90 protein-coding genes, 2 tRNA genes and 1 riboswitch (1 of these 93 cut by a window edge) are annotated in these 101,894 nt (G+C 74.5%); of the genes, 44 read left to right on the forward strand and 48 right to left on the reverse strand.

The annotated features are described in order from the left end of the window. The 3 genes from IG69_RS0113075 to IG69_RS0113085 all read left to right on the forward strand — a co-directional run. Positions 1 to 346 carry the 3' portion of an HAD family hydrolase gene (locus IG69_RS0113075; RefSeq protein WP_030528618.1) on the forward strand. It extends 317 nt beyond the left edge of the window, so 346 of the gene's 663 nt are visible here — the last part of the coding sequence; its start codon lies off the left edge, out of view; its stop codon occupies positions 344 to 346. A gap of 10 nt (positions 347 to 356) precedes the next feature. Further along, on the forward strand, positions 357 to 1,724 hold the full coding sequence (locus tag IG69_RS0113080; protein ID WP_030528619.1) for a pyridoxal phosphate-dependent decarboxylase family protein: 1,368 nt from the start codon (positions 357 to 359) through the stop codon (positions 1,722 to 1,724). A gap of 182 nt (positions 1,725 to 1,906) precedes the next feature. Next, positions 1,907 to 2,200: a DUF3263 domain-containing protein gene (locus tag IG69_RS0113085; RefSeq protein WP_030528620.1), complete on the forward strand. Its 294-nt coding sequence runs from the start codon at positions 1,907 to 1,909 to the stop codon at positions 2,198 to 2,200. A gap of 196 nt (positions 2,201 to 2,396) precedes the next feature. Here the strand turns inward: IG69_RS0113085 and IG69_RS21670 are convergent, their stop codons facing one another. From IG69_RS21670 to IG69_RS0113100, 3 genes are read right to left on the reverse strand one after another with little or no spacing between them, the layout of a single operon-like run. After that, positions 2,397 to 2,987, reverse strand: coding sequence for a DUF3349 domain-containing protein (locus tag IG69_RS21670; protein ID WP_084696796.1), 591 nt, complete (start codon positions 2,985 to 2,987; stop codon positions 2,397 to 2,399). 8 nt (positions 2,988 to 2,995) lie between these two features. Further along, positions 2,996 to 3,292 carry a hypothetical protein gene (locus IG69_RS0113095; RefSeq protein WP_030528622.1) on the reverse strand — a complete coding sequence of 99 codons (297 nt, stop codon included), beginning with the start codon at positions 3,290 to 3,292 and terminating at the stop codon, positions 2,996 to 2,998. 18 nt (positions 3,293 to 3,310) lie between these two features. After that, positions 3,311 to 4,543: an inorganic phosphate transporter gene (locus IG69_RS0113100; protein WP_051750541.1), complete on the reverse strand. Its 1,233-nt coding sequence runs from the start codon at positions 4,541 to 4,543 to the stop codon at positions 3,311 to 3,313. 144 nt (positions 4,544 to 4,687) lie between these two features. Here IG69_RS0113100 and IG69_RS0113105 point away from each other — a divergent pair, with 144 nt between their 5' ends. From IG69_RS0113105 to IG69_RS0113130, 6 genes are all read left to right on the forward strand, one after another. Further along, a complete protein-coding gene (locus tag IG69_RS0113105; RefSeq protein WP_030528624.1) occupies positions 4,688 to 5,155 on the forward strand; it encodes a hypothetical protein in 468 nt (155 codons plus the stop codon). A 212-nt stretch (positions 5,156 to 5,367) separates the two neighbouring features. After that, the gene (gene groL, locus IG69_RS0113110; RefSeq protein ID WP_030528625.1) at positions 5,368 to 6,996 is read left to right on the forward strand and encodes a chaperonin GroEL; all 1,629 of its coding nucleotides are present in this window, start codon (positions 5,368 to 5,370) and stop codon (positions 6,994 to 6,996) included. Positions 6,997 to 7,156: 160 nt separating this feature from the next. Continuing rightward, positions 7,157 to 8,965 (forward strand): alkaline phosphatase D family protein, encoded by a 1,809-nt coding sequence (locus IG69_RS0113115; RefSeq protein WP_051750542.1) that lies wholly within the window; start codon positions 7,157 to 7,159, stop codon positions 8,963 to 8,965. After that, positions 8,962 to 9,753 carry an ABC transporter ATP-binding protein gene (locus IG69_RS0113120; protein ID WP_030528627.1) on the forward strand — a complete coding sequence of 264 codons (792 nt, stop codon included), beginning with the start codon at positions 8,962 to 8,964 and terminating at the stop codon, positions 9,751 to 9,753. Before IG69_RS0113115 ends, IG69_RS0113120 begins: the two co-directional genes overlap by 4 nt. A 1-nt stretch (position 9,754) precedes the next feature. Next, positions 9,755 to 12,316, forward strand: coding sequence for an ABC transporter permease (locus tag IG69_RS0113125; protein ID WP_030528628.1), 2,562 nt, complete (start codon positions 9,755 to 9,757; stop codon positions 12,314 to 12,316). A 69-nt stretch (positions 12,317 to 12,385) separates the two neighbouring features. Next, on the forward strand, positions 12,386 to 12,904 hold the full coding sequence (locus IG69_RS0113130) for a GNAT family N-acetyltransferase (protein ID WP_245616147.1): 519 nt from the start codon (positions 12,386 to 12,388) through the stop codon (positions 12,902 to 12,904). A 3-nt stretch (positions 12,905 to 12,907) separates the two neighbouring features. On the opposite strand, the gene IG69_RS0113135 is transcribed toward IG69_RS0113130, so the two are convergent. Further along, positions 12,908 to 13,198, reverse strand: a complete 291-nt coding sequence (locus IG69_RS0113135; protein ID WP_030528630.1) for a WXG100 family type VII secretion target — start codon at positions 13,196 to 13,198, stop codon at positions 12,908 to 12,910. Positions 13,199 to 13,527: 329 nt separating this feature from the next. Between IG69_RS0113135 and IG69_RS22165 the strand changes: the two genes are divergently transcribed. Beyond that, positions 13,528 to 14,301 carry a DUF4031 domain-containing protein gene (locus IG69_RS22165; protein WP_036830019.1) on the forward strand — a complete coding sequence of 258 codons (774 nt, stop codon included), beginning with the start codon at positions 13,528 to 13,530 and terminating at the stop codon, positions 14,299 to 14,301. On the opposite strand, the gene IG69_RS0113145 is transcribed toward IG69_RS22165, so the two are convergent. From IG69_RS0113145 to IG69_RS22170, 6 genes are all read right to left on the reverse strand, one after another. After that, positions 14,282 to 14,938 (reverse strand): HD domain-containing protein, encoded by a 657-nt coding sequence (locus tag IG69_RS0113145; RefSeq protein ID WP_211251004.1) that lies wholly within the window; start codon positions 14,936 to 14,938, stop codon positions 14,282 to 14,284. The two genes, IG69_RS22165 and IG69_RS0113145, sit on opposite strands and share 20 nt — an antisense overlap. Before the next feature lie 31 nt (positions 14,939 to 14,969). After that, the gene (locus tag IG69_RS0113150; protein ID WP_051750544.1) at positions 14,970 to 16,943 is read right to left on the reverse strand and encodes a DUF2339 domain-containing protein; all 1,974 of its coding nucleotides are present in this window, start codon (positions 16,941 to 16,943) and stop codon (positions 14,970 to 14,972) included. Positions 16,944 to 17,025: 82 nt separating this feature from the next. Continuing rightward, the gene (locus IG69_RS0113160) at positions 17,026 to 18,432 is read right to left on the reverse strand and encodes a S1C family serine protease (protein WP_084696797.1); all 1,407 of its coding nucleotides are present in this window, start codon (positions 18,430 to 18,432) and stop codon (positions 17,026 to 17,028) included. A gap of 65 nt (positions 18,433 to 18,497) precedes the next feature. Beyond that, positions 18,498 to 19,943 (reverse strand): sensor histidine kinase, encoded by a 1,446-nt coding sequence (locus IG69_RS0113165; RefSeq protein ID WP_036830023.1) that lies wholly within the window; start codon positions 19,941 to 19,943, stop codon positions 18,498 to 18,500. After that, positions 19,943 to 20,656: a response regulator transcription factor gene (locus IG69_RS0113170; protein ID WP_030528636.1), complete on the reverse strand. Its 714-nt coding sequence runs from the start codon at positions 20,654 to 20,656 to the stop codon at positions 19,943 to 19,945. Before IG69_RS0113170 ends, IG69_RS0113165 begins: the two co-directional genes overlap by 1 nt. 73 nt (positions 20,657 to 20,729) lie before the next feature. Beyond that, positions 20,730 to 21,473: a hypothetical protein gene (locus IG69_RS22170; RefSeq protein ID WP_030528637.1), complete on the reverse strand. Its 744-nt coding sequence runs from the start codon at positions 21,471 to 21,473 to the stop codon at positions 20,730 to 20,732. A 107-nt stretch (positions 21,474 to 21,580) separates the two neighbouring features. On the opposite strand from IG69_RS22170, the gene IG69_RS0113180 reads away from it, so the two are divergent. Then, positions 21,581 to 22,519 carry a hydroxymethylglutaryl-CoA lyase gene (locus IG69_RS0113180; RefSeq protein ID WP_030528638.1) on the forward strand — a complete coding sequence of 313 codons (939 nt, stop codon included), beginning with the start codon at positions 21,581 to 21,583 and terminating at the stop codon, positions 22,517 to 22,519. A gap of 16 nt (positions 22,520 to 22,535) precedes the next feature. Here the strand turns inward: IG69_RS0113180 and IG69_RS0113185 are convergent, their stop codons facing one another. After that, the gene (locus IG69_RS0113185; protein ID WP_051750545.1) at positions 22,536 to 23,819 is read right to left on the reverse strand and encodes an MFS transporter; all 1,284 of its coding nucleotides are present in this window, start codon (positions 23,817 to 23,819) and stop codon (positions 22,536 to 22,538) included. 374 nt (positions 23,820 to 24,193) lie between these two features. Between IG69_RS0113185 and IG69_RS0113190 the strand changes: the two genes are divergently transcribed. Together IG69_RS0113190 and IG69_RS0113195 are read left to right on the forward strand one after the other, a co-directional pair. Then, positions 24,194 to 24,592 (forward strand): cold-shock protein, encoded by a 399-nt coding sequence (locus IG69_RS0113190; RefSeq protein WP_030528640.1) that lies wholly within the window; start codon positions 24,194 to 24,196, stop codon positions 24,590 to 24,592. Beyond that, a complete protein-coding gene (locus IG69_RS0113195; RefSeq protein ID WP_030528641.1) occupies positions 24,592 to 25,338 on the forward strand; it encodes a DUF3027 domain-containing protein in 747 nt (248 codons plus the stop codon). The genes IG69_RS0113190 and IG69_RS0113195 overlap by 1 nt, the downstream gene beginning before the upstream one ends. Before the next feature lie 27 nt (positions 25,339 to 25,365). Here the strand turns inward: IG69_RS0113195 and IG69_RS0113200 are convergent, their stop codons facing one another. Continuing rightward, positions 25,366 to 25,629, reverse strand: coding sequence for a DUF2530 domain-containing protein (locus IG69_RS0113200; protein ID WP_030528642.1), 264 nt, complete (start codon positions 25,627 to 25,629; stop codon positions 25,366 to 25,368). Positions 25,630 to 25,702: 73 nt separating this feature from the next. Between IG69_RS0113200 and IG69_RS0113205 the strand changes: the two genes are divergently transcribed. The 3 genes from IG69_RS0113205 to IG69_RS0113215 all read left to right on the forward strand — a co-directional run bounded on the left by IG69_RS0113205 (position 25,703) and on the right by IG69_RS0113215 (position 29,115). Next, positions 25,703 to 27,199, forward strand: a complete 1,497-nt coding sequence (locus IG69_RS0113205; protein WP_030528643.1) for an NCS2 family permease — start codon at positions 25,703 to 25,705, stop codon at positions 27,197 to 27,199. Positions 27,200 to 27,367: 168 nt separating this feature from the next. Beyond that, positions 27,368 to 27,811, forward strand: coding sequence for a MarR family winged helix-turn-helix transcriptional regulator (locus IG69_RS0113210; RefSeq protein ID WP_242525866.1), 444 nt, complete (start codon positions 27,368 to 27,370; stop codon positions 27,809 to 27,811). Then, a complete protein-coding gene (locus IG69_RS0113215) occupies positions 27,808 to 29,115 on the forward strand; it encodes an MFS transporter (protein ID WP_036830026.1) in 1,308 nt (435 codons plus the stop codon). The genes IG69_RS0113210 and IG69_RS0113215 overlap by 4 nt, the downstream gene beginning before the upstream one ends. Positions 29,116 to 29,213: 98 nt before the next feature. Here the strand turns inward: IG69_RS0113215 and IG69_RS22175 are convergent, their stop codons facing one another. From IG69_RS22175 to IG69_RS0113255, 5 genes are all read right to left on the reverse strand, one after another. Further along, entirely contained in the window at positions 29,214 to 31,286 is a 2,073-nt protein-coding gene (locus IG69_RS22175) for an acyltransferase family protein (protein WP_051750546.1), read from the reverse strand. Between the two features lie 168 nt (positions 31,287 to 31,454). Continuing rightward, positions 31,455 to 32,582: a phosphoserine transaminase gene (gene serC / locus IG69_RS0113235; protein ID WP_030528647.1), complete on the reverse strand. Its 1,128-nt coding sequence runs from the start codon at positions 32,580 to 32,582 to the stop codon at positions 31,455 to 31,457. Positions 32,583 to 32,690: 108 nt separating this feature from the next. After that, complete coding sequence (locus IG69_RS22180) at positions 32,691 to 34,694, reverse strand: PQQ-dependent sugar dehydrogenase (protein ID WP_051750547.1); 2,004 nt, start codon at positions 34,692 to 34,694, stop codon at positions 32,691 to 32,693. Between the two features lie 93 nt (positions 34,695 to 34,787). After that, positions 34,788 to 35,903, reverse strand: a complete 1,116-nt coding sequence (locus IG69_RS0113250; protein ID WP_030528649.1) for a citrate synthase 2 — start codon at positions 35,901 to 35,903, stop codon at positions 34,788 to 34,790. A 141-nt stretch (positions 35,904 to 36,044) separates the two neighbouring features. Then, a complete protein-coding gene (locus tag IG69_RS0113255) occupies positions 36,045 to 36,989 on the reverse strand; it encodes an NYN domain-containing protein (RefSeq protein ID WP_030528650.1) in 945 nt (314 codons plus the stop codon). A 66-nt stretch (positions 36,990 to 37,055) separates the two neighbouring features. On the opposite strand from IG69_RS0113255, the gene IG69_RS0113260 reads away from it, so the two are divergent. Together IG69_RS0113260 and pdxH are read left to right on the forward strand one after the other, a co-directional pair. Continuing rightward, positions 37,056 to 38,342 carry an MFS transporter gene (locus IG69_RS0113260; RefSeq protein WP_342666164.1) on the forward strand — a complete coding sequence of 429 codons (1,287 nt, stop codon included), beginning with the start codon at positions 37,056 to 37,058 and terminating at the stop codon, positions 38,340 to 38,342. A gap of 78 nt (positions 38,343 to 38,420) precedes the next feature. Continuing rightward, positions 38,421 to 39,098, forward strand: coding sequence for a pyridoxamine 5'-phosphate oxidase (pdxH, locus tag IG69_RS0113265; protein WP_030528651.1), 678 nt, complete (start codon positions 38,421 to 38,423; stop codon positions 39,096 to 39,098). A 21-nt stretch (positions 39,099 to 39,119) separates the two neighbouring features. On the opposite strand, the gene IG69_RS0113270 is transcribed toward pdxH, so the two are convergent. From IG69_RS0113270 to IG69_RS0113280, 3 genes are all read right to left on the reverse strand, one after another. After that, positions 39,120 to 39,650 (reverse strand): hypothetical protein, encoded by a 531-nt coding sequence (locus IG69_RS0113270; protein WP_030528652.1) that lies wholly within the window; start codon positions 39,648 to 39,650, stop codon positions 39,120 to 39,122. Between the two features lie 159 nt (positions 39,651 to 39,809). Beyond that, positions 39,810 to 40,577 carry an SDR family NAD(P)-dependent oxidoreductase gene (locus tag IG69_RS0113275; RefSeq protein ID WP_030528653.1) on the reverse strand — a complete coding sequence of 256 codons (768 nt, stop codon included), beginning with the start codon at positions 40,575 to 40,577 and terminating at the stop codon, positions 39,810 to 39,812. Next, a complete protein-coding gene (locus IG69_RS0113280) occupies positions 40,574 to 41,254 on the reverse strand; it encodes a hypothetical protein (RefSeq protein ID WP_211251005.1) in 681 nt (226 codons plus the stop codon). Before IG69_RS0113280 ends, IG69_RS0113275 begins: the two co-directional genes overlap by 4 nt. 164 nt (positions 41,255 to 41,418) lie before the next feature. Here IG69_RS0113280 and IG69_RS0113285 point away from each other — a divergent pair, with 164 nt between their 5' ends. The 7 genes from IG69_RS0113285 (at position 41,419) to IG69_RS0113315 (ending at position 49,715) form a co-directional block, all read left to right on the forward strand. Further along, complete coding sequence (locus IG69_RS0113285; protein WP_030528655.1) at positions 41,419 to 42,609, forward strand: MFS transporter; 1,191 nt, start codon at positions 41,419 to 41,421, stop codon at positions 42,607 to 42,609. 60 nt (positions 42,610 to 42,669) lie between these two features. After that, positions 42,670 to 43,368, forward strand: coding sequence for an iron-dependent transcriptional repressor DtxR (locus IG69_RS0113290; RefSeq protein ID WP_030528656.1), 699 nt, complete (start codon positions 42,670 to 42,672; stop codon positions 43,366 to 43,368). Positions 43,369 to 43,487: 119 nt separating this feature from the next. Next, positions 43,488 to 44,282: a VldE C-terminal domain-containing protein gene (locus IG69_RS23010; RefSeq protein ID WP_157577566.1), complete on the forward strand. Its 795-nt coding sequence runs from the start codon at positions 43,488 to 43,490 to the stop codon at positions 44,280 to 44,282. A 240-nt stretch (positions 44,283 to 44,522) separates the two neighbouring features. Next, positions 44,523 to 44,682: riboswitch (cyclic di-AMP (ydaO/yuaA leader) on the forward strand. Positions 44,683 to 44,685: 3 nt separating this feature from the next. Continuing rightward, the gene (locus IG69_RS0113300; protein ID WP_030528658.1) at positions 44,686 to 45,480 is read left to right on the forward strand and encodes a C40 family peptidase; all 795 of its coding nucleotides are present in this window, start codon (positions 44,686 to 44,688) and stop codon (positions 45,478 to 45,480) included. A gap of 179 nt (positions 45,481 to 45,659) precedes the next feature. Then, positions 45,660 to 46,157 carry a DUF3253 domain-containing protein gene (locus IG69_RS0113305; RefSeq protein ID WP_030528659.1) on the forward strand — a complete coding sequence of 166 codons (498 nt, stop codon included), beginning with the start codon at positions 45,660 to 45,662 and terminating at the stop codon, positions 46,155 to 46,157. Between the two features lie 73 nt (positions 46,158 to 46,230). Beyond that, positions 46,231 to 48,051: an ABC transporter ATP-binding protein gene (locus IG69_RS0113310; protein ID WP_084696799.1), complete on the forward strand. Its 1,821-nt coding sequence runs from the start codon at positions 46,231 to 46,233 to the stop codon at positions 48,049 to 48,051. Between the two features lie 56 nt (positions 48,052 to 48,107). Further along, complete coding sequence (locus IG69_RS0113315; RefSeq protein WP_030528661.1) at positions 48,108 to 49,715, forward strand: phytoene desaturase family protein; 1,608 nt, start codon at positions 48,108 to 48,110, stop codon at positions 49,713 to 49,715. Here IG69_RS0113315 and IG69_RS0113320 read toward each other — a convergent pair. Then, positions 49,702 to 50,199, reverse strand: a complete 498-nt coding sequence (locus tag IG69_RS0113320; RefSeq protein ID WP_051750549.1) for an SRPBCC family protein — start codon at positions 50,197 to 50,199, stop codon at positions 49,702 to 49,704. The two genes, IG69_RS0113315 and IG69_RS0113320, sit on opposite strands and share 14 nt — an antisense overlap. 204 nt (positions 50,200 to 50,403) lie before the next feature. On the opposite strand from IG69_RS0113320, the gene IG69_RS0113325 reads away from it, so the two are divergent. Next, on the forward strand, positions 50,404 to 50,982 hold the full coding sequence (locus tag IG69_RS0113325) for a sigma-70 family RNA polymerase sigma factor (protein ID WP_051750550.1): 579 nt from the start codon (positions 50,404 to 50,406) through the stop codon (positions 50,980 to 50,982). Positions 50,983 to 51,292: 310 nt separating this feature from the next. Continuing rightward, positions 51,293 to 52,144: an ANTAR domain-containing protein gene (locus tag IG69_RS0113330; RefSeq protein ID WP_030528664.1), complete on the forward strand. Its 852-nt coding sequence runs from the start codon at positions 51,293 to 51,295 to the stop codon at positions 52,142 to 52,144. Positions 52,145 to 52,252: 108 nt separating this feature from the next. On the opposite strand, the gene IG69_RS0113335 is transcribed toward IG69_RS0113330, so the two are convergent. The 7 genes from IG69_RS0113335 to IG69_RS0113365 form a co-directional block, all read right to left on the reverse strand. Further along, on the reverse strand, positions 52,253 to 52,987 hold the full coding sequence (locus IG69_RS0113335) for a GAF and ANTAR domain-containing protein (RefSeq protein ID WP_157577568.1): 735 nt from the start codon (positions 52,985 to 52,987) through the stop codon (positions 52,253 to 52,255). A gap of 80 nt (positions 52,988 to 53,067) precedes the next feature. After that, a complete protein-coding gene (ppsA, locus tag IG69_RS0113340) occupies positions 53,068 to 55,437 on the reverse strand; it encodes a phosphoenolpyruvate synthase (protein ID WP_030528666.1) in 2,370 nt (789 codons plus the stop codon). A gap of 93 nt (positions 55,438 to 55,530) precedes the next feature. Continuing rightward, on the reverse strand, positions 55,531 to 56,370 hold the full coding sequence (locus tag IG69_RS0113345; protein ID WP_030528667.1) for a pyruvate, water dikinase regulatory protein: 840 nt from the start codon (positions 56,368 to 56,370) through the stop codon (positions 55,531 to 55,533). A gap of 4 nt (positions 56,371 to 56,374) precedes the next feature. Then, positions 56,375 to 57,028, reverse strand: a complete 654-nt coding sequence (locus IG69_RS0113350) for a LutC/YkgG family protein (RefSeq protein WP_030528668.1) — start codon at positions 57,026 to 57,028, stop codon at positions 56,375 to 56,377. Beyond that, positions 57,025 to 58,494 carry a lactate utilization protein B gene (locus tag IG69_RS0113355; RefSeq protein ID WP_030528669.1) on the reverse strand — a complete coding sequence of 490 codons (1,470 nt, stop codon included), beginning with the start codon at positions 58,492 to 58,494 and terminating at the stop codon, positions 57,025 to 57,027. Before IG69_RS0113355 ends, IG69_RS0113350 begins: the two co-directional genes overlap by 4 nt. Further along, on the reverse strand, positions 58,491 to 59,192 hold the full coding sequence (locus IG69_RS0113360; RefSeq protein WP_051750568.1) for a (Fe-S)-binding protein: 702 nt from the start codon (positions 59,190 to 59,192) through the stop codon (positions 58,491 to 58,493). The genes IG69_RS0113355 and IG69_RS0113360 overlap by 4 nt, the downstream gene beginning before the upstream one ends. A gap of 65 nt (positions 59,193 to 59,257) precedes the next feature. Continuing rightward, positions 59,258 to 61,021 (reverse strand): L-lactate permease, encoded by a 1,764-nt coding sequence (locus IG69_RS0113365; protein ID WP_051750569.1) that lies wholly within the window; start codon positions 61,019 to 61,021, stop codon positions 59,258 to 59,260. A 160-nt stretch (positions 61,022 to 61,181) separates the two neighbouring features. Between IG69_RS0113365 and IG69_RS0113370 the strand changes: the two genes are divergently transcribed. Continuing rightward, the gene (locus tag IG69_RS0113370; protein WP_051750552.1) at positions 61,182 to 61,922 is read left to right on the forward strand and encodes a FadR/GntR family transcriptional regulator; all 741 of its coding nucleotides are present in this window, start codon (positions 61,182 to 61,184) and stop codon (positions 61,920 to 61,922) included. Between the two features lie 198 nt (positions 61,923 to 62,120). Beyond that, complete coding sequence (locus tag IG69_RS21140) at positions 62,121 to 62,804, forward strand: helix-turn-helix transcriptional regulator (protein WP_051750553.1); 684 nt, start codon at positions 62,121 to 62,123, stop codon at positions 62,802 to 62,804. Positions 62,805 to 62,957: 153 nt separating this feature from the next. Here IG69_RS21140 and IG69_RS0113380 read toward each other — a convergent pair whose 3' ends face one another. From IG69_RS0113380 to IG69_RS0113390, 3 genes are read right to left on the reverse strand one after another with little or no spacing between them, the layout of a single operon-like run. Next, on the reverse strand, positions 62,958 to 63,785 hold the full coding sequence (locus IG69_RS0113380; RefSeq protein ID WP_030528674.1) for a glycosyltransferase family 2 protein: 828 nt from the start codon (positions 63,783 to 63,785) through the stop codon (positions 62,958 to 62,960). After that, complete coding sequence (locus IG69_RS0113385) at positions 63,782 to 64,798, reverse strand: glycosyltransferase (RefSeq protein ID WP_030528675.1); 1,017 nt, start codon at positions 64,796 to 64,798, stop codon at positions 63,782 to 63,784. Before IG69_RS0113385 ends, IG69_RS0113380 begins: the two co-directional genes overlap by 4 nt. Further along, a complete protein-coding gene (locus IG69_RS0113390) occupies positions 64,795 to 65,913 on the reverse strand; it encodes a glycosyltransferase family 4 protein (RefSeq protein ID WP_245616148.1) in 1,119 nt (372 codons plus the stop codon). The genes IG69_RS0113385 and IG69_RS0113390 overlap by 4 nt, the downstream gene beginning before the upstream one ends. A 227-nt stretch (positions 65,914 to 66,140) precedes the next feature. Between IG69_RS0113390 and IG69_RS20320 the strand changes: the two genes are divergently transcribed. Beyond that, positions 66,141 to 68,321, forward strand: a complete 2,181-nt coding sequence (locus tag IG69_RS20320; protein ID WP_051750554.1) for a putative bifunctional diguanylate cyclase/phosphodiesterase — start codon at positions 66,141 to 66,143, stop codon at positions 68,319 to 68,321. After that, a complete protein-coding gene (locus tag IG69_RS21145; protein WP_051750555.1) occupies positions 68,318 to 70,522 on the forward strand; it encodes a GGDEF domain-containing protein in 2,205 nt (734 codons plus the stop codon). The genes IG69_RS20320 and IG69_RS21145 overlap by 4 nt, the downstream gene beginning before the upstream one ends. 221 nt (positions 70,523 to 70,743) lie before the next feature. On the opposite strand, the gene IG69_RS21150 is transcribed toward IG69_RS21145, so the two are convergent. Together IG69_RS21150 and IG69_RS0113410 are read right to left on the reverse strand one after the other, a co-directional pair. Beyond that, the gene (locus IG69_RS21150; RefSeq protein ID WP_030528679.1) at positions 70,744 to 72,540 is read right to left on the reverse strand and encodes a diguanylate cyclase; all 1,797 of its coding nucleotides are present in this window, start codon (positions 72,538 to 72,540) and stop codon (positions 70,744 to 70,746) included. A 535-nt stretch (positions 72,541 to 73,075) separates the two neighbouring features. Next, positions 73,076 to 73,147, reverse strand: a tRNA-Arg gene (locus IG69_RS0113410). Between the two features lie 103 nt (positions 73,148 to 73,250). Between IG69_RS0113410 and IG69_RS0113415 the strand changes: the two genes are divergently transcribed. The 3 genes from IG69_RS0113415 to IG69_RS0113425 all read left to right on the forward strand — a co-directional run bounded on the left by IG69_RS0113415 (position 73,251) and on the right by IG69_RS0113425 (position 79,023). Next, positions 73,251 to 74,540, forward strand: coding sequence for an MFS transporter (locus tag IG69_RS0113415; RefSeq protein ID WP_030528680.1), 1,290 nt, complete (start codon positions 73,251 to 73,253; stop codon positions 74,538 to 74,540). Between the two features lie 456 nt (positions 74,541 to 74,996). Further along, the gene (locus IG69_RS0113420) at positions 74,997 to 78,833 is read left to right on the forward strand and encodes an AAA domain-containing protein (protein ID WP_245616149.1); all 3,837 of its coding nucleotides are present in this window, start codon (positions 74,997 to 74,999) and stop codon (positions 78,831 to 78,833) included. Next, on the forward strand, positions 78,826 to 79,023 hold the full coding sequence (locus IG69_RS0113425; protein WP_030528682.1) for a hypothetical protein: 198 nt from the start codon (positions 78,826 to 78,828) through the stop codon (positions 79,021 to 79,023). Before IG69_RS0113420 ends, IG69_RS0113425 begins: the two co-directional genes overlap by 8 nt. Before the next feature lie 82 nt (positions 79,024 to 79,105). Here IG69_RS0113425 and IG69_RS0113430 read toward each other — a convergent pair whose 3' ends face one another. The 6 genes from IG69_RS0113430 to IG69_RS0113455 form a co-directional block, all read right to left on the reverse strand. Continuing rightward, positions 79,106 to 79,483 (reverse strand): MscL family protein, encoded by a 378-nt coding sequence (locus IG69_RS0113430; protein WP_030528683.1) that lies wholly within the window; start codon positions 79,481 to 79,483, stop codon positions 79,106 to 79,108. A 117-nt stretch (positions 79,484 to 79,600) separates the two neighbouring features. Then, the gene (locus tag IG69_RS21155) at positions 79,601 to 80,263 is read right to left on the reverse strand and encodes an SAF domain-containing protein (protein ID WP_051750556.1); all 663 of its coding nucleotides are present in this window, start codon (positions 80,261 to 80,263) and stop codon (positions 79,601 to 79,603) included. 39 nt (positions 80,264 to 80,302) lie between these two features. Continuing rightward, a complete protein-coding gene (locus IG69_RS21695; RefSeq protein ID WP_030528685.1) occupies positions 80,303 to 80,659 on the reverse strand; it encodes an FmdB family zinc ribbon protein in 357 nt (118 codons plus the stop codon). A gap of 173 nt (positions 80,660 to 80,832) precedes the next feature. Beyond that, positions 80,833 to 81,672: a hypothetical protein gene (locus IG69_RS0113445; RefSeq protein WP_051750558.1), complete on the reverse strand. Its 840-nt coding sequence runs from the start codon at positions 81,670 to 81,672 to the stop codon at positions 80,833 to 80,835. Next, positions 81,669 to 82,568: an ABC transporter ATP-binding protein gene (locus IG69_RS0113450; RefSeq protein ID WP_030528687.1), complete on the reverse strand. Its 900-nt coding sequence runs from the start codon at positions 82,566 to 82,568 to the stop codon at positions 81,669 to 81,671. Before IG69_RS0113450 ends, IG69_RS0113445 begins: the two co-directional genes overlap by 4 nt. 118 nt (positions 82,569 to 82,686) lie before the next feature. After that, complete coding sequence (locus tag IG69_RS0113455) at positions 82,687 to 84,231, reverse strand: potassium/proton antiporter (protein WP_245616150.1); 1,545 nt, start codon at positions 84,229 to 84,231, stop codon at positions 82,687 to 82,689. Positions 84,232 to 84,278: 47 nt separating this feature from the next. Here IG69_RS0113455 and IG69_RS0113460 point away from each other — a divergent pair, with 47 nt between their 5' ends. Beyond that, entirely contained in the window at positions 84,279 to 86,894 is a 2,616-nt protein-coding gene (locus IG69_RS0113460; protein ID WP_036830033.1) for a penicillin acylase family protein, read from the forward strand. A gap of 15 nt (positions 86,895 to 86,909) precedes the next feature. On the opposite strand, the gene IG69_RS0113465 is transcribed toward IG69_RS0113460, so the two are convergent. Then, a complete protein-coding gene (locus IG69_RS0113465; RefSeq protein ID WP_157577570.1) occupies positions 86,910 to 87,479 on the reverse strand; it encodes a 5-formyltetrahydrofolate cyclo-ligase in 570 nt (189 codons plus the stop codon). A gap of 24 nt (positions 87,480 to 87,503) precedes the next feature. Here IG69_RS0113465 and IG69_RS0113470 point away from each other — a divergent pair, with 24 nt between their 5' ends. The 6 genes from IG69_RS0113470 to IG69_RS20340 are packed head-to-tail and all read left to right on the forward strand — an operon-like array spanning position 87,504 to position 92,842. Next, positions 87,504 to 88,886: a UTP--glucose-1-phosphate uridylyltransferase gene (locus IG69_RS0113470; protein ID WP_030528691.1), complete on the forward strand. Its 1,383-nt coding sequence runs from the start codon at positions 87,504 to 87,506 to the stop codon at positions 88,884 to 88,886. Further along, positions 88,886 to 90,106, forward strand: coding sequence for a molybdopterin molybdotransferase MoeA (locus IG69_RS0113475; RefSeq protein WP_030528692.1), 1,221 nt, complete (start codon positions 88,886 to 88,888; stop codon positions 90,104 to 90,106). Before IG69_RS0113470 ends, IG69_RS0113475 begins: the two co-directional genes overlap by 1 nt. Beyond that, entirely contained in the window at positions 90,099 to 90,593 is a 495-nt protein-coding gene (gene moaC / locus IG69_RS0113480; protein WP_281174738.1) for a cyclic pyranopterin monophosphate synthase MoaC, read from the forward strand. Before IG69_RS0113475 ends, moaC begins: the two co-directional genes overlap by 8 nt. Beyond that, positions 90,590 to 91,087, forward strand: a complete 498-nt coding sequence (locus tag IG69_RS0113485) for a MogA/MoaB family molybdenum cofactor biosynthesis protein (protein ID WP_030528694.1) — start codon at positions 90,590 to 90,592, stop codon at positions 91,085 to 91,087. Before moaC ends, IG69_RS0113485 begins: the two co-directional genes overlap by 4 nt. Positions 91,088 to 91,125: 38 nt before the next feature. Continuing rightward, on the forward strand, positions 91,126 to 91,809 hold the full coding sequence (locus IG69_RS20335) for a GNAT family N-acetyltransferase (protein WP_030528695.1): 684 nt from the start codon (positions 91,126 to 91,128) through the stop codon (positions 91,807 to 91,809). Between the two features lie 25 nt (positions 91,810 to 91,834). Then, positions 91,835 to 92,842 (forward strand): hypothetical protein, encoded by a 1,008-nt coding sequence (locus tag IG69_RS20340; RefSeq protein WP_036830038.1) that lies wholly within the window; start codon positions 91,835 to 91,837, stop codon positions 92,840 to 92,842. Between the two features lie 141 nt (positions 92,843 to 92,983). On the opposite strand, the gene IG69_RS0113500 is transcribed toward IG69_RS20340, so the two are convergent. Beyond that, positions 92,984 to 94,282: an AI-2E family transporter gene (locus tag IG69_RS0113500; RefSeq protein ID WP_084696803.1), complete on the reverse strand. Its 1,299-nt coding sequence runs from the start codon at positions 94,280 to 94,282 to the stop codon at positions 92,984 to 92,986. Between the two features lie 149 nt (positions 94,283 to 94,431). On the opposite strand from IG69_RS0113500, the gene IG69_RS0113505 reads away from it, so the two are divergent. Then, positions 94,432 to 94,504: transfer RNA gene (locus IG69_RS0113505), tRNA-Ala, on the forward strand. A 61-nt stretch (positions 94,505 to 94,565) separates the two neighbouring features. Here IG69_RS0113505 and IG69_RS22755 read toward each other — a convergent pair. From IG69_RS22755 to IG69_RS0113530, 4 genes are read right to left on the reverse strand one after another with little or no spacing between them, the layout of a single operon-like run. Continuing rightward, positions 94,566 to 95,033 carry a tyrosine-type recombinase/integrase gene (locus IG69_RS22755; RefSeq protein WP_051750559.1) on the reverse strand — a complete coding sequence of 156 codons (468 nt, stop codon included), beginning with the start codon at positions 95,031 to 95,033 and terminating at the stop codon, positions 94,566 to 94,568. Further along, entirely contained in the window at positions 95,026 to 95,646 is a 621-nt protein-coding gene (locus IG69_RS22760; RefSeq protein WP_030528698.1) for a site-specific integrase, read from the reverse strand. Before IG69_RS22760 ends, IG69_RS22755 begins: the two co-directional genes overlap by 8 nt. Further along, positions 95,643 to 95,855, reverse strand: coding sequence for a helix-turn-helix transcriptional regulator (locus tag IG69_RS20345; RefSeq protein ID WP_036830041.1), 213 nt, complete (start codon positions 95,853 to 95,855; stop codon positions 95,643 to 95,645). The genes IG69_RS22760 and IG69_RS20345 overlap by 4 nt, the downstream gene beginning before the upstream one ends. 29 nt (positions 95,856 to 95,884) lie before the next feature. Then, entirely contained in the window at positions 95,885 to 97,390 is a 1,506-nt protein-coding gene (locus IG69_RS0113530; protein WP_051750560.1) for a replication initiator, read from the reverse strand. 773 nt (positions 97,391 to 98,163) lie between these two features. On the opposite strand from IG69_RS0113530, the gene IG69_RS0113540 reads away from it, so the two are divergent. Beyond that, complete coding sequence (locus IG69_RS0113540) at positions 98,164 to 99,000, forward strand: phosphotransferase (protein ID WP_030528701.1); 837 nt, start codon at positions 98,164 to 98,166, stop codon at positions 98,998 to 99,000. Between the two features lie 305 nt (positions 99,001 to 99,305). Here the strand turns inward: IG69_RS0113540 and IG69_RS0113545 are convergent, their stop codons facing one another. Next, a complete protein-coding gene (locus tag IG69_RS0113545; RefSeq protein WP_051750561.1) occupies positions 99,306 to 100,574 on the reverse strand; it encodes a MalY/PatB family protein in 1,269 nt (422 codons plus the stop codon). 77 nt (positions 100,575 to 100,651) lie between these two features. Here IG69_RS0113545 and IG69_RS0113550 point away from each other — a divergent pair, with 77 nt between their 5' ends. Further along, the gene (locus tag IG69_RS0113550; RefSeq protein ID WP_342666165.1) at positions 100,652 to 101,104 is read left to right on the forward strand and encodes an Lrp/AsnC family transcriptional regulator; all 453 of its coding nucleotides are present in this window, start codon (positions 100,652 to 100,654) and stop codon (positions 101,102 to 101,104) included. 116 nt (positions 101,105 to 101,220) lie between these two features. Here the strand turns inward: IG69_RS0113550 and IG69_RS22765 are convergent, their stop codons facing one another. Then, entirely contained in the window at positions 101,221 to 101,340 is a 120-nt protein-coding gene (locus IG69_RS22765) for an SDR family oxidoreductase (protein WP_342666166.1), read from the reverse strand. Next, a partial coding sequence (locus IG69_RS21705; protein WP_036830137.1) for a DMT family transporter occupies positions 101,337 to 101,894 on the reverse strand: 558 nt, incomplete at its 5' end. The genes IG69_RS22765 and IG69_RS21705, both read right to left, overlap by 4 nt.

Genomic DNA, 101,894 nt, shown 5'->3' on the forward strand with positions numbered 1-101,894 from the left:
CGTCGTCACCTCGAAGCGCCAGGAGACCGCCCGGCTCGCGCTCGAGGGCGTCGGCATCGACCACCTCGTCGAGGTCGTCGCCGGCCTCGAGGACACCGACCGGCACAAGCCCGCCCCGGACCCCCTCCTGCGCGGCGCGACCGTGCTCGGCGTCGACCCGGCCCGCTGCGTCTACGTCGGCGACGCGACGGTCGACGTGCAGGCCGCGCAGGCCGCCGGGATGGACGCCGTCGCCGTCACGTGGGGCGCCGGCGACCGTGCGGCGCTCGCGGCCCAGGGCCCGACGGCGCTCGTCGACGAGGTCTCCGACCTGCAGGCGCTCCTGCTCGGCCGCGCGGCCTCCTAGACTCCCGCCCGTGCACCCCACCACCCCCTACTCCCCGAACGCCCACGAGGAGCTCGCGGCCCTCCTCGACGCCGTCACCGCGTACGCGGAGGAACGCATCCGGATGGAGCCGCCGCTGGACCGCGTGCGGACCCAGGAGGACCTCGACGCCGCGCTCGGCCGCACGGTCACCGCGGGCGGCCTCGGCGGCTCCGAGGCGATGCGGATCTTCGCCGACGAGCTCGCGCCGGCCTGCCTGTCGGTCGACCACCCCCGCTATCTCTCCTTCATCCCGTGCGCGCCGAGCGACGCCTCGGTCGTCTTCGACCTCGTCGTCGGCGCGTCGTCGATCTACGCCGGGTCGTGGCTCGAGGGGTCCGGCGCGGTGTGGGCCGAGAACCAGGCCCTGCGCTGGATCGCCGACCTCGTGGGGATGCCCGAGGGCGCCGGCGGCGTGTTCGTCCCCGGCGGCACGATCGGCAACCTGTCGGCGCTCGTCGCCGCCCGCGCGACGGCCCGCCACCGCGCGGCGGCCGGCCAGCGCCCGTGGCGGGTGGCGGCCACCGCCGGGGCGCACAGCTCCATCGCGTCGGCCTGCGAGGTCATGGACGCCGAGCTCGTCGGGGTGCCCGCCGACGAGGCCGGACGGCTGACCGGTCCGGCGCTGCGACGCGCCCTCGAGGAGCACGGCCCGGAGACGTTCTTCGCGGTCGTCGCGACCGCCGGCACGACGAACTTCGGCATCGTCGACGACCTCGCGTCGGTCGCCGAGGTCTGCCGCGAGCACGGCATCTGGTTCCACGTCGACGGTGCCTACGGCGGCGCCGGGCTCGCCGCCCCGTCGGTGCGCGACCTCTACGCGGGCATCGAGCACTGCGACTCCTTCATCGTCGACCCGCACAAGTGGCTCTTCGCGCCCTTCGACTGCTGCGCGCTGCTCTACCGCGAGCCGGCCCTCGCCCGCGCGGCGCACACCCAGAAGGCCGGCTACCTCGACGTCCTCACCGAGGCGCCCGACTGGAACCCGACCGACTACTCGGTGGGGCTGACCCGCCGGGCGCGCGGCCTGCCGTTCTGGTTCTCCCTCGTCGTCAACGGCACGGACGCGTACACGGCCGCCGTCGAGCGGACCCTCGACGTCGCCCGCTACGCCGAGGCCGAGATCGTGCGGCGGCCGGAGCTCGAGCTCGTCCGCGAGCGCGACCTCTCGGTCGTCGTCTTCCGGCGCCTCGGGTGGTCGCCGGCCAACTACCAGGCGTGGTCGGACCGGATGCTCGCCGACGAGTTCGCGTTCGTGGTCCCGACGACGCACGAGGGCGAGACGCTGGCCCGCTTCGCCGTCGTCAACCCGGCGACGACCGAGGACGACATCCGGGACATCCTCGACACGATGGCCTGACCGGTCGGTCGGGTCGACCGGGTCCGCTGGGGGCCGTGGGTCACGTGTGACTCGTGAGTCGGGCCGCACGGGAGGTGTCCAGCCGACACGCCGCGGGACGCGCCGAGCAGAATGACACGGGTGTCATTCCGCGGCTACAGTGAGGGCCGAAGCCACACGCGACGAAGGGTCGAGAACACACCGTGAGTGCCGCCTCCGAACAGGTCACCCCTGCCGTCAGCGCCTCGGACCTCTCCGAGCGCGACCGGGAGGTGCTCGCCTTCGAGCGGCAGTGGTGGAAGTACGCCGGCTCCAAGGAGACGGCCATCAAGGAGCTCTTCGACATGAGCTCGACGCGGTACTACCAGGTGCTCAACGGGCTCATCGACAACCCGGTGGCCCTCGCGCACGACCCGATGCTCGTCAAGCGGCTGCGGCGCCTGCGCGCCAGCCGCCAGCGCGCCCGCTCGGCCCGCCGTTTCGGCATGGAGCCCTGAGCCGGGAGGCCCCCAGAACCAGAGATGCCCGTCCGTGAGGGAAGCCGGACGGGCATCTCTGCTGTCCGGCCCCTCCCGCGCAGCGCCGTCCCACCCGGCAGCCGCCACGTCCCACCCGTCGAGTGAACAGGACACGCCGCGTGCGCGGGGGCGCAGGCGGCGTGTCCTGTTCACTCGACGGGGTGAGGGCCCGGCGTCAGGGGAGGTCGGGGTCGGGGAACTCGACCGGCCAGCCCTTCTTGGCCAGCTGGTCGCGCACCCGGCGCAGGTCCTTCTCGCTGGGGTCGGCGTGCGTGTACTCGGTGATGGCGGCGGCGATGTCCGACGGCCCGGCGGGGCTGACGTCGGCCCGGCGCAGCGCCTTGGCGATCTTCTTGACCTCGGAACGGGTCAGGCGGCGCTCGAGGAGCGCGAGCAGCGGCACGTAGTCGTGCTCGGGCACGCCGCCCGGGTAGCCCTCGCGCAGCCAGTTGACGATGCGGGCGAGCGGGCTGCCCTCGCGCGGCGGGGCCTCGTCCTCCTCCTCGTCCATGCCACCGAGCGGCCAGCCGCCGAGGACGAGCTTGGCGCTGACCTGGCGGACCTGCTCGTCCTCGGGGACGAGGGCCCGGACGGCCTTGCGCGAGAGCAGCTTCTCGCCGGCCAGCTTGCGCAGGACGTCGTGCGCGGCGTGCGTGCCCAGCTGCTCCTGGAGGACCGCGCCGAGGGCGGCCGCCTCGGCGTCGGGGACGCCGTCGGGGAAACCGGCCCGGATGTGGGCGATCACCGAGTGCGACAGCTGCGGCATGGCGGGACTCACTTCTTGTCGACGATGGTCGGGAACACGTGCTCGAAGCTCACGGCCTTCCCGAAGCCGCTCGCGACGATGAGCACGAGGCCGAGCACGATCCCGGCGACGATGACCCCGACGAGCAGCCCGGCGACGGCCCGTCCGAGCGGCGAGTACCGCACGCTACCGTCCGGGGCCTCGTCGGCGCCGACGACGAGCGCGCGCATGGCGAGGGCGTAGATCACGGGCAGGCCGGCCCCGAAGAGCAGGCCGACGATCAGGACGTTGCCGGCGCCCTCGAGGGCGAGCTGGATGCTGCGCATGGTGGTCGGTCCTCTCCGTCAGCGGGTCGGGGTCTTGGTGGGGGCCGGGGTGGTGGCCGCGGGCTCGCCGCCCGTCGCACCCCACTCCTCGGTGACGTTGTGGGCCCCGACGTGCTCGCGCTTGGAGCGCAGGTACATGAACAGGGACGCGGCGCACAGGATCGCGAAGACGAGCAGCGCACCGGGCGCGCCGCCGAGCGTGTGCCCGACCCACCACATGAGCGCGCCCATCCCGGCGGCGATGGGGAAGGTCAGCGCCCAGGCGACGACCATCCGACCGGCGGTGGACCAGCGCACGTGGGTGCCGCGGCCGAGCCCACCACCGAGGACCGAGCCGGTGGCGACGTGGGTCGTCGAGAGGGCGAACCCGAGGTGGCTCGAGGCGAGGAGGACGGCGGCGGTGGCGCCGTCGCTCGAGAGGCCCTGGCGCGGCGTGATGTCGACCAGGCCCTTGCCGAGCGTGCGGATGATCCGCCAGCCGCCGATGTACGTGCCGAGGGCGATGGCCGTCGCGGCGCTCACCTTGACCCAGATCGGGACGGCGTCGGTGCGGTCCCAGTGGCCGCTCGCGATGAGGGCGAGGGTCATGACGCCCATCGTCTTCTGAGCGTCGTTCGTGCCGTGCGCGAGCGAGACCAGGGAGGCGCTGCCGATCTGGCCCCAGCGGAAGTACCGCTCGTTGAGCCGGTCCATCACCGAGGCGGTGATCCGGTGCACGAGCCAGCACCCGATGAACGCGACGGCGAGCGCGACGGCGGGGGAGAGCAGGGAGGGCAGGAGGATCTTGCCGACGACGCCGTCGAGCTTGGTCCCGTCACCGGTCCACTTGACGCCCGCGAGGCCGAGCCCCGCGGCGCCGGCGCCGGTCAGCCCGCCGAGGAGGGCGTGCGAGGAGCTCGAGGGCAGGCCGAGCAGCCAGGTGAAGAGGTTCCAGACGATCCCGCCGACGAGGCCGGCGAGCACGATGAGCAGCAGCGCCTCACCGCCGTCGGTCAGGAGCTCGGGCCGTGGGGCCCCGCTCTTGTCCTGGATTTTGATGACGGCGTTCGACACGGTGAGGGCCACCTCGACGGAGAGGAAGGCGCCGACGAGGTTGAGCACCGCGCTGAGGCCGACCGCCACCTTGGGCGCGAGGGCCCCGGTGGAGATCGACGCCGCCATCGCGTTGGCCGTGTCGTGGAAGCCGTTCGTGAAGTCGAAGGCCAGGGCCGTCACGATGACGAGCACGAGGATGAGGGTCGCTGCGTCCACGAGGCACCAGTGTGGGGCGGCAACCCCGGCTTCACCAAGACGGGGCCCGTCGTTCACCCGTTGTTCACCCGGCGCGGCGGGACTGCTGCGGCTCCCGGGGCGCGTGGGGCGGCGCCGGGGCATCCGTTTTGTCAGGATGGGGTGATGAGCGACCTGGACTGGAGCACCCCGGACGGACTCGCCGCGATCCGCGCGCACCTCGTCGAGCGCATCGACGGATGGCGGGAGCCGGCCGCGCACGCCGTGGGGCTGTCACCGGCCTCCTCGACGCCGGACTGGCTCTTCCCGCACGTCACGGCGACGCCCGGCGGCCGGCCGGCCCTCGCGACGGTCGTCCTCGCGACGGTGCTCGGACACGACGGCTCGACCGCCACCCTGCCCCTGTCGCGCTCGGACCTCGCGGCGGCCGTCGAGTCGCTGGCCCCGGCCGAGGCGTGCACGGACCTGCCGCACCCCAACCTCGCCGCGTGGCGCGAGGTCCTCGCCGAGCTGGACGGCAACCCGGCCCGCGAGGCGGTCGCCGTCTTCGTCGCCGACCTCGAGGACCCGGTGGCCTCGGAGGCCGACGCCTCGCTGCGCGTCCACCTCGACGGGGCCGACCCCGCGCTCTGATGCTCGCGCCCGGCCCGGGCCGCCGGTGAGCGTTTGCACTCTCCCCCCGAGAGTGCCAATAATGACCATTAGCACTCTCATCATGAGAGTGACAGAACAGACCGGTCCGGTGAGGGCAGGTGCGCCGACGGTGACGTGAGCCGCGGCCCCGGCCCGTCCGTCGCGGGCACCGCCCGGTCCCACCATCGATTCGCGTGGGAGGAACCACCCGAATGGCCAAGATCATCGCTTTCGACGAGGAGGCACGCCGCGGTCTCGAGCGAGGCATGAACACCCTCGCCGACGCCGTCAAGGTGACCCTCGGTCCGAAGGGCCGCAACGTCGTCCTGGAGAAGAAGTGGGGCGCCCCCACGATCACCAACGACGGTGTCTCGATCGCCAAGGAGATCGAGCTCGACGACCCGTACGAGAAGATCGGCGCCGAGCTGGTCAAGGAGGTCGCGAAGAAGACCGACGACGTCGCCGGTGACGGCACGACGACGGCCACCGTCCTCGCCCAGGCGCTCGTCCGCGAGGGCCTGCGCAACGTCGCCGCCGGGGCCAACCCGATGGCGCTCAAGCGCGGCATCGAGAAGGCCGTCCGCGCCGTCTCCGACGAGCTGCTCGCCAACGCCAAGGACGTCGAGACCAAGGAGCAGATCGCTGCCACGGCCTCGATCTCCGCTGCTGACCCCCAGATCGGCGAGATGATCGCCGAGGCCATGGACAAGGTCGGCAAGGAGGGTGTCATCACCGTCGAGGAGAGCAACACCTTCGGCCTCGAGCTCGAGCTCACCGAGGGCATGCGCTTCGACAAGGGCTACATCAGCCACTACTTCGTCACCGACACCGAGCGCATGGAGGCCGTGCTCGAGGACCCGTACGTCCTCATCGCGAACTCCAAGATCGGCTCGATCAAGGACCTGCTGCCCCTCCTCGAGAAGGTCATGCAGTCCGGCAAGCCGCTCCTCGTCATCTCCGAGGACGTCGACGGCGAGGCCCTGAGCACGCTCGTGGTCAACAAGATCCGCGGCACCTTCAAGTCCGTCGCCGTCAAGGCCCCGGGCTTCGGCGACCGCCGCAAGGCCATGCTCGGCGACATCGCCATCCTCACCGGTGGCCAGGTCATCTCCGAGGAGGTCGGCCTCAAGCTCGACACCGCGGACCTCTCGCTCCTCGGCCGCGCCCGCAAGGTCGTCGTCACCAAGGACGAGACGACGATCGTCGAGGGTGCCGGTGACAACGACCAGATCCAGGGTCGTGTCAACCAGATCCGCGCCGAGATCGAGAAGACCGACTCGGACTACGACCGCGAGAAGCTCCAGGAGCGCCTCGCCAAGCTCGCCGGCGGCGTCGCCGTCATCAAGGCGGGTGCGGCCACCGAGGTCGAGCTCAAGGAGCGCAAGCACCGCATCGAGGACGCCGTCCGCAACGCGAAGGCCGCCGTCGAGGAGGGCATCGTCGCCGGTGGTGGCGTCGCCCTCATCCAGGCCGGGGCCAAGGCGTTCGCGTCCCTCGACCTCCACGGTGACGAGGCCACCGGGGCGAACATCGTCAAGGTCGCCATCGAGGCGCCGCTCAAGCAGATCGCGATCAACGCCGGTCTCGAGGGCGGGGTCGTCGCGGAGAAGGTCAGCAACCTCGAGTCGGGCTGGGGCCTCAACGCCGCCACCGGTGAGTACGTCGACCTCGTGTCGGCGGGCGTCATCGACCCGGCGAAGGTCACCCGCTCGGCGCTGCAGAACGCGGCGTCCATCGCGGCGCTGTTCCTCACGACCGAGGCCGTCATCGCCGACAAGCCCGAGAAGGCCGCTCCGGCCATGCCGGGCGGCGGCGACGACATGGGCGGCATGGGCTTCTGAGCCCCTGACGCACCACGGGTCACGACCGACGGGCGGTCCTCCTCCGGGAGGGCCGCCCGTCAGCGTCCCACCCTCCCCGGCCCGCGTCAGGGGTGGACGGGGGTCGGGCCGGGGTGCTCACCCACAGCCGACGCCCAGCCTCGGACGGCAGGATGAGGCCATGAGCCACCCCGAGCCCGGTGAGGCCCACCCCCTCGTCCTCGGCCCGCTGCTCCGCCACGTCGACGACGTCTCGGCGACGATCTGGGTCCGCACCGCCGCGGCCGCCACGGTCACCGTCGTGCGCGACGGTCGCCGCTGGAGCGCGCCCACCTTCCGCGTCCACGGGTCGCACTACGCACTCGTCGTCTGCGACGGCCTCGAGCCCGGCACCGACGACCCGTACGAGCTGCTCGTCGACGACGAGCGCGTCTGGCCCCTCGACGGCGCACCGCCGAGCCGCATCCGCACCCTCGACCCCGCCCGCATGCCGCACTTCGCGTTCGGCTCCTGTCGCACGACGGGCACGCACGACGACGAGGGCGTGCGGCGCCACGGCGTCGACGCCCTGCGCAGCCTCGCGGTGACGCTGCGCGACGTGCCGGAGGCCGGCTGGCCCGACCTGCTCGTCCTTCTCGGCGACCAGGTGTACGCCGACACGACGCCCCACCCCGAGCTCGAGGCGTTCATGCGCGCGCGGCGCAGCCTCGACGAGCCGCCGTTCGAGGAGATCAAGGACTACGCGGAGTACGACGAGCTCTACCGGATCACGTGGGTCGAGCCGGTCATCCGCTGGCTGCTCTCGACCGTGCCGTCGGCGATGATCTTCGACGACCACGACATCCGCGACGACTGGAACACCTCGTGGTCCTGGCGCCGCGAGATGCGGGCGACGACGTGGTGGCAGGAGCGGATCGTCTCGGGCCTCGCCTCGTACTGGGTGCACCAGCACATCGGCAACCTCTCGCCGGCCGAGCTCGCGCAGGAGGAGGCGTTCCGGCTCGTCCTCGAGCACGCCGCCGACCACGCGGCGCGCGGCTCCAGCGCCGTCGAGGACGAGCTCGACCTCACGGCGACGCTCGACGCGCTGGCCGCCCGGGCCGACGCCGAGCCCGAGACCTACCGCTGGAGCCACGTGCGGGAGCTCGGCGACTGCCTGCTCGTCGTCCTCGACTCCCGCGCCGCCCGCCACCTCGAGCCCGACCGTCGCTCGATGCTCGACGCGACCGAGACGCAGTGGCTCGACGCGACGCTGCGCGGCGGGTACCGGCACGTCTTCGTCGGCACGTCACTGCCCTTCCTCCTGCCGCCCGGCCTGCACGACTTCGAGGCCATCGACGAGGCGGTGGCGCAGGGCGCGTACGGTCGCCGGGCGGCACACGCGGCCGAGCGGGTGCGCCGGGTCGTCGACCTCGAGCACTGGGCCGCGTTCAACTCCGGCTTCGACGAGGTCTTCGAGATGGTGATGGACCTCGCGCGCGGCCACCGCGGGCCGGCCCCCGAGACCGTCACCTTCCTCTCGGGCGACGTCCACAACTCATACCTCGCCGAGGTCACCGACGCCGCCGGCCACGGTGCGCGCTCGCGCATCGTCCAGGCGGTGTGCTCGCCGATCCGCAACCCGATGCCGCGCGGGGTGCGCGTCGTGATCTCGATGCTCACCCGCTCCCTCGTGCGGCCGATGCGCCTGCTCGCGTCGGCCTCGCGGCGCGTGCCCGACCCCGCGTACCCGTGGACGGTCACCGAGGGGCCGTGGTTCGACAACAACGTCGCCCTGTGCCGGGTGCTGCCGGACGGGCTGGACCTCACGTGGGTCACCGGGATGGTCCGGGGCGCCGACCACGACCACCCCTGGCTGCGCGAGGTCTGGTCGGTGCACCTCGACGCCCCGGGGGCCGTGACGTCGCGGCCCACCGACGACGGCCTCTCGGACCACCGCGCGGTCCCCGCGGCAGCGGTCTCCGCCGCGTCGCCTAGCGTGGGCCCATGAGCGTCGCCGAGTCCCAGCCCGGCCCGGCCGGCGCGTCCGCCGCCCCGCCGGCCCGTCCGCCCGCCGCCCGCGTCGAGAACCTCTCGAAGGTCTACGGTTCGGGCGACACCCGCGTCGTTGCGCTCGACGACGTGACGCTCGACCTCCACGCCGGCGAGTTCACCGCGATCATGGGTCGCTCCGGCTCGGGCAAGTCGACGCTGATGCACTGTGCCGCAGGCCTGGACGCGGCGACCTCGGGGCACGTGTACCTCGGCGACGTCGACCTCACGACCCTCAAGGAGCGCCGCCTCACCGAGCTGCGGCGCGACCGCATCGGGTTCGTGTTCCAGGCGTTCAACCTCGTCCCGACGCTCACGGCGGAGGAGAACATCGTCCTGCCGCTCGCCATCGCCGGGCGCAAGCCGGACCAGGCGTGGTTCGACGAGGTCGTCGACACGGTCGGGCTGCGCACCCGCCTCGGGCACCGGCCCGGCGAGCTGTCCGGCGGGCAGCAGCAGCGGGTCGCGTGCGCCCGGGCGCTCGTCGGCCGTCCCGACGTCGTCTTCGCCGACGAGCCGACCGGCAACCTCGACTCCGCCTCCGGCGCCGAGGTGCTCGGCTTCCTGCGCCGCTCGGTCGACACCCACGGGCAGACCGTCGTCATGGTCACGCACGACCCCGGCGCCGCGAGCTGGACCGACCGCGTCGTCTTCCTCGCCGACGGCCACGTCGTCGGCGAGCTGCGGGAGCCGACGCCCGAGGCGGTCCTCGACCGGATGGCGCGACTGGCCGAGTCGGAGGCCTGAGGTGCTGCGCGCGACGCTGCGCGGCATCCTCGCGCACAAGGTGCGGCTGCTGCTCAGCGGTGTCGCGGTCGTGCTCGGGGTGGCCTTCGTCGCCGGCTCGTACGTCTTCACCGACACCCTCGACCGCGCGTTCACGGGGCTGACCAGCGGTGCGGTCGGTGACGTCATCGTCCGTCCCGGCAGCGCCGACGAGTCCGGCGGCGGGGGCGGCCCGCTCGGCGCCGCCGCGGTCCGCACCGTGCCCGAGGACCTCGTGACCACGCTCGCCGGGGTGCCCGGGGCCGCTCGGGCGGACGGGCGGGTCACGACCTTCGGGACGTTCGTCGTCGACCGGCAGGGCAAGCTCGTCGGCGGCGGCGGGCCGCCGGGGATCGGTGTCTCGTACAGCTCCGGCCCGGCGGCCAACGGGACGCCGTCGGCCACCCTCGTCAGCGGTCGCTTCCCGGCCGCGGCCGGGGAGATCGTGCTCGACGCGACGTCCGCGCAGCGCTCCGGCTGGCGCATCGGCGACACCGTCCCTCTGCTCACCGCGGGGGCGCAGCCGCGCATCGAGGCGACCCTCGTCGGCACCGCCGAGTTCGGCGGCAGCTCGCTCGTCGGGGCCAGCGTCGTGATGTTCGACGCACGGCAGGCGCAGCAGCTCTTCCTCGACGGCGGCACCGGCTGGTCGACCGTCTGGGTGACGGCCGCCGCCGGCACCACGCAGGACCAGCTGCTGCGCTCGGTGCTGGCCGTGCTGCCTGAGGGGTTCCGCGCCGACACCGGCGACGCCACCTCGGCGCGCGCCGCGACGCGCATCGACGAGGCGCTCTCGTTCGTCACGACCTTCCTGCTCGTCTTCGCCGGGGTCGCCCTCACCGTCGGGGCGTTCCTCATCGTCAACACGTTCTCGATCCTCGTCGCGCAGCGCAGCCGCGAGCTCGCGCTGCTGCGGGCCATCGGCGCCAGCCGCCGGCAGGTGGCGCGCTCGGTGCTCGTCGAGGCCGGCATCGTCGGGTTCGTCGGCTCCGCGCTCGGCGTCGGGCTCGGCGTCCTGCTGGCCATCGGCATCCGGGCGGTGTTCGGGCGGGTGGGGCTCGACCTCGGGTCGACGCCGCTCGTCCTCGAGGGCCGCACGATCGTCGTCGCGCTGGCCGTCGGCGTGCTCGTCACCGTGGTGTCGGCGTACCTGCCGGCTCGGCGTGCGGGGCGGGTGCCGCCGGTCGCCGCGATGCGGGACGACGCCGTGCTCGCCGAGGGCGGCCTGCGCTGGCGGGTCGCGGTCGGCGCGCTGCTCCTCCTCGCCGGCGTGGTCGGCATCGTCGGGGGCCTGCTCGGGTGGGGCAGCGAACCGACCTACGTCCTCGGCGTCGGCACCTTCGGGGTGCTCGTCGGGACGGCGCTGCTCAGCCCGGTGCTCGGCCGGCCGGTGCTCGGCGTCCTCGGGGCCCTGTACCGCCGGGCCTTCGGGGCCGTCGGGCGGATGGCCGCGCAGAACGCGCGCCGCAACCCCCGACGCACCGGGGCCACGGCGTCCGCCCTGATGATCGGCGTCTCGCTCGTCACGCTCATGTCGGTGCTCGGCGCCTCGGCGAAGGCCAGCCTCGACAAGTCGCTCGCCGAGGACATCGTCGCGGACTACGTCGTCTCGAGCGTCGTCGGCCAGGGCTTCTCGGCCGCCATCACCGACGCGGTCGAGAAGGTGCCGGGGGTCGAGGAGGTCGTCCGGGTGCGCGGGGCGCGGCTCGAGGTCGCCGGGGACCGCGAGTTCGCGACCGGCGTCGACCCGGCCGGGGTCGTGCGCGTGGCCCGCCCCGACGTGACGGCCGGATCGCTCGAGACCCTGCGCGACGGCGACGTCGCGCTCTCGACGAGCCAGGCCGCAGACCTGGGCCTGACGGTGGGCGACGCGGTGACGACGACCTTCGCGGGCGCGAAGGTCGAGGGTCGCGTGGTCGCGACCTACGAGCCGGACGCCGTGCTGCAGTCCGACGTCACCCTCACGCTCGGCACCTTCGACGAGCTCGGGGTTCCGCCGACCGACCGGACGGCCTTCGTCGTCGCGCAGCCCGGGACCGACCGGCCGGCCCTGAAGAGGGCGCTCGACGCCACCGTGGCCGACCTGCCGCTCGTGGGCGTCGCCGACCAGGCAGAGTTCGCGGCCGAGCAGCGCAAGCCCATCGACCAGCTGCTCTTCATCGTCTACGCCCTGCTCGGGCTCGCCGTCGTCATCGCGGTGCTCGGCATCGTCAACACGCTCGCGCTCTCGGTCGTCGAGCGCGTGCGCGAGATCGGGCTGCTCCGCGCGGTCGGCCTCAGCCGCCGTCAGCTGCGCACGATGCTGCGCCTGGAGTCGGTGGCCATCGCCGTGCTCGGGGCGGTGCTCGGGGTCGTGCTGGGCCTGGTCTTCGCGGTCGCGCTGCAGCGCTCCCTCGCCGACGACGGCATCGACGTGCTGTCGGTCCCGTGGTCGCAGCTCGTCGGCTTCGTCGCGCTCGCCGCCGTCGTGGGTGTCCTCGCCGCCGTCTGGCCCGGCCGCCGCGCCGCCCGCCTCGACGTCCTGCGGGCGATCGCGACCGAGTGACCCGGCCGGTCGACGGGCCGGTGACGCCACCCGCCCGCGGCGGCCGGGCCCGCGGGTAGCGTCACCGTCGTGGACGAACCCACGGAGCTGCCCCACCGACTCGCGCTGCGCGACGACGTCGTGACCCTCGAGCGGGCCCGCGTCGCCGACGTGCCCGCCGTCGTCGCGCTGCTGCGGGACGACGCCATCGGCGCTGGCCGGGAGGCGCCCGCGGACGCCGCCGGCGACGAACACCTCGCCCCCTACCGCGAGGCCTTCGCCGCCGTCGACGCCGACCCGAACCAGCTGCTCGTCGTCGCCCGGGACCCCGACGGCGAGGTCGTCGGCACGCTGCAGCTGACCCTGCTCCACGGGCTCTCCCGGGGCGGGGCGACCCGGCTGCAGGTCGAGGCCGTCCGGGTCGCGTCCGCCCGCCGCGGGTCCGGCCTCGGACGTGCGCTGCTCACCTGGGCGGTCGCCTTCGGTCGCGCCCGCGGGGCGGTGCTCGCTCAGCTGACGACCGACCTCCGGCGCGAGGACGCCCGCCGCTTCTACGAGGACCTCGGCTGGGTGCACTCCCACGCCGGGCTCAAGCTCGACCTGCGCTGAGGGTCACGAGAACATCCGCACCGCCTGGGCCTCGACCTCGGCGTACTGGGCGCCGGCCGCCCCGAGCACCCGCCCGATCGAGTCGAGCGACTCGCGGACCTGCTGCTGGGTGCCGCGCCACTGCTCGACGACCCCCTGGAACTGGGCCGACGCGCTGCCGGTCCACGCGTCCTGGAGGCCGACGAGCCGGGCGGTCATCGCGGCGACCTGCCCCTCGACCTCGGCGGAGATGCGGGCGACGTCGCCGGCGGCGGCGGTGATGCGGTCGGTGTCGACCTGGAACTGTGCGGACACGAGGACCCCCTCGGGCTGGTGGGCGACCCGGTGGCCACCCGCTGTCTGCACGCTAGGTCGGCCGCCCGACCCGGCCGCGGAGTTTTCCACAGGCCTGCCACCGGGCGGCGCCCCGCACCGGGTCCGGGCCGGGCGCGTGTGGGTCGGGGCGGGTGGTGGTCGGGCGCTCATCGCGTCGCCGCGGCTCGAGACCCCGGTTCGTCCACGAGACCCCGGCTCGGAGGTCGTGTCTCGTGGACATTTCGGGGTGACCCCGAAAAGGTGAGGCAGGAGGGGACGGGGGTGTCGGGAGGGGACGGGGCGTCGGGGCCGGGGCCTACGATCGGCGGGTGGCCGTCCTCATCGATCCTCCGCGGGTCGAGGCGCACGGCCGGCGCTGGTCTCACCTCGTGAGCGACACGAGCCTCGCGGAGCTGCACGCCTTCGCCCGCCGGGTCGGCATCCCCGCCCGCGGGTTCGAGGGCGACCACTACGACGTCCCCGAGGAGCGCTACGCGGCCGTCGTGGCGGCCGGCGCCGAGCCGACCGACGCCCGCGAGCTGCTCCGCCGCCTCGTGGCGAGCGGGCTGCGGATGCAGAAGCGGCGCGGCGACAAGGGCGTGGCTCGCGTCACCGGCGTGCGACTGCCCGGGGTCGTCGTCGACGTCGACCTCATCCGCTCTCCACGCGACGCGACCCCGGACCGGGTCTTCGCGGCTCTCGTCCTCGTCCACGACGCCGCGGGCGACCTCGCGGTCGTGCGGTCGGTGTGGAGGGACGAGTGGGGTGCGCCGGGTGGTGCGCGCGAAGCCGGGGAGTCGGTGCGCGAGAACGCGGTCCGCGAGGTGCACGAGGAGACCGGGCTGTTCCTCGACCCTGCGGCGCTGCGACCGGTCGGCTACGAGCGCTTCCGTGCCGTCGAGGGGGAGGGGCCGTGGACGCGTGGCACCGACCTGCTCCAGCTCTTCGAGACGCACCTGGCGTCCGTCCGGCCGGCGCTGTCGTCGGCGCACGACGACACCTCCGACCGCCGCTGGGTGACGAAGCCCGAGCTGCAGTCGCTCTGCGGCACGACCTTCTGGTGGCCGCTCGTCGACGCGGTGCTCAGCCGGCCAGCCGGGTGAGCTCGCGCGCGAGGTTCTCGCGCGCCACGGGCTCCCACTCGCGCCGGGCGTGGGCCGACCGGTACACGTGTGGCCGCACGAGGAAGGGCCGCAGCACGGCGGAGCGGGCGGTCGCGTACTCGGCCGCCGGCACGTGCGCGTACTCCTCGCGCACCTGACGGCAGTACTCGTCGAACCGCGCTGTGGGAGAGGCGAGGATCCACAGGTCGGCGTCGTGCAGGGTGACTCGCGCGACGTCCGGCTCGGCGTCCTCGACCTCGTGGTCGAGCGTGTCGAGGACGAGGGTGACGACGCGCTCCACGAGGTCCGGGGCGCAGCCCAGGGCGGACAGCTCACGAGCGGCGAGGTCCGCGCTCCGGCGCTCGTCGTCGCCCCCGCCCCGGCCCTCGTACACCGCGTCGTGGAACCACGCGGCGAGCGCGACGGCGGACCGGTCGGCGCGGCGGGTGCGCCCCCGTCGTGCGAGGAGGTCGGCGGCGGCGAGGACCTCGGCGAGGTGCGCGAGGTCGTGATAGCGGCGGTGGGGCTCGCTCCAGCGGCCCAGGAGGTCGGCACCGAGGCGGTCGACGGCGGCGCGGTCCGCGCCGGGGACGGCGTCGGCGCAGTCGGCAACCCACCGTCGCTGCAGCCCGCTCACCAGCCCACTCTGGCAGACCGGCCCGCGCCGGTCACGCGTCCCCGGTGCTCGTCCGCGGGCGGGCGCGCTCCCAGGCGCGGGCGTAGCGGCTGCCCGTGGCCAGCAGCAGGAGCCCGGTGGCGATGAAGGCCACCGACCGGACGACGCCGTCGAGGGCGGCGAGGTCGAAGAGGAAGAGCTTCGCGACGGCGACGGCGCTGAGCAGCAGGCCGCTGCGCAGGGCGAGGTCGGACTCGGACGGGTGCTCGAGCGAGTGCAGCAGCAGACCGGCGGCGGCCGTCATCCAGACGACGGTCGCGACGGCGTGCCCGGCGGTGAAGCCCGTTGCTCCAGCGCCGAGGCGCACCCCGGCCAGCGTCCCGACGCTCACGAGCGCCGTGGCGGTGGCGACCAGCCCGACCGCCCAGGCGAGGACGGCGGCGAGCCGGCGGACCGGCTCGGCGACACCACGCACGGCGCAGGCGGCCCACCACGCGAGGACGGCCACGGCTGCGGCGAGGACGCTCGCCACGAAGGCCGAGGCGAGGTCGTGGTCGGTGGCCAGGCGGACGGTCGTCACCGCGAGCGCGTCCGGCAGCCAGGCGAGGACCCCCAGCGCTCCCACGCCGGCGCCGAGGCCGAGGGCGATCCGCGAGCGGGTGGCCCCGGCGACGGCGAGGTGGGCCAGGGCGAGGACGAGCAGACCGCTGCGCACGAAGCCGTCGGGGACGCCGGAGAGGACGGCCAGCACCGCACTGACGCTGCCCGCGGTGGCGGTCGTCACGAGCAGGTGCGGGGCGACCCGGCCGAGGGGCGCCCGGCCGAGGGCGGTCGCCGCGAGCAGCAGCACCGCCCCGACGGCGCCGTGGACGAGGGCGCGCGGGGTCGACGACAGGGCGGCTGCGGCGGCGAGGGCACCCGTCGCGACGATCGCCAGTGCGGCGCTCGAGGCGATGTCGTCGGCGTCCCGGCGCACCGAGAGCGCGGAGGTGACGACGGTGGCGGCAAGCACGACCAGCCCGACGGCGACGAGGGGCGCCGCACCCGGCCGGCCGGCGGTGGCGGCCGCCCCGGCGAGCAGCGCCAGGATGACGGGGACGACCCGGACGAGCGTGAGCCACGGCGTCGTGCGGCCGCGCCCCGCCCACCACCCGACGGCGGCGAGCACCGCGAGGACGGCCGCGAGGACCCAGTCGGCGCGGCCGGCGACGACCGGCGCGAAGAGACCGCCACCGCCGACGAGGAGGACCGCGAGCAGCTCGCTGCCCCAGCGGCGCGCGACGAGCGACCCGAGCGCGCTCACCGCGAGGCAGAGCACGACGCCGACGGAGGCCGGGAGCCATCCGTAGAGCGCGGTGACGGCGACGACGTCGAGGTAGGCCACCGCGGCACCGGTGGCGACGAGCGCCACGGGGGCGCTCCCCGCGGGAGAACCCCGGTCGCGGTCGCGCGCCCCTCCGCGCACGCCGAGACCACCGAGCAGTCCTGCGAGGAGCGCGCCCGCGGAGACCCGGGCGCCGGGGCCGAACCAGCCGTGACGGACGGCCAGGACGAGGAGCATCGCGACCCCGGAGAGCGTGACGACGGCGCCGGAGACCGCGAGCACACGGGTCACGGCACCCTCGCGCCGGTACCAGGGCCCGCCCGGCACGGGCGGGGGACCGACGACGGGCGGGCCGGCGGGCGGCGCCTGCGTCGACGGACGTGGCACCGGGCGGGACGGCGTCGACCCTGCAGACGACGCCGTCCGGCCCGGTGCTCCGGCCACCGCCGGGACGGGGACTCCCTGGTGTCCCGTCCCGGCGGCGTGGTGCGGGAGGCCGCCCTGCGCGGCTCCCGCGACCCCGCCCTGCGCGGGGCCTCCCGACCGGACGGCGGCCGACGCCGTGCGGGGGGTGGTCGTGACGACCGGCTGCTGCTCGAGCTCGTGGCGGAGCCGGGCGAGACCGTTGCCGACGACGTACATCCGCTGCATCGCGTCGGCGAACTCGACCTCGAGGCGTGCCACGTCGTCCCGGTGCGTCATGCCCCCAAGACTCCCGGCGGACCCCGTCGGGGCGCCTGAGCACCGGTACTCAGCCGGTCCCGGCGCCCCGACGGGTCGTCGGTCAGCCCTGGCTGCTCGCGGCCGCGGCGAGCGTCGCGCGGACCTCCGAGCTCTTGCCGTCGCGCAGGACGGTCAGCGTGACGGTGCTGCCGACGGACTGCTCGCGCACGTAGCCGATGAGCGACTCCGCGCCGTCGACCGGGTCACCGTTGACGGCGACGATGACGTCGCCCTGGCGCAGGCCGGCCTTCTCGGCGGGGGTGCCGGACTCGACCTTGGTCACCTCGGCGCCCGAGCGGGTGGCCGAGCCGTCCGAGGCGGTGCCGTCCTGCGGGTAGACCCCGAGGTAGGCGTGCTGCGCCTTGCCGGTGTCGATGAGCTGCTTGGCGATCGACTGCACCTCGGTGGCCGGGATGGCGAAGCCGATGCCGATGCTGCCCGACTGCCCGCCGGAGGACTGGCCGAGCGAGGCGATCGAGGAGTTGATGCCCACGAGGCGGCCCGACGCGTCGACGAGGGCGCCGCCGCTGTTGCCGGGGTTGATCGCGGCCGAGGTCTGGATCGCGTTGGTGACGACCGGCTCCGCCTGCGTCTGCTGCTCCCGGAAACCGCCGTTGAAGGGGTTCTGCTGCTGCTGGGGCTCCTCGGCCTGCGTGCTGACCGGGCGGTTGAGCGCGCTGACGATGCCCGTCGTCACCGTGCCGGCGAGGCCGAGGGGGTTGCCGACGGCCATGACCGGGTCACCGACCGCGAGCGCCTCGGAGTCGCCCATCGAGATCGGCGTGAGGTCGTCGGGGGCGTTGTCGATGGTGATGACCGCGAGGTCGGTGGAGGGGTCGGTGCCGCGCACCTGGGCCGAGAACGTGCGGCCGTCGGCGAGGGTCACCTGCAGCTTCTGCGCGCCGGCGACGACGTGGTTGTTCGTCACGACGTGCGCGTCGCCGTCGATGATGACGCCCGAGCCCTGCGCCTCGCCGTTCGCGAGCTGCGCGGTGATGGCGACGACGCTCGGCGAGACCGCCTTGGCGGTCGCGGCCCAGTTCGGCGCGGACGCGTCGGCCTGCTGCACCGGCGCGGTGTCCGTGCCGCGACCCGACTGGGAGGTGGACACCGTCGACGTCGTCGAGGTGTCGTCCATCAGCCGGGTCGCGGCCAGGGTGCCGCCGGAGGACAGGACGGCGGCAAGCACCGCGACGCCGACGATCTCGGCGCCACGGCGACGACCGGACCCGCGGGAGGGGACGCCCGAGGGTCCGGCACCCCCGGCCGGCCCGAACGGCCCCGACGGAGGGGGAGGGGCCATCGGACCGGTCGGGGTGCTCTGGGGGTACCCGGTGGGGACCGGGGTGGCCGGCGAGCCCTCGCCCGTCGGCTGCGTCGCGGTGGTGGTCCCACCGTGCGGGGTGTACCACTGCGGGGCGGTCCACGGGCCGGGGTTCTCCGGGGTGCGGGGCTGCTGGTCGTTCATCGCCGACGGGTCTCCTTCTGTTCGACTGGTCCCCACTCAACGCCCCCGAGGTGGGCGTGCGCTGGTCAGTGGCTGGGAGTCCGCTGTGCGAACCGGACCACGAAGGTCGCGCCGCCGCCGGGCGTCTCGGCGACGCCGACCCGGCCGTGGTGGCTCGCGACGATGGCGGCGACGATGGCCAGGCCGAGGCCGGTGCCGCCCCCGCCGGTGCGTCCGCGCGAGGGGTCGGCGCGGTAGAAGCGCTCGAAGACCTTCGTCGAGATCTCCGGTGGCACGCCGTCCCCGTGGTCGCGGACCTCGAGGCTCGGCACGCCGTCGTTCAGGCCCACGGCGACCTCGACGGGCGTGCCCTCGGGTGTGTGCCGCAGGGCGTTCGCGACGAGGTTGGTGACGACCTGGCGCAGCCGCGGCTCGGAGCCGCGGACGACGCAGGGCTCCACCCCGCCCTCGAAGCCGACGAGCTGGATGCGCCGCTCGGGTGCCCGGGCGCGCGCGTCCGCGACCGTGTCGGCGGCGAGGACCGTGAGGTCGACGTCGGTGTGCTCGACCTCGGGCTCCTCGTCGAGGCGCGCGAGGGTCAGCAGGTCCTCGACGAGCGCGCTCATCCGGCCGGACTCGGCCTCGATGCGCTCCATCGCCGACCCGACGGCCTCGGGGTCGCGCACGGCGCCCTGCCGGTACAGCTGTGCGTAACCGCCGACGGTTGCGAGCGGGGTGCGCAGCTCGTGCGAGGCGTCGGCGACGAACTGGCGCATCCGCTCCTCGCTGGCCTCGCGGACGGCGAAGGAGGTCTCGACCTGCGCGAGCATCGCGTTGAGGCTGCGGGCCAGCGAGGTGACCTCGTCGTCGGCCTGCCGGACGGGGATGCGCTGGGTGAGGTCCCCCTCGGCGATGGCGGCCGCCGTGTCCTCGATCCGGCGCAGCGGCCGGAAGGCGCGACGCACCGCGAAGTGCCCGAGCACGAGCGAGAGCACGAGGGCGAGGGTGCCGAGGAGGGCGGTGGAGACCAGGAGGCGGGTCACGGTGTGCGACACCGGTTCCAGCGGCACCCCGACCGCCACGACCGCGTTGCTCCCGCTGACCTGGGCGGCGATGAAGCGCCACGTCATCCGGTCGTTCTTCGAGCCGACGGTGAACGGGGTCTGGGTGCGGACGCGGGGGTCGGACACGGAGAGCGAGGGCAGGAGCGGCTCGGCGTACCTGCCCACCGGCGGGCGGACCGCCGCGAAGGTCGGCGTCTGGATCGCGAAGGCGTAGCTCGTGGGCAGCGCGTCGTCGGGGCGGCTCTGGAGGTCCGAGATCGCCTGGGTCGCGACCGGGCTGAGGACGCTGCGCAGCTCGGCGTCGACGCGGGCGTCGAGGTCGCTCTTGAGCAGGTAGGCCGTCACCATGCTCGTGAGGATCAGCGCCGCGCCGACGAGGACGCCGACGATGAGCAGGAGGCGGGTGCGCAGCGGCACCGCCTCCAGCCGGCCGACGACACGCGACACCGGCCGGGCGAGCGAGGCCATCAGGTCTGCGGGGGCAGCCGCAGGACGTACCCGACGCCGCGCTTGGTGTGGATGAGCGGCGGGGCACCCTCGACGTCGATCTTGCGCCGGAGGTAGGAGATGTAGGACTCGACGATGCCGGACTCGCCCCGGAAGTCGTAGTCCCACACGTGGTCGAGGATCTGCGCCTTCGAGAGCACCCGGTTCGGGTTGAGCATGAGGTAGCGCAGCAGCTTGAACTCGGTCGGGCTGGTCTCGATGACGCGGCTGCCGCGCCGGACCTCGTGGCTGTCCTCGTCGAGCTCGAGGTCCTCGAAGCGCAGGACCGGGCGGTCCTCGTCGACGTCACCCCGGGTGCGGCGCAGCACCGCCCGGATGCGCGCGACGACCTCCTCGAGGCTGAAGGGCTTCGTGACGTAGTCGTCGCCGCCGACGGTCAGGCCCTTGATCTTGTCGTCGACCGAGTCACGCGCGGTGACGAAGACGATGGGGAGGCGCCGGCCCTGGTCGCGCAGCCGACGGGTGACGGTGAAGCCGTCCATGTCGGGGAGCATGACGTCGAGGACGCAGAGGTCGGGCTGGTGGTCGTCGGCGACCTTGAGGGCCTCCGAGCCGCTCGCGGCGGTGGCGACGTCGAAGCCGGCGTACCGCAACGAGGTGGCGAGGAGCTCGCGGATGTTCGGCTCGTCCTCGACGACGAGGAGCCGGGCCTCGGGGGGCTGCGTGGCTGTCACGTCTCCCAGTCTCGACCCCGAGTCTGTGAGTCCGCTGGACGTCGGCTGGGCAGGAGCGGCGAGCCGCGGCGCCTCAGGTGCCCGTGAACGCCCCGTTCGTGCCCGCGAGGACGACGATCCCGACGATCGCGAGGACCCCGAGGCCGATCGCGACGCCGAAGGAGATCCAGCCCCAGCGGGACATCTTCCGGGAGCTCTCGGGGTCGGAGGACTGCTTGGTCAGGCCGATGATGCCGAAGACGAGCGCGGGGACGAACACGATGCCGACGCAGAACCCGATGGTGATGACGGTCGTCAGGCCGGAGACGATGGTCAGGACGAGGGCGCTCGTGTTGTTGCGCGGTGCGGCGTAGGGGGAGCCGGGCCCGTAGGCGGGGGCGCTGCCGTACGGCGCGGCGGGGCCGTAGGGGGCGGACTGGCCAGACGGCGCGGACTGGCTGTACGACGGGACGGAGGCACCCGGGGCGGGCGGCGGCGGGTAGGCGCCGGACGCCGACGGGGCGCCGTAGGGGTCGACGGGCGGGGCCGGCGGCGCGCCGTACGGGTTCTGCGCCGGGGTGGCGTGGGGGTCCGTCGCCGGCGGGGCGTCCTGCGGCGGCGCGCCGTAGGCGGGCAGGTCGTAGGACGGCGTCGAGTAGGTGGGCTGCTCGTAGGCCGGCGGGGCCGGCGGCGCCGGCGGCGCCGGCGGGGTGAACGGGCGCGTCGCCTCCGGGCCGACGACCTGCGTGTCGTCCGGGCCGGGCGCGGGCGACGGCTCGGTGGAGTCAGGGAGCGGCGGGGGCGCGGTCGGGTCGCGGTGGTCGTCGCTGCTGCTCACGGTGCTGGGGTCCCCTCGGGTCGGCGCGGCCGCGGGTCGGCCACCGCGCACGAGGATAGGGGGCGGGCGGCGTCGCCCGTGACGGTCCGGCGTGTCAGGATCGAGGCGTGAGCCGTGCACTGCCGCAGGTCGAGCCGGACCCCTCCATCCCGGAGCGGGTCACCGTCTACGAGGTCGGGCCCCGGGACGGGCTGCAGAACGAGTCGGCCGTCGTGCCGGCCGCCGCCAAGGCCGAGTTCGTGCGCCGCCTCCTCGCCGCGGGCCTGACGACCGTCGAGACGACCTCCTTCGTCGACCCGCGGTGGGTGCCGCAGCTCGCCGACGCCGAGGAGGTCCTCGGGCTGCTCGGGGACGAGGGGCGTGGGGCACGCCGGCCGGTGCTCGTCCCCAACGTCCGGGGCCTGGACCGGGCGCTAGCCGCTGGGGTCGGCGCCGTCGCGATCTTCGGCAGCGCGACCGAGACCTTCGCCCGCAAGAACCTCAACCGCTCGCTCGAGGAGTCGGTCGCGATGTTCGCGCCCGTCGTCGAGCGGGCCCGGGCCGAGGGGCTGTGGGTGCGCGCCTACGTGTCGATGTGCTTCGGCGACCCGTGGGAGGGACCGGTGCCGGTGCCCCAGGTCGTCGACGCCTGCCGACGCCTCATGGACCTCGGCTGCGACCAGCTGTCGGTCGGCGACACGATCGGGGTGGGCACGGTCGGTCACGTGCACCGGCTGCTCGAGGGGCTCGACGCCGCCGGCATCGGGCCGGAGCGCACCGGGGTGCACTTCCACGACACCTACGGGCAGGCGCTCGCGAACACGCTGGCCGCGCTGCGTGACGGCGTCACCGTCGTCGACGCCTCGACCGGCGGGCTCGGCGGCTGCCCCTACGCGAAGTCGGCGACGGGCAACCTCGCGACCGAGGACCTCGTGTGGACCCTCGAGGGCGCCGGCGTCGAGACGGGCGTCGACCTCGACGCGCTCGTCGAGACCTCGGCCTGGATGGCCGGGGTGCTCGGGCGGCCCTCGCCCTCGCGCGTCGTCAAGGCGCTGACCGGCGGCTGAGCCGTCGCCCTGCGCCTCAGCGCTGCCGGACCCCGTTGACCTCCGGGGAGATCTGCCGCTCGAGGGCCAGGGCCAGGGCCGCGACGAGCGCGAGGCAGACGAGGAGGACGGCGACGAACACCCCGGCGAGCCGGCGGTCGAGCAGCCAGCCGGCGGCCACCGGCGCGGTGATGGCGCCGACCTGGAAGGCCATCCCCGACACCGCGTTGTAGCGGCCGCGGTCGTGGTCGCTCGCGAGGTCGTTGACGATGGCGGGCACGGTCGGCTGCAGGAGCGTCTCGCCGAGCCCGAAGAAGACGTGGAAGACGATGACGCCCGCGGCCGCCGCGAGCGTGCCGGCGACGAGGCCGGTGGCGCCGAGCAGCGCCCAGGCCAGCGCCCAGAGGACGACGAGGCCGAGGAAGACGCGGGTGCGGCGGCGGCCGTCGATGCGGCGCAGGACGAGGAACTGCATGAGCACGATGACGGCGGTGTTGGCCGCGAACGCGAACCCGATCGTGCGGGTCGAGACCTCGCTGACCTGCCGGGCGAAGGCGGGGAAGCCGGCCTCCATCTGCCCGTAGCCGACGAAGCTCGACAGGAAGGTCAGCGCGGTGAGCCAGAGGACGGCCGGGCGGCGCAGGATGGCCAGGTAGCCGGTGCCGCCCTCGCCCTCGGCCGCGGGGACCGGCCGGCCGGCCACCGCGCGCAGCGGGCCGAGCAGCAGCGCGACGGGGACGAGGACGCAGACGGCGTCGACGACGAAGATCGCGCTGAAGGTGCCGGGGCGCGAGACGTCGGCGAGGAAGCCGCTGACGACCCCGCCGATGCCGATGCCGAGGTTGACCAGCGCGAAGTTGATGCCGAAGTACTGCGTGCGCAGGCGGCCCTCGACGATGCTCGCGATCATCGCGTTGAAGGCCGGCCAGCCGACACCGAAGCTGATGCCGAGGAGCACGACGGCGACGGTGAGGCCGGTGACCGTGGTCGCGAAGGCCATGACGAGGGCGCCGAGCACCTGCGCGAGCAGCCCCGCGATGACGACCGGGCGGGCGCCGAGCCGGTCGGTGACGACGCCGACGGGGGCCGTGACGACGACGGCCACGCCGGCGATGAGCCCCATGAGCAGGCCGGTGACCGACAGGGGGACGCCGCGGACCTCGTGCATGTAGATGGCGGTGAACGGCAGCGTCATCCCGCGCCCGAGCGTGGAGATGGCGGTCGTCGACAGCAGCCAGCGCCCGGCCGGGGGCAGCGCCGCCCAGAACCCGCGCACGGTCAGGTGCGCGTCGTCGGTGGCGGGGGAGGCGGTCTCGGGCACCGGGACACGCTCCCACGGCCCGCCGACACCCGCGACCGGGTTCTTCCCGCCCCGCCCGCCGCCACCACCCCGACGGCTCGTCACGTGCGTCACCTGCGTATCGGGTCACCCGATACGGGCGCGCTCCACCCGGGAACGGTTGTCGGGGGAGGCGCAGCGTTGTCGGGTGACCCGAGACGGGTGCGCTCCACCCGGGAACGGTTGTCGGGGGAGGCGCAGCGGTATCGGGTCACCCGATACGCGTGGGACTCGGGGTGGGGGTGGGGTGGGCGGGCGCGAGAACCCGGCAGCGCGGTGTCGGCCCCAGCGGTTAGCCTTGGTCGTGGTGCCCGCTCCCGGGCGCCCCGCGTGACGACCGATGGATGAGGTGGACCGTGCCGACTGGCAAGGTGAAGTTCTTCGACGCCGAGAAGGGCTTCGGATTCGTGTCCGGCGACGCCGGCGAGGGGGACGTGTTCGTCCCGGCGTCCGCCCTGCCCGCCGACGTCCAGGGCCTCAAGGGCGGTCAGCGCATCGAGTTCAGCATCGCCGAGGGTCGCCGCGGCGCCCAGGCGATGGCCGTGCGCGTCCTCGACCCCGCCCCGTCTGTCGCGACCAACCGTCGCGTCCGCGACCGCAAGCCGGCCGACGAGATGGTCGTCATCGTCGAGGACGTCATCAAGCTCCTCGACAACGTCTCGGAGTCGCTGCGCCGCGGGCACTACCCCGACAAGCAGCACGGCAACAAGGTCGCCCAGGTCCTGCGGGCCGTCGCCGGCGACCTCGAGCTCTGATGGCGCCCGCCACCGCGGTCCGGCCGGACGCCACCCTCCGGGGCGCCGTCGACGTCGCCCGCGAGGCGCTGACCGGCGTCGCCGAGCCCGGCACCGTCGGCGACCACCTCGGGATGGAGATGGTCGACGAGCGCCTCGCGACGCACTACTTCGCCTGCGACGCCGCCGCCTACCGCGGCTGGCGCTGGGCGGTGTCGGTCGCGCGCGTCGCCCGCTCCAAGACCGTCACCGTCTGCGAGACCGACCTCGTCCCGGGGGAGGGCGCGCTGCTCAGCCCCGAGTGGCTGCCCTACGCCTCGCGCCTCGCGCCCGGTGACCTCGGCCCCGGCGACGTCACCCCGTACGTCGACGCCGACCCGCACCTCGAGGCCGGCTGGGAGGCCACCGGCGACGAGGACGTCGACGCCGCCGCGCAGTGGGAGCTCGGCCTCGGCCGGGTCCGCGTGCTCTCGGCCGAGGGCCGCGAGGTCGCCGCCCAGCGCTGGTACGACGGCGACAACGGCCCCGCCGCGCCGGTCGCGGTCAAGGCGCCGATGCCCTGCTCGTCGTGCGGCTACTTCCTGCCGATGGCCGGTGCGCTGCGCACGGTCTTCGGGGTGTGCGCCAACGAGTGGTCGCCCTCCGACGGCAAGGTCGTCAGCCTCGACCACGGCTGCGGGGCGCACTCCGAGGCCGACGTCGAGGCCCCGCCCGCCGAGCGGGTGCCCGCGCCGATCCTCGACGACAACGCGCTCGACGTCAGCTGACGTCGCGCCACGACGCCGCCGACCGCCTCAGGCGCCGGCGGCGTTGCCGCGCCCGCGCCGGACGTACCACCACGCGAACGCGCCGAGCGCGAGGCCGGTGACGCAGGCCCAGGGCCACCACGAGCGCTCGCCGGTGTGCAGCGCCGGGACGAGCAGGGTGACGACGAGGGCGACCGCCCACACGCCGGAGCCCACGAGCACGAGCGTGCGGGTCGGGACGTCCGGCGGGTCGACCGGGGCGGAGCGCCCGAGCAGGGCGGGGTCCGGGGCGCGCGTGGGCTCGTCGGTCACGGCGCCAGCGTAGCGATCTCGCCGTCACACCCCCGAAACCCGCGGCGCTCCCGGCGCCACTAGCCTGCTCGCCATGGCCGAGACCACGACCACCGCCGACGCGGGCCCCACGCACCCGGGCTTCCTCGAGCGGTTCTTCCACATCCACCAGCGCGGCTCCACCGTGGGCCGCGAGGTCCGCGGTGGCGTCGCCACCTTCTTCACGATGGCGTACATCGTCGTCCTCAACCCGCTGATCCTCGGCTACGTCCAGGACGCAGACGGCAAGTTCCTCGGTGGCGGCGACGCCCCGAACCTCGCCGCCATCGCGGCGGGCACCGCCCTCGTCGCGGGCGTGCTGACCATCCTCATGGGTGTCGTCGCGAACTTCCCGCTCGCGCTGGCCACCGGCCTCGGCCTCAACGCCTTCGTGGCCTACGCGATCGCGAGCAAGATGACCTGGGCCGACGCGATGGGCCTCGTGGTCCTCGAGGGCATCGTCATCCTCGTCCTCGTGCTCACCGGGTTCCGGCAGGCGGTCTTCCACGCCGTGCCGGCCCAGCTGAAGACCGCGATCTCGGTGGGCATCGGCCTGTTCATCGCGCTCATCGGCCTCGTCGACGCGGGCTTCGTGCGGCGCACGGGGGCGGGCACGGTGCCGGTCGAGCTCGGCGTCGGCGGGCAGCTCGCCGGCTGGCCGACCCTCGTCTTCGCCCTGGGCGTGGTCCTCATCGTCGCCCTGTGGGTGCGCAAGGTCCGCGGCGCGATCATCATCTCGATCATCGCGATGACCGTCGTGGCCTTCGTCGTCGAGGCGATCGCCAAGGTCGGGCCGACCGTCGTCGGGCAGAACGCGGACGGGACGAACAAGATCAACCCGCTCGGCTGGAACCTCAACGTGCCGGCGTGGCCGGACGTCGTCGACCCGATCAACTTCGGCACGCTCGGCGAGTTCAACCTGCTGGGGTCCTTCGAGCGCGTCGGCGTCGTCGCGGCCGTGCTGCTCGTCTTCACCCTCATGCTCGCCGACTTCTTCGACACGATGGGCACGATGACGGCCATCGGTGCCGAGGCCGGCCTGCTCGACGAGGAGGGCAACCCGCCGGCCACCCAGCGCATCCTCGTCGTCGACTCCGTCGCGGCCGCGGCGGGTGGTGCCGCGGGCGTCTCGTCGAACACCTCGTACATCGAGTCGGCGTCCGGTGTCGGCGAGGGCGCGCGCACCGGTCTGGCGTCGGTCGTCACGGGCGTGCTGTTCCTCGTCGCGGTCGTCTTCGCCCCGCTCGTCAAGATCATCCCCAACGAGGCCGCGGTCCCCGCGCTCGTCCTCGTCGGCTTCCTCATGATGCAGCAGGTCAAGGAGATCGCCTGGGACGACGTCGAGATCGCCATCCCGGCCTTCCTGACGATCATCCTCATGCCGTTCACCTACTCGATCACGGCGGGCATCGGCGCGGGCTTCGTCGTCTACGTCCTCATCAAGGTCGTGCGCGGCAAGATCCGCCAGGTCCATCCGATGATGTGGGTCACGGCGCTGCTCTTCGTCGTCTACTTCTTCATCGAGCCGATCACCGAGGTCGTCACCGGCTGACCCTCCGCGCACCCCCGAGGCGCCCGTCCCGCTCACCGCGGGGCGGGCGCCTCGACGTCCGCCGGGCTCCCGCGCTGCTGCGGCCCCGCTCGTCGGAGGACGGTGGAATAGTTAGCCACGGTAATGAGTTGTGCTAACTACCGATGACGACCACCGCTGGAGAACACCGTGCCCGCACCCGCCCCGACGATGACCCGTACGCAGAAGGACCGCCTGACGAGCGACCTGCGCATGGTGTGCATGCGCATCTCGCGCCGGGTGCGCTTCGAGAGCTCGACCGACCTGGCGCCGCACCAGTTCTCCGCGCTCGTGCGCCTCGAGGACGGCCCGCGGACGCCGAAGGAGGTCGCCGAGATCGAGCAGGTGTCGGCGCCCAGCATGAGCCGCACGGTCAACGGGCTGGTCGAGCGCGGGCTCGTGGCCCGCGCGGACGACCCGACGGACGGCCGACAGGTCATCCTCTCGCTGACCAAGGAGGGGCGGCGGGCCATCCGCGAGACCCGCAGGCGTCGCGACCAGTGGCTGGCGACCCGCCTGGAGCGGCTGACCGACGACGAGCGGGCGCTCCTCGCCGACGCGACCGCGCTGCTCGAACGGGTGGCCGCCGAATGAGCCCCACCTTCACCTCGCTCGAGATCCGCAACTACCGGCTGTGGTTCCTCGGCGGCTTCGTCTCCAACGTCGGCACCTGGGTCGGGCGCGTGGGCCAGGACTGGCTCGTCCTCACCGTTCTGACCGCCGGCTCCGCGACGGCGCTCGGCATCGTCACCGGCCTGCAGTTCCTCCCGTTCCTCCTCCTCGCGCCGTGGACCGGGCTCATCGCCGACCGCTTCTCGCGGCGCAGGATCCTCCTCGTGACCCAGAGCATGCTCGCGCTGACGAGCCTGGTGCTCGGGGTGCTCGCCGTGACGGGCGCCGCGCAGCTGTGGCACGTCTACGCGATCGCCCTCGTGCAGGGCGTGACGACGGCCATCGACAACCCGGCGCGGCAGGTCATCGTCTCCGAGATGGTGCCGCCCGAGAAGCTGTCGAACGCGGTCGCGCTCAACTCGGCGTCGTTCAACGCGGGCCGGCTCATCGGGCCGGGGGCCGCGGGCCTCATCATCGCGTGGTGGGGCACCGGCGAGGCGCTCCTGCTCAACACCCTGACCTTCGTCTTCGTGCTCGCCGCGCTGGCGATGCTCAACGTCTCGCAGCTGCGCTCGCCGCGCCGGGCCAAGGGTCGCGGCGGCATCCGCGAGGGCTTCGCCTACGTCAAGCAGCGGCGCGACATCCAGCTCGTCATGCTGCTCGTCTTCGTGCTCGGGACGTTCGGGATGAACTTCCAGATCACGATGGCGCTCATGGCCACGAAGGTCTTCGACAAGGGCGCCGGCGAGTTCGGGCTGCTCGGGTCGATCATGGCCGTCGGGTCGCTGACCGCCGCGCTGCTCTCGGCCCGGCGCAAGGAGCCGCGCCTGCGGGTGCTGCTCCTCGCGCTCGTCGGGTTCACCCTGTCGGCCACCGCGGCCGCCTCGGCGCCCTCGTACTGGTTGTTCGCGCTGGCGCTCGTGCCGGTCGGCCTCACTGCCCTCACGGCGATGACGACGGCCAACGCGATGGTCCAGACCCGCGTCGCCCCGGAGATGCGCGGCCGGGTCATGGCCCTCTACATGGCGATCTTCATGGGCGGCACGCCGGCCGGCGCCCCGCTCATCGGGTGGATCTCGGAGCAGTTCGGGCCGCGCTGGACCATCGGCATCGGGGCGGTCGCCGTCGGGCTGGCCCTGGTCGGTGTGTCGTTCTGGCTGGCCCGGGCGGAGAATGTCCGGGTGAGCTACGAGTCGCAGCGCCGCCCGCGCGTCAGCGTGACGACGGTGCCCAGCGCCGAGGACCGGGACGACAGCCGCGTGCCCGTGCCGGAGCCGGCCCGGTGACGCCGCTGTTCCGCCGCCGGATGACGCTCGGGGTGCTCGCGGTGCTCGTCGTCGTGGCGGTCGTCTACGCCGTCGCGGGTCGCTGACCGACCCGCCGCTCAGCCGAGGGCGCGGTCGAGGGCCGCGGCGACCTCCGGCCGCAGGGTGCGGGCGAACGCCGTCGTCATGTGCCCGTGGTCGAAGTAGGCGATGAGGCCACCGACGACGACGTGGCAGCGCTCGGCGTCGCAGAACCGGTCCGTCGGGTCGAGGAGCGTGACGTCCTGGGAGGTGTCCCGCCCGGCAGAGACGGCGAGCGGGTCGGGCTCCAGCGCCTCCGCCCGGGGGTTGGCGCAGGCGGCGGGGTCGCCCTCGCGCTGCGCCACGCAGTCCGGGCCGTTGTCGACCGCCGACGGGACGTCGCGCACCACGACGACCCGGACGCCGGCGTCGGTGAGCCGCGCCAGGGTGCGGGCGTAGGCCGCCTCGAGCACCGGCTGGCGCCGGTCCTCGGGGACGTCGCGCGGCGGGCGGAAGGTGCGGTTGCTCAGGACGACGACGTCGTAGCCGCCGCGCGCGACGGCGTCGAGCGCCCAGTCGGTCCACTGCCGGCAGGTCGTGGTCAGCCGGTCGGTGCCCGGGCCGAAGTCGAGCGGGACGTCGACCGGGTAGCACTCGGAGACGAGGTAGGTGTCCAGCCGGCCACCGCGAGCGAGGACCTCGGGGGACAGGGCGGGCTCCCAGTGCCCGGCGTGGCTGTTGCCCAGGAGGGCCACGCGCAGGTCGGCGGCCTCCGGCCCGTACGAGCAGACCCGGTGCCGCGTGTACGGCCGGTTGGACCAGCAGTCGTCGGCGTACAGGCGTGAGCGGTCGGCCGCGGCGGAGGCGGGGGAGCTAAGCAGCCGGTCGCCCTCGACCGGCGTGCACCCCTGGCGCAGGGCGGCGGCCCCCACGCAGTCGTCCCCGATGGCCCCGGCCAGCGAGCGGGCCTCGGCGGCGCGCGCCTCGTCGGCCCGGACCACGACACCCACCCCCACGCCGGCGAAGAGGACGGCGCTCGCCGCGGCGAGCGCGAAGCTGAGGCGCAGGCTGCCGACGAGGCGTGGTGAGCGGCGGGCGGGGTCCTCGACGAACCGCTTGGTGAGAGCGGCGAGGAGCACGACCGCGGTGACGGCGAACAGCTTCTCGACCCAGCTCAGCTCCCGGCCGAGGGCGTACGGGGCGATGACGACGACCGGCCAGTGCCAGAGGTAGACCGAGTAGGAGAGGTCGCCGAGGACCTGCGCCGGTCGCCGCGAGAGCAGCAGGCGGGGGGAGCCCGGCACGTCGTCGCCCGCGGCGGCGATGACGAGCACGGCGCCCACGGTCGGCAGCAGGGCCGCGTACCCCGGGAAGTCGGTGGCCCCGCTGAACAGGACGGTGGCGGCGGCCACCATCGCCAGGCCCAGCCAGCCGGCGACGGCCCGGGGCAGCGCGGCGCGCACACGCCACCCGCGGTGGGCCGCCACCGCGAGCAGCGAGCCCAGCCCGAGCTCCCAGATGCGGGTGTGCGTGACGAAGTACGCGCCCGCCGGGTCCGCGGAGGTGAGCACGACCGAGGCGACGAACGAGGCGGCGGTGACGACGAGGAGGCCGCTCGCCCGCCACAGCAGCGGGCGGCGGCGCCCGACGAGCCCGAGGACGGCGAGCAGGACCGGCCACAGCACGTAGAACTGCTCCTCGACCGAGAGCGACCAGTAGTGCTGCACCGGGCTGGGCGCGTTCTCGGCCGCGAGGTAGTCGGTGGCCGAGCCGGCCAGCGCCCAGTTCTCGAGGGACAGCGCGGAGGCGCCGATCTCGCGGGCGACACCCGGCAGGAGGGAGGACGGCATCCACGCGAGGGAGGCGAGCAGCGTCGCGAGCAGCACCACGGACGCCGCGGGCAGCAGGCGCCGCACCCGTCTCGCCCAGAACACGGCGAGGTCCCTCGGCCCGGATGGCGGGCGGGTCAGCAGGTGCGAGGAGATGAGGAACCCGGAGATGACGAAGAAGACGTCGACCCCGACGTAGCCGCCGGTCAGGCCGCCCGGCCAGAAGTGGTAGACGAGCACGACGAGGACCGCGACGGCGCGCAGGCCCTGGATGTCGGACCGGACCGCGGTGGGTGGCGCGGGCGTCGCGGGCGGTGCCGACGCGGGGGCAGGGGTGGGCATGGCTGGTGGGTGCCTCGTGCACAGGGGTGGGGTGGTGGGGCGCCGACCATCGTAGGACCGTCGGGGCCCCGCCAGGACCGCGCGAGCCGCCCCGCCCGCCGGGGGTCGGCGGGCGGGGCGGCTCGGGGGTGCGTCGGGGCCGGCCCGTGGGCGGGCCGGCACGAGGGGTCAGGCCAGGCGCTCGACCACGTGCTCGACCGACGCGATGAGGCGGCTCACGTCCTCCGGCTCGACGGCGGGGAAGCAGGCGACGCGCAGCTGGTTGCGGCCGAGCTTGCGGTACGGCTCGACGTCGACGACGCCGTGCGCCCGCAGGGTCTTCGCGACCGCCGAGGCGTCGACCGCGTCGTCGAAGTCGATGGTCGCGACGACCTGGCTGCGGTGGGAGGGGTCGGTGACGTAGGGGCTCGTGTACTCGGTGCGCTCGGCCCACTCGTAGAGGCGCCCGCTGGAGTCGGCGGTGCGGCCGGTGGCCCAGTCGAGGCCGCCGTTCTCGTTGAGCCACTCGACCTGGTTGGCGAGCATCGCGAGGGTCGCGACGGCCGGGGTGTTGTAGGTCTGGTCCTTGCGCGAGTTGTCGATCGCGGTCGGGAGGCTGAAGAAGTCGGGCACCCAGCGGCCGGAGGCGGCGATCTCGTCGACCCGGGCGAGCGCCGCGGGCGAGAAGAGGCCGAGCCAGAGGCCACCGTCGGAGGCGAAGGACTTCTGCGGCGCGAAGTAGTAGACGTCGGCCTGCGAGACGTCGACCGGGAGGCCGCCGGCGCCCGAGGTGGCGTCGACGAGCAGGAGCGCGTCGTCGTCGGCGCCCTCGACCCGGCGGACCGGGGCCATGACGCCGGTGCTCGTCTCGTTGTGCGCCCACGCGTAGGTGTCGACACCGGCCTCGGCGACGGGGTCCGGGCGGCTGCCCGGCTCGCTCGTGATGATCGTCGGGTCGCCGAGGAAGGGCGCCTTCCTCGTGACGGAGCCGAACTTGCTCGAGAACTCGCCGAACGCGAGGTGCTGGGCGCGGTCGCGGACCAGGCCGAAGGCGGCGATGTCCCAGAACGCGGTCGAGCCGCCGTTGCCGAGGACCACCTCGTAGCCCTCGGGGAGGTCGAAGAACGTCGCGAGGCCCTCGCGGACCGACTTCACGAGGTTCTTGACCGGGGCCTGGCGGTGCGAGGTGCCGAGCACCGTGCGACCGATGGCGGAGAGGGCCTCCACCTGCGCCGGGCGGACCTTGGAGGGTCCGGACCCGAAGCGACCGTCGTGGGGCAGCAGGTCGGCGGGGATGGTGATCTGGGCGTCGCTCACGTGTCTCTCCGTGGTCGGGTCGGGCCGTCTGGGCGTTCCCATCCTCACCGACGCTGCCCACATGGTGAGCGGCGGGTCCAGTCCGTGGTCGTGACGACCCCGGGTCGCTCAGCGCACGGTGCCGCCGAGCCATCGGCTGCCGTACCCGGACGGGCCCCCGGAGGTGACCGACAGGGCGCCGCTCAGGCTGCGACCGGCGAGCAGGTAGCTGCCGTCGGGCCGCGAGACGATGTCGCCCGCGGAGGTCCAGCGCGAGGGTGTGGCGACGACGAGCGACCCGCGCTGCACGACGACGGCCCCGTCGGCGGCGACCCCGACGGCCAGCCGTGGTCGCCCCGGCCACACGTCGCCGAGCGCGCGGTCGGACCAGCCCGAGAGCCCGTCGGACCGGAAGGCCCAGGTCCCGAGGGTGGCGGTCGGCGAGAACTCGCGCTCGGTGCTCGCGCCGGACAGGCTGCGCCCGGTGACGGTGACGACCCCACGGGCGGGGTCGGCGGCCGCGGACAGCCCCGAGGTGAACGTCCCGCCGACGTACGTCCAGGCTCCCCAGCGGGCGCCGTCGAAGTGCCGGCGGTTGAGGTGCCCCGCGGGGGAGAGCGCGAAGACGTCGAGCGTGCCGTCGCCGAGGGAGGTGACGTGCTGGGTGATGACCGAGCCGCCGAGGTCGGTCGAGCCCAGCCGCCGGCCCCCCGAGAACCAGGAGTGCACGACGCCCCCGGACGCGGAACGGGTCACGAGGTCGACGCGCCCGGCCCGCGAGGAGGCGGCCGAGGGCGCATCCGTCGTCGTGACGCCGGTGGCGGCGGCCGCCGCCCACGACGCGCCGTCGTCGGTGCTGCGGCGCAGCAGCACGGCGTCCCCGGTGCTGCGGTAGAAGAGGTCGACCTCGGAGCCGGTCCGGGCCAGCGCCACGCCGGTGGGCGAGACGAGCCTCCCCCCGGCGACGGCGGGCGGCTTCGCGGTCGGGGCGACCCGGACGATCCGGTCGTCGGTGCCGTTGGACGTCGTGAACCACAGGGCGCCGTCGGGTCCCTCGACCATCGCCCGGATGCGCCCGAAGCCCTGCGCCTGGGGCAGCGGGACGACCTGGACGACGCGGCTCGCCGACGGCGTCGGGTCCATCCGCATGAGCGAGATGCCCTGGCCCTTGAGCAGCGCGACGGCGAGGCTGCCGCGCCAGGCGCCCCAGGCCGGCGAGGAGAGGAAGGTCGCCCCGCTCGTCGCGACGGTCGGGGACCCCGAGGACCACATCGCCCGGCGGGCCGACGGGAACTTCGTGAGGTCGGTCATCGGGCGGGACTCGTCGTACCCGGGCACCGGGTCCCAGCCGTAGTTGGCCCCCTTGACGAGGAGGTTCACCTCGTCGTCGCGGCTCGTGCCGTGCTCGACGGACCACATCTCGCTCGTGCCGGGGCGCAGCGCCAGGCCCTGGACGTTGCGGTGGCCGGAGGTCCAGACGTAGCGGGCGTTGCCGCCGCGCGCGACGTACGGGTTGTCCGCGGGGATGCTGCCGTCGGCGTTCACGCGCAGGACCTTGCCGCCGAGCGAGGAGAGGTTCTGCGGGTTGGTACCGACCGCCGCGTCACCGGTGCCGACGTAGAGCTTCCCGTCGGCGCCGAAGCGCAGCCGGCACCCGGAGTGGCGCCCGCTCGAGAGGGGCAGACCGGTGACGACCGGGGCGCCGTCGGAGGTGGCCGCCGTGTCGCTCGTGAGGCGCCAGCGCAGGACGCGCACGTCGAGCGGCCGGCCGGCCCCGTCGCGGACCGCCTGGCAGGTGTAGAAGCGGCGGTTGGTCGCGGCCGCGGGGTCGGCGACCATCCCGAGCAGGCCGCCCTCGCTCTCGGCGAAGATCGACGGGAACCCGCTGAGGCGCACCTGCCGCGGCGCCGCCGACCCGCGCCTGCTCCACACGGTGCCCGCCCGCTGGTCGAAGAGCATGAGGTCGCCGACCCACGTGAGGTCCCACGGGATGCTCAGGCCGCGGACGACGGTCGTCACCTGCACCGAGGGGGCGGCGACCGCGGTGGGTGCGGGCGCCGCCACCGTCAGCGCAGCGGCGCCCAGGAGGGCGGCGACGAGGGCCAGCGGGGACGCGGTGCGGGGACGGGGCACGGGACCTCCCGGGGCCGTGGCCGGCGCACGTGGCCGACCTGCCCGGCGAGCGTACGTCCGCGTGCCCCGGCCCGCGAGCGGGAGCGCTCCGCCTCAGTCCTTGGCGCGGTAGCCCGCGACCTCCGAGAGGGGACGCTCGCCCGGGCCGACGTAGCGCGAGCTCGGGCGGATGAGGCGGCCGGTGCGCTTCTGCTCGAGGATGTGCGCCGACCAGCCGGCGGTGCGGGCGGCGACGAACAGCGGCGTCATCATGTCGCCCGGGACCTCGGCGAAGTCGAGGAGGACCGCGGCCCAGAAGTCGACGTTGGTCTCCATCCGGCGCTCGGGGTAGCGCTCGGCGAGCTCGGCGATGGCCGCCTTCTCGAGCTCGAGCGCGACCTCGTAGCGCGGGGCGCCGAGCCGCTTGCAGGTGTCGCGGAGCACGGCGGCGCGCGGGTCGTAGGCCCGGTAGACGCGGTGCCCGAAGCCCATGAGGCGCTCCTTGCGGTCGAAGACGCCCTTGACGTACTTGACCGCGTCGCCCGTCTGCTCGACGCCCTCGATCATGTGCTGCGCGCGGCTCGGGGCCCCGCCGTGCAGCGGCCCGGAGAGGGCGCCGATCGCGCCGGAGAGGCAGGCGGCGACGTCGGCGCCGGTCGAGGCGATGACGCGCGCGGTGAAGGTCGAGGCGTTGACGCCGTGCTCGGCCGCGGAGATGAAGTAGGCGTCGATGGCCTCGACGTGCTTCGGGTCCGGCTCGCCGCGCCAGCGGATCATGAACCGCTCGGGGATGGTTCGGCCCTTGTCGACCTCGGACTGCGGGACCATCGGGCGGCCCTGGCCGTGGGCGGACTGGCCGATGAACGAGATCGCCATGACCGAGGCGCGGGCGAGGTCGTCGCGGGCCTGCGCGTCGTCGATGTCGAGGAGCGGCTCGAACCCCCAGACGGTGGCCAGCTGGGCGATGGCCGACTGGACGTCGACCCGGATGTCGCCGGTGTGCACCGGCAGCGGGAAGGGCTCGGCGGGCGGCAGGCCCGGGTCCATCTCGCCGTCGACGAGCAGCCCCCACACCTGTCCGAAGGACACGGTGCCGACGAGGTCGTTGATGTCGACCCCGCGGTAGCGCAGCGCCCCGCCCTCCTTGTCGGGCTCGGCGATCTCGCTCTCGAAGGCGATGACGCCCTCGAGTCCGGGATAGAAGTTCGGGTCGTCCGTGGTGCTGGGCATCGAATCCCCGTTCGCTCGTCGTCCTTGTCGGGCTGGCCCATTGTGCACGGCGGGGTGCCCGGGCCGGACCCGGTGGACCGGTCGGTGGGACGGTGTCGTCGGCGGCCGGTCGTGCGGCCCGCCGAACGGCCCGCCGAGCGGTCAGCCGGCGCGGGGGTCGCGCACCGCCATGTCGGGGGAGCCGGCGTCGCGGATCTCGAAGAGCTCCGAGGCCTCGATGAGCTTGCTCAGCTTCGCGTAGCCGTAGTTGCGCGAGTCGAACGAGGACTGGTTGGAGATGCGCTGGCCGACCGTGCCGATCTTCGCCCAGCCCGAGTCGTCGGCCGCGCTCTCCACGGCCCGGCGCAGCAGCGCGACGAGCCGGTTGTCGCCGCGCAGCTGGGCGCGGGTCGCGCGCTCGGGGGGCGGGTTGCCGTTCTTCGCGCTGGCGCGGGTGGTCCTGGCCGGGGCCTTGGCCGCCTTCGTGGCCTTCGCGGTGGTCCGGCGCGGGGCGTCCGCGTCCGCGTCGTCGTCCGCGACGGTGGCCACGGTCGCCGTGCCGGCCGTCGTGGCCTTCTTCGTCGCCCGGCGGGGGCTGCGGGTGCTCGCCGCCTCTGTGGCCGCCTCGTCCGTGGTGTCCGCGGCGTCGGTCGCGTCCGCCTGGCCGCTCGGGGCCGAGAGCCGGTCGAGGACGAGGAAGCGGGTGCAGGCGCTCTGGAACGGCGCCGGCGTCTTGGAGTCCCCGAACCCGTAGACCGCGACGCCGTGCTCGCGCAGGTGCATGACGAGCGGGGTGAAGTCGGAATCCGACGAGACGATGGCGAAGGCGTCCGGCCGCTGCGTGTGGAGGATCTCGACCGCGTCGACCGCGAGGGCCATGTCGCTGGCGTTCTTGCCCTTGGAGGGGTCGAACTGCTGCATCGGCCGGATCGCGTTCTCGTGGAGGATCTCCTGCCAGCCCTTGAGCTCGGACTTGGTCCAGTTGCCGTAGGCGCGGCGGATGGTCGTCTCGCCGAGGCCGGCCAGCTCGTTGAGGATGACGTCGAGCCGGCGGGCGCGGGCGTTGTCGGCGTCGATGAGCAGCGCGATGCGCGCGTCGTCCGTCATGGTCGCGAGGCTACGCGGGCGCACCGCGCGGCGGGGCCGGTCCGTCCCGTGGGGGATGATGCGCCGGTGCTGCGCTCCCTCCTCCCGGACCTCACCCCCTTCCGGGAGAACCGGGACTACCGGCGGCTGTGGACCGGGTTCACGCTGTCGAACGTCGGCTCGCAGATGGCGGTCGTCGCGGTCGGGCTGCAGGTCTACGACCTCACGGGCTCGACGGCGTCGGTGGGCCTCGTCGGGCTCTTCGCGCTCGTCCCGCTCGTCGTCATGGGCCTCTACGGCGGCGCGCTCGCCGACCACCACGACCGCCGGCTCGTCGGTCTCGTCGCGACGCTGGTCGCCAGCGCGACGAGCCTCGTCGCGGCCGCCCAGGCGTGGGCCGGCAACACGTCGGTCTGGCTGCTCTACGGCATGGTCGCGGTCTGGAACGGCGCCTTCGCCGTCTCGTCGCCGGCACGCACGAGCATCTACCCGCGCATCCTCGAGCCGGCGCAGCTGCCGGCCGCCAACGCGCTGTCGGTCTTCGCGATGAACACGGCGATGACGGCCGGGCCGCTGCTCGCCGGCGTGCTCGTGGACCGGGGCGGCTACCGGCTGGCCTACACCGCGGACGCCGTGCTCACCCTCGCCGCGGTGACGAGCCTCTGGCGGCTGCACCCGATCCCGCCCGACCGCTCCGACGCCGGGGACGACGGGCGGCGGCGGGTGGGGCTGCGCTCGGTGCTCGACGGGTTCGGGTTCCTGCGCACGGCCCCCAACGTGCGGATGACCTTCGTCGCCGACATCGCGGCGATGCTGCTCGCGCAGCCACGCGTGCTGTTCCCGGCGGCCGGGGCGGTGATCCTCGGGGGCGGCGCCACGACGGTCGGGGCGCTCTACGCGGCGGCCGCCGTCGGCGGCATCCTCGCGATGACGCTCTCGGGCCGGCTCGGCGGCGTGCGCCGGCAGGGCCTGGCGATCATGGTGAGCGTCGCCGGCTGGGGCGTCGGCATCAGCGGGCTCGGGGTCGCGCTGCTCGCCGCCGACGGGCTCGTGTCGCGCGAGCACGCGCTGCTGCTGGCCCTCGCGGCGATGGCCGTCGCGGGCGCGGCCGACGCGGTGAGCGCCGTCTTCCGGACCACGATCCTCCAGTCCGCGGCGCCCGACCGGATGCGCGGGCGGCTGCAGGGCGTCTTCATCGTCGTCGTGGCCGGTGGCCCGCGGCTCGGCGAGCTCGCCGGGGGCGGGGTGGCCGAGCGCGTCGGCGAGGGGTGGACCGCCGTGGGCGGCGGGCTCGCGTGCGTCGCCGCCGTCGTGCTGCTGTCGGTGTGGCAGCCCGGGTTCCTGCGCTACGACGCGCGGCGGCCGACCCCCTGAGCCGCAGGCCTGTACGGCGGGGACGGCGGTCGTGCCCAAGGCCGTTCGGGCCGGGGTGGCCCGTCCTAGGGTGGCGGGATGGACCCACGACGCATCGACTACTCCGGTGACGGGCTCGCCGAGGAGCAGCTGCTGGAGACCCCCTTCGCCCAGGTGAGCGCCTGGGTCGACGACGCGGTCCGGCGCTCGGACGAGCAGGGCGACGTCGTCGAGCCGCTGGCCGCGTCCGTCGCCACGGTCGACTCGACGGGGCACCCCAACGTCCGGACCGTGCTCCTGCGCTTCCTCGACGAGCAGGGGCCCGGCTTCGTCACGGCCCTGACCTCGACCAAGGGCCGCGAGCTGACGGCCACCCCGTACGCGGCCGCCGGGCTGACGTGGGCCGCGATGTACCGCGCGGTCCGGTTCCGCGGCAGGGCGGTCCAGCTCGAGCGCGACGCCGTCGAGGAGTACTGGGCGTCGCGGCCGTGGGGCTCGCGCATCTCGGCGTGGGCGTCGGACCAGTCGCGTCCGGTCGGCTCGCGAGAGGACCTCGAGGCCGCCTACCGTGCGCGGGCCGAGGAGTTCCCCGACCACGGGTCACCCGACGACGTGCCGCTGCCCGACTTCTGGGGCGGCTTCCGCATCGTCTGCGACGAGGTCGAGCTGTGGGCCGGCCGCCGCAACCGGCTGCACGACCGCATCGTCTACACGCGCGTCGGCGAGGGCGACCTGTCGGACGCCGCGTCGTGGGAGGTCTCGCGCCGCCAGCCGTGACCGGCCGGGCCGGGGCGGTGCTCAGCCGCGCTCGCGGACAGCCGTGAGGAACCCGGCGGCCTTGCGGCGCACCGACGCCGAGCGGTGGGTGGTCTGCACCTCGAGCAGGGCGACGACGTCGTCGGTGGCGACGTGCCCGTCGTGGTGCAGCCCGACGAGCGTGGCCATCGACTGCGCCGCGACGATCCAGTCGACGTCGGCGGTCCGCAGCCGGTCGGTGAGCCAGCGGACTGCCCTCGCCCGCTGGTCGTCGTCGAGGCCGAGGAGCGCGAGCAGCTGGGCGACGTGCCACTGGACGGACGGCTGCCCGCTGCGCGCCAGGTCGTCGAGGACGTGGGGGAGGTACGGCTGCCCGAGGGCCGGCCGCTCGCGGACGAGCTTCTCGACGGTGTCGACGGCGCGCATCCGGACCCACGGGTCGTCGTGGGAGATGCACGCGACGAGCTCGTCGAGGCGCGCGGGGTCGTCGCGCAGCAGCGCGAGCACCTCGCCGGCGCGGCCGAGCGAGTTCGAGCGGCCCCCGGCGGCGAGGACCTCGGCGAACGGCTCCACGCCGCCGAGCGTAGGCCCGGGTGCGCTGTGCGGGGGAAGGGTGCGCCTCGCCCGGGAACGGTTCCGGGGTGAGGCGCGGCCGTATCGGGTGACCCGATACGCGAGGGACGGGTGGGGTGCCCGGAGGTGCGGGGTCGTGGGGGGTGGGGCTGCGCCGGGTCAGGACGGGACGCGGTGGACCTTGTGCGGCGCGGCCTGGGCGCGGGGCTTGATGACGAGGAGGTCGACGTTGACGTGCGCCGGCCGGGTGGCGACCCACGCGACGGCGTCGGCGACGTCCTCGGCGACGAGCGGTCCGGGCACGCCCTCGTAGACCTTGTCGGCACGCTCCCGGTCGCCGTCGAAGCGGGTGAGCGAGAACTCCTCGGTGTGCACCATGCCCGGCGCGACGAGGGTGATGCGCACCGGCTGGTCGACGAGCTCGAGCCGCAGCGTCTCGGTCATCACGTGGACCCCGTGCTTGGCGACGGTGTACCCGCCGCCGCCCTCGTAGGCGACGAGACCGGCGACCGAGCCGACGTTGACGACGACGCCCTCGCCGTCCGCGACGAGCGCGGGCAGCAGCGCCTTGGTCACCTGCAACGTGCCGAGGACGTTCGTGTCGTACATCCGCCGCCACTTCTCGACGTCCGCGGCGGCGACGGGCTCGAGCCCGAGGGCGCCCCCGGCGTTGTTGACGAGGACCGCGACCCGGTCGCCGGCGGCCTGCACGAGCCGCTCGACGTCGGCGGGGACGGTGACGTCGCAGGTGACCGCGACGCCGTCGAGCTCGGCGGCGAGGGCCTCGACCCGGTCGGCGCGGCGCGCGGCGCAGACCACCCGGAAGCCGTCGGCGGCCAGCCGCCGGGCGGTGGCGGCGCCGATGCCGCTGCTCGCGCCGGTGACGACGGCGACGGGGCGCTCGGCCCCGGTGGACGAGGTGCTCACGGCTGCTCCTTGGGGCGGACGGACGCGGGGTCGACGGCGACCCAGGTGGCCTCGGCGCGGCCGAGCATCTCGCCGTCGGGGGCGTGGAGGGTGCTGGCCGACCAGTGTCGGCGCCCCTCGGCGCCCCGCTGCCAGGCGGTGACGACGAGGCGCTCGCCCGGCGCCGGCACCCGCCAGACGCGGGCGGTCATCGTCCCGAGGACCATCGGCCGCCCGGCGATCCCGGCCGACCAGCCGCCGGGGCAGTCGAGCGCGGCCCAGACGACGGCGCGGTCGACGTCGTCCGGCACGGTCCACGGCGCCGCGTAGCGGCCGGTGCCGTCGTCGAGGGGGCCGGGGCGCAGCCGGAGGCCGTCGCCCTCGGCACGCCCGGTGCCGCAGGAGAAGCAGGTGGGGAAGGGGTGGTCGGCCGCGCCCTCGTAGCGGTCCTGGGCCGCGTCGGCCTCGTCCGGGGAGGCGGGGGAGGGCACGGGCTCGTCGAGCTCGGGGACTGCGGTCCCGGTCGCGACGAGGACGTCGCCGTCGAGCAGGCGCAGCACGGAGGTGCCGGTCAGCGGGTCCGGGTCGTCGCCGACGACGGCCATCGGCCGGTCCAGGGGCGGCGGCGCGGACAGGCGTACGCTCACGGCGGGCAGGGCGCCGGAGGTGCGGACGTGGGCGGCAAGCGAGCCGCTCACCCACCCGCCGTTCCCGGACTCGGGGGGCCCGCAGAAACGGCGGGGGACGGTCAGCTCCACCCGGTCAACGTACCCACGCGCTCGCGGCCCGTCCTGTTGCGTGCGTCACGCGAACGTGATTGTCTCGACGTAAACAATCTTGATGTCGAGAGACAGGAGGGCGGATGGGCGACGCGGAGTTCTCGCTGCGCCGGATCGCCGTGCCCGCCTTCGGACCGACGGCCCTGTGGTCGGTCGGCATCGGCGCGGTCCTGCCGGTCATCGCCCTCAGCGCCCGCGACCTCGGGGCCTCGGTCTCGGTGGCGGCGCTGTTCGTCGGCATCGGCACGGTCTCCGAGCTCGTCTCGGCGGTCCCCGCCGGCGTCGTCGTCGACCGGCTGGGGGAGCGGCGGGCCCTCGTGCTCGCCGGGCTCGCCGACGCGGCCGCCTCCCTGCTCGCGCTGCTCGCCCCGTCGCTGTGGGTCCTCGCGCTCGCCGTCGTGCTCACCGGGCCGACCGGTGCCGTCTTCCTCCTCGCCCGCCAGTCCTTCCTCACCGCCGCCGCGCCGGTCCACCTCCGGGCCCGGGCGATGTCGACGCTCGGCGGGGTCGCGCGGATCGGGCTGTTCGTCGGGCCGTTCATCGGTGCGCCCCTCGTCGCGGTCTTCTCGCCCCAGGCGGCCTTCGGGGTCGCGGTGGCGGGCGGGCTGGCCGCGGCGGCGCTGGCCGCGGCCTCCCCGGACCTCGGCGCGCACGCCCACGGGTCCGGCGCCGAGGCGAGGGCGGAGCGCGTGCCGGTCCGCGAGGTCGCGCGGCGGCACCGGGCGGTCCTGCTCACCGTCGGGGTCGGGGTGCTGGCCATCGGCCTGGCCCGCTCCTCGCGGGTCGTCGTCGTCCCGCTGTGGGCCGAGCACGTCGGGCTCACCGCGGCGCAGACCTCCCTCGTCTTCGGGGTCGCCGGCCTCGTCGAGGTCCTCCTCTTCTACCCGGCGGGCTCGTTGATGGACCGCCGCGGGCGCATCTGGGTCGCCCTCCCCGTCACCGTGCTCCTCGGGATCGGCCTGCTCGTCCTCCCGCTGACGAGCACGCTCCTCGCCGTGGGGGCGGCGGCCGTCGTCATGGCGGTCGGCAACGGCCTGGGGTCCGGGATCGTCATGACGCTCGGCGCCGACGCCGCGCCGGAGCAGGGACGGGCGCCCTTCCTCGGCCTCTGGCGGCTCCTCTCGCTCGTCGGCCACAACGGCGCCTCGATCGTCGTCGGGGCGCTGGCGGCGGTCGCGTCCATCGGGGCCGCGAGCGTCACCGTCGGGGTCCTCACCGTGGCCGGCGGGGCGTGGCTGCTGCGCTGGCTGCCGCGCTACGAGCCCGAGCGCTGAGCGGCGCCGGACCGGTCGGCGCGGACGGGCCCGACGGCAGGTCAGATTAGGCTTGCCTGCGTGACCGACCTCATCGACACCACGGAGATGTACCTCCGCACCATCTTCGAGCTCGAGGAGGAGGGCATCACGCCGCTGCGGGCCCGGATCGCCGAGCGCCTCGGCCACTCGGGACCGACGGTGTCGCAGACCGTCGCCCGGATGGAGCGCGACGGCCTCCTCGCCGTCGCCGGCGACCGCCACCTCGAGCTGAGCGACGAGGGGCGCCTCCTCGCGACCCGGGTGATGCGCAAGCACCGGATCGCCGAGCGGCTGCTCGTCGACGTCATCGGCCTCGAGTGGGAGTACGTGCACGACGAGGCGTGCCGCTGGGAGCACGTGATGTCCGACCGCGTCGAGCGCAAGATCCTCGCGATCCTCCCCGACCACCTCGAGTCGCCCTACGGCAACCCGATCCCCGGCCTCGACGAGCTCGGCGAGTCCGGCGAGGTCGTCGACTTCCGCTCCGGGCTGCGCACCCTCGACGAGGTCGCCGGCGCCGAGACGCAGGCCGTCGTCGTGCGGCGGATCGGTGAGCCCGTGCAGGTCGACCACGAGGCGTTGTCCCTGCTCACGAGTGCCGGGCTGCTGCCCGGGCAGCCCGCGCGGGTGCGCCGCGACGGCGTCCGCGTCGTCGTCTTCCGCGAGGGCGCCGAGGAGGCCACCGGGGTGTCCCTGCCGGTCGACATCGCCGGCCACGTCTTCGTCGCCCCGGCCTGACCGGACGGCCCCCGTCGCGCTCGGTCGACCGGCCCCGGCGCGTTACCGAAACGTGACTTCGCGCGACGGCTCACGTACGGTGGCCGCTGAGCCGTACCCGCCCCGGAAGTAGATCTGCTGTGCCCTCACCCTCTCGTACCCCCGGTCGCCGCCGTGCGCCCGGCCGCGTCCGACGACTCCCCGACGGCCTCTCGCGCCGCGGTGCGTCGTGGGCCCTCAAGTCCGCCGCCGGCCTCTGCGTGGTCGGCGGTGCGGCCGTCGCCCTGACCGTCCCCGCCGAGCTCGCCGACGCCGAGACCGAGCCCACGACGGCGCTCGCCGCCGTCGACGCCGGGGTCGCGGCCGCGGTCGCCGACCGCTCGGCCGACGCCCCCGCCGCGCGCTCGGCCCGCCGCGAGGCGGCGCCCGCCGCCGTCGCGCCGGCCGGCGCCGCGCCGGTGCGCCCCGACGCCCTCGGGGTCGCCGGTGTCACCGCCGTCGCCAAGCCGAAGCCCAAGCCCACCCCGAAGGCCACCGAGAAGGCCGTCGGCTCCTCGGCCACCGGATCCTCCGCCCCCGCGGCCGGGTCCTGGAACGGGGCGACGACGTCCCGGTGCTCGGGCATCGGGCTCATCCCGAACGCCGTGCGGCTGTGTTCCGCCGTGGACTCGGCCATCGGCCCGCCGACGATCGGCGGCCGCCGCGCGAGCGCCGACGAGCACGGGACCGGACAGGCGGTCGACTTCATGACGAGCGGCGCCCAGGGCGACGCCATCGCCGCGTACGTCCAGGCGCACGTCAGCGAGTTCGACGTCAAGTACCTCATCTGGAAGCAGCGCTACTGGGCGCCGGGCGAGGGCTGGAAGCTCATGGAGGACCGCGGGTCCGCCACTCAGAACCACTACGACCACGTCCACGTGACCGTCAACTACTGACGGACCGCGCCGGCGAGGTCATGCGACGCCGCTCCCGACCGGGGGCGGCGTCGCGCCGTCTGGGGCGGTCGGCGCGACATCGTTGTCATCGTGGCCGCACGAGCCCAAGAACAGCCTGAGAGAACACGCAGTCACCTTTTTGTGACCTTCCCGTGACCACTGTTATGGTCGTCGCGGTCGCCGACCCGGACGACGACCACCACCGACGGGCCCGCCGAGTCCTGCCCCCGTCGAAGGGTCAACTCTCACGAGCCGCTGGCAGGAGCGGGGGAACCACTTTCGGCGTCGCGACCTCGGTCGGGACGCCTTGGGGTGAAGCCGGAACGGTCCTCGGACCGCGACGGCCGGGCAACCTCAGCCCGAACCCGACAGCTCACCTCGTAGGCATCTGAGAGGTCCATCCGTGTCTGAGCACACCCACGGCCGGCATCGCCAGGCCGCGCGCTACAACCCCGTCTCCGAGCTGTCGACGATCGTCAAGGCCGCCGGTGAGACCGGGGCCCGCGTCTCCGCCGTCCTCGCCGCCTCCGGTGGCCTCGTCGCCACCTTCGCGCTCCCGGCCCACGCCGCCGACGCGCGGACCGAGGCCGCCACCCACACGACGACCACGACCGTCGCGCCGGCCTCGCTGCGCGCCGCGGCCGCCACCCCGGCCGTCGTCGCCCCGGCCGTCGCCGCGCCGACCGTCAAGCCGACGGCGACCTTCGGAGTCGCCGGCGTGCGGGCCGTCGCCAAGCCGAAGCCCAAGCCCAAGCCGAAGCCGGTCGTCCTGGCCGCCACGAAGGCCCCCGCGTCCTCCTCGGCCCGCTCCGAGAGCGGCGCCAGCCGCTCGACCCAGCGTCAGCCCGTCTCGAACGTCGCGCAGTCGGCGAGCGGCGTCGTCAACATCGCCCGCACGCTGCTGGGCATCCCGTACGTCTACGGCGGCACGACGACCGCCGGGTTCGACTGCTCGGGCTTCACCTCGTACGTCTTCGCCAAGGCCGGCGTCTCGCTGCCGCGCACCGCGGCGGCCCAGCAGGCCGCGGCGACCCCGGTCAGCAACCCGCAGCCGGGTGACCTCGTGTTCTTCGGCTCCCCGGCCTGGCACGTGGGCATCTACACCGGCAACGGGATGATGATCGACTCGCCGAAGCCCGGCAAGTCGACCTCCGAGCGTCCCGTCTTCTCCGGGGTCAGCGGCTACGGCCGCTTCTGACCCCTCTCCGGGATCGGCGGCCACGACCGCTGCTGACCCTCCCTCCGGGGTCGGCGGCCACGACCGCTGCTGACCCCCACGACCTCGGCGCCCCGGACCTCCCTGCCCGTCCGGGGCGCCGTGCCGTGCCCGGGGCCGCTCCCGCCCTCGCAGAGCCCGCGGACGCGTAGCGTGCCGGGATGGCCTCCGACCGCGACGACGTCGAGCGCACCCCCGACGGTCGCTACCTCGTCGTCGACGGTCGCCGGTGGCGGGCCAGCGACCCCGGCATCCCCGACACCCTGCGCGCCGAGCTCGTCGCGGAGCTGATGTCCGCGCGCCGGGCCGTGCGCACCGAGGGTGACGCCGCGCGCCACCGCGTGCAGGACGCCAAGGTCGCGCTCGGGGAGCGGGGTGAGCCGTGGTGGGACGAGCCGTCGGCCGCCGGGCTGGCCGAGCGGATGGTGGCGACGGCCCGGGTCCTGCTGCGGCACCGGCCCGAGGGCACGACCTGCCCGAGCGAGGTCGCCCGCGTGGTCGGCGGCGAATCCTGGCGACCGCTCACCGCCCGGGTGCGCGCCCTCGTGCACGACCGGACCGGGGGCGGCGAGCTGCAGGTGCTGCAGCGCGGCGAGCCGGTCGACCGCGACGCGCGGGGGCCGGTCCGCATCGGCCGGGGCCCGCGCTTCCCGGGCTGACCGCCGCACGCCGGGCGCCCGGGAGGCCCGTCCGCCCGCTCGGTTAGGGTGCCCTTACCCGTGCGGCCGGTCCGTGCGCCACGCCCCGACCCGCGAGGACCCGTTGCTCGAGCTGCCCGCCCCGCCCACCCGTCCGCTCGCCGCCCTCTGGGGCCGCTACCGCCGCCACCGCGGCCGGTTCGTGCTCGCGGTCGCGGTCTCGACGGTCAACAAGGTCGCCGACGTCGTGCCCGAGCTGCTCATCGGGGCCGCCGTCGACGTGGTCGTCCGCGGCGACGCCTCGTTCGTCGGGGAGCTGCTCGGTGTCGAGTCGCGCCAGGCGCAGCTGGTCTGGCTGGCGGTCGTCAACGCCGTCGTGTGGGTGGTCGAGTCCGCGAGCGAGTACGTCGCCGCACTGCTCTTCCGCGGCCTCTCGCAGGCGGTCGAGCACGACCTGCGGGTCGACGCCTACGACCACGCGCAGCGCCTCGACCTGCGCTGGCACGAGGGGCGTGCCTCCGGCGCGACGCTCGCCACCGTCAACGACGACGTCAACCAGCTCGAGCGCCTGCTCGACGTCGGCTTCCCCGCCATCTGGCAGACGGCGCTCAACGTCGTCGTCGTCGGGGTGGTCTTCGCGGTCGCGTCGTGGCAGCTGCTGCTCCTGGCGTTCCTGCCCATCCCCGTCATCGTCGTCGCGTCACTGCGCTACCAGCGCGTCCTCGAGCCGTACTACCTCACCGTGCGCGAGGGCGTCGCGCGCCTGTCCGGGGTGCTGTCGGCCAACCTCGGCGGGCTCGCGACGATCAAGGCGTTCACCGCCGAGGCGCGCGAGCGGGACCGGGTGCGCGAGGCGTCCGCGGCCTACCGCGACGCCAACGTCGAGACGATCCGCCGGTCGGCGGCCTTCGTCCCGCTCGTGCGGATGGCGATCCTCGCCGGCTTCACGTGCACGCTGCTCGTCGGCGGTCTCTCGGTGCTCGACGGTGGCCTCGCGGTCGGCCTCTACTCCGTCCTCGTGTTCATGACCCAGCGGCTGCTCTGGCCGCTCACGGAGGTCGCGACGGTGCTCGACCTCTACCAGCGCGGCCGCGCCTCGACGGCCCGCATCCTCGCCCTGCTCGCCGTCCCGGTCGAGGTCGACGAGGGCGAGCACGAGCTCGTGCGGCCCGTCCGCGGCGAGCTCGAGCTGCGCGGCGTCCGGGCGGGCTACGCCGACGGGCCGGACGTCCTCCACGGCGTCGACCTGCGCGTCCCGGCCGGCGAGACCCACGCACTCGTCGGGACGACCGGGTCGGGCAAGTCGACCATCCTGCGGCTGCTGCTGCGCTTCGACGACCCGCGCGCGGGCGTGGTGCTCGTCGACGGCGTCGACGTGCGCGGCCTCACCTGGGCCTCGCTCCGGGGCTCGATCGGGTACGTCGCGCAGGAGGTGCACCTCTTCGCGGGCTCCGTCGCCGAGAACCTCGAGTACTCGCGCCCCGGGGCGACCCGCGCGCAGCTGGAGCAGGCCGTGCGGCACGCCGCCGCCGACGACGTCGTCGACCGGCTGCCCGGGGGGCTCGAGGGCGAGGTGGGCGAGCGGGGTCTCACGCTCTCCGGCGGCCAGCGCCAGCGGCTCGCCCTCGCGCGGGCCCTCCTGCGGGAGCCGGCCGTCCTCCTCCTCGACGAGGCGACGAGCGCCGTCGACACCGAGACCGAGGCGGCCATCCAGCGCTCGGTGCGAGAGGCCAGCGCCGGGCGGACCGCCCTCGTCGTGGCCCACCGGCTCTCGACGGTGCGGCACGCCGACCGCATCTGGGTCATCGACGCCGGGCGGGTCGCCGAGTCCGGCACGCACGACGAGCTCGTGGCCTCCGGTGGGCGCTACGCGGCGCTGTGGGCGGTCCAGACCGGCGAGGCGGCGCTGCCGTGACGCGGCCCCGGTGGTCCCGGCGTTTTCGTCCGGTGGTGGACGGGTAGCGCCCACCCGTGGACACCTGTGACGCCGTCGTCGTCGGGGCCGGGCCGAACGGGCTCGTCGCCGCCATCGCCCTCGCCGACGCCGGCTGGGACGTCCTGCTCCTCGAGGCGCAGGACGAGCTCGGCGGCGCCGTCAAGAGCGCCGAGGTGCTGGCGCCCGGGGTGGTCACCGACCTCTTCAGCGCCTTCTACCCCCTCGCGGCCGCGAGCCCGGTCATCCGCGACCTCGGCCTGGAGTCCCACGGGCTGACCTGGCGCCGCTCGCCGGACGTCCTCGCGCACGTGCTGGCCGACGGACAATGCGCCGTCATGCACGACGACCCCGACGGCACCGCCGCCCGGCTCGACGAGGACGCCCCCGGCGACGGCGAGGCCTGGCTGCGGATGGTGCGGCAGTGGCAGCGGCTGCGCGACCCGCTGCTCGACGCCCTCTTCACGACCTTCCCGCCGGTGCGCCCCGGCGTGCGGCTGGCCCGCGCGCTCGACGCCGCGGAGGCCCTCGACCTCGTCCGCCGTCTCGCGCTGCCGGTGCGTCGGCTCGCCGCGGAGGAGTTCCGCGGGACGGACGCGGGGCTGCTGCTCTCGGGCAACGCCGCGCACACCGACGTGCCGCCGGACGCCGCGGGCAGCGCGCTCTACGGCTGGCTGCTCAGCATGCTCGGGCAGGACGTCGGCTACCCCGTGCCGGAGGGCGGCGCGGGCCGGCTGTCCGGGGCGATGGCCGCGCGCTTCCGGGCCGCCGGCGGTCGGGTGATGACGGGGGCCGCCGTCGAGCGGGTCGAGCTGCGTGGTCGGCGCGCGACCGGCGTCGTGCTGGCGGACGGACGCCGGGTGCGGGCCCGCCGGGCGGTCGTCGCCGACGTCTCTGCCCCGGCGCTGTTCGGCCGGATGCTCCCCGCCGGGGCGCTGCACCCCCGGCTGCGTGAGCGGCTCGAGCGCTTCGAGTGGGACCCCTCGACCCTCAAGCTGAACTGGGCTCTCTCGCAGCCGGTCCCGTGGGCGGCGGACGGGGCGCGGCAGGCCGGTACGGTGCACCTCGGGGTCGACGCCGACGGCCTCGTCCAGTCGTCGGCCGCGCTGACGACGGGTCGGCTGCCGTCGCCGCCCTTCGTCCTCTTCGGCCAGATGGGCGTCGCCGACCCGACGCGCTGCCCGCCCGGGACCGAGACCGCGTGGGGGTACACGCATCTGCCGCGCTCCCTCGGCGACGACGCCGGGGCCGTCGCCGCGCAGGTCGAGGCGGTCGAGGACGCCGTCGAGGCGGTGGCCCCCGGCTTCCGCGACGCCGTCACGGCGCGGCTCGTCCAGACCCCGACGGACCTCCAGGCGGCGGACGCCAACCTCGACCTCGGGGCCCTCAACGGGGGCTCGTCGGCCCTGCACCACCAGCTGTTCCTGCGGCCGGTCCCCGGTCTCGGCCGCCCCGAGACGCCGGTCGACCGGCTCTACCTTGCGTCCGCGTCGGCGCACCCCGGGGGCGGGGTGCACGGGGCCTGCGGGTGGAACGCGGCCCGGGCGGCGCTCGACGCGCAGGGGCCGGTCGGTGCCGCGCGGCGCGCGCTGACCCGCACCGTCTGGCACCGGGTGCTCGGGCCAGAGCGGGTCAGCCCTCGCTGACCGCTCGACCGGGGTGGGCCCGGCCGGTCGGGTCGCGGCGCTCGGCGAGCAGCGCCAGCCGGCGCAGCGACTCGACGTTGCGCGGGTGGATGGCCGCCTGCCGCAGGGGCGCCGGGAGGACGCGGGACGGGCCACTCACGACGTCCTCGCGCAGGCTGAGCCTGGTGCCGTCCCCGGCGGGCGTGAGCTCGAGCAGGACGTGGGCCTCGCCGAGGGGCCATCCTCGGGCGCGCAGCAGGAGCATGCGGCCGGGGTCGCTGTCCTCGACCTCGGTGTTGTCCGACAGCAGGAGCGGCCACACCCCGACGCTGTGCTCGATGCGCGTGCCGACGGCCGGCCAGCCGGGGTCGACCGCACGCACCCGGGCGGCGCCGACGACCCAGGTCGGGTAGGCCCAGCCGTCGGCGAGCACGGCCCACACGTCCTCGGGTCGCGCGGCGACGGTGTGGTGGACGGGGGGCCGGTGGGCGGCGGGGGTCGTCATGCGCTGGGCGGTACCCCTGACCTCTCGCCGGAAACGCACCTGCGGGGCCGTGCTCTGCCGGTGGGCTCCCGGAGCGGGTCGAGAACTCCGCGTCACCAAACCCCCGTCCGGGGCCCATCCGTGACACGGTCGTGTTCTCGGTCCAGACCCGGCCGCGTCGCGGGTCAGACAGAGTGCCCTCTTTCTTCCTGATGGAGGACAGTCATGTCCAGGACCCCCCGATCCACCCAGCCGAGCGAGCGCGACCAGGTCGTCGACGGTCTGCTCTGCCGCGTCGCCGCGTCGTCGCACCGCGACGAGCAGCGTCGCCTGCGTGCCCAGGTCGTGGAGGAGATGCTCCCGCTCGCCGACGGTCTGGCTCATCGCTACTCCGGGCGGGGCATCGAGCGGGACGACCTCGAGCAGGTCGCCCGGACGGCTCTCGTCGCCGCCGTGGACCGCTACATGGAGTGCGAGCCTGCCGACGTCGAGTCGGCACGGATGTGCGGCAGCGGTTTTCGCCCGGCATCGCTCGATGCCCCGGTGCTGGCCGGCGGGACGGAGGGCGACCGCCTCGCCGACGTCGGGGACTTCTACCACCGCTTCGAGCTGCACACCGACCTGCGGCTGGCCCTGGACTCGCTCGGGGAGCGGGACCGCCGGGTGGTGCGGCTGCGCTTCGTGGAGGAGCTGACGCAGTCCGAGATCGGGTCGATGCTCGGGGTCAGCCAGATGCAGGTGTCGCGCATCCTGTCGCGCATCCTGCGCCAGCTGCGGGGGAGCCTGGACGTCGTGGCCGCCTGACGAGGGGTGAGTCCGGCCGGCGGGGTGCGGCCTGAGACCGGCTGAGAGCGCCGGGTGGATGTGTGCCGTCCCGGGATCCATGCGCTCCGGAAGGATTCCCTTGCCGCTCGCAAGGAGTGGTTGCGGGTGGAAGGGAAACCTTGCCGCGTGGAAGGGACCTTGCCGGATGGAAGGGAAACCTTGCCGCACGGAAGGGAAACCTTCCGGCCGCAGGCGTCGGGTCCTGTCGGTGCGCTCGCCTACGCTGTCCGGCGAGCGTGGCGGGTCCAACCCACGGCCCAGCCGCGCCGGCCACACCCGGCAGGACCCGATGCCCCGTCCCACCGTGCACGAGCCCCACGACCCGCACCACCGCATCGACCCGCACCACCCCCGTCCGACGCCGTCGCCGACCCCGCCGGCCCTCGCGACCCTCTTCCCCGGCCACGACCGGACCTCGACCCTCGCGCGCCGCGTGGACTGGGCGGCGACGCCGGTCGGCGACCCCGACGGCTGGCCCCCGGAGCTCACGGCGGCCGTCCGCACCCTGCTGCCGGCCACGGTCCCGATGCTCCTGTGCTGGGGAGAGGACCTGGTGCAGCTCCACAACGACGCCTTCCGCGAGCTCTGCGGGCCCGAGGATCTCGACGTGATGGGACGCCGCGCGGCGGATGCCTGCTCGCCGGCGTGGGCGGCGCTCGGCGCACGGGTGCGACGCGTGCTCGCCGAGGGAGTCGCGGTCCACGAGGACGCGCTGCCGCTCGTGCTCGACCGCCACGGCCGGCCCGAGCAGGTGTTCTGGTGCTGCTCCGTCAGCCCGGTGCGGTCCGCGGTGGGTGGGGTGCTGGGCGTCCTCGTCGTCGTCACCGACGTGACGGCGCTGGCCCGTGAACGGTCCCGCTCCGCCGAGCTGGAGGAGCTCGTGGACGAGCAGGGACGTCACGTCACCGAGGCCGAGACCCGGGCCGACCACCTCGCCGTCGCCCTCCGGAGCAACCGCACCATCGGGATGGCCATCGGGGTGCTGATGGCCCGGCGGCGACTGCCGGCCGAGGCCGCCTTCGAGCTGCTGCGCCGGATGAGCACGACCCGCAACCGCAAGCTGCGCGACCTCGCCGAGACGGTCGTGCACACCGGCGACCTCCCGGTCCTCGACGACCGCCCGGCCTCGCGGCCACGCTGACGGGTGACCACCCGCCCGGCCGCTGCTTGACCCGGCGGGTGGCCGCCCTGTCGATGACCTGCCCGGACGGGGGCAGGCGCAAACGTGCAGGCGGCCCGCCGTTCGCGGTCAGGGGAGGTCGCCGGTGTCGGCGACCTCGCTCGCGAGGTCCCGGATCTTGCGGTTCGTGGCCTGGCTGGCGACGCGGAGCATCGCGAAGGCCTCCTCACGGGTCACCCGGTGGCGGGCCATGAGGACGCCCACGGCCACCCCGATCTCCCGGTTGCTGTCGAGCGCCCGCAGGAGGTTCTCGGAGCGCTCGTGGGCGAGGTACGCGGCGACGAGCAGCGAGCACTGGGTGGCGAGCAGCAGCGCCTGGCGCAGCGACTCCGCCCCGAACGCGTCCTCACGCGTGGAGTAGATGTTGAGGGCGGCCACCGTGTCGGTGCCGTCGACGAGTGTCAGGCGCTGGGCCAGGACGCTGCCGACACCCACCTCGGCGTGGACCCGGCGACCGTACTCGGGCCACCGGGCGTCCTCGTGGACGCGGCGGGTCAGGAAGACGTGGTCCTCGACGACGGCGTCGACGCACGGGCCGGACCCGATGTCGTACTGCACCTGGTCGGCGGCCAGGGCCTCGTCGTGCGAGGTCGCGAGGGTGGTCAGCGACTCCGAGCGCATCGCCGTGATGCTGCACCACTCGGCCCCGGGGACGACCTCGACCCCCCGGCGCACCAGCTCACCGAGCAGGCGGCGCGTCCCGAGGCCGTCCGGCCGGAGGCGGCCCTCCTCCAGCAGGTCCGAGACGAGGTCGAGCACGTCGGCGCCACCGTTGCGCGGGGAGCGGGCGGTCGGGGGTGTCATCGGGTCCTCCGCGGGTGGCGTCGACGGGTGCACCCTCCGTTCTACCGGGTCCGTCCGCCGACCGGGGCCCGCGGGTCGCCTCAGCCGCGCTTGGCCAGACGCAGCCAGGTGTCGACGACGGTGTCGGGGTTGAGGGACATCGACTCGATGCCCTCGTCGACGAGCCACTCGGCGAGGTCGGGGTGGTCCGAGGGCCCCTGGCCGCAGATGCCGACGTACTTGCCGCGCTCGCGGCAGGCGCGGATGGCCATCGACAGCAGGGCCTTGACCGCGGGGTCGCGCTCGTCGAAGGAGCCGGCGACGAGCGAGGAGTCGCGGTCGACGCCGAGCGTCAGCTGCGTGAGGTCGTTGGACCCGATCGAGAAGCCGTCGACGTGGTCGAGGAAGGCGTGGGCGTTGACGGCGTTCGAGGGCAGCTCGCACATCATGACGACCTGGAGGTCGTTCTTCCCGCGCTCGAGACCGTGCTGCGCCAGCAGTGCGATGACGCCCTCGGCCTCGGCGACGGTGCGCACGAACGGGATCATGATCTTGACGTTGGTCAGGCCCATCTCGTCACGGACGTGGCGCAGCGCCTCGCACTCCATCGCGAAGCACTCGGCGAACTCGTCCGAGAGGTAGCGCGCCGCGCCGCGGTACCCGAGCATCGGGTTCTCCTCGTGCGGCTCGTAGCGCTCGCCGCCGAGGAGGCCGGCGTACTCGTTGGACTTAAAGTCCGACAGGCGCACGATGACCGGCTCGGGCGCGAAGGCGGCCGCGAGCATCGCGACGCCCTCGGCGAGGCGCTGGACGAAGTACTCGCGCGGTCCGGCGTAGGCGGCGATGCGCTCCTCGATCTCCTGCTTGACGCCCGGCTCCTGGTCGTCGAGCTCGAGCAGCGCACGCGGGTGGATGCCGATCTGCCGGTTGACGATGAACTCGGTGCGCGCCAGGCCGATCCCGCGGTGGGGCAGGCGCGAGAACTCGAACGCCTGCTCGGGCGTGCCGACGTTCATCATGATCTTCGTCGGGATCTCGGGCATCTCGTCGAGCGTGGTCTCGGAGACGGTGAACTCGCGCAGGCCGTCGTAGACGAACCCGGTGTCGCCCTCGGCGCACGAGACGGTGACCTCGCGGCCGTCCGCGAGCTCGTGGGTGGCGGTGCCGGTGCCGACGACCGCGGGGATCCCGAGCTCGCGGGCGATGATCGCCGCGTGGCAGGTGCGCCCGCCGCGGTTGGTGACGATGGCGCTGGCGCGCTTCATGATCGGCTCCCAGTCGGGGTCGGTCATGTCGGCGACGAGGACCTCGCCGGGCCGGAAGTCGTGCATCGCCCCGATGTCGGTGAGGACGCGCACGGACCCGGCGCCGATCTTCTGGCCGATGGCGCGGCCCTCGACGACGACCGGGCCACGCTCCTCGAGCCGGAAGCGCTGCTGCACACCGCCGGCCGCGCGCGACTTGACGGTCTCGGGCCGCGCCTGGAGGACGTACAGCTTCCCGTCGACCCCGTCGCGGCCCCACTCGATGTCCATCGGGCGGCCGTAGTGCTCCTCGATGCGCAGGGCGGTGCGCGCGAGCTCGGTCACCTCGTCGTCGGTCAGGCTGAGGCGGCGCTGCTCGGCCTCGTCGACGGGGACGAACTCGGTGGTCCGGCCGACCGTCGCGTCCTGCGTGTAGACCATCTTCGTGGCCTTGGCGCCGACGCCGCGCTTGAGGATCGCCGGGCGGTCGGCGCGCAGCGCGGGCTTGTGGACGTAGAACTCGTCGGGGTTGACGGCGCCCTGGACGACGCCCTCGCCGAGGCCGTACGCGCTCGTGATGAACACCGCGTCCTCGAAGCCCGACTCGGTGTCGATGGTGAACATGACGCCCGAGGCGCCGATGTCGGAGCGGACCATCCGCTGGACCCCGGCCGAGAGGGCGACGACGTCGTGGTCGAACTCGCTGTGCACCCGGTAGGCGATCGCGCGGTCGTTGTAGAGCGAGGCGAAGACGAGGCGGATGGCGTGCAGGACGTTGTCGATGCCGCGGACGTTGAGGAAGGTCTCCTGCTGGCCGGCGAACGACGCGTCCGGCAGGTCCTCGGCGGTGGCGCTGGAGCGGACGGCGAAGCTCGCCTCGTCACCGGCCTCACCGGCCAGGCGCTCGTACGCGGCGCGGATGTCGCGGTCGAGGTCCTCGGGGAAGGGCTGCGCCTCGACGGCCTCGCGGATCTCGCGGCCGACCTCGGCCAGGCGCCGCGTGTCGTCGACGTCGAGGTCGGCGAGCAGGCCGGAGATGCGCTCGGCGAGCCCGGTCTCGCCGAGGAAGGCCCGGTAGGCGTCCGCGGTCGTGGCGAACCCGTCGGGGACGGCGACGCCGGCGGCCGAGAGGTGCTGGACCATCTCGCCGAGCGAGGCGTTCTTGCCGCCCACGGACTCGACGTCGTCGAGGCCGAGCTCGCGGAACCAGCGGACGGTGGTGGTCATGGCGGGGGTCCTTCCGGGGACGGGGCGCGCGGGGTGGGGCGGAGGTCGTGCGGGTGGCCGGGGTGGCGGCGAGGGACAGGATGGCAGCCCGGGTCAGCCGGAGCCCTTGAGCTGGCGCGTGTGCATGATCACGGCCGCCATCTCCTCGACGGACATCCCGGCGGAGTTGATGACCGGCAGCCGGTGCGCCCGGTAGAGCTCCTCGGCGCGCTTGAGCTCCCACGAGCACTGCCGGAGGGAGGCGTAGGGGGAGTCGGGTCGGCGCTCGCTGCGCACCTGGCTGAGACGCGCCGGCGTGGAGGTCAGCGCGACGCAGCGGTCGAGATAGGGGCGCACCGCCTCCGGCAGCTCGCTGGCGCGCAGGTCCTCGTCGACGAGCGGGTAGTTGGCGACCTTCACTCCGTGCTGCAGGGCGAGGTAGAGCGACGTCGGCGTCTTGCCGCAGCGCGACGGGGCGACGAGGATCAGCTCCGCCTGCTGGAGGTTGCGCAGGCTGGCGCCGTCGTCGTGCTCGAGCGAGAAGTCGATGGCCTTCATCCGGCGCTCGTAGCGGTGGATGTCGCCGAGCCCGTGCAGGGCCGGCACCTTGGGGCTGGCGTTGACGTGGAGGACCCGCTCGACGATGTCGAGGTGGCTGCCGAAGAGGTCGATGAACGCGCAGCGGGTGCCGCGCAGGACGTCGCGCAGCTCGGCGTCGGCGACGCTCGAGAAGACGATGGGCGTCGTCGACTCGGTGACCGCGGCGTCGAGCTCCTCGACGACCCGGTGGGCCTGCTCGACGGTCGTGATGAACGGGATCTTCCGGCGCACGAAGTCGACGGTCGGGAACTGGTTGATGATGAGGTTCCCCAGCGTCTCGGCCGAGATGCCGGTGCCGCCGGCCAGGAAGAACACCGGTGTGGGGGAGGCCTGCTCGTCGTGGGCAGCAGTCATCCGGTCAGACCTCCTCGTCGACGAGCACGACGACGAGGGTACGCGGCCCGTGGACGCCCTCGACGCGCTCGAGCTCGATGTCGCTCGTCGCGCTCGGTCCGCTGACCCACGTCAGGGGTCGCGCGAGGCCCGGCTCGGGACGCAGCCGCCCGACCGCCTCGGGGACGTCGTGGACGACCTGCCCGGCGCGCACGACGCAGACGTGCACGTCGGGGACGAGGGTGAGGGCGCGGCGCCCCTGGTCGGCCGCGTGGTCGAGGACGACGGTGCCGGTCACGGCGATGCCGACGGCCGCCGCGGTGACGACGGCGTCGACCGCGTCGAGCTCGGCGTCGACCCGGACGTCGGCCTCGTCGAGCACGCGGACGACCTCCGTCGCCGCCCCCCGCCACGCGGGGTCGAGGCCGGTGGGCAGGACGGCTGTGGCACAGCCCTGTTGCCGCAAGGCGTCCGCCACGGCCCCGGCGACACCGGACGCCGCGACCCGGACGACCTGCGCCCGGTAGTCGGCGACGTTCTCGGCGAAGAGGTCGAGGGTGGCCGCCCGCCCGGGGGAGGTCTCCTCGACGACGGCGGTCGGGGCGCGGTCGGCCGGCGTCGTGACGACGTCGGCGGTGGCGCCGCGCACCCGCGCGAGGATCTCGTCGCGCGCGCTCATCGGGACCCCTGCCCGCGCTCGCGGGCCCACCACTGCCGGAAGGTCTCGGTCGGTGGGGTCGGCACGTCCCGGGCGTCGGTCCACGCACCGAGCCCCGGCACCGCCCGTACCGTGCGGCCACCGATGACGCGACCCGCGGTCGTCGCGGCCCGCTGCGCGGCCGCGAGCCGCTTCGGGTCCGACAGCACCCACGCGGCGGCGGCCATCGCGGCCGACTCGGCGGTGCGGCCCTCCTGCTCGACGACCCGCCCGCGCAGCTCGACGAGCAGCTCGGGGATGTCGATGCGCACCGGGCACGCGTCGAAGCACGCGCCGCAGAGGCTGGAGGCGTAGGGCAGCGACTTGTCGACCTCGCTCGTCGTCCCGCGCAGCTGGGGGTTGAGGACGGCGCCGATCGGGCCGGGGTAGACCGAGCCGTAGGCGTGGCCGCCGGTGCGCTCGTAGACCGGGCAGACGTTGAGGCAGGCCGAGCAGCGGATGCAGCGCAGCGCCTGGCGGCCGACGCGGTCGGCGAGGACGTGGCTGCGGCCGTTGTCGAGGAGGACGACGTGGACGTCCTGGGGTCCGTCGCCGTCGTGGGCGCCGCTCCACATCGTCGTGTACGGGTTCATCCGCTCGCCCGTGCTCGAGCGGGGGAGCAGCTGGAGCATCGGCGCGAGGTCGTCCCACCGGGGCAGGACCTTCTCGATGCCGACGACGGTGACGAGCGTCTCGGGCAGCGTGAGGCACATCCGCCCGTTGCCCTCGGACTCGACGACGACGAGCGTGCCGGTCTCGGCGACGGCGAAGTTGGCCCCCGAGACCGCGACCTTCGCGCGGAGGAACTTCTCGCGCAGGTGCAGCCGCGCGGCCTCGGCCAGGCGGGCGGGCTCGTCGGTGAGGTCCTCCGGCGCGGGGCGACCGACCGCGGCCATCTCGCGGCGGAAGATGTCGCGCACCTCGCTGCGGTTGCGGTGGATGGCCGGCACGAGGATGTGGCTCGGCCGGTCGTGCCCGAGCTGGACGATGAGCTCGGCGAGGTCGGTCTCCCAGGCGTTGACCCCGGCGGCCTCGAGCGCCTCGTTGAGCTCGATCTCCTGGGTGGCCATCGACTTCACCTTGACGACCTCGTCGACCTGCTGGTCCCGGACGATGCCGAGGACGATCGCGTTGGCCTCGGCGGCGTCGCGCGCCCAGTGCACGGTCGCGCCGTTCGCGGTGAGGCTCGCCTCGAGCTGCTCGAGGTAGTCGCCGAGGTGGGCGAGTGCCTCGTCCTTGGCCTCGGCGCCGGCGACGCGCAGCGCCTCCCACTCGGGCACCTCGGCGACGACGCGGGCCCGCTTGTCGCGGATCGTGTGCGTCGCGTGCCTGAGGTTGCGGCGCTGCTGGGTGTTGGCCAGTGCCTCGCGGGCGGCGGTGGGGAACTTCGGCATCCCCACGAAGACAAGCGAGGTCTGCTGGACGGGGCCGGGGGTGGTCGTGGTCATGCCGGGTCCTCCTCGGTCGAGGCGAGGACCTCGGCCAGGTGCAGGTGGCGGACGCCGGCGCGCTGCCGGCCGAGGATGCCCCCGATGTGGGCGAGGCAGGAGTTGTCGCCGGCGACGAGGACCTCGGCGCCGGTGCCGACGACGGCCCGGGCCTTGTCCGAGCCCATCGCGACCGACACGTCGGCGTTCTTCATCGCGAAGGTGCCGCCGAACCCGCAGCACTCGGTGGCGCCGGGCAGCTCGACGAGGTCGATGCCCCGCACCGCCCGCAGGAGCTGCAGCGGCCGGTCGCCGACCCGCAGCATCCGCAGCGAGTGGCAGGTCGGGTGGTAGGTGACGCGGTGCGGGAACCACGCGCCGACGTCGGTGACGCCGAGGACGTCGACGAGCAGCTCCGAGAGCTCGAGCACCTTGGGGACGGTGTGCTCCACCCGGCTCGCGAGCCGGTCGTCGCCGGCGAGCTCGACGATGCCGCGGTGCTGGTGGCGGACCGAGCCGACGCACGACCCGGACGGCGCGACGACCGCGTCGTAGCCCTCGAAGACGTCGACGAAGCGGCGCACCAGCGGCAGGGCCTTCGCCCCGTAGCCGGTGTTGGTGAGCATCTGGCCGCAGCAGGTCTGCGCCTGGGGGAACTCGACCGTGCAGCCGAGCCGCTCGAGGAGCCGGACGGTGGCCTTGAGCGTGTCGGGCCACATCGTGTCGTTGAAGCAGGTGGCGAACAGCGCGACCCGCAGGTCGGTGCCGGGGCGGGCGAGCGCGCTCACGGGAGCATCCACGCGAGGACGGTCGACTGCAGGCCCACGAGGAGGCACATCGCGAGGATCAGGCCGACGCTCCATGGCAGGACCCTACGGAGGATGTCGGCCTCGCGCCCGAGCAGGCCCACGCTGGTCGCGGCGATCGTCAGGTTCTGGGGGCTGATCATCTTGCCGACCACGCCGCCGGAGGTGTTCGAGGCGACGAGGAGCGTCGGGTCGATGCCGGCCGTCTGCGCGGCGCTCTGCTGGAGCGTGGCGAAGAGGGCGTTGGCGCTCGTGTCGGACCCGGTGACGGCCGTGCCGATCCAGCCGAGGGTCGGGCTGAGGTAGGCGAACAGGGCGCCGGTGCCGGCGATCCAGGTGCCGATGACGATGGTCTGCCCCGAGAAGTTCATGACGTAGGCGAGCGCGAGCATCGAGGCGACGGTGAGGAACGCCCAGCGCATGCGGTGCGCGACGGCCCAGGCCTCGGCGGCCCAGCCGCGCATCCCGACGGCGTACACGGCGGCGACGACGAGCGAGCAGAGCAGGAGCATCGTGCCGGGCGAGCTGAGCCACGGCAGCGTGTAGGTCGTGGCCGCGCTCGGCGAGCCCTTGAGGGTGAGGACCTCGCCGGAGAGGCCCGGCCAGGGCACCTTGACGTCGGTGCCGATGAGCCAGGTCTTGACCGGGGTGACGAGCTTCGCGACGCCGAAGACGACGATGACGAGGAGGTAGGGGAGCAGGGCCATCGTGATGCGGCCCGGCGTGAGGTCGCGCGAGCGGCCCGCGAGGGCGTCGGCCGAGACGGCGTGGGCGTCGGCGGGCGGGGTGACGTCGGCCGACCCGGGGGCGCCGACGGTCGCGAGCTCGCGCTCGCGCTCGACCTGCATCGTCGCGAGGGCGGTCTCGCGGCCCCGGGGCCGCCACGCCTTGAGGAAGAGGACGGCGGCGGCGAGGCCGGCGAGCGAGGCGATGATGTCGGTCAGCTCGACCGAGACGTACGTCGCGGCGAACCACTGCGCGACGGCGAAGGTCAGCCCGACGACGACCGCGACCGGCCAGGTCTCGCGCACCCCGCGACGCCCGCCGGCCATGAGGACGAGCAGGAGCGGGACGAACGCGGCGAGCACCGGGGTCTGGTGCCCGACGTACGCGCCGATCTCGTGGTACGGGATGCCGGTCAGGGTGCCCGCGGTGATGACCGGGGTGCCGACGGCGCCGAAGGCGACGGGCGCGGTGTTCGCGAGGAGGACGACCGCGGCGGCGCGCAGCGGCGAGAAGCCGAGGGCCATGAGCATGACGCCGGTGATGGCGACGGGGGCGCCGAAGCCGGCGAGCGCCTCGAGCAGGCCGCCGAAGCAGAAGGCGATGATGATCGCCTGGATGCGCGGGTCGTCGCTGATGAGGTGGAAGGTCGCGCGCAGGTCCTCGAAGCGACCCGAGCGCACGGTCACCTGGTAGAGCAGGATCGCCGTGAAGACGATCCACATGATCGGGAAGAGGCCGAAGGCGGCGCCCTGCGTGGCCGAGAGCGCCGCGAGGTGCACGGGCATCCCGAAGGCGAGCGAGGCGACGAGCACCGCGACCGCGACCGCCGTGAGGCCGGCCCAGTGGGCCTTCCAGCGCAGCACGCCGAGGGTGACGAAGACCGTCACGAGGGGGAGGAGGGCGACGAGTGCGGAGAGGGTGAGGCTGCCGCCCACCGGGGTGAGCTCCGGGCGGAACTGCGTCGGGACGGCCAGGGCCGTCGCCGGTCCGGTCGTCGTCACTGCGGTCAGGGTCATCGGGTCCTCCGGTCGCACGTCTCTGGGCGGGGATCCTGAATGGTCAGACCATTCGGGATGCGATGACGGTAGGGCCGGGTCCGTGGCGGTGTCAATGGTCTGACCACTAGTGGTCCGACCATTCGGCGTGTCGTGCGGCGTGGCGTGGCATCCTGAGCGCGTGAGCGCCGCCGACCCGCTGCCCGGCCCCGAGACCGGCGGACTGCGTGCCTTCGAGCTCGTCCTGCGCTGGGTCGACGAGCGGATCCTCGGCGGCGACCTCGAGGTCGGCGACCACCTGCCGGCCGAGCGCGACCTCGCGGCCCGGCTCGGCGTGAGCCGCGCCGCGGTGCGCGAGGCCGTCCGCACCCTCCAGGCCCAGGGCGTCGTGCGCTCCTCGGTCGGGGCCGGGGCGGCCGGCGGCACGACGTTGACCGCCGTGCCGAGCGGGGCCCTCGGGCGGCTGCTGCGGCTGCACGTCGCGCTCGCGGCGTTCCCGCTGCCCGACGTCGTCGAGGTCCGCATCGCCCTGGAGCGCCTGAGCGTCCGGCTGGCGGCCACCCACGCGACGCCCGAGGACCTGGCGGCGATGCGGGCGCTGCTGGACGAGATGGCCGACCCCGGCATCGACCGGGCTCGCTTCAACGACTGCGACACGGCCTTCCACGTCGCGCTCGCCGAGGCGGCCGGCAACGCGCTGGCGCGCGACCTCACCTCGGCGATCCGCGAGTCGATGCGCCTGCCCATCCTCGACCGCTTCCGCACCGTCGAGGTGTGGGAGGACCTCGCACCCGTGCTCCGGCGCGACCACGAGGAGATCTTCGCGGCGGTCGCGGCCGGCGACGGAGACGCGGCCGCGACGCTGACCGAGCGTCACATCCGCTCCGCGTGGGTCGCCCTCTCGGCCCACTCACCCGCCTGACCCCCGCACCTCCCCACCGCGGACGTGTGTGAAACCGCCGGGCGACCCCGGCGGGTTCACACGCGTTCGCGGTGGGGTGGGCACGGCATACTCGCGGGTAGCCCACGAGGAGCGGACGGGAGGCGACGATGAGCGGCAGGCAAGTGGCCGGGCTCGCGCTTCGCGCCCTCCCAGCGGGCCGCCGTCACGGACGCCGGGATGGCGCTGTGGGCCGAGCGGACCCGGCTGTGCCGTGACCTCGAGGCGGGTGCGAGCACCGAATGCCGCATCGGCGCCGTCGGCAACGACGTCAACGAGTGGCTGACCGCCGAGGCCGTGACCTGGCGCCACCTGCTGTCGGTGCGCCCGACCGCGACCCCGGCCCAGCTGCGGATGAGCCTGCCCGGCAACCGTGCGCTCGTGGAGCGCGGCCTCGAGATGGTCAGCGTGTTCGACGACGAGCGGCTCGACGACGAGTGTCGGCGGATGCTCGTGGCCGAGCCCGTCGGCGACTACCTCTTCGCGGTCGCCGACATCCAGATGAAGGTCATCGACCACGAGCGCGTCCTCCTCGAGGGGCCGACCGTCGACGGGCAGTTCTCGGTCATCGACGTGCGCTCCCCACGCGTGCTCGAGCAGGCGATGAGCTACTGGAACGCGGTCCTCGCCTCCGCCTTCGGGTGCGGCACCGAGCGGGCCGAGGCCGTCCACCTGAGCGAGCGGCAGGAGCGGGTCGTCGACCTCATGCAGCAGGGCATGACGGACGAGGCCGTGGCCCGTCACCTCCGGGTCAGCGTCCGCACCGTGCGCTCCGAGGTCGCCCGGATCCTCGAGACCCTCGAGGTGCGCTCGCGGTTCTCGGCGGGGTTCCGCCTCGGACGCGGCGAGGCGCGCACCGACTGAGCGGCCCCACCGGGCCGCGCCTGCAGGTTGCTGCAACGGGGCTGACAGCGCCCCCCGGGCCGGGTGACCATACCGACGGCCCCACCCCAGACCGACCCCGCGGGTGGAGGGGCCCGCGCGGGTCGGCCCACCTCGTCACGCCCGCCGCCGCGGTCAGGCGAGGGTGACCCAGCGGCCGTCCGGCTCGCGGGCCACGAGCCCGAGGTCGCGGAACTGCTCGAGCCACCCGGTCATCGGCCACCAGCCCCACACCTGCGCGAACCGGTTGGCGTTGAGCACGATGTCCTCGACGTGCTGGACCGGCGGGCTCGGGCTCGGGTGCCACTGGTGGACGGCCCCGGCGCCGCCGACGAAGAGCAGCCGGCCCCCTGCGCGGGCGAGGCGCTGGCCGACGTCGGTGTCCTCGGCGCCGTAGCCGACGTAGCCCTCGTCGAAGCCGCCGAGCGCCGCGAGGTCGGCCGCGGTGACCGCGAAGGAGAGGGACCAGAAGAGGGTGACGTCGTCGACGACGCGGACCTCCTGCGCGCCGAGCTCCGGCCGGGCCGGGTGGTGGCGCGGCGGCTGCGGACCTTCGTCCGGGTCGCGCTCGTAGGCGACGTCCCCGCACAGGAGCGTGGGGCCGGCGGACGGGTCGAGCGACCCCAGCAGCTCGCCGTACCGGGCGACGAGACCGTCGGAGGGCACGCAGTCGACGTCGAGGAGGACGAGGTGCTCCGCCCCGGCCGCGAGCGCCGTGGCGACGCCGAGGTTGCGCGCGGCGGCCAGCGGCAGGCGCCCTTGCATCCGGTCGATGCTCGCGTGCCGCACGTCCCACCCCGGCGGCGCCGCGTCGTCGACGACACCACTGACCTCGTCGTCGTCCATCGCGACGACGACGAGGACGTCGGGCCGCCGCGTCTGGCGGCGCAGGCCGGCCAGCTGCCCGCGCAGGTGGTCGTGGCGACCGTGGACGATCGTCACGACCCCGAGCCGCGCGCTCACGACGCGACCCCTGCGGCCGGGACGGCGTCCGGGGTCGCGGCGAGCGCGTCGAGCCACACCGCCGCGTCCTGCGCGCCGCGGCCCGTGCTCCACCGCTCCCACGCCGCGCCGCCCCGCCGCACGGCGTCGTCGAGCAGGCCGGGCCAGCGGTCGGCGGGCGGCCAGCCGACGTGACCCGTGGCCACCCCGAGCCGCTGCACCGCCCGCACCGTCGCCTCCTGCTCCCCGAACGGGCGCTGCTGCGAGACGACGACGGCCGGCGCGCGGGCGGCGGCGACGTCGGCCACCGCGTTCTGCCCGGCGTGCGTGACGACGACGTCGGCGGTGCACAGCTCGTGCCACAGGTCGGGGGAGGGGTCGGCCGGGCTGCGCTCGGTCCACTCCCAGCCGGGGGTGGCGGCCCGCGCCGCCGCGACCGAGCCGGCGTCGGTGTCGCGGCCGCCCGCACCCCACACGACGAGCACGCGGCGCCGGCCGTCGGTGCTCGCGGCGGGGACCCGAGGCCGTCCGTCGAACCGCGAGAGGCCGCCCACGAAGAGGGCCTCGTCCCTCCAGCGCTGCGGCCAGCCCGTGTCGTGCGCGCCCTCGGGCCAGGGCGCGAGCAGGCCCTGGGCGAGGTCGTACGCGCTGACGTGGGCGCGGTCGGTCCGCTCGCCGGGCAGCGCGACGACGACGACCGGCACCCCGCAGAGCCGCACGGCCAGGGCCGCCTCGACCGACACGTCCGTGACGACGAGGCGGGGCCGGGCCCGGGCGACCCACGCCGTGAGCGCAGCCGCCCGGTCGCGCACTCCGCTGTGGTGCAACGGAGCCCAGTGCAGGACGCCGCCGGCGTCGAGGTCGTCGCCGGTCGCCGGGTCGTCGTCCGCCGGGAGTCGCACCCAGCGGTCCTCGAACCCGGGCGGGGCCGGCAGGCTGCTCAGGCCGACCACGGGCGAGCGCAGGTGGGCCGCGACGGACGTCATCCGGGACAGGTGCCCGCGGCCGTGGTGGTGGACGTAGTAGCCGATCACGCGGCGCCGCTCAGCGGCAGCATCGCCTCGTAGACCTCGAGGTAGTCCTCGACCATGCGGTCCACCGAGCAGTGCCGGACGGCGTGCTCCCGGCACCTGCGGCGGTCGAGGCCGACCGCCTCCGCGACGGCCCGCCCCGCGGCGGCGACGTCGTCGGCCGGCACGAGCCGGCCCACGTCCGGGGTGACGAACTCCGGCAGACCTCCGCGGGCGAACGCGACGACCGGTGTGCCGCAGGCGAGGGACTCGGCCGCGACGAGTCCGTAGGGCTCGTCCCAGGCGGGGGTGACGAGGGTGGCGGCGCTGGAGCCGAACAGCTCGACGAGCTCGTCCGTTCCGAGGTGCCCGAGCAGCTCGACGTCACCGCCGAGCCGCGGGCGCACCATCGCCCGCACGTACTCCGGGTCACCGACCGGCCCGGCCAGCCGCAGCGGACGACCGGCCGCCCGCGCGGCGTCGATGGCCAGGTGCGGCGCCTTCTCGGGGACGAGGCGTCCGGCCCAGGCCAGGGCGTCACCGCCCGGCCCCGGCGTCCAGCGCCGGACGTCGACCCCGTTGGGCACCACGTCGGCGGGCGTCACGTGGCTCCACGCGGCGCGGGTGTGGTCGCTGACCGCGACGAACCGCGAGCGGTCGTCCGCGGCGAGGGCGATGGCCGGCTCCAGCCACGGGGTCGGCGGGGTGTGCAGCGTCGTCACCATCGGGGCGCGCGCGGCGGCGGCCATCGCGACGGGGAGGTGGTGGAGGCTGTTGTTGTGCACGACGTCGACGTCGTCGCGGCGCTGCAGCTCGAGCATCAGCTGGAGGTAGGCGTGGTGCTCGGTCAGCCACGTCTCGGGGGGCATGGCGACGTCGCGGCGTGCCGTGTCGCTCAGCTCGAGTGGGCGGGTGGCGAGCTCGCGGGCGTCGAGGCGCGGGTCGCTGCCCGGGCCGGCGAAGACGGTCACCTCGACCCCGCGCTCGCGCAGGCCGCGGCACAGGTTCCAGGTGAGCGACTCCAGCCCACCGGCGAACGGCTCGGCCAGCGGGAAGCGGGAGGAGGCGACGACGACGACGTGCAGGGGGTCGTCGAACCGGCGAGGGACGATCGTGGGGGTGGGTCGGACGACGTCCACCCTCCACCTCCTGATCGACCGGCTCCGTGACCTCCGACCGCCGACGGCGGGCGGCCGCACCGGTCCTACCCGACAGGGAGCCCGGCAAACCTGCCCGCAGGAGGGACGGTCGGGCAGACCCCCTCGGTCGAACGGCCAGTGTCGGCCCCGTCGGTTCGCCGCCGGCGAGGCTCCGTCCCTAGCGTCGTCGTGGGGTCCGAACCGCGGACACCAGACCAGGAGCTCTGATGAACCGCGACGGCCGCACCCGGCTGCGCTCGACGGCCACCGTCGTGGGCACGCTGTTCGTCGTCGTGCTCGAGATGGCCTTCCTCACCGGGGTCTGGCACCTCGGGGACGGCGTCCATCGCCAGCGCGAGGCCGCGGCCGCGTTCTCCGCCGTCGCCACGTCCGTCGCGAGCGGTTCGGCCACCCCCGACGCCCTGACCCGCACGGTCGACGGGCTCGCGCGGGCCGGCGTGGACCTCACCCCCGGCTCGGTCGGCGCGACGGCCGTCGACGCCGCCCGGGCGCTCGAGACCTCTCCCGGTGACCCGGGTGCCCTGGCCTCCCTGCGGGCCGCCGACTCCGCCCTCGCGGAGGAGCTCGCCGAGGCGAGCAGCGCCCGCGCCTGGCTGGCCTTCGCCATCCACGCCGGCCTCCTCGTCGGGGTCTCCGTCGGCTGGTTCGCCTGGTTCCGCCGGATCGTCGACCGGCATCGGCGGCTGGAGCGCGAGCTGACGGCCCAGCGGGTCGTCGACCAGCGCGAGCGGCGCCTGCTGGCCCTGGTCCAGAACAGCGCCGACCTCATCGTCGTCATCGAGGCCGACGCGACGATCTCGTTCGTCAGCCCGTCCGCCCCGGCGGTCATCGGTCGCACGCCCGACGAGCTCGTCGGGCAGCACGTCAAGGACCTCGTCGGCGACGAGGCGCCGACCCTGCTCGCGCTCCTCACCGACGGACGTCAGGGGGACCAGGCGGTCCGGCTGCGGCTCACCCGCGCGGACGGGCGGACCATCGTCGGCGAGGGCACGCTGACCAACCTGCTCGGCGAGTCGACCGTCGAGGCGTGGCTGCTCACGCTGCGTGACGTCACCGAGCAGCACGAGCTCGCCGAGCAGCTCTCGCACCAGGCCTTCCACGACGCCCTGACCGGGCTCGCCAACCGCGCGCTGTTCGCCGACCGGCTCGAGCACGCCATCTCCCGCCGCGAGGGCACCCTCGCCGTGATGTTCCTCGACCTCGACGACTTCAAGCAGGTCAACGACACCCGCGGCCACTCCGTCGGCGACCGGCTCCTCGTCGTCGTCACCGACCGCCTCCGCTCCGTGCTGCGCTCCCGCGACACCGCGGCCCGGCTCGGTGGCGACGAGTTCGCCGTCCTCATGGAGGAGACCGACCGCGCTGCCGCCGAGCAGATGGGGCAGCGCATCCTCGAGGTGCTCGCGCAGCCGGTCTCGATCGACGGGGCGTCCTGGTCGGTCAAGGCCAGCCTCGGCATCGCCCTCGCCGACACCCGCAGCTCGACCGCGGAGGACGTCCTGCGCGAGGCCGACGTCGCGATGTACTGGGCCAAGGAGCAGGGCAAGGGCACGCTGCGCGTCTTCGACGCCGCCCAGCACGCGGTGACGCTCGACCGGCTGACCCTCCAGAACGAGCTCGTCGAGGCCATCGAGACCGGCGGCCTGCTCCTGCACTTCCAGCCGACCGTCAACCTCCGGACGCGCGAGGTGACCGGCTTCGAGGCGCTCGTGCGCTGGCAGCACCCGTCGCGGGGCTTCCTGCCGCCGAACGAGTTCATCCCCGCCGCCGAGGAGTCCGGCGCGATCGTCGCCCTCGGGTCGTGGGTGCTCGCCGAGGCCTGCCGGGCCGCCGTCGAGCTCCAGGCCCCGGGGGCCCGCGTGACGATGGCCGTCAACGTCTCCGCCCAGCAGCTGTCCAAGCCCGACTTCACCGCCGAGGTCGCCGGCGTCCTCGCCCGCACCGGGCTCGACCCCACCCTGCTCGTCCTCGAGATCACCGAGTCGGTGCTCCTCGACGACATCGTGTCCGCGGCCGGCTCCCTCCACGGGCTGCGCGACCTCGGGGTGTCCATCGCGATCGACGACTTCGGCACCGGCTACAGCTCGCTGTCCTACCTCTCCCAGCTGCCCGTCGACATCCTCAAGGTCGACAAGAGCTTCATCGACGACATCGTCGACGACCGCCACGCGGCGACCGTCACCCTGGCCATCCTCGAGATGAGCCGCTCGCTCAAGATGACGACCGTCGCCGAGGGCGTGGAGACCTCCGAGCAGGCGGCCTGGCTCGAGGAGCAGGACTGCGGGCGCGGACAGGGCTACCTCTGGTCGCGGCCCGTGCCCTTCGCCGAGGCCCGGGCGCTCGTCCCGGGCGGTGCGCCACGCGTCGACGAGGTGCGGGTCGGGTGACCCCCCGGTCGGCGCGGCAGGGGGACGCCGCCGACGAGGTCCACGGGGCGCGGGGGAGCGGTCCGCGCGCCGTCGCGGGCCCGCGGAACCGCCCGGTGCAGCCGGTGCCCACCGCGCCGATGCCCACGCCGCTGCGCGCGGCGCTGCTCGGGCTGCTCGCGCTGTGCGGGGCCTACCTCGTCGTGCCGGACGGGACGGCGCGCGACGTCGGCAACAGCGTCGCCGGGGTCCTCGCCATGGTGCTCGCCCTCGCCGGCGCCCGACGCCTCACCGCCCGCCGCCGGGGCTGGCTCGTCGTCCTGGCCGGGTACTCGCTCTGGGTCGCGGGCGACGCGCTGTTCACGGTCGAGCAGAGCTACCTCCACCTCACGAGCTACCCGCTGACCAGCGACGTCCTCTACCTCTCCGGCTACGTCGTCCTCACCGTCGGCCTGCTGCGGCTGGTCCGCGGCCGGCAGCGCGGGATGGACCCGACCCCGATCCTCGAGGCGCTCATCGTCGCCGCCGGCTTCGGCACGGTCGTCGGGACCTTCCTCGTGGCGCCGATCGCCGTGGACTCCACGACCTCGGTGCTCGGCCGGCTCGTCGCCACGGCCTACCCCGTCGGCGACGTCGTCCTCGTCGGGGTGCTGGTCCGGCTGTGGACCTCGGTCGGCTCGCGCAACCCGGCCTTCCGCTTCCTCATGCTTAGCATGGCCGCGACGACCGCCGCCGACCTCGTGTGGAACGCCTTCGCCCTCGTCGACCCCCTGGCGACCACGCCGCGCTGGCTCGACGTGCTGTGGCTGCTCGGCTACGTCGCGGCCGCGGCCGCGGCGTGCTCGCCGTCCGGGGCGGCGCTCGTCGGCGGCGAGACCCGCTCCGCGCCCGCGGCGTCGGTCGGGCGCCGGCTCGCGGCCCTCGGTGGCGCGGCGGCGCTGCCCGGCATCACGCTCCTCGTGGTCGGCACGCTGGGTCTCGACATCCCGTGGGGCGTCGTGGGGGCGGGCTGCATCGTCCTCTCGCTGCTCGTCGTCGTCCGCATCGCCGTCCTCGTCCGCGTCGTCGAGGAGCAGGCGGTGCAGCTCTCCGCCCTCGCCCGCAGCGACGGCCTCACCGGGGCGCCGAACCGTCGGTCGTGGGACCACGAGCTCGGGCGCGCGGTCCACCGGGCCGAGGAGGACGGGGGGCCGCTGACCGTGGCGCTCGTCGACCTCGACCACTTCAAGCGCTACAACGACCGGCTGGGGCACCAGGCCGGCGACCGGCTCCTGCGTGAGGCCGTCGCGGCGTGGGGGGCGCTCCTCGAGCCGGGTGAGCTGCTCGCGCGCTACGGCGGTGAGGAGTTCGGCCTCCTCCTGCCCGGCGTCGACCCCGACGAGGCGGTCCGTCGGCTCGAGGCGATGCAGGCCGTGACCCCCGATGGCCAGCGGTTCTCGGCCGGGGTCGCCGTCTGGGAGCCCGGTGCGCAGCCCGGCGCGGTCGTCGAGCGGGCCGACCGGGCGCTCTACGACGCCAAGCACGCCGGCCGCGGGTGCGTGCGCGTGGCGGGAGCCGGGCTCGAGGGCACGACCCCGCCGGTCCGCATCGCCCTGCAGCCGGTCGTCGACCTGCACGCCGGCGACCCCATCGGCCACGAGGCCCTCAGCCGCTTCGCCGAGGGCGACCCGGAGTCCGTCTTCGCCGAGGCCCACCGCGTCGGGGACGGGTCGCTGCTCGAGGCGGCGGCCATCGCCGCGGCGCTGCGTCGTCGGCCCCCGCAGGGCTACCTGTCGGTCAACGTCAGCGTCGGCGCGCTCATCAGCGAGGCCGTCGCCGCCGTGCTGCCCGCCGACCTCACCGGCCTCGTCATCGAGATCACCGAGCAGACCGACGTCGAGGAGTGGGACCGGGTGCGCGAGGTCGTGGCCGACTGCCGCGCGCGCGGGGCCCTCATCGCCGTCGACGACTGGGGCAAGGGCTACTCGACGGTCGAGCGCTTCATGCGGCTGCGGCCCGAGGTCGTCAAGCTCGACCGCGGCCTGCTCGACGACCTCGACGACCCGGACCGCCAGCACGACCTGCGCACGCTCGTCGGCTGGGCCGAGAGCATGGGGTCGACCGTCTGCGCCGAGGGCGTCGAGACCGCCCGGCAGTGGGACACGCTGCGCTCGCTCGGGGTGCGCTTCGGGCAGGGCTACCTCTTCGGTCGGCCCGCGCCCGAGCCGGCCGTCACCGACTGATTGCCCATCCGCCACCTCCCAGGGCCTCCTGGAGGGGTCGGGAGGTGGCAGATGGGCAATGAGTCGCGCCCGTGCCCCCGACTTCTTGCGAGTTCCGCCGGTCGACACGCGCTGGGACGGCGGGTCGAGCGGCGGAACTCGCAAGAAGTGCGGAGAGGGGGTGCGGCCCGGAGCCTCGCCGTGGACGGGGACGCGTCTCCGGGGGAGGGGGAGGGGAGGCGTCAGGCGGAGGCGGAGAGCGTCGCCGGCGGCTGGGCGGCCGGCTCGACGGGGTGCCAGGTGCGGGTCTTGTTGCCGCCGGTGCGCTTCGCGGAGTACATCGCCGAGTCGGCGAGCACCTCGACGTCGATGCCGGCGGCGTGGGCCTGCCCGAACGTGGCGACGCCGATGCTCGCGGTGACGGCGCACCCGAGCTCGACGCGCGTGGCGTGGCCGTGCTTCTCGACGACGTCGACGAGGGACCACGCGACGGCCTCGGCGGCGGCGAGGTCGGCCTCCGGGAGGAGCACCTCGAACTCGTCACCACCCCGGCGCCCGACGGTCCCCTGGCCGCCGACGGCCCGGCGCAGCGCGCGCGCGACATCTGCGAGCAGGACGTCGCCGGCGGCGTGGCCGCGGGTGTCGTTGACCTGCTTGAAGTGGTCGAGGTCGATGAGGAGCAGCGCGCCGCGCTCCCGCGCGCGGGGGGTCTGGCGGTGGCAGGCGATGAGGGTGTCGAGCTGGCGACGGTTGGGCAGCCCGGTCAGCTCGTCGTGCGCGGCGTCGTGCGCGTGCCGCTGCTCGATGAGCCGGCGCTCGGAGACGTCGACGAGGTTGACGAGGACGACGAGGTCGCCGTCCGGTCCGGGCACGGCGCGGGCGCTGCACGAGAGCACGATCGACTGCTGGGCGTGGTCCCGGGCGGTCCACTCGGCCTGGACCAGCTCGCCGTCGGCCTCGACGGCCCGCGCGAGGATGGTGGCGAGGCCGGGCTCGGTGCCCTCGTCGAGGCTGTCGCCGCGGATCCCGACGAGGTCGGCGGGGTCGCGTCGCAGGATCTCGCCGACCGCCTGGTTGGCCTGCAGCACCAGGCCCTCCGGACGCACGACGAGCAGCCCGCTCGGTGCGTAGGCGATGAGGCGGTCGGACCACTGGTGCTCCTGGCGCACGCTCCCGACGAGGGAGCGCAGCTCGGCCCGGTAGGTACCGAGGACGAGGGCCAGGAAGGCGACGAGCATCATGTAGCCCTGCAGGACGAGCGCCTGCGTGTGGGCGTCGCGGATCCCGGCGAAGGGGCCGCCGGCCCCTGTCATCAGCCGGACGAGGGGGAGCACCGCCACGACCGCCCCGTCGAGGGCGGTGAGCGGGAGCGGGAGCCGGACACCCGCCCACACGAGCAGGCCGAGCGGGATGAAGGCCAGCGGCAGGGACTGGCCCGGCCCGAAGACCCACCACGTGACGGCGCCGGTCGTCCCGAGGATGGCCGCGGCCTCCACGCTCTGGCGCGCGCCGGGCCTCGTGAGGTGCCGGCGGGTGCCGAGGGTCGCGCCGACGACGACGACCACCGACGCGAGGTTGCGCAGGTACATCGCGACGCCGACCGCGAGGGAGGCCTCGCGTCCCTCGACGAGGAGGGCGGCCAACCCGCAGGCGGACGTCGCGAGGATGGCCACGCTGGTCGAGAGCACGAGGCGGTTGAGCTCCGAGAGGCGGCGGACGCTGCCGCGCCGCTCGTGCCGCGGCGCCACGGCCCGGTAGAGGAGGACGGTGAAGAGGCCGAGCAGCAGGTTGCCCAGGCCCAGCAGGGCGCCGGGCAGGAGGTCGAAGCCGGTGAGGACGTTGCCGACGGTGGCCGCGACCCCGGTCAGGGCGGCGGCGCCGGCGAGCTCGCGCCGCGAGACCGTGCGCAGCGCCCACAGGACGCCCACGCCGGCCGCCGGCCAGAAGAGGGCGAGCTGCGTCTCGGGCTGTGCCGTCGCGCGCCCCAGGGCGATCGCCACGCAGTGCAGCGCGAGGAAGCCGACCGTCCGACGCAGCACAGGACCTCCTCGACGTGGGCCCGCGCGGTCGGCGAGCCGTGGCGGATGACCCATCGGCACCGACCGGTCGAACTTGACAACGGTGTCGACCCGTCGTCGAACCATGGCCGAACGGCCGGGTCCCCCGGGGTGGTGAGGGCCGGACGACGCTGGGCGTCCGGTCCCTCGGGGGTCAGGCCGCGAGGGGCTCGTCCGGCCACGGCTCGCGGGAGGGGAACGGCAGGATCTCGGCCCAGCCGAGGACGGGGGCGGATGGGTGCTGGCTCGGCGTCGTGTCTCCACGATGCCCCGCGCGGTGGGGTGCCGTCCGGCGGGAACCTCAGGCCTCGCTCACGCTTGCGTCAAGGAAGCCGAGGACGCCGCGTGGTGCGCGCGTGACTCCGGCAGGAGCCGCCGTCGTCGGGTGCCCCCGGCAGGAGCCGGCGTCAAGTGCCCCCGGCAGGAGCCGCCGGCGCCGTCCGCTCGTTCCTCGCGGTCGGCTCCGGCTCCCGTCATCGTGCCGGCGCCACGCAGCGCTCGCAGGCTCGCGCTCGCGTGCCCCCGGCAGGATTCGAACCTGCGACACCTTCTTTAGGAGAGAAGTGCTCTTCCCCTGAGCTACGAGGGCGGGAAGACCGCGCACAGCCTACGGGGCGCGACCCGTGCTCGGCGCGCGCGGCCGGTGTCGACCCGGCGCGTACGCCGCCCGGCGCGACGGCATACTGCGGCTCGTGACCGACGCCCTGCGGACCCCGGACCGCGCGACCCTGCAGCGCCGGACCGTCACGACGCTCGTCGCGTCGCAGGTGCTCGGCGGCGTCGGGCTGTCGGCCGGGATCGCCGTGGGCGCCCTGCTCGCGGAGCAGGTGAGCGGCTCGGCACGCTTCGCCGGCCTCGGCGGGACCTTCCAGGTCCTCGGCTCCGCGCTCGTCGCCATCCCGATGGCCCGGGTCATGGCCGCCCGCGGCCGCCGGCCGGGCCTCGCCCTCGGGTACGCGCTCGCGGCGGCCGGTGCGGTCGGGCTCATCACCGCGGGGATCATCGGCAGCTTCCCGCTCCTGCTCGTCGCCAGCCTGGCGTTCGGCGGGGCGACGACCGCGAACAGCCAGAGCCGCTACGCCGCCGCCGACCTCGCGCCGCCCGACCGCCGGGCCCGCGACCTGAGCATCGTCGTGTGGGCCACCACCCTCGGCAGCGTCCTCGGCCCGAACCTCGTCGGCCCCAGCGCCCCCGTGGCCGACGCCCTCGGCCTGCCCCGGCTCACCGGCCCGTTCGTCTTCTCGCTCGTCGGGCTGCTGCTGGCCATCGTCGTCGTGCTCGTGCGCCTGCGCCCGGACCCGCTCCTGCTCTCTCGCCGCCTCGCGCTCGACGAGGGCGGCGAGCCCGGGGAGCCGATCCACGGCTCGGTGACCCGCGGGCTGCGCGTCGCCTTCGCCCACCCCGTCGCGCGCCTCGGGCTGCTCACCCTGGCCCTCGGGCACGGCGTCATGGTCTCGGTCATGGTGATGACGCCGCTGCACATGTCCCACGGCCACGCCGAGCTGACGGTCATCGGGCTCGTCATCAGCATCCACATCATCGGGATGTACGCCTTCTCTCCGCTCACCGGCCTCGCCGTGGACCGCGTCGGCGGCCGCGTCGTCGCGCTCGTCGGGTCGGGCATCCTCGGCGCCGCGACGCTGCTCGCGTCGGTGTCGCCCATGGGTGAGTCCTCGACGCTCATCGGCGGGCTCTTCCTCCTCGGCCTCGGCTGGTCCTGCACGCTCGTCGCGGGATCCACCCTGCTGACCTCGGCCGTGCCCGCCGCCGAGCGGCCGGGGGTCCAGGGGGCCTCCGACCTGCTCATGGGGCTCGCCGCGGGCGGCGGGGGCGCCGTCGCCGGGGTCATCGTCGACCGCGTCGGCTTCCAGGCGCTGGCGCTGACCTCGCTCGGCTTCGCGATGGTCATCGGCCTCGTGGCGATCGCGACCCGCGTCCCCGCCGACCCGCTCGACGGCGACGGCCGGCCGGTCCCCGCCTGACGTCGGAGCCCGCTGTGACCCGACGTGGGCGACCGCGCGGCGGCGGACGGACCGCCCAAGAACCAGTGCTCGTCCGGCCGCTGTCGTGTGCTTCCTCCTCTGAGGCAACCATGACGAGCGGTCGGTTGCGTCACCGTCCGAGGCGCTCATGACGAGCGGTCGGTTGCGACCGGTGGTGACGCAGGCAGCCGCTCGTCCCGGGTGCTCCGAGGCGTGACGCAGGGGAACCCCTCATCCCGGATGCTCCGAGGCGTGACGCAGGGCAGCCGCTCATCCCGGGTGCTCCGAGATGTGGAGCGACCGGCAGCGGGCCGAGGACCTCTCGGGACCCCAGCCGTCAGGATCGGTTCGAGGTGAACGTCGACCCTCTCGTGGTCGGGTGTCACCTCGACGGGGGTGGGGGTGCCTGCGCCGCGCCTCCCGGGACGCTCGGGGGCGCGTTGTTAGCCTGCTGGGGTGACTGCGAGCGGACCGGTGCGCGACGCACGGCCCGACCGACGGGTCGGCGCCGCCGACGCCGCCCACGACGACGAACCGCGGGGAGGGCACCTGAGCATCGCCCCGGACCCCGCCACGCTCCGGGCCCAGCGCGTCGCCGACGCCCGGGCCCGGTGGACCCGCCAGCTCGTCGAGCTCGGCGGCCCCAACACTCTGCTCTGGTACCGAGACCTCCCGGTCGGCACCCTCGACCTCTCCTCGGCGCACCTCGGCGCCCGCAGCGGCCTCCTCGCCGGTGGCGCGACGCGGCTGTCGGACCTGGTCCGCGAGCCGCACGCCTTCGACGACGCCCGCACCCGTCTCGGGCGCATCCACGACACCGCGACCGAGATCGAGCGCGAGCACGCCGTGCGCACCTGCTTCCTCGGGGTCGGGATGGCGTCGTGGACCGTTGTGCTCGACGACGGACGGGTCGTCCCGCGCCAGCCCGGCGCACCGGTCTTCCTGCGCGCGCTCGCCACCCGGCCCGCCGACCCGCGCCGTCACGACTGGGTGCTCGAGCCCGGTGACGAGCTCGAGGTCAACCCCGCGCTCGTCAACTACCTCGCCTCCGAGCATGGCATCACCCTCGACACCGACCGGCTCGAGCAGCTCGCCACCGCCGGCGGGTCGCTCGACCCCTACCCGGCCTACGCCGCGCTCGCCGACGCCTGCCGCGCGGTGCCCGACCTCTCGGTCGACCCGAGGGTGGTCATCAGCACCTTCCCGTACCACAAGGCCCCGCTCGTGGCCGACCTCGCGGCGCACGGCGACGCGCTCGCCGAGCACGACGTCGTGGCGGCCCTCGCCGGCGTGGCCGACGCGCTCCCCGCCGTCGCGGTGGGGGCCGCCGACGGTGCCCGGGGGCCGGTCGAGGACTTCCTCGTGCTCGACGCGGACGCCACCCAGCGCGAGGCGGTCGAGGCGGTCCGCGGCGGGTCGCACCTGCTGCTCCACGCGCCGTCCGGGACGGGTGCGTCACAGACCGTCGCCAACCTCGCGGCCGCGCTCGCGGCGGACGGCCAGCGCGTGCTCGTCGTCTCCCCGAAGCGCACGGCCCTCGACGCGGTGCGCGACCGCCTGACCGACGTCGGGCTCGGCGAGCTCGTCCTCGACCTCGTCGGCGGCGGCCACACCCGGCGGGCCGTCGTGCGCTCCCTCGTCGACGGGCTGGACCGGGCCGTCGAGCGCGTCTCGGGCGCGCCCTCGTCCCCCCGCCGCACCACGCCCGGCCCCGAGGGCAGCGAGTCGCGCCGCGGGCGCGCCGAGGCCGCGGCCCTCCTCGACACCCACCTGCGGGCGCTGCACGGCCACCGCGACCCGTGGGGCGTCACCCTGCACCAGGTGCAGGAGGAGGTGAGCCGCCACGCCCTGCTCGAGGACGCGCCCCGCTCGCGGGTGCGGCTCGCGGGCGCCGTCCTCGCCCGCCTCGACCGCGAGACGCTCGCCGAGGCCGGCGACATCCTCACCCGGGTCGCGACCCTCGCGGCCTGGGACGGCGACGGCGCCGACGACCCCTGGTTCGGCGCCGACCTGCGCACCGCCGAGGTGGCCGAGGAGGCCCGTGAGCGCGTCGAGCGGCTCGCCACCGGGCTGGTCCAGGACACCCGCCGGACGCTGGCCGACGTCTTCCGGGGTGTGCACCTGCCGGCCTCGCCGACGGTGCTGGACTGGGACCGCGTGCTCGCGACCGTCGGCCAGGTCCGCGACACCCTCGAGGTCTTCCGCCCCGAGGTGTTCGACATCCCGCTCGACGACCTCGTCGTGGCGACCGCCACGCGCAGCGAGCGCCGCGACTCCGGCACCGACCTCGGCGCCCTCGAGCGCTGGCGGGTGCGGCGGCAGGCCCGCGCGCTCCTGCGTCCCGGCCGGCCGCCCGCCGACCTGCACGCCGCGCTGCGCGAGGCCGAGCACCAGCGGCACGCCTGGCGCGAGCTCGCCGGCTCCGGCGGCCGTCCCGAGATCCCCGTCGAGCTCGACCGCGCCCGCGCCGCCCACGACGCCCTCGTCGAGGACGCCTCGTGGGTCGACGACCGCCTGCCCCACGAGGACGACGAGCTCGACCTCGTCGAGCTCGACCTCCCGGCCCTCGCCGCCCGGATGGACCGCCTGCACGCCGCGGCCGGCCGGCTCGACGCGGCGCCGGACATCCGCCTCGGCCTGGACCTGCTCGGGCAGCTCGGCCTCACCGCGCTCGTCGAGGACCTGCGCGCCCGCGCCGTCCCCGCCGACCGGGTGCGTATCGAGCTCGCGTGGGTGTGGTGGTGCTCGATCGCCGACGAGCTCGGGGCCAACGACCCCGCCCTGCGCGACTTCGACGCCACCCGGCTCTCGGCCGCGGTCGCGACCCTCGTCGACTCCGACCGCGTCGCCCTCGAGGGCCAGGTCCCGCGCGTCCTCGACGCCGTCGCGCGCCGGGTCGCCGAGGTGCGTCGGGCCCGTCCGGACGAGGAGACCCGGCTGCGCGCCGAGGTCGCCCGCGCCCGCCGGCCCGCCGCGCTGCCCGACCTGCTGGCGTCGGTCGGCCGGCTCGCCACCGCCGTCCGGCCGGTGTGGCTCGCCAGTCCGCTCGCGGTGCCGTCGGTCCTGCCCCCCGGCGAGTGCGTCGACGTCGTCGTCGTCGACGAGGCCTCGCTGGTCGCCCCGGCCGAAGCGGTCGCGGCGCTCGTCCGCGCCCGCCGGGTCGTCCTCGTCGGCGACGCCCAGCAGCTGCCCCCGGTGCCGTTCGTGGTGTCCGCGGGGGTCGACGTGCCCGACGAGTCCGAGCCCGAGTCGGTGCTCGACCTGCTCGAGGACGTCTTGCCGACGCGCCGGCTCACCTGGCAGTACGGCGCGATGGAGGAGCGGCTCGTCTCCTTCGTCGACACCGAGCTGCACGGAGGCTCGCTCGTGACCTTCCCCGGGACGGAGACGGGCGCGGTCCTGCACCACGAGCTCGTCGACGGTCATGGCGTCGTCGCCGAGGGCGAGGCCGCGGTCGAGTCGACGCCGGCCGAGGTCGAGCGGGTCGTCGCGCTGGTCCTCGACCACGCCCGCCGGCGCCGGGACCGCACGCTCGTCGTCATCGCACTCGGGCCGGGCCACCGCCGGCTCGTCGAGGAGGCGGTCCGCCGGGCGGTCGACGGCCTCGACGACGCCACCGCCGCGTTCTTCGACCCGGGACGCCGCGAGGCCTTCTCGGTCCGGGACGCGGACCACGTCCAGGGCGAGACGTGGGACGACGTCGTCCTCACCGTCGGCTTCGGCAAGACCCCGCACGGCCGGGTCCTCCACCGCTTCGGGCCGGTCGGCACCGACACCGGCCACCGTCGGCTCGGGGTGGCCCTGACCCGGGCACGCCGGAGTCTCACCGTCGTCTCGTCGATCACCGCCGACGACCTCGACCCGGACCGGCTGCGCACCTCCGGCGCCCGGATGCTGCGCGCCGTCCTCGAGCACGTCGAGGCGCACGCCGGCGCCGAGGGCGTCGTGGCGTCCGCGGAGGCCACCTCGCTCGTCCTCGCCGACCTGGCCCGCCGGCTGCGCGCCCACGGGCTCGTCGTCCACGAGGGGGTCGGGACCTCCGCCCTGCCCGTCGAGCTCGCCGTCGAGGACCCCACCGCCCCCGGCCGGCTGCTGCTCGCCGTCGAGGGGGACGGGCCCGCCTACGCCGGCGTCCCGTCCGGGCGCGACCGCGACCTCGTGCGCGTCCACGAGCTCGAGCGTCGCGGCTGGCGGCACCTGCGGGTGTGGACGACCGAGGTCTTCCGCGACCCGGCCCGCGTCGTCTCGCGGGTGCTGGACGCCGCGGGCGTCCGGCAGGCCCCGGGTGGCTGAGCGCCCGGGCGCTCCCACCGGCGACGACCCCGGCCCGCGTCGGCGGCGGCCCCGCCGCGCCGCCCGGCCCGCGACCAACCCCCGCACCGACGACGCCCCCGACACCGCCACGCCCCGGGCCGAGCCGGCCCCCGGGGAGAGCGGTCACGACCGCTGGCTGCGCGAGCAGCGTCCGCCCCACTGGGAGTAGCCGATCCGCCCACCGTGCGCGGACGGGGCGGCGACCGTGGTGGTCGCCGCCCCGTCGCGGGTGCGGGTGGAGTGTCCGGTGGTCAGCCGCCGATGCCGCGCCCGGAACGCAGCTCGTCGCGGATCTCCTTGAGCAGCTCGGTGTTGGGGTCGATGGTCTCCGCCTCCGGCTCCTTGGGGAAGAAACGCTCCTTCGCCGTCTCGTACGGCTTGACGACGAAGAAGTAGACGATGAAGGCGAGGAAGACGAAGGCCACGAGGGCGGTGAGGAACGGTCCCACCTTCAAGAAGCCCCCGGGCTGCCACTCGTCGAAGTTGGGTGCGCCGCCGGCCTTCGCCAAGGCTTCGATCAGCACGTCCGTGAACGCCTTGACCACCGTGGCGAACGCGCCACCGATGATGAACGCGACGGCGAGCTCGATGAGGTTGCCGCGCAGGATGAAGTTCTTGAAGCCCGACATGGTGCTGCCCTTTCGCAGAAGTTGACGCGACCACCGTATTGCGCTCCCGCGCAGCCCACGACCCCCGTCCCGTCGTGTCGCGGCGCCGGATCGGTCGTCGGGACGCCGACGACCCGTTCACCCGCCGGTCGCCAGCAGGGTCACGGTCACCAGGCCGTCGGTGCCGCCGTGCCCGGTGAGCACCCGGTCGGCCGCCCCGGGCGTCAACGAGAGCACCGCCCCGGGTGCGGTCGGGGGCGCAGGCCCGGCCCCGAGGCCGACCTCGTCGGGCGGTGGGTCGACCGACAGCACGACCGCGTCGCGCGCCAGGACGGGACCACCCGGTCCGGGGTGGACCGCGACGACGCCGCCAGGGGTGAGCAGCCCGGCCGACCCCGGGTCGGCGAGGGCGACGTGCAGCGCGACGCGCCCAGAGGGCAGGCCCTCGGTGACACCCCGCGGGACCAGGCGCGTGGCGGTGACCGCCTCGCCGGCGGCCAGCGCCGCGGCGACCCGCCGGCCCGTCACCGCGCCGACGTCGGTCAGCGCCCCGGGCTGCCGCGCCGCCACCGGCACCCGGATGGACGTGACGTCATTGGCGCGAAGGACCGACCCGGCGGCGACCTCGCGCGCGGCGACGAGCACCGGGACGGTCGGCGGCGGGGGAGGCCGCACGACGTGCAGCACGGCGAGCACCGCCCCCGCGAGGCAGGCGGCCGCGAGCACCCGGCGCAGCACCGAGCGCCGCCAGCGGGCGGCGCGTCCGGGGCCGAGGAGGCCGGGCAGGAGGGCGAGGGGCATGCCGCGACGCTAGGTCGCGGCGCCCGGCGCCGGGAGGGGTCAGGCCGAGGTTGTGGACGAGGACGCGCCCGCGGAGGCCCCTGTGGACGACGAGGTCGACGAGGAGGACGACGACGACGTCGTCCCGCCCGAGGACGAGCCCTCGGACGTCGAGGACCCTGAGGAGCCCGAGCTCCCCGTCGAGGACGACCCGGAGGACGACCCCGTCGAGCCGCTGCCCGAGCGCGAGTCGGTGCGGTAGAACCCGCCGCCCTTGAAGACGATGCCGACCGCGTTGAAGACCTTGCGCAGGCGCCCGCCGCACTCGGGGCACTCGGTGAGCGAGTCGTCGCTGAAGGACTGGACGGCCTCGAAGCGGTGGTCGCACTCGGTGCACGCGTAGGCGTAGGTCGGCACGGTGGTCCTCCTCGGACGACATCGGGGCGCCGCCGGACCCCTCACGGTGGTGCGGGTCTCGCGGCGGCGCGGTCCCCCCAAGGATACGGCCCGCGCCGCGTCCCCGGTGCCGCACCCCGACGGGCCCCCGGCCCCGTACACCGGGTCCGGGGGCCGCCGGCCCTGCCAGGGGTCTACTTCACCTCGGCCCGGGTGACCCACACCATCCCGACGAGGAGGGGCAGGAGCACCCAGACGCCGACCGAGGTGCCGAGCTGCGCCCACTGCTCGCCGGTGAGGCTCCCGCCGAACAGCGGCTGCATCGTGCGGTTGAGGTCGAGCCACTCGCCGGCGCTCGCCGCGGCGGACCACAGCGACCCGAGGATGGACCAGCCGGTCGGGAGCACGTAGTAGAGGACGACCGCGGCCGGGGTGTTGCGCAGGAGCATCCCGAAGGCCAGGCCCTGGAGCAGGCCGAGGAGCACGTAGCCGCCCGCGCCGAGCAGCACGGTGCCCTCGACGCCCCAGTCGCCGGTCGCGCCGCGCAGCCCGATGGCGGCGGCGTGCACCGCGGCGGCGAGCGCGAAGGAGAGGACGACCGCGACGACGCCGACCGCGAGGGCTGCGACGACCTTGGCCCACGCGACGCGGGCGCGGCGGGCCTCGAGGGTGAAGGTGACGAGGGCGGTGCGCTGCGACCACTCGGAGGTCACGGCGAGGATGCCGACCACCGGCAGCAGCAGCGCCATCGGCATCGCCGTCGCCTGGAGGTAGGCGCCGTACGGGTGGTCGCCGCCCTGCTGGACGAACAGGACGGTGAGCGCCCCGGCGATGACGACGCCGATCGCGACGAGCAGCCATCGCCCGGCCCGGGTGTCGATCATCTTGCGCAGCTCGGCCCGGACCAGCCGGCCGAAGGGGATGCCCCGTGCCGGGCGCGGCCCGGCGAGCGGCTCGGGCAGGCGCGCGACGTGCGGCGTGCTGTCCGCCGGCGCGCGGCGGGTCGTCGTGGTGGTGGCCGTCGTGGTGCTCACGCCGCCACCTCCTCGCGGGCGGCGCCGGCCGTGAGCTCGAGGAACATCTCCTCGAGCCCGCGCTCGTCGCCGGCGCGCAGCTCGCGCAGCGCCACTCCGGCGCCCAGGGCGACCCGCCCGACGGTGTCGGCGTCGGTCTCGGCGACGAGCCCGCCGGTGGCCGACGGCGAGACGGCCACGCCGGCCGCCCGCAGCGCCTCGGCGAGGGCCGCGTCGTCGACCGAGCGCGCCACCGTGCCCGTGCCCGAGAGCAGCTCGTCGGTCGTGCCGGCGGCGACGACCCGTCCGTTGCCGATGACGACGAGGTCGTCGGCGACGCGCTCGATCTCGTTGAGCAGGTGCGAGCTGAGCAGCACCGTGCCGCCGCGCGCGGCGTACCCGCGCAGGACGTCGCGCATCCAGCGGATGCCGGCGGGGTCGAGGCCGTTGGCGGGCTCGTCGAGGACGAGGACCTCGGGGTCCCCGAGCAGGGCGTGGGCGAGGCCGAGCCGCTGGCGCATCCCGAGCGAGTAGTTGCGCACCCGGCGCAGGGACTCCTTCTCGGTGAGGCCGACGACGTCGAGCATCTCGTCGACGCGGCGGCGGTCGACGCCGGTGAGGATCGCGCCGAGCGTCAGCACCTCGCGGCCGGTGCGGCCCGCGTGCTGCGCCGAGGCGTCGAGGAGGAGGCCGACGTGGCGGCCGGGGGTCGGCAGGGCGGCGTACGGGCGGCCGAGGACGGTCGCGGTGCCGCTGCTCGCCGGGGTGAGACCGGCGACGACGCGCATCGCCGTCGTCTTGCCCGCGCCGTTGGGGCCGAGGAAGCCGGTGACCCGGCCGGGGCGCGCCGAGAACGACACGTCGTCGAGGGCGGTGAAGGCGCCGTAGCGCTTCGTGAGGTGGTCCACGGTGATCATGGGGACGACCCTTCCGCGCGCGGCCGGCCGCGGCCATGGGGGTCGGGCCCGATCCGACCCCGAGACCACCCCTGAGCCGACCCCGGGGTCCGCCCGGCGACGCCCCGGGGGCGCCGGCTCAGCCCTCGGCCCAGCCGGCGAGGCGGCCGCCCCGGCTCACGGCGTGCAGGCGCTCCTCGACCCGGGCGCGCACCGCGGTCGGGGTGATGACGAGCAGCTGGTCGTCGTGCCGCAGCACGTCGCCGTCCTTGGGGACGAACGAGGCGTCGTCGCGGACGACGAGCGCGACGTTGGCCCCGGCGGGCAGCCGCAGCTCGAAGACGCGCACGCCGGCGAGGCGCGACGCGGGGCCGATGTCGATCTCGAGCATCTCGGCCCCGAGGTCGGTGAGCGGCGTGGCCTCGACGGCGAGGTCGACGCGGTGGTGCAGCGCCCCCACCCCGAGCCGGCGCGCGACCCACGGCAGCGTCGGCGCCTGGATGATCGTGAAGACGACGACGAGGACGAAGACGAGGTCGAACATCCACTCGACCCCCGGCGTCCCCATCGTCACGGGGACGGTGGCGAGGACGACGGGGACCGCGCCGCGCAGGCCGGCCCACGAGAGGAAGGCCTGGACGCGCCACGGGATGCCGAAGGGCGTGACCGACACGAGGACCGAGAGGGGCCTCCCGAGGAGCAGGACCGCCGCCCCGACGACGAGGGCAGGCACGAGCTGCTCGGCGAACCCGCTCGGGCTGGCGAGCAGCCCCAGGAGCACGAAGAGCCCGATCTGGGCGAGCCAGCCGATGGCCGTCGCGAACCCGGTGACGGCGGGGCGGTGGGGCATCGGCAGGTTGCCGAGGACGAGCGCCGCGAGGTAGCAGGCGATGAAGCCCGAGGTGTGGATGCTGTCGGCGGCGGCGTAGGCGAGCACCGCGACGGCGAGGACACCGATCGCGAAGAGCGCCGACGACGTCGTGGCGACCAGCCGCATGACGCGCGCACCCAGCCAGCCCACGCCGAGCCCGACGACGGCGCCCCCGGCGAGCTCGAGGCCGGCGACGAGGAGCAGGTGCCACCACGGCTCGGGCTCGGCGCCCGGCGTCAGCTGCGCCGCGAGCGCCGTGACGAGGAGGACGACGGGCGCGTCGTTGAAGCCCGACTCGGCCTCGAGCATCCCGGAGATCTGCCGGGGCAGCGGGACGCGACGCAGCACCGAGAACACGGCGGCGGCATCGGTCGAGGCGGTGACGGCACCGATGAGCAGCGAGACCTCCCACGACCACCCGAGCACCCCGCGCGTCATGCCGGCGACGACGATGACGCTGACGAAGACGCCGACGGTCGACAGGGCGATGGCGGGGGCGACCGACCGGCGGATGCCGGACCACTGCGTCGTGATGCCGCCCTCGACGAGGATGAGGACGAGCGCGGCGTAGCCGAGGACCTGGGTCAGCTCCTCGGAGTCGTAGCGGATGCCGAGGCCGTTCTCGCCGAGGGCGAGCCCGATCGCCAGGTAGACGAGGAGCGATGGCAGGCCCGAGCGCAGCGAGAGCCGGACGGCGGCGACCGCGACGACGAGGACGACGCTGCCGACGAGCAGGACGCGCGAGAGGTCGTCGACCGTGAACCCCGTGGGCGCGACGGCCTCCGCGAGCAGCGTCGACCACGCCTGCGTCACGGGGGACCGTCCTCGTCTCGTGGGGGGAGGTGTCCTAGTCTCGCAGGGTGAGTCGCCTCGTCGTCGCCCGCCGGGTCCTGGTGGGACTCCTCGCCGTCATCGTCGTCGTCGCGGTGGTCGCCGGCGTGCTCGTCGTGACCGCGCTGCGCAGCTCGCTGCCGACGCACTCCGGCGAGGCGACCCTCCCGGGCCTCTCGGCCGCCGTCACCGTCAAGCGCGACGACAGCGGCGTGCCGCACATCTACGGCGACTCGGTCACCGACCTCGCCCGCGCGCAGGGGTACGTCCACGCGCAGGAACGCTTCTTCGAGATGGACCTGCGCCGGCACATCACCGCCGGACGGCTCGCCGAGCTCGTCGGCCCGGGCGGCGTCCAGACCGACAAGGTGATCCGGACGATGGGGTGGCGCCGCATCGCCGAGGAGGAGCTGCCGACCCTCGAGCCCGAGACCCGTCAGGTGCTCCAGGCGTACGCCGACGGCGTCAACCGCTACCTGCGGGGTCGCAGCCCCGGCGACGTCTCCGCCGAGTACACGGTCCTCGGCCTGCAGAACCCGCTCGGCGACATCGAGGAGTGGACGCCCGTCGACAGCCTCGCGTGGCTCAAGGCGATGGCCTGGGACCTGCGCGGCGACTACTCCGACGAGCTCGCGCGCGCCCGCCTCACCGGCCGGGTCTCGCGCGCGCAGATCGCCGACATCTACCCGACCTACGACGCGGAGGCGCACCCGCCGATCCTCTCGACCGACGAGTGGTCGCCGGGCGCCACCTCCTCGGCCCCGGCCGCCGCCTCGGCGCCGGACGAGACGACCGGCCCGCGCGCGCGGGCGGCCTACGCGCAGGTCGAGAAGGCGCTGCACGCCGTCCCGCAGCTCGTCGGCCGCGGCGAGGGGGTCGGCTCGAACTCGTGGGTGGTCTCCGGCGCGAGGACGGCCAGCGGCAAGCCGCTGCTCGCCAACGACCCGCACCTCGGCGTCAGCCAGCCCGGCATCTGGATCCAGAACAGCCTCTCGTGCCGCACCGTCGGCCCCGAGTGCCCCCTCGACGTCTCGGGCTTCTCGTTCGCCGGCGTGCCGGGTGTCGTCATCGGCCACAACGGACGGATCGCGTGGGGCTTCACCAACCTCGGGCCCGACGTCACCGACTTCTACCTCGAGCGCGTCGTCGGCCAGACCTACCTGCGCGACGGCGACTGGGAGCCGGTGACCACCCGCGAGGAGACGATCAAGGTCGCCGGCCACGCGGACCAGCGGATCACCGTCCGCGCGACCGCGCACGGGCCGATCATGTCCGACGTGCTCGCCTCCGCCCGTGACGCCGGCAGCCGGGCGCCGACCGCGGCCGAGGGCGACGAGAACCAGGACTACGCGGTCTCGCTCGCCTGGACGGGGCTGCAGCCCGGCAAGACCGCGGACGCCATCCTCGGGTTCAACCTCGCGTCGAACTTCGACGAGTTCCGCACCGCGGCACGCTCGTTCGCCGTCCCCGCGCAGAACCTCGTCTACGCCGACACCGACGGGCACATCGGGTACCAGGCCCCGGGGCTCGTGCCGATCCGCCGCGCGGCGGTCGCGAAGAGCCCGCCCGGCTACTGGCCGGCGCCCGGGTGGGACTCCTCGTACGACTGGAAGGGCTACGTGTCCTTCGACGACCTCCCGTGGGTGCTCGACCCCGAGGACGGCGTGGTCGTCGCCGCCAACCAGGAGGTGACGAGCAGCCGCACGCCGTTCCTCACGACCGAGTGGGACCACGGCTTCCGGTCCACCCGCATCGCCCAGCGCCTCGAGAAGCTGGAGAAGGCGACGCCGGCCGACATGGCGTCCGTGCAGATGGACGACGAGGACCTCTTCGCGCGGACCCTCGTCCCGGCGCTGCTCAAGGTGCCGCTCGAGGTGCGCGAGGGCGAGACCGGCGAGCAGGACCTGCTCGACTTCACCGAGGGCGCCCGGGACCTGCTGCGCGACTGGGACTACTCGACCCCCGCCTCCGACTCCGACGCCTCCTCGGCGGCGGCGTACTACAACGCGGTGTGGCGCAACCTCTGCGAGCTGACGTTCGACGACGAGCTGCCCGCCGACATGAAGTCCGACGGCGGCGCCCGCTGGCGCGCGGCCGTGACGCGCCTGCTCGAGGACCCCGACAACGCCTGGTGGGACAACCGGCTCACGCCGAACATCACCGAGGGGCGCGACGAGATCCTGCGCCAGGCCCTCGTCGAGGCGCGCCTGGAGCTGACGACCGAGCTCGGCAAGGACCCCCAGGGCTGGGACTGGGGCAAGCTGCACCGGTTGACCCTCCAGCACCGCGTCCTCGGCGGCGACGCCGTGCCGGGACCGGTGCGCTGGCTGTTCAACGAGGGGCCCTACGACATGCCCGGCGGCTCGGCCATCGTCAACGCCAACGGCTGGAGCACCAGCGAGGGCTACCGGGTCAACTGGGCGCCGTCGATGCGGATGGTCGTCGACCTCTCCGACCTCGACCGCTCGACGTGGGTCAACCAGACCGGCGTGAGCGGCCACGTCCTCGACGACCACTACGCCGACCAGGTCGGCGACTGGGTCGCCGGCCGTCAGCGCGCCTGGCCGTTCACGGCGGGCGCGGTCGACGCGACCGACCCGGACGTGCTCACCCTGCGCCCGGACAGCGCACCGAGCGGTCCCTGACCGCGACCTCCGGTCTCAGCGGTCGAGCACCTCGTCCCGCAGGACGGTCAGCCCGTCGGCGGTGAGGACCGCGTCGACGGGCACGTCGTGCTCCTCGCGGGGCAGCGGCACGTCGTCGAGCTCGCCCGGGTGGAGGAGGACGACGACGGGCACCCCCGCGCGCCGGCGGGGGAGCGCCTTGTCGTAGCAGCCGCCGCCCTGCCCCATCCGCGTGCCGTCGGCGTCGACGGTGAGGCCGGGGGCGAGCACGAGGTCGGCGCGCGCGGGGGTGTCGAGGCCGAGGCGGACCGCCGCCGGGTCGACGAGGTCGTGCCAGTCGAGGTCGAGGTCGGCGAGGGTGTCGGGGACGAGCACCCGCGCGCCGCGCGCCACGAGGGCGTCGTTGAGGGCGGCGGTCGGCGGCTCGCCGGGCACCGACTCGTACGAGAGCACGACCGCGCCGGACCCGAGCCCGAGCCGGTCGAGGAGCTCAACGACGCCGCGCGCGAGGGCCGCGGCGTCGGCCTCGACGGAGCGCTCCGCGGCGATCGTGCGGCGGCGGGCGCGCAGCTCCTTCCGGCGCACGGACTTCGGGCTCTGCGGCATGTCCGGCATCGTAGGGTGGGCGCCATGACCAGCGAAGCCCTCCGGGCCGCGACGGCCAGGATGCGCAAGGCCGGGGTCGACGAGCTCGCCGTCCGCGTCTTCGCCCGCTACCACGAGCAGCTCGCCGACGACGTGACGGGGACGATCCCCGAGTCGAGCGTCGACCCGCTGCCGGACCCGCCGTCGCTCGAGGACCTCGACCTGACGCCGGAGGCCGTGCGCGAGGCGCTGGCCGGCACCGTCGTCGTCAAGCTCAACGGCGGCCTCGGCACGGGCATGGGCATCCAGGGCCCGAAGTCGGCGCTCGAGGTGCGCGAGGGGCGGACCTTCCTCGACGTCATCGCCGAGCAGGTCCTGGCGCTGCGGCGCGAGCAGGACGTCGAGGTCCCGCTCCTGCTCATGAACTCCTTCCGCACCCGCGACGCCTCGCTCGAGATCCTCCGGCGGCACCCGGGGCTCGAGGTCGACGGGCTGCCGCTCGACTTCCTCCAGAGCAAGGAGCCCAAGCTCCGCGCCGACGACCTCTTCCCGGTCGACCACCCCGCCGACCCCGAGCTCGAGTGGTGCCCGCCCGGCCACGGCGACGTCTTCGTCGCGCTGCGCACGACCGGCCTGCTCGCCGAGCTGCGGCGGCGCGGCTTCCGCCACCTCTTCCTCTCCAACGCCGACAACCTCGGGGCCACGTGCGATGGCGCGGTCCCGGCGTGGATGGCGGCCGAGGGCATCCCCTACGTCGCGGAGATGAGCGCGCGCACCGTCAACGACCGCAAGGGCGGCCAGCTGGTGGTCCGCCACACCGACGGCCGTCTCGTGCTGCGCGACTCGGCCGCCGTGGCCCCGGGGGAGGACGAGTACTTCCAGGACCTCGAGCGCCACCGCTGGTTCCACACGAACAACCTCTGGATCGACCTCGAGGTGCTCACCGAGCGGCTCGACGAGCACGACGGCGTCCTCGGCCTGCCGATCATCGTCAACCGCAAGACCGTCGACCCCACGGACCCCTCGTCCACGCCGGTCGTCCAGGTCGAGTCGGCGATGGGCGCCGCCGTCGAGCTCTTCGACGGCGCGCGCGCGATCGCGGTGCCCCGCAGCCGCTTCCGGCCGGTCAAGACGACCAACGAGCTGCTGCTCATCCGCAGCGACCTCTACCGGCTCGCCACCGACGGCACGGTCGAGGCGGCCACCGACCGTCCCGACCCGTTCGTCGACCTCGGCCCCGCGTACAAGCTGGTCGACGACTTCGAGGCCCGGTTCCCGTCCGGCGCACCGTCGCTGCGCGAGTGCACGAGCCTGCGGGTCGAGGCCGACATCACCTTCGGGGCCGACGTCGTGTGCGTGGGCGACGTGCACCTGTCCGGCGAGGACCGGCACGTCCCGGACGGCGCCCACCTCGGACCGGAGGCCTGATGCGCACCGTCGCCGAGCACCGCGCGGTCGTCCTCTCGCTCGTCGAGCCGCTGCCGGCCGAGCGCGTCGCCGTCGGGTCCGCCCTCGGCCGTGTCCTCGCCGAGGACGCCGTCGCGGCCGTCGACCTCCCCGGCTTCGACAACTCGGCGATGGACGGGTACGCCGTCCGCGCCGCCGACCTCGCCGGCGCCGGCGAGGAGACCCCGGTCGTCCTGCCCGTCGACGGCGACGTCGCCGCCGGCGACACCGCACGGCACGTCCTCGCCCCGGGGCACGCGCTGCGCATCATGACCGGCGCCCCGCTGCCCGAGGGCGCCGACGCCGTCGTGGCCGTCGAGATGACCGACGGTGGCGCGCACCGGGTCTCGGTGCGCCTGGAGCCCGAGGTCGGCCGCCACCTGCGCCACCGCGGGGAGGACGTGCGCACGGGCACCGTCGTGCTGACCGCCGGGACGCGGCTCGGGCCCGGCCACGTCGCGCTCGCCGCGGCGTCCAACGTCGCCGAGGTCGTCGTGCGCCGCCGTCCGCGCGTCACCGTCGTCTCGACCGGCGACGAGCTCGTGCCCGTCGGCGGTCACCTCGAGCACGGGCAGATCGTCGACTCCAACCACCTGATGCTCCGCGCCCTCGTCGAGGCGGCCGGGGCCGAGGTGGCGGCCGGTGTCCACCTGCGCGACGAGGCCGACGCCGTCCGCGCCTTCCTCGCGGCGCCCGACGGCGACCCCGACCTCGTCATCACGACCGGCGGCGTCTCGATGGGCGTCTACGACACCGTCAAGGAGGTGCTGACCGCCGACGGCGGGGTCGAGTTCACCAAGGTCGCGATGCGCCCGGGGATGCCGCAGGGCTGCGGCCGGGTCACCGCCAGCGGCCTGCCCGTCGTCACCCTGCCGGGCAACCCGGTCAGCTCCTTCGTCTCCTTCCACGTGTTCGTCCTGCCCGCGCTGCGCCGCCTGGCCGGGCTCGACCCCGACGACGACGGATCCTTCGAGGCCGTCGCCGGCGCCTCTTGGTCGGCCGCCCCCGGCCGCACGGAGATGACGCGCGTCGTCGAGCGCGACGGCGTGGTCGTCCCCTCGGGCGGCCAGGGCTCGCACGTGCTCGGCGCGCTGGCCGGTGCCACCGCCCTGGCGGTCGTCCCCGCCGACGTCGCGACGGTCGAGGAGGGGCAGGCGCTCCGCTGCCTCCCGCTGCTGGGGCATCATCGGGGCTGTGGCTGACCCCCAGCGCCCGGTGAGCGGGCTGACCCACGTCCGGACCGACGGCACGGCGCACATGGTCGACGTCTCGGCCAAGGCCGTCACGGCCCGTCGCGCCGAGGCCCGCGGACGGGTGCTGCTCTCGGCGGCGGCCGTCGCGGCGCTGCGCGACGGCACGGTCCCCAAGGGCGACGCCCTCGCGGTCGCGCGGATCGCCGGCATCCAGGCGGTCAAGCGCACCCCGGAGCTCGTGCCGCTGGCGCACCCGGTCGCCGTCCACGCCGTCGAGGTCGACCTCGACGTCGTCGACGACGGCGTCGAGATCCGCGCGGAGGCGCGCACGGCGGACCGCACCGGCATCGAGATGGAGGCGCTGACCGCCGTCACCGTCGCCGCGCTCGGCCTCGTCGACATGGTCAAGGCCGTCGACAAGCACGCGCGCATCACCGACGTCCGGGTCACCGCCAAGTCCGGTGGGCGCTCGGGCGACTGGGAGGAGGGCCGATGAGCGACGGACCCGACCTCTCCGGCCGCCGCGCGGCGGTCGTCACGTGCTCGACGCGCGCGGCGCAGGGCGTCTACCCCGACCGGGGCGGCGCCCTGATCGTCGAGGCGCTGCGCGGGTGGGGCATGCAGGTCGCCGAGCCGCGGGTCGTCCCGGACGGCCCGGCCGTCGCCGAGGCGCTCGCCCGGGCGCTGGCCGACGGCCCCGACCTGCTCCTCACCACCGGCGGGACCGGGCTGACGCCGACCGACGGCACGCCGGAGGCCACCCGCCCGCTGCTCGACCGCGAGGTGCCCGGGCTCGCCGAGGCGCTGCGCTCGCGCGGTGTGGCGCAGGGGGTCCCGACCGCGGTGCTGTCACGGGGGCTCGCCGGCCTCGCGGGGCGCACGCTCGTCGTCAACCTGCCGGGCTCGAGCGGCGGGGTGCGCGACGCCCTGGCCGTGCTCGCCGAGGTCCTCCCGCACGCCCTCGACCAGGTCCGCGGGAGCGACCACTGATGTGGCGCCGGCTGCGGCGCGCGGAGGGGGGCGCGCCGGTGGCCGGGGCACCACCGGAGTGGGTGTGGCCGCTGCGGCTCGCGGGCACCACGCCGACCGGCACGGAGGTCCTGATGCGCCCGCTCGTCCGCGAGGACGGGCCGGTCTTCCAGTCCGTCCGCCGGGCGAACGCGGCCTGGCTCGAGCCGTGGGACGCGACGTCGCCGGACCCCGACGCGCCGGCGCGCACGTTCGACGAGCTCGTCTCCACCTACGAGGCCGACGCCGCCGCCGGGCGCTCGCTGCCGCTCGCGCTCGAGTCCGGGGGGCGCCTCGTCGGCCAGGTCAACGTCGGCACGGTCGTCTTCGGGTCCTTCCGCTCGTGCACGGTCGGCTACTGGGTGAGCCGAGCGGTCGCCGGCCAGATGGTCGTGCCCACCGCCGTCGCGCTCGTCGGCGACCACCTCCTGCGCCGGGTCGGGCTGCACCGCCTCGAGATCAACATCCGGCCCGAGAACACGGCGAGTCTCGCGGTCGTGCGCAAGCTCGGGTTCCGGTCCGAGGGACGGCGACCCAGGTACCTCCACATCGACGGCGAGTGGCGCGACCACCTCGCCTTCGCGCTCACCGTCGAGGACCTCGGCGGCGAGCCCCTCACGGCCCGGCTCGCCCGGATCACGGCGACGGAACAGCCGTCACAGCAGTCACTTCCGCGACACACCGACCCGGGTGCGGAATCCTGAGGCCGCGCGCACCTACCGTCGGACCGTGCGGTCCCCGTCGAGCCTGATCTTCCTCGTCCTCCTCGGGGTCTGGGCTGCCTACTTCGTGCAGTACTGGATCCGTCGGCGCGACCACCTCTCGACCGCCCGTTCGGTCGAGCAGTTCAGCGCCGCCATGCGCGTCCTCGAGCGTCGCGCGCCGATTCCTCGCACCGACCTCTCGGACCCGGCGCCGCGCACCTACGCGGTGCACCCTGCGCGCCCGACCCGGCCCGAGGTCGTCGTCAAGCGGGCCGCGGCCGCCGAGGGTGGTTCTGCCCGACCGGTGCCCGCCGCGCCGCGTCCGCGCACCGCGCCCGTCGTGCACCAGGGCGCCCCGCGCCGGGTGCGCGCTCTCGCGCTGCTCGCCGCCTTCGCCGTCCTCCTCGTCACGGGCCCCCTCGCCGCGTTCTCGGTCCTCGCCGGCTGGGTGCCGGCCCTCGTCGGCATCGCGCTGCTCGCCGCCTTCGGCTGGGTCCGCGCCGGCGTGCGCGCCGAGCAGGCCGCCCGGTCCGCCCGCCGCCGCCGCGACGCCGAGGAGGCCCGCCGGCGTGCGAGCGCCGCTCCCGCCACCGCCGGTGCCCGCCGCCGCCTGGCCGCCGCGCAGGGCCGCCCGGCCGTCCCGGCCGCCCGCGCCACGGCGTCCGCCGCGCGTCCGGCCGCTCCGGCCGAGGTCGCTCCGACGGAGCAGGACGCCGGCGCACAGGCGCCGGTCGTCGCCCCTCCCGCCGCGGAGGCCGACCCGCAGCCCGTCACGGCGGACGAGCCCGTGGCCGAGGTCGCCCCCGAGCCGGAGCCCCAGCCGCAGCCGCAGCTGGAGTACGTGCACCTCGTCGACGAGGACGACATCCCGCTCACCTGGGAGCCCGTGCCGGTCCCGCGCCCCACGTACACGATGAAGGCCAAGGCCGAGCGTCCCGCGGTCGCCCCCGCCGCGACGGCCCCCGAGGCCGCCCCGGTCGAGGCACCGGCCCGCGAGGACGACCTGCAGCAGCGCCGCGCCGCCGGCGCCTGAGGCCCCCCTCCGGGCGCCCAGCCCGGGCCCCCGTCTTCACACACCTTCGGGGAAGGAACGACGGCACCCGGTCGACTCCCGGACGCGTGTGAACCCGCCGGAAGACACCGGCGGGTTCACACGCGTTCGTGCTGAGGGGGGTCAGTCCTCGTCGGGCTGGGACTCCGGCGGCGCGTCCCGGCCGAGGCGTCGGGCCTCGGACTCGGCGGCGTTGCGCTCGGCGCGGTCGGCCGCCTCGTCGCCGAGCACGGCGCGGGCGGTCATGTCCTCGTCGTGGTCGACGTCCTGAGCCGGTGACTCGGGGTTGTCGAGGAGGTGGTGCCCGACCGCATTGAGCACGGCCACGGTCGGGACGGCGATGAGGCCGCCGATGATGCCCGCGAGGATGAGCCCCGCGGCGATGGCGAGGATGACGGCGAGCGGGTGCAGGCTCATGGCCCGGCCGATGAGCAGCGGCTGGAGCAGGTGGCTCTCCATCTGCTGCACGCCGATGACGATGGCGAGCATGATGAGGGCCTTGACCGGGCCGAGCGCGACGAGGGCGAGCAGCACCGCGACCGCCCCGGAGACCGCGGCTCCGACGATCGGGATGAACGCCCCGAAGAAGACGAGCAGGGCGATGCCCGAGGCGAACGGCACGCCGAGGATCGCGGCACCGACGCCGATGCCGATGGCGTCGGCCGCAGCGACGAAGATCGTTGCGCGCGTGAAGGCGGCCAGCTGGCCCCACGCGATGATCCCCGAGGAGTGGACGCGCTCGCGGGCGCCACGGGGCGAGAGCCGCACGACCCAGCCCCAGATGCCGGCGCCGTCGTAGAGGAAGAAGAAGAGGGTGAACAGGGCGAGGAAGAACCCCGTCAGGAGGTGGCCCACGGTGAGGCCGGCGGCCGCTGCGGTGTCGCCGATGCCGGCGGAGCTCATCGACTCACGGGCCCTGGCGATGTAGTCGGTCAGCTGCGTGTCGGTGATGCCGAAGGTCGTCTGCACCCAGCTGCGCACCTGCTCGATGCCGTCGGTGACCTTGGTCGTGATGTCTCCGAGCTGGCTGGTCAGCTGCGAGCCGACGAACGAGATGAGCCCGAAGACGACACCCATCGTGCCGATGACCGTGACGAACGCCGCGAGGCCGCGGGGCAGGGCCCGCGCGAGGAAGTTGTGCACCGGGTGCAGCAGGGCGCTGAGCAGCAGCGAGACGACGATCGGGATGACGACCTCGGACAGCACCGTGGTCAGCCAGAGGACGACCCCGAGCGCCGCGCCGATGACGATGCCGCGCCAGGCCCACTCGCTGGCCGTGCGCACCCCCAGCGGGACGCCCCACTCGGCGCGTCCCCGGGGGTCGTGGGCGGTGAGGGGCTCGACACCCGTCACGGGCAGGCTCCTCGGCAGGTCGCTGGGCCCACCGCTGGTGGTGGGGCGGCCGGGCCGGGGGAGTCTCATGCGTCGACTCTAGGGGGTCGTGGAGGGCTCGAACCCGCCGCGCCACCCTCGACGACCAGCCCCGACGCCGCCCTCGCCGCCGGCCGTCGCCACGGGGGCGGGCCGGTTTCGGGCGACGGGTCCGACGGTGTTATCGTTTCTCCGCACTCGGGGCTGTGGCGCAGTTGGTAGCGCGTCTCGTTCGCAATGAGAAGGTCAGGGGTTCGAATCCCCTCAGCTCCACCCGACGGGAACCCCGTCCGACCAGCATGAACGTGGCTGATCGGGCGGGGTTTCGTCGTTGTCATTGGTGCCCGACCTCGGTTCGTGTACCCCCCGTGTACCCCGGGGCGTTCAGACGGTCCAAACCTGCGCGGTCGGCGGGGGTGCCGAGGTGGTGCAGGTAGAGGTTCGTGGTTGCGATCGAGGCGTGGCCCATCCAGGCCTGCACGGTGCTCGGATCGACACCGCGGGCGAGCCACAGGCAGGCCGCGGTGTGCCGCAGGTCGTGGATTCGGCGGCCGCGGGCGACGACCGACCAGTCGAGGGTGCGCTCGACCGCCGTCGCGTGCAGCACGTGGCCGGTGGCGGTGACGAACAGCGGCGCGTCCGCCTGTCGCCCGGCGGCCATGGCCCTCACCAGGGGGAGCACCCGATCGGCGACCGGGACCCGTCGGGACCGGCCGGACTTGGTCGTCTTCACCTGCACGCCCTCGGGCGCGGCGCGCTGGACGACCAGGGCCGGCATCGGCACCTCGACGAAGTCACGCACCCCGCACCGCCCGCAGCTCGGACCACCGCAGCCCGGTCCACCCAGCGACCAGCATGACGTCGGCAAGCTGCTGGTCTCGGGCGGCGGCGAGCTGGTGCACCTGCTCGAGCTCGTCCTCGCTGAACAGGTACATCTCGACGCGGGGGCCGCCGGAGCGGGGCACCAGGGTGCGGAGGACCGGGTTGGTCAGGATGAGCCGCTCGCGCACCGCCCACGCGAAGAACGAGGACAGCGAGGCCCGGAACCGGCGGACCGAGGCCTCGGCGAGGCCGTCCTTGGTGAGGCCGACCAGGGCCCGGGTCACCTCGCGGTCGGTGACGGCGTTCACCGACAGGGCGGCGAGGGAGTGGGGCACGAGCCTGAGCAAGGCCCGGTCCGAGACGTAGGTCTTGCGGGACACCGCGTGCTGGCGCTCCTCGAGCCATACCGGCAGGAGTGCGCGCACGGTGGCCCGGCCGGCGCGTGGGTCGACTCCGCCGGCGAGGGCGGCCCGCTCCCGGGCGAGCCAGGCCAGTGCGTCCCGCTTCGTGGCGAAGGATCGGCTCGCCGCGTAGACCCGGCCGACCTTGAGCACGGCACGGAACTTGCCCGAGGGCAGCTTGATGACGGTCACCGCGACATCCGCTCGATCCAGGCCGCGACGTGCCGCCGCTGGTAACGCGGCATCCGGGCACTGAGCCAGGTCACCCGCGGCCCGGTCCCGGTCTGTCGCCAGCGGCACACGGTCGAGGCGTCCACGTGCAGGAGCTCGGCGACCTCGCCGGTGGTCATCATGATCGGCAGGCCGTCGGGTCGCAGATCCGGTTCGTTCGTCGTCGTCATCCCTCTCACCCCTTCCCAGTGTCGGACGATCAGGCGCTCTGTGTCTCGCGTCGTGCACAGGCTCGGCGCCGGGCGTACTCGCGCGCCCGGGCGGCTGCGGCGGTGGCCAGGGCTGTCTCGCCGGCGTTGGCCCAGCCGCTGCCGGCGTACGCCCAGGACCCGATGACCAGCGTCGCCTCGTCGGTGTCGTCGGCGAGCAGCTCGGCCTCGAGGTCGCGCAGGTCGACTGTCGTGCCGGCGCGCGCGGCCGTGGCGATGTGGATCTGGGCTCGTTGCCTGGCCCGGCGCAGTCGCCCGAGCGTGACGGAGTAGCGGCGGGACTTGGTCGAGAAGTGGCCCCGAAAGCCGAGGGTGTGCGCCCACCGGCCCAGAAGCAGGTACGGGCTGTTGGGGTCCTGGGCCGCGCCGGCCTGGGCGGCCAGGCGCTGGGCGATGGCGTGCAGCCGCCGCAGGTGGGGGTTGTCGCGGGTCTCGGTGTCGGTCGCGGACTTGGTCGCGTACTTGGCCAGATAGCCGGCGACCTGCTCGGCGCTGAGCGGGCCATCGGGGTCGTCCGTGCGCCGGGAGGCGCGAACTACACGGGTGTCGACCTGTGCGCCGAACGCCAGCACCAGGGTGGTGCCGTCCGGGGTGACCGGGGCTGCGGCGAGGGTGACCTCGGCGGCGACCTGTTCGACGACCTCGGAGAGAAGGCCGGCGGTGACCTCACTCGGGGCTGGGGCGAAACCGTCGCCTGCCTGTGGGCCGTCGAGGCGGATCAGGGCGTGGAAGTGCACGGCGCCGCGGACCTGGTACTCGGCGACCTTGGCGTACTGCAGGCTCGCGATGTCGCCCAGGTCGGCCCCGAGCAACTGCGCCAGGCGGCGCTTGAGGGCGATGGTGAAGCGGCGCCACAGCTCAGGCGCCCACCACTGCCAGAGCACGTGCGACTCGTAGTCGTAGCAGTCCGCGCACAGCGGCTGCCCGAGCTGCGGGTCGTCGAGTTGGTGCACCTCGAAGCAGGCCGTGGGCCGCCCGTGCTCGCAGCATGCCGCTGGACCTGCGCGGGGCCGGCAGCGGCGGTGAGCACGGCGGCCGTGGACCGCACCGAAGGAGGGCGCGGTCAGCGTCGCGAACACCAGGGGGTTCTCGGCGACCGACTCCGGCACGCCCTTGCCGCCGGCCACCCCGGCCCGGATCAGATGGAAGGTGTCCGCTGCGTACAGCCGAGAGCACGACGGGCACCGGTCGGCTCGACGGTTGCCGCACCGCACGAACGTGACCCCACCGGGCTCGTCGGACGAGGCGTACTGGCGAACCACCTCGCCGCTGGTGCGGTCGACGGTGAGCGAGCTCCCGACCAGCCGGACCGGGCTGCTGCAGAACCCGACCCGGGCCGCGGCCGACGCCCACTCGTCAAGGTCCGCGGACTGCAGCCGTTCCATCACTTGGGCGTGGGTGAGGGCATCGGTGCCGGGCAGGCCGCCCCAGTCAGGGCTCAGGGCACCGGCGTCGACGACGGCATCCCAGACCTCGCTGACCTTCGCGCGCGCCATGTCGGCCACCCCCTTCCCGGAAGGGTGTGCCGGATGACTAGTGCGACCCGTCACCCGGCACACCCGGTCCTGGGCGGCCAATCACCGACGTCTCGAGCCCCTGGGATCGCTCAGGAGACGGAAGCGGGCTCAGCACGGGGTTGAGTTCGATGTCCGGCGTCTCAAAGGTGGTCCGGCCGCTGGCCGGGTGGGGAGCCGACTCCCAAGGGCGCTGCTCGTGTCGCGTGGGTTGCGCTGTGTCCGCTCCCACCAAGGTGACAGCGCGGCATCCGTTCGTTCCACTAGAAGTCGAACTAGGACACACCGGCAGGACACTGACGCCACGAAGGCGGAAGGGGAGGATGTCCGCGTGACCAGACTCGTTACGTGGTGGATCGGCTTGGCCGCCTCGGTCGTGCTCGTCGTTGCTGCCCTCGCGAGCCAGTCCGGCACCTGCGTGGATTCTGCCAATGCCGCCGCCTCATCCTGCAGAAGTGGTGGCTCCGGCGGGCTACTCCTGCTCGGGGTGGCCGCCATGGCACTGTCGGTATGGATGTTGAGGCGTACCTACCGGACCCAGCGTCTCAGCGGGCCGCGGAGATAACGAAGTTCCGAGCCAAAGCGCTATCCGCGGCAGGAGCGCCTTCCCTCTCCGCGGCATATCCGGACGTTGAAAGACACGTCCAAGCGGCCCTGAGTCGCATGAATAGCGGGCGCGGTTGTAGCCAGACTTGGGGCGTAGCTCGAGTTTTCCGTCGGCGTCGTCGAGTTGCGTCACGGACTAACCTTCCGGGGTGCCTCTCAACCCCGAGCAGCAGCAACTGGTCGACCAATGGCTCCCCGGGGCCTGCATCGTTGCCGACCTCAGTTGGGGCTTGGTCGACACCACCGTTCTACATCTGCGCTGGGCCAAGGGCGAGGTCATCGTGAAGGCTGCAGGCCCGAAGAACCACCATTTGTGGCGGGAGATCACCGGGCACCTGGAGTTCACGGCCCCGTGGCTGAGTGAAGGCCGGGTCGGCCGCCTGCTCCGCCACAACCGCGACCTCAACGTCCTCGTCCTCGAATACCTACCCGGGGTCCTGGCGGACGGCACGAGCGCGGCGACCGACCCGGAGACTCATCGGCAGGCTGGTGCACTACTTGCCGCGTTGCACAGGCAAGCATCGAGGATCGATGACCAGTACGAGACCCAGATGGATGCCCGCGCGCTGCGATGGCTGGATGGCGATCACCGCATCGACCCGCGCACCGAGGCGCGCGTTCGAGAGGTCATCGCCGGCCATGACCGACCGCCGGCGGTGCTCGTTCCCACACATGGCGACTGGCAGCCACGTAACTGGCTGGTCGACGGTGGCTGTGTTCTTGTTATCGACCTCGGTCGGGCCGACTGGCGCCCAGCCCTCACGGATCTGGCGCGGCTAAGCCGGCAACAGTGGGACGGCCGGACCGACCTCGAGGCCGCCTTCCTCGCCGGCTATGGTGCCGACCCGCGTGAGCCAGGTGCTTGGCGTCGGACGCTGCTTCGCGAAGCAATCGGCACCGCATGCTGGGCCTACCAGGTCGGCGACGAACCGTTCGAACAGCAGGGTCATCGGATGCTGCTGCAGTGCCTGGCTATGGCACCTTGACGCGGGCCCAGGGTCGCTGGTGAACCGAACGGGCGCCAGGTCGCGCTGAGACACAGGTACAGCCTCCCGCTCAAGAAGGTCCCTCAAGGGCCTTGTTCTGGGGAAATGCGTGGCTGCGTCCCTCTTCGCGGCAAATGAGGAAGCTTTTCGCAACGGGGCCCGCGAATCACAGAATGGGAACTGCTGCGGATGCAATTCATTCGAGGCGCCCGCACCCAACGTCCACGGTAGGCCTCAACCAATGACTGACCGTCAAGATTCAGTGCCTGAGTTCCCCCGGCGCGGTTCGCCGCATGACGGGACTTCTAAGGCGGCGTTTCAGGTGGTGGCCGGTCGGCTGGGCGCGTCATTGCCGTTGATCGGGTGCTCAGGGATTGACCGAGCCGAGTGATGGCTTGGGTCAGGATCTGCGGGTTGGTTGCGAAGTTCAGGCGGACATGGTCTTGCCCGCCCGTTCCGAAGACATGCCCTGAGCTCAGCGCGACTCGGGCGTGGTCGAGGAAGTAGCGGGCGGGACCGGATAGGTCGCTCACGATTGCCGGCCCGTGAGGCGCCGGCTCGGTGGTCAGGCGCAGCGGGCTGCAGTCGATCCAGGCCAGGTAGGTGCTCTCGGGTCGCAGGTGGTCAACGGTAGGGAGGTGCTCGTGGAGCAGTTTGGCGAGGAGGTCGCGGTTGGCGGTGAGGTCAACCAGGAGGTCGTCCAGCCACTCGCTCGCGTCACGGAAGGCGGCGGTGTGGGCGATGACACCCAGGTGGCTGGGTCCGTGGCTGATCTCCTCGGGCATCCGCGCCAGGTCGGTGGCCGCGGTGGGTCCGGCTACCACGACCGCGGCCTTGAGGCCGGCCAGGTTCCAGGCCTTGGTTGCGGAGAACAGCGCGAAGGCGTCGTCGGACCCGTCGACGCTGAGGTACGGGGTGAAGGTGGCGCCGTCCAGGACCAGCGGGGCGTGGATCTCGTCGGAGATGACTCGCACGCCGTGCAGCTGGGCCAGTGCGGCGACGCACTCCAGCTCGGTGCGAGTGTGCGCGACCCCGGTGGGGTTGTGCGGGTTGGACATGAGGAAGACGGGGTTCGAACACGCGACGCGCGCCCGCCGGAAGGCGACGTCGAGGTTGTCGATGTCCAGGCGCCCGTCGGGGGTCAGCGGCGCCTCGGCGATCCGTCGGTCGGCGTGGGTGACGAAGGCGAAGAACGGCGCGTAGACCGGCGGACACACCACGACGACGTCGCGCGGTTGAGTGATCAGGCGCAGGATCTCCACGACCCCCGCCATCACGTCGGGTACCACTGCGGTGTGCGCCACGTCCAGGCCGCGCCACGACCAGCGCCGTGCTGCGAAGTCGCTGACGGCCTCGGCGTACCGGGTGCCGGTCGCGTACCCGGTGTCGCCACGTCCGATGGCCTCCTCCAACGCCGTGGCGATTTGCGGCGCCAGTAGCACGTCCATCTCGGCCACCCACAGCGGCAGCACGTCCTCTGGATGAGTGCGCCATTTCATGCTGGTGCGCTGCCGCAGGTCGTCCAGGGACAGCTGGGTCAGGGGGCTTGCTGGGGCAGTGGTGGTCTCGCTCATGCTCAGCAACCGTACGCATATTCTCGGACCAAGTGTTTGCCTTCTTGGCGCGAACGACCGGGTGTATAGATAGGTTCGTGACCATTGACGCCATTGACCGCAAGATTCTTGCTGTGCTGCAGTCGGATGGGCGGATCACGGTGACTGACCTCGCCCGGCAGGTGAACCTCAGCGTCTCGCGATGCCTGCGCCGGCTGCGCGAGCTGGAGTCTGCCGCCGTGATCCTCGGCTACCGCGCGGAGGTGGACGGCGATGCCCTCGACGTCGGGTTCGAGGCCCTGCTGTTCGTCACCCTGCAGGACGTCAGCCGCCTTGACGAGTTCGACGAGCAGCTCGCGGCCATCCCCAACGTCGTGGAAGCCCAACGTCTGTTCGGAGAACCCGACTGCCTGATCCGGGTGGTCACCAAGGACCTCGCCTCCTACCAGCAGCTCTACGAGCAGCGACTCAGCCGCCTGCCGGGTGTCCAGCGGATCAGTTCCACGATCATCATCAAGGACGTCGTCCCCCGTCGCCCCCTGCCAACCTGACCACTGTGGTGACGTCCTTATCCGGACACGGCCCACCCGGGGGCGAACCTGGCGCCTTTGGTTTGGGGAAGCCCTGACCGGCGAGTCCGCCGCCGCCGCGTGAGCGGGAGCGTGGGTCAGTAGACGGTGTAGCCGCCGTCGATGACCAGGACGCTCCCGGTGATGAAGCTGACGGCGTCCGAGGCGAGGAAGACCACCGATGGGCTCACCTCGTCGGGCGTGGCGGTCCAGTTCAAGCGGGCGCGGGATTCTCCTCGACGGGTCGAAGGGCCACTACGGCGGCCAGGATCAGCGCGCCACCCAGCAGCGCCGCTGGGGGCAGTCGCTCGTCGAGCAGCACCGCGGCGAGGAGCGCCGCCGACAAGGGCTCGACGAGCGTGGCCACTGTTGCGGCCGAGCCCGAGGTCGTTCGCAGCCCCGCGTACAACAGGCCGTAGGACACAGCCATCGTCGCCACTCCCAGGTACACCAGGAGCAGCAGGGAGGTTGGGTCCGCGCTGGCGACCGGCTGGTTGGTCACCGCAGCGATGACCAGGAACGGGAGAAGTGCGACGGCACCGATCGTGGTGGCGCACGTGGTTAGGGCCACGGGGTCCACCCGCTGGGCCAAGGTATGCCCGAGAACGGTGGTCGCGGCGTAGGTCGCACCGGCCGCGACGGAAAGCACCAGTCCTAGCGTCGTCGTGTCGTTGCCCTCCCTGGCGGGTCCGTGCCCGGCGGTGAGACTGATCAAGACCAGTCCGACGAGCGCAGCCGCGAGCACGGCCACCTCTCGCAGGGACGGGGGGGG

Source organism: Phycicoccus jejuensis (genome assembly GCF_000720925.1).
Lineage (GTDB): Bacteria > Actinomycetota > Actinomycetes > Actinomycetales > Dermatophilaceae > Phycicoccus > Phycicoccus jejuensis.

Coding starts and splice junctions, on each gene's coding strand:
- IG69_RS21670 (WP_084696796.1), bottom strand. CDS start 2,987: ATGCCGCAGCTGTCGCACTCGGTGATCGCCCACATCCGGGCCGGTTTC.
- IG69_RS0113095 (WP_030528622.1), bottom strand. CDS start 3,292: ATGCGCAGCATCCAGCTCGCCCTCGAGGGCGCCGGCAACGTCCTGATC.
- IG69_RS0113105 (WP_030528624.1), top strand. CDS start 4,688: ATGAGCGACCTGGACTGGAGCACCCCGGACGGACTCGCCGCGATCCGC.
- groL (WP_030528625.1), top strand. CDS start 5,368: ATGGCCAAGATCATCGCTTTCGACGAGGAGGCACGCCGCGGTCTCGAG.
- IG69_RS0113115 (WP_051750542.1), top strand. CDS start 7,157: ATGAGCCACCCCGAGCCCGGTGAGGCCCACCCCCTCGTCCTCGGCCCG.
- IG69_RS0113120 (WP_030528627.1), top strand. CDS start 8,962: ATGAGCGTCGCCGAGTCCCAGCCCGGCCCGGCCGGCGCGTCCGCCGCC.
- IG69_RS0113150 (WP_051750544.1), bottom strand. CDS start 16,943: ATGACGCACCGGGACGACGTGGCACGCCTCGAGGTCGAGTTCGCCGAC.
- IG69_RS0113160 (WP_084696797.1), bottom strand. CDS start 18,432: ATGAACGACCAGCAGCCCCGCACCCCGGAGAACCCCGGCCCGTGGACC.
- IG69_RS0113165 (WP_036830023.1), bottom strand. CDS start 19,943: ATGGCCTCGCTCGCCCGGCCGGTGTCGCGTGTCGTCGGCCGGCTGGAG.
- IG69_RS0113195 (WP_030528641.1), top strand. CDS start 24,592: ATGGCGCCCGCCACCGCGGTCCGGCCGGACGCCACCCTCCGGGGCGCC.
- IG69_RS0113205 (WP_030528643.1), top strand. CDS start 25,703: ATGGCCGAGACCACGACCACCGCCGACGCGGGCCCCACGCACCCGGGC.
- IG69_RS0113215 (WP_036830026.1), top strand. CDS start 27,808: ATGAGCCCCACCTTCACCTCGCTCGAGATCCGCAACTACCGGCTGTGG.
- IG69_RS22175 (WP_051750546.1), bottom strand. CDS start 31,286: ATGCCCACCCCTGCCCCCGCGTCGGCACCGCCCGCGACGCCCGCGCCA.
- IG69_RS0113250 (WP_030528649.1), bottom strand. CDS start 35,903: ATGCCCAGCACCACGGACGACCCGAACTTCTATCCCGGACTCGAGGGC.
- IG69_RS0113255 (WP_030528650.1), bottom strand. CDS start 36,989: ATGACGGACGACGCGCGCATCGCGCTGCTCATCGACGCCGACAACGCC.
- pdxH (WP_030528651.1), top strand. CDS start 38,421: ATGGACCCACGACGCATCGACTACTCCGGTGACGGGCTCGCCGAGGAG.
- IG69_RS0113285 (WP_030528655.1), top strand. CDS start 41,419: ATGGGCGACGCGGAGTTCTCGCTGCGCCGGATCGCCGTGCCCGCCTTC.
- IG69_RS0113305 (WP_030528659.1), top strand. CDS start 45,660: ATGGCCTCCGACCGCGACGACGTCGAGCGCACCCCCGACGGTCGCTAC.
- IG69_RS0113320 (WP_051750549.1), bottom strand. CDS start 50,199: ATGACGACCCCCGCCGCCCACCGGCCCCCCGTCCACCACACCGTCGCC.
- IG69_RS0113325 (WP_051750550.1), top strand. CDS start 50,404: ATGTCCAGGACCCCCCGATCCACCCAGCCGAGCGAGCGCGACCAGGTC.
- IG69_RS0113330 (WP_030528664.1), top strand. CDS start 51,293: ATGCCCCGTCCCACCGTGCACGAGCCCCACGACCCGCACCACCGCATC.
- IG69_RS0113335 (WP_157577568.1), bottom strand. CDS start 52,987: ATGACACCCCCGACCGCCCGCTCCCCGCGCAACGGTGGCGCCGACGTG.
- ppsA (WP_030528666.1), bottom strand. CDS start 55,437: ATGACCACCACCGTCCGCTGGTTCCGCGAGCTCGGCCTCGACGACGTC.
- IG69_RS0113345 (WP_030528667.1), bottom strand. CDS start 56,370: ATGACTGCTGCCCACGACGAGCAGGCCTCCCCCACACCGGTGTTCTTC.
- IG69_RS0113350 (WP_030528668.1), bottom strand. CDS start 57,028: ATGAGCGCGCGCGACGAGATCCTCGCGCGGGTGCGCGGCGCCACCGCC.
- IG69_RS0113355 (WP_030528669.1), bottom strand. CDS start 58,494: ATGACCACGACCACCCCCGGCCCCGTCCAGCAGACCTCGCTTGTCTTC.
- IG69_RS0113360 (WP_051750568.1), bottom strand. CDS start 59,192: ATGTGGCCCGACACGCTCAAGGCCACCGTCCGGCTCCTCGAGCGGCTC.
- IG69_RS0113365 (WP_051750569.1), bottom strand. CDS start 61,021: ATGACCCTGACCGCAGTGACGACGACCGGACCGGCGACGGCCCTGGCC.
- IG69_RS21140 (WP_051750553.1), top strand. CDS start 62,121: ATGGCGCTGTGGGCCGAGCGGACCCGGCTGTGCCGTGACCTCGAGGCG.
- IG69_RS20320 (WP_051750554.1), top strand. CDS start 66,141: ATGAACCGCGACGGCCGCACCCGGCTGCGCTCGACGGCCACCGTCGTG.
- IG69_RS0113430 (WP_030528683.1), bottom strand. CDS start 79,483: ATGTCGGGCTTCAAGAACTTCATCCTGCGCGGCAACCTCATCGAGCTC.
- IG69_RS21155 (WP_051750556.1), bottom strand. CDS start 80,263: ATGCCCCTCGCCCTCCTGCCCGGCCTCCTCGGCCCCGGACGCGCCGCC.
- IG69_RS0113450 (WP_030528687.1), bottom strand. CDS start 82,568: ATGATCACCGTGGACCACCTCACGAAGCGCTACGGCGCCTTCACCGCC.
- IG69_RS0113465 (WP_157577570.1), bottom strand. CDS start 87,479: ATGCCGCAGAGCCCGAAGTCCGTGCGCCGGAAGGAGCTGCGCGCCCGC.
- IG69_RS0113470 (WP_030528691.1), top strand. CDS start 87,504: ATGACCAGCGAAGCCCTCCGGGCCGCGACGGCCAGGATGCGCAAGGCC.
- IG69_RS0113475 (WP_030528692.1), top strand. CDS start 88,886: ATGCGCACCGTCGCCGAGCACCGCGCGGTCGTCCTCTCGCTCGTCGAG.
- IG69_RS0113485 (WP_030528694.1), top strand. CDS start 90,590: ATGAGCGACGGACCCGACCTCTCCGGCCGCCGCGCGGCGGTCGTCACG.
- IG69_RS0113500 (WP_084696803.1), bottom strand. CDS start 94,282: ATGAGACTCCCCCGGCCCGGCCGCCCCACCACCAGCGGTGGGCCCAGC.
- IG69_RS20345 (WP_036830041.1), bottom strand. CDS start 95,855: ATGACGACGACGAACGAACCGGATCTGCGACCCGACGGCCTGCCGATC.
- IG69_RS0113530 (WP_051750560.1), bottom strand. CDS start 97,390: ATGGCGCGCGCGAAGGTCAGCGAGGTCTGGGATGCCGTCGTCGACGCC.
- IG69_RS0113545 (WP_051750561.1), bottom strand. CDS start 100,574: ATGAGCGAGACCACCACTGCCCCAGCAAGCCCCCTGACCCAGCTGTCC.